Source organism: Paenibacillus sp. J31R98 (assembly GCF_056269245.1).
On record NZ_JBWDNO010000005.1, the window covers coordinates 115,344 to 228,577 of the forward strand.

The following is a 113,234-nucleotide window of genomic DNA, read 5'->3' on the forward strand; positions in this document are numbered from 1 at the left end:
GATGGCCGTGAAGCCGCCGGTATAAGCGACGATATCCATTGCCGTCTGCGAAGCTTGAAAGATATCAAATGTCCGAGCAACGAGATAGACGCCTGCCGCAACCATCGTTGCCGCATGGATCAGCGCACTAATAGGAGTCGGGCCTTCCATCGCGTCCGGCAGCCACACATGCAGCGGGAACTGACCGGATTTGCCGACCGCGCCGACGAAGATCAGAATTGCAATCCAAGTCGTCACACTTGCCGCGATAATGCCTGTCTGCCCGTCGAACACATTGCCGATATGAACAAAATCAAGCGCATGATCCGGCATATACCAGTACAACAGCAGAATGCCGAGCAGCAGCCCCGCATCCCCGATCCGCGTCACGATGAACGCCTTCTTCGCTGCTGCCTTTGCCTCTGGTTTGCTGTACCAGAAGCCGACCAGCAGGAACGAGCAGACGCCAACGAGCTCCCAGAAAATATAGAGCGTCAGCATGTTGTCCGCTAGTACGAGGCCCAGCATCGAGAATGAGAACAGCGCAACATAGCTGTAGAAGACCGAAATCCGCTCGTCGCGCTTCATATAACCAGCCGAGTAGAGATTAACCAGGAAGCTGACCAAGGTGACAACGACCAGCATAAGCGCAGTCAGATTCGTCACTTCATAGCCTGCATTCAAGGTTAGGCCGTTAATGTCCAGCCACTTGAACGCATATTGATAGTATTTCGTTCCGTCTGTCATATGCTCGATCAGGACGAGAATCGAGAGCACAAGCCCTGCGAAGGAGCTCACGCAGCCAAGCAGAACACCTAGCGTTTGCTGACCGCGTCCGAAAGCGAGCAGCAGCAGGAAGGCGAGGAACGGAAAGAGTGGAATGAGCCAGGCAGCTTGTGAGAAAGTTGTATCCATATCCGTTACCTCCTCATCTCGTCGTACTCATCCACGTTGACGGTCCCGCGTGCACGGAACAGCGCAATGAGGACAGCAATGCCGACAGCCGCTTCCGCAGCCGCAACGGCGATGCTGAACAGCGTGAACATTTGGCCTGTCAGCGATGGGACAACGCCATACTTCGAGAAAGCAACCAAATTGAGATTGACCGCATTGAGCATCAGCTCAATAGATAATAGAATAATGACCGCGTTTCGTTTCACAAGCGCACCATACAAGCCGATGCAGAACAAAATCGCAGCCATCGTTAAATACGAAGATAACATGTTAGTCCGCCTCCTTCTTCGCAAGCACGATCGCGCCGATAAAGGCAACTGTCAGCAGCACCGAAACAAGCTCGAAAGGCACGACATAGCTTGTGAACAACAGCTTGCCGATTTCCATCGTATTGTCAGCCGCTGCATTCAGCGGCTGCGAAGGCTCCGGGAATTCGGATTGACGGATGGCATAGAACAGAATGCCGAACAGCGCCAGCGCGCCGATCGCTGTAAGCGTCTCGTGCAGGGGGCGCGGACGATCTACTTCTGCATCCTGGTGCTTCGTCATCATAATGCCGAAGATCATGAGAATGGATACCGCTCCGGCATAGATGAGCACTTGCACGAAGGCAAGAAACTCCGCCTGCAGCAGCACGAACATGCCTGCAATCCCGATGAATACCGCTGCGAGCGAGACGACCATGTGGACGACCTTCGTGAAGCTGATCATCAGCACCGCGCCGCTAATAATGAGCACAGAGAAGATGAAGAAGGCGACAAATTCACCGGTAAAATTCACGTTAAACATCGGCTACTTCGCTCCTCCCTTGGCTGCAGCGGGAGCACCAATATTGTTATTGTCCTGACGGACATTGCTGTTGTTGTCATCGAGCCACTTCAAGTCCTTGAACAATTCATCGCGGCTGTAGGACGCCAGCTCGAAATTGCCTGTCATGACGATCGCTTCTGTCGGACACACTTCCGTACAGAGATCGCACAGAATGCAAATCTCGAAGTTGATGTCATACGTGTCGATGACCTTCCCTTTCTTCTCCGGGTCCGGATTCGCTTTTCCGGTGAGCGTGATGCACTCCGTTGGACAAATACGCGCGCACTGGTTGCACACAATGCATTTGTCCGGTTCAAAATGCTGGATGCCGCGGTAACGGTCCGGCATTATGATCGGCACATCGGGATAGGAAGTGGTAACTTTTTTTTCGGTCAATGATTTAAGCGTGACACCAAGCCCTTTTAAGAGACCTTTCATTCCCTCATCCCTCCTATCTGAAGTAAACCTTATTTCACGAACAGCTCCATGCAGACCGCTGTAAGAAACACATTCAAGATCGCCAGCGGAAGCAGTACCTTCCAGCCCAGCCCCATCAGCTGATCAATTCGGATACGCGGCAGCGTCGCCCGGATCCAGAACAGGAAGAACACGATAAACGAGAACTTGAGCAGGAACCAGATAATGCCCGGTACCCAATCCAGGAACGGGAACGGCGCATGCCAGCCGCCGAGGAACAATACGGTCGTCAGTGCCGCAATCGCGTACACATACACATATTCCGTCAGCATGAAGAACGCGAAGCGGAAGCCGCTGTACTCGACATGGTAACCGGCAACCAGCTCCGATTCCGCCTCCGGCAAGTCGAACGGCGTTCGGTTCAGCTCCGATACGGCTGCGATAACGAATATGACAAACCCGATAATCTGCGGAATGAAGTTCCACTGCCAGAACCAGTCGCCTTGCTGCTCGGCAATTGAACGCAGGTTGAGCGTGCCTGACATCATAATGACGCCGACGACGGAGATGACAAGCGGCACTTCGTAGCTGATCATCTGTGCAGCAGAGCGCATACCGCCGAGCAGCGCGTATTTATTGTTGGACGACCAGCCGCCTAGGACGATTGCAATCGTCGAAATGCCCGAGAGCGCGACATAGTAGAGAAGGCCAACATTGATATCTGCAAAATACAGCTTCTGCGTATAAGGAATAACCGCAAGCACAGCAAACGCTGGCACATAAGCAAGTGCAGGCGCCAAGATGAACAACGCTCTGTCCGCCTTACGCGGAATCGTATCTTCCTTCATCAGCAACTTGGCAATATCGGCCACGGACTGCAATAATCCCCAAGGTCCAACCCTGTTCGGGCCGATCCGGAATTGCATCCAGCCAATCACTTTACGTTCGAAGAAGATGGCGTAGGTTACGAAGCCTAATACGATGACAAGCAGGATGACGCCCCATAGGAAGAACAGCAGCGCATTGCCCCAAGTCAGCGTTTCATCGAGCCAGGACCCCATTAGCAGTCAACCTCCCCGACGACAATATCAATGCCGCCCAAAATGGTAATGAGGTTCGTCATTGTCTCCCCAACGAGCAGCTTCGGCAAAATTTGCAGATTCACGAAAGAAGGACGGCGGAATTTCAGCCGGTATGGTTCTGCTTTCCCTTTCGAGACGATATGGACACCGATCTCCCCGCGCGGCGATTCAATTCCCACGTAGACCTCACCTGCCGGGGGACGAATGACGCGTGGCACTTTGCCCATCACTTCGCCGGAGGAAGGGAACTGCTCGACTGCCTGCTTCAAGATGCGAAGCGACTGGCGAACCTCTTCGAGCCGGATCAAGTAACGGTCATAGCAATCGCCTTTCTTGCCGAGAGGCACATCGAATTCGAAGCGATCATACAAGCTATATGGCTTCGCCTTGCGAAGGTCCCAGTCCACGCCTGTGGAACGGAGATTCGCACCGGATAAGCCATAATCGATTGCGGTCTGTGCATCATACGCGCCGATGCCCTTGATCCGCGCAAGGAAGATTTCGTTGCCGCTGACGAGCCTGTTATACTCGTCGAGCTTGCCTTCCATATACGGAATGAACTCTCGCACTTTATCAATCCAGCCGACAGGCGCATCCCATTTCACGCCGCCAACTCGCATATAGTTGTAAGTCAGCCTGGCGCCGCATAGCTCGTTGAACAGGTTGATGATAATCTCTCTATCGCGGAAAGCGAATAGAAACGGGCTCATCGCCCCGATATCGAGCAAGTAGGTGCCCCACCACACCAAGTGGCTGGCAATACGCTGCAGCTCCATGACGATCAGCCGCATGAACTCAGCGCGCTCCGGCACTTCAAGGCCCATCATCTTCTCCACGCCGTGACAGAGCACATAGTTCGTTGTCATCGCCGACACATAATCCATCCGGTCGGTATAAGGGATAATTTGCGTGTAGTTCAAATCTTCCGCAAGCTTCTCTGTACCCCGGTGCAAATAGCCCATAACCGGAGTCGCTTCCGTTATCACTTCACCGTCAAGCTTGACGACGATGCGAAAAACGCCATGCGTGCTGGGATGCTGCGGGCCGACGTTAAGCAGCAGTTCTTCTGTACGAATCACGGCTCATCACACCTCCGGGTCTAGCGGTACGTAATCTTTGCGCAGCGGATAACCAGCCCAATCATCAGGCATCATAATACGCCGCAAATCGGGATGCCCCGGAAAATCAATTCCGAGCAAATCATAGATTTCGCGCTCGTTCCAGTTCGCCGTATCCCAGATCGGAACGACCGATGGAATCTCTGGCTGCTCGCGGTTTGTCTTCACTTTCATAGCAAGCTCATTCTTCGACTTTAGCGATACAAGATGATAGACGACTTCCAGATGCGTCTCGTAATCGACACCCGAGACATTGCGCAGATAGCTGAAGTCCTGCCCGTCATGCGTCTTTAAGAGACGGGAAGTCTCGACCAAACGATCCGCGCGAATAATCAGTGTCGGCATATGATCGTTCAATTCATTTATGTAAGCTTCTTCAATCGCGTCTTCAGCAACTGACGCCCGAATAAGCGCTGCTGCTTCATCCAGCTGCGGCTGCTTGGGCGACGGCGCCTTCGGCTCTGCCGGTGCAGCTTCGCTACCTTCAGCGGCAGCCTTGGCCGCTGCCCGAGCCGCGCGCGCTTCCGCCGCAGCGGCAATCTTCGCCGCTTTCTCCGGATCTTCCGCGCCGGCTCCAGCTGCCGGTGCCGCAGGCGCATCGCCTCCGCCCTCGGCCGCTGCCTTCGCCGCTGCTCTTGCGGCGCGTGCTTCCGCGGCCGCCTTCAGCTTCGCTTCGCGCTCCGGATCAACTGCTGGCTCTGGCGTCCCCTCAGCAACAGGCGCACTCGGTGCCGCTTCGCCGCTAGGCACGCTGCTCACTTGCGCCTTCTCGGCAGCCTCAGCCGCAGGCGCGGGAGCATCAGCGGACTGACCGAGCTCCTTGTCTTTCTCGTCGCTCATCGGTTCGTCACCCGCTTCCCGGTCTTCGCCTCGTAGCGGATTTTCTCCTGAAGCTTGTTAATGCCATAGATAAGTGCAGCCGGGTTCGGCGGGCAGCCTGGGATATATACATCGACGGGCACGATCTGATCGACGCCCTTCATCACAGCGTAAGAACGAACGTAAGGCCCGCCAGCCGTAGCGCAGGAGCCCATTGCGATAACCCATTTGGGCTCAGGCATCTGGTCATAGAGACGACGAAGCAGCGGTCCCATCTTCTTCGTGACGGTACCAGCTACGATCATAACGTCCGATTGGCGCGGCGATGTGCGGAACATAACGCCGAACCGGTCCAGGTCATAATGTGATGCGCCTGTCCCCATCATCTCGATCGCACAGCAAGCAAGCCCGAAGGTCAGCGGCCACAGCGAGTTGCTGCGTGCCCACGCCTTCAGCTCCTCCAGCGTGCCCATAAACACATTGCGCTCCAGCTCTTGTCTCTCTTCGGGGGTGATCGACTCTAAATTGAATTCCATTTGAGCACCTTCTTCTTCCAGGCGTAGAGTAATCCAATTAACAATAATCCCGTAAATATCGCCATCTCAACAAGCACAAATAAGCCGAGCTGCTTATAAGCGACGGCCCACGGATATAAAAAAACGGTTTCTACATCGAAGATAACGAACATGAGCGCAAACAGATAGTAGCGAACATTAAAACGAACTTGACCTTCCCCTACGGGTTCGTTCCCGCTCTCGTAGGTCGTCTTCTTCTCTTCATTCGGTTTGTTCGGGCGCAATAGTCGCCCAACGGCCAATGCGACCACGGGAAGCAGAATACCGAGAAGAATGAAGATGGCCACAATAACGTAATTGTTGATGTACTTCTCCACTATTTTCGCCTCCATTATTATGGATCTGCAGGGCGGAATCGGTGCTGCTGGCTTGGTCAAATTTCCCTCATAATTATAACAAAAGCTGCCACTTGCGTCTATGACGGAGTTGAATGCGCTTCCTTTCGACAAATTTTTGGAAGGGCGAGCAAGGTCAGCTTCAATTAGGATAAGCAGTTACTGGTAAAAATATGCAAGTGCGCGCGATAAAAAAGACTCCCGCTTCACCAGCAAGCGGTGAGAACGAGAGTCTTTTACAATAAACAAATATTCGATTATACCGCAGTTGTATGGCCTGATTCCGACGAGGCCGCCGCATCTTCGCGCGCCTTTGCCTCTGCCAGAAGGGCAAGCTTTCGCTGTCGGGCGAGCATGATGAACACCATCACATAATACAGCCAGTAAAGCACGAATTCCTCTAACGATGGCTCCTGCGAGTAGCCAAGGAACGCCTTGAAGAAGATGCCCACCTGCCCGTTCAATATCGGATGATTCCCGGTGTCGCGGATATAGTTTGCTTCGTCGATCGGATGCTCCGGCATGAACCAAGTTAGGTCGTACATTGCCCCGATCTCGCCGCCTGGCGTCTTATAGAGGCTGCCGATAATGCGCAAATCCTGCATCACGCCAATCGCTTGAACGAACAATCCGGCCGCTATCATAATAAGGAATACGCTTGTTATTTTGAAGAAGGTGCCAATCTTGATCTTCTTGCTGCCTTTGAATACGGCAACGCCAAGCAATCCCGCTGCTATAAGCCCGGCCAATGCTCCCCAGCTCTGAATCGCTTTCGAGATATCGCCAGAGGAGATCGCCGCGAAGAAGAATACGGTCTCTACCCCTTCGCGCAACGTGACGAGGAAGGAGTGGACAATCATATTGATTGCGCCGCCGGCGCTTAAGATAAGCGCTACTTTATTTTGCAGCTTGCCTCGCATCTCTTGATTCTGCTTGCCCATGAACAAGATCATATGCGTGAGCAATCCCGATGACACCAGCAAAATGCCGATACGCATATATTCTTTGCTGCCCATTGTCGCATATCCGTCGAGCACAGTCTGGAACACGAGCGCAACGCCAAGGCTCGCAAGGATCGCCATGAACACGCCGACCAACACCCACTTGTTCCATTTGCTCTGCCCGATTCGATTCAAGTACGTGATGATAATGCCAACAATAAGAATCGCTTCGAACGCTTCGCGGAACGTGATGAGAAACGTCTGCAAATTCATGGAACGCTCACTCCTTAATCCTACCTAAAGAACACGGCTGCTTATAATTAGAAAAAACCTTTACGACGGGCCCACCATACGGCTCCGCCCCCTAGTATAATAACGCCTCCGATAACTCCAATCGTTACAGCCGAATTCGTCTTGGCTTCATGGGTCATCGGTGCATGCGTCTTCGTTCCGTCAACCTCTTCCGGCTCCTCTGCCTCCGGCGACCCCGCTGCTGCTCCGTCATCCGATCCGGATGCTGATGCTCCTGTGAACGGAAACAACGGCTTGAAAGCGCCATAGATCCGATTCACGGCTTCTTTCAGCGCTGCTTCGTTCGATTCCTTCTTCCCAACGCCGAACAGTCCGGGATTGCCGAGGGCATCGAGCGCAATGTCAAAATCCTTCGCCAAGCTGTTCAGCTTATCCGCGGAAAGCTGCGACTCCGCATAAGGCGATAACGTCTCGAACGTGGCACGCGCCTTCGCTAGAAGAAGCTTCGCGGTCGTATAATCGGCGAGATTCTGAAGGACGCTCTCGAAGCGTCGATCCAGATTCATGACGAGAAGTGCCTTGTAATTGCTGATCGTTTCTTCGAGCTTATGTGCTTTAAAGTCCGCATCTAATGTTGCGGCAACCGATTCGCCGAAGTGCGAAGCGATTTCGTCACGCCGTTCTTGATGCGCGGCTTGTGCCGCAGTCCAATCAGCCGGGTCCTTCCCCAGCGCTGCTACGACAAGCTTGAACGTTTCCGCGACGTCCTCGGTGTTCGCATCGCCATATGAGTAAGCCCATGCACGGGCTGGTGCCAGAGCTAGGAATAACACGACAATTAACGCTGCTGCAATGGTTACTGATCTGCTACGCATGATTGCCATTCACCTTTCGTCAACCATAATCGGCTCGCTTGCTGCCTTATTTTCTCAAAGGTTACGTAAAAATGATAATCATTTTCAATTAGGGTGTCAATAAGAGGAAAGCCCGCTATGTGAAAGGTATTTGACAAGTTGGAAGCAGGGAATCCCTCTCGGCGGTTTGCCGAGGCTGTTATCGCTTCTTATCGCCAATCCACTTGTATAACGTAATCTCGTTATAGACCGGCTCGAATAACTTGTCACTGCGATATACTGCGATCGGCTGTACCTTGTCCCGCAGTGACCCGACCTGCGCTTCGAAGCCTTGCAGCACATGATCGGTGAGCAGAATCTCTGCCGCTGGGTCCGCCTGCACATCCGCAAGAAAATACGAGTACGTCTCGATCCGCCGGTTCGTCACCGGGCAGTTCAAGTACTGGAGGACGCGCATCTCCTCCCACGTGTACACGACATACCGGCGGTCCGTATGGCTTGCCGCAAGCTGGCTAAGCCCCTGTGCAAGCTGGTAGACGGCAGGCGTCTCCTTCGCCTGCCGCACTACCAGCGCGCTGCCTGCGGCCGCTTGCAGCGCAATGACGCAAGCGGCGCAGAGCACGCCCGCCGCTCGCAGCGCGCGGCGTATGCGCGCGCCTCGCTCTTGCTGCTGCGCAGCAGCCGGCGCAGCCGCGCAGCACATCGCAAGCAGCAGCCACATCACGCCGATGAGCGGCGTGATGTGGCGTGGCTTGTCGATGTTCTGCGCCAGCAGCGCCCAGGCGCCGTAGGCGCTCGCGAGCGCGGCGAGCGCTCCCGGCAGCGCCGGGCGGCATAGCCATGCCGCCGCCCGGGGCGCCAAAGGCGCGCGCGTGCGCGCGCTGCCGCGGGGCGGTAGCGCAGCCCCCGCGGCGAGCACGGTGGCGAAGGTGAGCCCCGCCGCCGCAGCCAGGAGTGCCGTGGACCGGGCGAACATGCCGGCCCACAGCACGTTGTCGCCGGCGAAGCGCAGCAGCCGCGCGGCGAAGCTGATCTGGGCGGCGGAGGTTACGCCGCCGCCCCATTCACTGAAATGGCCCTCGGTGAAGGCGAGGGCCAGCTTCATAAACCCGCGCAGCCCGCCTTCGCTCAGGGCCAGCCCAGCCACCCACAGCAGCTCGAAGCTTGCCGCGAGCAGCACGAACCAACTCGCCCGCGGCAGAACGCGCTTGCCCTGCTGCCGCCAATCCAGGATATGCAGCGCCAGCAGCCAGAGCAGCCCGATGCCGAAGGCGACAAAAGACAGCCTGATTCCCATCATCAGGCTGAAGAAGAACATCGCTGCTGCTGAGCGCCCTAAGGAGCGCCGTTCCATTGCCCGCCACCAGCTCCAGAGGAACCACCACAGCATAGCGATGCCAGCCGCCTCCGACATTGGCCGCACCGCTTGCAGCCACAGATACGGCGCTGTCAGCACGAGCAGCACCGCAAGCACTGTCCATAGCGGCGACATAACCCGCCGCGCGAGTAACCATAGCGGAATAACAGACAATTCGAGCAGTCCAATGTTTAGCGTGTCATAGGCGAGCACTGGATGGTGTGTGAATCGTTGCACCGCCATGGCACCAGCTACGAAGTACGGGTACCCCGGAAAATGCGGCTGCATCGCCAGCAGGTCGAACCTGCTAAGCGCCAGGGCAAAATCCACCTCATCCCAGCTGGCCGCAAACGGACTCCGGTGCTGGAAGCTGAATATCAGCCAGAGCAGTACCCCAATAGCAACAGAAGCCGGTGCGGCGACCGACTTCACAACACTCATATAACTGCGCTTGCCACGCTGATGTTTCCCCTCTTGCCGCCGCACCTTATCCCACCTCTATTGTTCTCTTTTGCCCTACTTCTCCACACTCGCTCCGCGCACGGCAACGGCTCGCGCCTTCTTCAGCGCAGCTCGCTTCCTACTCACAGGACGACGCATTTCCTTCCATACCGCTGGCAACACGTTTCTTACATATTTATTGAACTTGATGAACGACTCGCCATGCTCACGCACCTGATATGTGATTGGCACTTCTTCCATCCTGAAGCCTTGGCGGACCAGATTCAGTGTCAGAACTTGTGCATAGTTATAATCATGGATTATTTCCGCCCGCTCCATCGCCGCCCGCGAGAAGCCGCGCATGCCAGACTGGCCGTCCCATATCATTCGGCGCAGCAGCAGCGCTTGCATCAGAGTAAAGCAGTAGTTGCCAAGTCGGCGGTGCAGCTTCATCCCGCGGATGACGCCTTTAAACCGCGACCCCATCGTATAATCCGCGCGCCCCTCCCAGATCGGAGCGACTACGTTTGGAATCTCTTCTGCCGGATACTCATTATCCGCATCAATCATGAGTCCGATATCTGCCCCGAGGCGCACGCATGATGCAAGTCCCTCTCGAACCGCAGCGCCAAGCCCTCGGTTGCGCACGTGAGAAACAATATGCTCCGCACCCGCAGCCCTTGCCTCTTCCACCGTACCATCGGTAGAACCATCGTCAATGACAAGCACCTCCACCTTCCAGCCTGGATGGGGTTCACGTGGAATACGAGTGATTACTTTCGCGATATTGCCTTCTTCGTTATGCGCCGGCAGGAATACGACCAGCTTCTTCTTCTCCATGCTGTCCCGCTTCTTTCTGTGGTTTAATCGTCTGTGTCGTTTCAAAAGCATCCATTAAGACCGGTCCTCGACTATGGCTCGGCAGCGGTGCACCAAGCAAGTAGCTGAGCGTTGGCGCTACCGATACAAGCGACTGCTTCGCATCGACCTTAACGCCCTGCCGAACGTTCGGACCGTACATGAAGAACGGCACGTACCGTTCGCCCTCGTCCAAATGCCCATGCCCGCCGATACCGTCGGCCTGTCCATGATCGGCACACACGATGAACGTCGCATTATCCGCGTGTCCATTCACCTCAAGCCACTGCACGAACTCAGCAATAAGAGCATCGGCCTCCTCGATCTTTTGCCGGTACTCGCTGTATAGCGCTCCCATGCTATGTCCAGTCTGGTCCGTTGCAATGAATTGCACCACCAAGAGATCGGGATTCTGTTCCGCCATAATGAGCTTCGCACGCTCCATAATGTTGCGATCGGCTTTATCGTTATGCATAACCGCTGTGACACTCTCCACGTCATCGCCCATCGAATCAATGAGGTGGGCAATGCCGAGCAGCCGTCCGACTTTGCCGACTTTTCTTAAGCTGTCGAAGATCGACTCCACCTTAATGCCGAGCTTCCACACCATATTGGACGTAATGCCATGCTCACGCGGATACGTCCCTGTAAACATCGAAGAGAAACAGACGACCGTTCTCGCCGGATACACCGTCTCCATCTGCGTATATTCCGTACCTGCTGAACGCCATCTTTTTAGAAAAGGCGCATTCGCCTCTTCGAATCTGTCCTTCCGCATACCGTCAATGACAAGCACAAATACTTTGCCTTCAGCCTGTTGCTCAGGAGGTTGTACAGGCACCGTATAATTCGGAATTTCTTTCGGCTTCCAATCGAATAGATTGCGGTGCAGAATGAACGCATACACCAGGACACCTACCACGAACAGGCAGTAGCTCCCCCATCCAAAATCCCCCGCAGACCCGCTTCCATCCGCCCAATATCCGCCCGCCACGTCAACAACGAAGAGAAGCAGCAGAAACTTTGGCAGCTGCTCCTGCGCATTGCCGCTCGTGGAATCGCTGTTCTTCAGCACAAGCTTCCAGAACCGCTTGAAATTCCACCATGACGTGCCGATCCTTAGGTGGTAATAGAACGTCCCCCAGAAGTAAATTGTGAAGAACAGAAACAGCAGCGTCGCCGTAGCATAGAGCCCTAGATCAAGCGACGCATCACGCCACAGCACGAGCGCAGCAACAACCGGAAGCCAAAGATAGTTACGTAGAAACAGTGGAAAATCATAATAGAAATACAGCGCAAACAGCGGAAGCGCCGCTAGCAGTCCCAATCCGAACTGCCCCCAGAAGCTTGCCTCGCCCCACTGGCTCATATGATAGAGCGCGTATGTTCCGATAACGAATATCGGCGTGAACGGCTTTCCCTCATTTAACAAATTCCAGCAGCGCGCCGCTACGATCTCGAACCCCGACGCCTTCTTCATTTCACTTGCCCCTCTCTCTCAGGCGGCATCAGTGTCGTCCGTCTCTGAGAACTATTATCAATCAGTATAGAAGTGGGGAGCTGCTTCGTCAAACACTTTTCAATGCAAAAAAGGCTCCCTACACGCAACACGCAATAGGGAGCCTTCAAAAATGTAAAAATGAATTAAGCCATGTTCTTCATAATCTCTTTGCCAGCCTCGACTTGGCTGTTGAACTCATCACGGTACGACTGAAGAAGCTGACTCGCACTTACTCACGAGAGCAGAACTTGCTACTCTCTTACTTAAACATGAAATGGTTTTCTCCTACTAGTTATTGACGAACAAATGAATCTATCATTTTTTCCTTTTCAACTGTCTGTAATAAATATTGTAAAAACTCATCTCTTAGATCTTCCCTCTTCAAAGCAAACTCAACCGTTGCTTGTAAGAAACCCATTTTATCTCCCACATCGTATCTTCTGCCTTCAAAGATATAGGCATACATAGCTTCGCGTTGAGCCAATACTTTTAATGCATCTGTTAGCTGAATTTCTCCGCCTTTACCTGGCTGCGTACATTCCAATATATCAAATATGGCTGGAGTGATTACATATCTCCCCAATATTGCAATGTTGGATGGCGCATCTTCAACAGAAGGTTTCTCCACCAAACCTTTTACTTTGTAAATTTGATCTTCAATAAACTTTCCTTCTACGATACCGTACTTATTTACATCCTCATGTGCAATTTGTTGGACACCTAGTATTGTCGTTTTGTACTCATTATAAATGTCCATCATTTGCTTTAAGCATGGCTTCTCATTATCAACAATGTCATCACCTAGCATGACTGCAAACGGTTCGTTCCCGATAAAGCTCTTGGCACAATAAATGGCATGTCCGAGCCCTTTAGGCTCCTTCTGCCGTATATAGTGGATATTCACCATATCGGAGATGCCTCTAACTTCTTCTAATAGTTCGTATTTGCCTTTTGACTCTAATTCCAGCTCTAGCTCGACAGATTTGTCAAAATGGTCTTCGATGCTTTTCTTATTTCTACCCGTTATAATCAATATTTCTTCAATTCCCGATTGAACTGCTTCTTCAATTATGTACTGAAGTGTAGGCTTGTCCACGATTGGAAGCATTTCTTTCGGCTGTGCTTTAGTGGCTGGCAAAAATCTAGTCCCTAAGCCTGCAGCGGGTATTATGGCTTTTCGTACTTTCATGCTGTTGTCCCCCTATTTCATATCCCGTATATATAACGCATAATTTGTCTTGCTTTACTCCACAGTACACTTGATCGCGTATTAAATATATCGGCTTTTTGTAGACATAATTTATCATATAGCGTAACTGGTTTATTCTAACACGTAAGCCTCATCGACAGCCAGTATATCCGGGGCGAACTTCAAACTCAAGAATAAAAGATGTCGATTCCTTAACTCTGTTCTTTGATAGCGCCGTCATCAAAGCCTATCTCAAACTCAATTAGTTCATAGATGCAAAGTTCTTCATTCAAACTCTTGTAAACTCAGCTAATTAATTCTCCATATAACGCAAAAAAGACCGATTCCTCCGCAGATGCAATCTGCAAAGAAATCGGTCTTTAGTTGTGAATGATTAGCGGCCTGCTACACCGATACGGTTAAGCGCACGCTGCAGGGCAAGCTCGGCACGAACATGATCGTACTCGTCGCGCTTGCCGTTCAGACGCTGCTCCGCACGCTGCTTCGCTGATTCTGCACGAGCAACATCAATGTCGCCCGGCAGCTCAGCGCTCTCAGCCAAGATAACCACTTTATCCTTACGGATCTCAAGGAAACCGCCGTTAACAGCGATAACCTCTTCAGAGCGGTCTTTCTTGATAGTAACAGGAGCAATCTTCAAAGGCGTTACCATTGGAATGTGGTTAGGCAGAATACCTAGCTCACCCTCAGAGCCTTTGACAATAATCATATTTACATCCTGAGCGTAAGCCTTACGCTCAGGCGTTACAATTTCCAATAAAAAGGAGCTCACGATATTACCTCCCTAGCTATGAGCGATTAAACCTCTTGAGCAAGTTTTTCCGCTTTAGCAACAGCATCTTCGATCGTTCCGACGTTGTGGAATGCCGATTCTGGAAGGTGGTCGTACTTACCTTCAAGAATTTCTTTGAAGCTGCGTACAGTTTCTTTAACAGGAACGTACAAGCCCGGGATACCATTGAACGCTTCCGCAACGTGAAGTGGTTGCGCGAAGAACACTTGAATACGACGCGCACGGTGAACGACTTGCTTGTCTTCTTCAGACAATTCGTCCATACCGAGGATCGCGATGATATCCAGAAGTTCTTTATAACGTTGCAGAACTTTCTTAACGGTTTGCGCTACTTGGTAGTGCTCTTCGCCAAGAATTTCTGGTGTCAGGATACGGGAAGACGAAGCGAGCGGGTCAACGGCTGGGAAAATACCCATCGCTGCAATGTTACGCTCAAGGTTAGTCGTTGCATCCAAGTGAGCAAATGCCGTTGCCGGAGCCGGATCCGTATAGTCATCGGCAGGAACGTAGATGGCTTGAATGGAAGTAACGGAACCTTTTTTCGTTGAAGTGATACGCTCTTGCAGTTGACCCATCTCAGTTGCCAACGTTGGTTGGTAACCTACCGCGGACGGCATACGGCCAAGCAATGCGGATACTTCGGAACCAGCTTGCGTGAAGCGGAAGATGTTATCGACGAACAGAAGTACGTCTTTGCCTTCTTCATCACGGAAGTACTCAGCCATTGTCAAACCTGTCAAAGCTACGCGAAGACGCGCGCCTGGAGGCTCGTTCATTTGACCGAATACCATCGCTGTTTTGTTGATAACGCCGGAGTCGCTCATTTCGTGGTAAAGGTCATTACCTTCACGAGTACGCTCACCAACGCCGGCGAATACGGAGATACCGCCGTGCTCTTGTGCGATGTTGTGAATGAGCTCTTGCATCGTTACGGTTTTACCTACGCCCGCGCCGCCGAAGAGACCGATTTTACCACCTTTGGAGTAAGGCGCCATAAGGTCGATAACTTTGATACCTGTTTCCAGGATTTCTTGGGAAGTTGACAGCTCTTCGAAAGGAGGAGCTTGACGGTGGATCGGGTTAGCGAGCGTACGGTCAACATCACCATTGTTATCAATTGGATCGCCGAGTACGTTAAATACACGACCGAGTGTTGCTGGTCCTACAGGTACTGTGATTGGGTTGCCCAAGTCAACAGCTACTGTACCTCTGACAAGACCGTCAGTGGAAGACATCGCAACGCAGCGAACCAAGTTATCACCGAGGTGAGTTGCAACTTCAACCGTAAGATTGATGTTCACTTCGCCTGGATTTTCAGCTTTTTTCTCAATTTTGATCGCATTAAGAATCTGAGGCAAATGACCGTTCTCGAACGCAATGTCGACAACCGGACCTGTTACCTGGACTACATGCCCCTTGCTCATTGGTGTACCTCCTTCATGTTTTTCCGAGGAAAAATACTTTAAAGTTTATGTTACGCCTGCGCGTTCGCGCCGCCGACGATTTCTGCGATTTCTTGTGTGATTGCTGCCTGACGTGCACGGTTGTACGTCAACGTCAAGCCTGCGATCATCTTCGTCGCGTTCTTCGTTGCATTGCCCATCGCAGTCATACGTGCGCCGAACTCACTCGCTTTACCTTCCAATACTGCGCTGTAAATGACCGTTTCCGCGTATTTAGGAAGAAGAACGTCAAGCACCTTCTCAGGTGACGGCTCATATTCGTAGCTTGCCTTCGCGCCTGTGAATTCCGACTGATCCAGAGGAAGCAGCTGTTTAACAACAGGAACTTGGGTCATTGCGTTGTAGAATTGGTTGTAAACCAGGTTGAGTTCGTCATACTTGCCGCTCTCGAAGCCTTTAACAGCTTCTGCTGCTACCGACTTGATATCTGCAAATTTAGGTGTATCGGAAAGTCCCGTTACTTCTCCTGCCAGCTGTACGCCACGGCGTTTGAAGTAATCACGGCCTTTACGACCGATGACGAACACGTCGTATTCAGCAGAAGACTTATGCTTCTCCTCAATCGTCGTCCATACTTTACGAAGCACGTTCGCATTGTATCCACCCGCCAAACCACGGTCCGACGTAACGACCAGATAGGCCGTACGCTTAACTTCGCGGCTTTGCAGCATGGGATGCTTTATTGTGCCCCCGCCCGAAGCAATGCTAGCTACGACTTCTTTGATTTTCTCCGTATATGGACGTGATGCTACAGCTGCTTCTTGAGCTCGTTTGAGCTTCGCAGATGCAACCATCTCCATAGCCTTCGTAATCTGCTTCGTATTTTGCTTACTCTTGATCGAGCGCTTAATCTCGCGCATACCTTTAGCCATTCGTTGTCACCACCTTATTACCAGCCCCCCGCGGTACCTGACGGTACCGCTCGGGCCAGTTCTATTCCGCGCTAAGTTAAACTTTTATACCGACGCAGCAAAACTGTTCTTGAATGTTTTGATTGCTTCAACAAGTACTTTCTCATTGTCGGAAGTCAAATCTTTCGTGTCGCGGATGGAAGCGAAAATTTCTGGTTTGTTTGCATCCACGTAAGCCAGGAAGCTTTGTTCGAAACGACGAACGTCTTGAACGGGAAGATCGTCCACGTGTCCACGAGTAACCGTGTACAGGGATACAACTTGACGCTCTACTGGCAATGGTGCGTTAACACCTTGCTTCAGAATTTCAAGCGTACGCTCACCGCGGTTCAGACGGGATTGTGTTACTTTATCGAGATCGGAGCCGAACGCTGCGAAAGCTGCAAGCTCGCGGTATTGCGCGAGGTCAGTCTTCAGCGTACCAGCAACCTTCTTCATTGCTTTGATTTGAGCGGAGCTACCTACACGGGATACAGAGTTACCAACGTTAACCGCTGGACGCTGACCGGAGTAGAACAGGTCGGACTCAAGGAAGATTTGGCCGTCCGTAATCGAGATTACGTTCGTCGGGATGTAAGCCGAGATATCGCCGGCTTGCGTCTCGATGAATGGCAATGCAGTCAAGGAACCGCCGCCAAGCTCATCGTTCAGCTTAGCTGCGCGCTCAAGCAAACGGGAGTGAAGGTAGAATACGTCACCTGGGTAAGCCTCACGACCCGGAGGACGGCGAAGCAGCAAGGAAAGCTCACGGTATGCTGCCGCTTGTTTGGAAAGGTCATCATAGATAACAAGTACGTGTTTGCCATTGTACATGAAGTACTCGCCCATCGAGCAGCCTGTGTAAGGAGCCAGGTACAAGAGTGGGGATGGCTCGGAAGCGCTCGCTGTTACGACGATTGTGTAGTCCAAAGCGCCTTGTTGGCGAAGGGACTCAACAACTGTACGAACAGTCGATTGTTTCTGACCGATAGCAACGTAGATACAGATAACGCCGTTACCTTTTTGGTTAACGATCGTGTCGATCGCGATTTGTGTTTTACCTGTTTGGCGGTCACCGATGATAAGCTCACGTTGACCACGACCGATAGGAATCATCGCGTCAATCGCTTTGATACCTGTTTGCATCGGCTCGAATACCGATTTACGAGCCATAACGCCCGGTGCCGGAGATTCGATTGGACGCGCTTGCGTTGTGTTGATTGGACCGTTGCCGTCAACTGGTTGACCCAGTGCGTTAACAACGCGGCCAAGCAACGCTTCGCCTACAGGAACTTCCATGATACGACCCGTTCTCTTAACTTGGTCGCCTTCGCGGATGCCAGTGTAAGGTCCCATGATAACGACACCGACGTTGCTCTCTTCAAGGTTAAGGGCCATACCCATAACACCGTTCGCGAATTCGAGCAGCTCGCCAGCCATCGCGTTCTCAAGGCCGTGTACACGTGCGATACCGTCACCGACTTGGATGACCGTACCGACATCAACGACTTGAATTTCGGATTTAAACTGTTCGATCTGTTGTTTAATCAGCGTGCTGATTTCATCAGGTCTGATACTCAATTCCGTTCACCCCTATCTACAATGCTTGAGTTTTCAAAGCTTGTTCAAGTCGAGCCAGCTTGCCGGAGAGGCTGCCGTCATACAGACGATCGCCGATGCGTACTTGTACGCCGCCGAGCAAGGATGGTTCAACGATTTGTTTTGCAATAATGCGTTTGCCGATCATTGTACCGAACTGCGCCGAAACTTTGGACAGCTCTTCAGCGGACAATGATTTAGCGGTATATATCGTAGCGTGTGCTTGACCGAGCGCATCTCCCGCTACTTTCGTATAGGCTTCGTACACATCAGCGATCGCATCTTGGCGATTACGGATAATGAGAAGCTCTACCGTATTCAGAACCATAACCGACACAGTATCGGACAGAGCACCGCGTACGATGTCGATTTTCTTCGAAACTTCTACGTTTGGCAGTCCAAGAAATTTGCGGATTTGCGCATCTCCGGACAGGACATCTACAACAATCTTCAGCTGTTTTTCAACATCTGCTACCGCATTGTTGCTCAGTGCCAGTTCAAACAGCGCTTTAGCGTAGCGTTTAGCTACGACGCCCTCGCGGCTCATTTGCTTCCAACCTCATTCAAGTATTGGTCAACAAGCTGCTCTTGCGATTTGTCATCGATTTGTTTCTCGATGATTTTGGAAGCGATCATGACGGACATGCCGCTAACTTGCGAGCGAAGGGAAGCAATTGCTTTGTTCTTCTCGCTTTCAATATCCTTCACTGCTTCGTCCTTCAGGCGAGTAGCCTCGGATTTTGCAGTGTGAACGATTTCGTCCGCTTGCTTCGTGCTTGTTTGCTTCGCTTGCTCGATAATGTCATAAGCGTCTTTACGAGCTTGCGCGAGCGTTTGTTTCTGCTCTTCGTACTGTGCTTCAGCTTGTTTACGGCTGTTCTCTGCACCTTCAAGCTGTTCTTTCACGAACTGCTTACGCTGTTCCATGATGGAGAAGAGCGGGCCGAAAGCGTAACGGCTAAGCAGCCAGTAAAGAATTCCGAAGGCAACCAGTTGGATGAAAAAATTTGACCATACGATATCCAACGTACGTCACTCCTTTCCGTAGATTAGCTGAAAGTCACCTGACAATCAGCAAAAGGAAGGCGCGGAGGCATAAGGCACTCCCCGCCGTGGTTGTAAATATAATCTTAAGCTTTACCCAAGAAGATGAACGCGAGTACGAGGGAGATAACTGGAAGTGCCTCTACAAGCGCTACCCCGATGAACATTGTAGTTTGAAGAGTACCGCGAAGTTCTGGTTGACGGGAAATACCCTCAACTGTACGACCTACGATCAAACCGTTACCGATACCTGCACCCAGTGCTCCAAGACCGAATACAATTGCTGCTGCAACTAATGCTAAAGCTCCCATTAGAGAAATCCTCCTTAAAATGTTTAAATATTGGTTTATTGTTTCCTGCTTAGCAGGGTTGTTACTAAATGCTTAGTGATGTTCTTCGTGAACGATCGCTTGCGACATGTAAACCATTGTCAGCATGACGAATACGAACGATTGAATTGCGCCTACGAATACACTGAAACCTTGCCATACGATGAGCGCCGGAATACCGAACCAGCCCATACCCATGATAACGCCGATCATAACCTCACCTGCGAAGATGTTACCGTAGAGACGAAGCGAAAGCGAAAGCGGCTTCGCAATCTCCTTGATAACGTTGAGCGGGAAGAATGCTGCGTAAGGCTCAAAATAGTGCTTGAGGTAATGTTTGCGGTTACGACGAAGACCTTCGACGTGCGTAAGCACGATTACGATCGCCATCAATGCTCCCGAAACAGCAACATCGGCTGTCGGCGATTTCCACCACGCGATGTGCGCTTCCTCTTTGCCATCCATGAACAGTTCCATTCCTAAGAATGTTGCCCCTTCATGCGCGTGCGTAATGATACCGAACGGAAGACCGAGCAAGTTCGCTACGAACAGGTACATAATCATTGCAATACCAAGCGTCAAGTACGGGCGGCCTTTCTTCAGATCCATCGTTGTACCGATGATGTTCTGAACGAACTCGATAACCCACTCCAGGAAGTTTTGCATCTTCGTCGGATTAGTTACCGAAGCGTTACGAACTGACACCTTTGCAAGAACGAACACGATAATGCTGGTGATAACAATCATGAAAATAGCAGCTAGGTCAAAACGAATGCCGCCTAGATGCACCTCAGGAAAAATATGATCCATTTAGTTGTTTTCACCCCTTTCATCGGTAGAATGCCGTACCGCCGAATTCCGCTTGGCAATAAACCCCAATATGAGTGTTGCCAATTGCGCTACAAATAATCCGGCTACTGTTCCATAGAGGCTGAACGAAAAGTACCTCTCAGCTAAGACTGCCGCGAGCAGTCCAATGCATGCGCGTGTCAGAAAACCAAGATTGTTGCGTTTCTTGACTCCAGCTGCCGCATGCGCGCCGACCTGACGTACTTTCCACGAAAGATGGAAGGCGTTTGCAAGACTTGCCACAGCGCCGAGAATTAATCCGCCGAAGAGCGGTTTATATTCCGGAAGCAGGGCCCATCCAATGAAGCATACAGACAAAAAAAAGAACGTAATACGCATAACCGTTCGAAGGTGGCCGGACAGATCATCCATTACTTTGCTTTGCCCCCTGTAAACGCTCGAATCAAAAGTATGGTCATGATGACGGCAATGACGAAACCTATCGCCATTCCGACAATCGATCCATACCCGGAACCTTCTGAACCATCGGTCTTGCTGCCAATCCAATAGCCTAGTCCAAGACATACGCCAATTGTTCCGCCAACAGAGCCGATTAGCCCCATCGCCCGCCAAGGATTGTCTCCGAAGCTGCTGTTGTCCGTGCTGCGATTTTTGTCGTCATGGGATGAATTCATCGCCCCTAATCACTCCAAAACTCTTATTTATTTTAGCCAAGCAGGTTCAGGTTTGTCAATTGATATAAATTCAAACATTTAGTGAACTGTAACCCGAAAACCCTTGATTTTCCTAGGGTTTTCGGGTTTAACAACCGTACAGTAGCACTGTATGCTGTAGCCTTAAAGGAGATGCTATACTAGCGATGTCAACTATGAACGTTGTGTGAACGCCGACGGACGATTGTCCACTTTTCCAAAATGATGCAGGATTGCCTCTACAATACGTTCCGATGCTTTGCCATCGCCGTAAGGATTCGCCGCTTTGCTCATCCGCTCATAGAGCGCTGCATCCGACAATAGCGCTCTCGCGCGTTCGTACACAACCTCTTCATTCGTCCCAACGAGCTCGAGCGTTCCTGCTTCAATACCCTCCGGACGCTCTGTCGTGTCGCGAAGCACAAGCGTAGGCACGCCAAAGGACGGCGCTTCTTCCTGCAAGCCGCCGGAATCCGTCATGATCATGTACGTATGCGGGTAGAAGTTATGGAACTCGAACACATCTAGCGGTTCAATGAGCTTAATACGTGGATGATTTCCGAGAATTTCGTTCGCCGGCTCGCGTACGGCCGGATTCAGATGGACCGCGTACACGACCACAACGTCCTCGAATTCATCTGCAATGCGCTTCACTGCTCGGAATATATTGCGGTGCGGCTCGCCGATCGCTTCACGGCGATGCGCCGTCATCAGAATCATCCGCTTGCCTTTCGCCCAATCGAGAACTGGATGCGTGAACGATGGATCAACCGTGTACTTGAATACATCCGTTGCCGTATTGCCGGTTATGTAGATCGCGGACTCCGGCTTGTTCTCTCTGCGCAAGTTGTCGGCAGACTTGTCCGTCGGCGCAAAATGCACATCGGAGAGCACGCCAGCCAGCTGGCGGTTCATCTCCTCCGGATACGGAGACATCTTGTTCCAAGTACGCAGGCCTGCTTCGACATGGCCGACTTGAATCTGCTGCAGGAATGCCGCGTAGCTGCCCAGGAAGCAGGTCTGAGTGTCCCCGTGCACAAGCACGATATCCGGCTGCGATTCACGCAGAATCGGATCAAGACCTTGCAGCACTTTAACAGTCGTTTCCGTTAAGGTTTGACGATCTTTCATGACGTTGAGATCGAAGTCCGGCGTGATCTTGAAGAAATCAAGCACTTGGTCCAGCATGTGGCGATGCTGCGCCGTTACGCAGACGACCGACTCAATGTCTTCGGGATGCTTCTGAAGCTCCAATACGAGCGGAGCCATCTTGACCGCTTCCGGCCGTGTGCCGAAAATCGTCATTACCTTAATCTTCGCCAATGCAATTCACTCCTAAAGTAAGTAAGTTTACTTCGTGCCAAACATGCGGTCGCCGGCATCGCCGAGACCTGGCACGATATAGCCGTGGTCATTAAGATGGCTGTCCAGCGAAGCGAGGAAAATATCAACGTCCGGATGCGCTTCTTGCACGGCCTTCACGCCTTCCGGCGCAGCAATGAGACACATCAGCTTGATCTGCGTGCAGCCGCGCGTCTTGAGCGCCTGGATCGCAGCATTCGCCGAGCCCCCTGTTGCAAGCATCGGATCGATAACGATCAAGAGGCGCTCAGGCGCATCGGATGGCAGGTTGACATAGTATTCAACCGGCTCAAGCGTCTCCGGGTTGCGGAACAAGCCGATATGGCCGACCTTCGCCGATGGAATGAGCTTCAGCATGCCTTCTACCATGCCAAGGCCTGCGCGCAGAATCGGAATGAGTCCCAGCATGCGGCCGGAGACGATTTTGCTAGTTGCATCGACAACCGGCGTGCTGACCGTAACGGTCTCAAGCGGCAAATCCCGCGTAATTTCGTAAGCCATCATTGTCGCAACTTCATCGACAAGTTCGCGGAAGTCTTTGGTCTTCGTTTCTTTATCGCGGATAAAGGTCAGCTTGTGCTGAATAAGCGGGTGATCGCATATAGTGAGCTTGCCCATAGGTATTATTCATCCTCCTGAAATGCTTTTCAACTGAGTATTATAACATTCGGAGACGCAATGTGCCATTTTCGCTTTCGAAGCCTTATAAAACACATGAAAAGTATACCCTAAGCGTCTGAATTCTACCTCGAACGACCGATTTAACTGCTACCTCCACAGCTGCTGCCGCAAGACGAACCGCCGCCTCCACTGTCACTGCCTCCACTATCTCCGCTGCTGCAGTTGCTGCCTGAATCCGAGCTGCAGCTGCTGCCGCCCGAATCGCCGCCGTCACCGCCTGAATCTGAGTCGTCACTGCTGCACACATAACCCGCACCGCTGAAGCCGTCGTTTGCTTCACGTTCCTGCTCCGTCTGAGCATCGTTCATCCGATCATCAAACTCATGAACAGGTCCCATTGACGAAGCAAAGAACATCCCCGAGAGCAAGCCGGTCGTCATACCTACCGACGTCCAATCATCGTTGTCCCTATACGACTGTTCTTGTCTGTTCGATGTGTTCGACGCGGTAAGCATTCTTCCACGCTCAATTAAGTAGCGAATGGTCGCATCGATGTCGGGAAACTGCTCAGCTGCCCGTTCATTGAACCGCCGAGAGCGCAGTACTTCGTCGCTCTCTTGCTCCAGCTCGCGCATCAGCTCATGCGGCATCGGCGTCCGGTAGAACGCCCCCCACAGCTGTCCGCTCGCAGGAGCCGGGAGGAACAGCTCGCCATAGATCCAATCGAACCATGCACGTTCACTCGGATCAGGCTTCCCGCTTGGCGCATGTGGCGCATGATGGATGAGCGCACCGCAGAACTGCTTGCAGAATTGTTCATATTCACGTGTAAACATCAGCATCTCATGCCACACATCGTCAACTCGCGTACTGTACATCGGTACTCCTCGCAGAATACTGCACATTAGAAAATACCGCTTCAGTTCGAACCATTGCCACTGCCATTCTCCGTCCCGGAGGCTTGGCGTATTACGCATGACGCGGTCTTTCACGCGCGCCTCGAAATCCGCTGTTAGAGCGGCTTCCAGACGTTCCGCAGTCGTACGCGCAGGATGCCCCTCCGGCACGCCGAGACATTCGGGCGGTTTACGCATTGGCATACGAGCAGCGGATGGTCGCGACCCCGGACGATCTCGGACAGCGCCTGTAGCTTTGTTACGAGTATCGCTTCCAGATATCACTTTAAATAAACAGAACAGAATGATGACGACAATTACAATCGCAAACAGACTCATCTTGCGCCACACCGCCTTGTTTGTGTTATAAGGTCATCATATCATGTCTCCGAACCCAACATGTGAAATCGAGCGGAAAAATATAACAAGCATCTCAAGCGGTAATGCAAAAAAAAAGGCCGCACCGCGCTATGCGGTACAGCCTTCGCAGTAATGATTAGTAAGTCATGCCTGGGTAAAGCGGGTATTGCGACATAAGGTCGCTAACCATACCACGCGCTTTAGTCAGAACCGCTTCATCCTTCGGACTCTTCAGCGTCATTGCGATAACTTCTGCAATTGTTTTCATCGCATCCACATCCATGCCGCGAGAAGTTGCCGCAGGCGTACCGATACGGATACCACTAGTGATGAACGGGCTAGTCGGATCGAACGGAATCGCGTTCTTGTTCACCGTAATTTGAACGGAATCAAGCACGTGCTCCGCATCTTTACCTGTAATGCCCAGGTTGCGAAGGTCGATCAGCATCAGATGGTTGTCTGTGCCGCCGGAAACGATGTTGATGCCATGTCCGATCAACGCGTCAGCAAGCGCTTTGGCATTGTCTACAACGTTCTTGCCGTACTCTTTGAACGAAGGCTGAAGCGCTTCGCCGAAAGCAACCGCTTTTGCCGCGATGATGTGCATAAGAGGACCGCCTTGGGAACCAGGGAATACCGCTTTATCAATCGCTTGCGCCCATGCTTTGCGGCAAAGGATCATACCGCCGCGAGGACCGCGAAGCGTTTTGTGAGTAGTCGTTGTTACAAAGTGTGCGTGCGGCACTGGGCTCGGGTGCAGACCAGCTGCAACAAGACCTGCGATGTGCGCCATGTCAACGAACAGCAGCGCGCCAACGTCGTTAGCGATCTTGCCAAGCTCTTCGAAATCAATGATGCGCGGGTAAGCCGACGCACCAGCAACGATCATACGAGGACGGTGCTTGAACGCCAATTTGCGAACTTCCGCGTAGTCGATTGTGAATGTATCTTCGCTTACGCCGTAAGGAATGAAGTTGTATAGAAGACCGGAAGCGTTAACCGGGCTGCCGTGCGTCAAGTGACCGCCGTGTGCGAGGTTCATACCAAGCACCGTGTCTCCAGGGTTCAATGCTGCCAAGTAAACAGCCATGTTCGCTTGCGCACCGGAGTGAGGTTGAACGTTCGCGTGCTCAGCGCCGAACAGTTCCTTCGCACGATTACGTGCGATATCTTCAGCGATATCCACGTGCTCGCAGCCGCCGTAGTAGCGTTTGCCTGGGTAGCCTTCTGCGTATTTGTTCGTCAGGACAGTTCCCATTGCTTCAAGAACAGCTTCAGAAACGATATTCTCGGATGCGATAAGCTCGATGTTGTCGCGTTGGCGTTGAAGTTCAAGGCCAAGTGCGGCCAAAATCTCGGGATCTTGTTTACGTAGGTTCTCCATGTGTATAAGTCCTCCTCAAAATAATTAATCGCAAGTATTACTTTCGCCAGGCGCAGCCAAGTTGGCCGCTTCCCGGTTATAAACAGCTCGTTCGCCGCCGATCAGCTTCGGACGGGTGTACGCCATCGTCACATGCGCTCCTCCGATGGACCGAATTGACGGGCGCACCGGCACAGCTACACGCTTCAGGTGCATGCCGATGAAGGTGTCGCCGATGTCGATGCCAGCATGTGCCTGCACCGTCTCGGCCAGACAGGCATCTTGCAGCTTGCTGAAGGCGTACGCGGCCATGGATCCGCCGGCTTTGCGCACGGGGATCGCGGATACGAGCTCGAGCCCGTACCGTTCAGCCGCCTCGCGCTCCATAACAAGCGCCCGGTTCAAATGCTCGCAGCATTGAAACACCGGATAGAAGAGCAGCTCGCGCCTCACGGCTTCTACGCCTGCGAAGATCGCTTCAGCGGTCTCCAGCGTCCCGGATGTGCCGATCCGCTGACCAAGCACTTCGCTCGTCGAGCAGCCGATGACGAGCAGCTGCCCTTCCCGCAGCTTCGCTGCAGAAGCTAGTTCACGAATGACGGTTTCCACATCGTTAGAAAGCTGTACCGGATCCATCGTCATCGCTAGCTCCCCTTACGCGTCCGCGAATTTTGCTTCAATCTGCATCACTTTGTTCACGCGGCCCACATGGCGCTCGCCGTTCGAGAACGGTGTTTCGAGCCAAATGCGGATAATCTCCTGCGCGACGCCGGGACCGATGACGCGCTCGCCCATTGCCAGCACGTTCGTATCGTTGTGCTCGCGAGTGGCTTTCGCCGAGAACATATCGTGCACAAGCGCGCAGCGGATGCCCTTCACTTTGTTCGCTGCAATGGACATGCCAATGCCTGTGCCGCAGATTAGAATGCCGCGTTCCGCTTTGCCCGATGCCACAAGGTCAGCAACCGGCAGCGCATAGTCCGGGTAATCCACCGACTGATCGCAATCGCAACCGACGTCCTCGATTTCGTGACCGAGCGATTGAATGAACGGAACGAGTTCATCCTTCAAGCGGTAGCCCGCATGGTCTGCTCCGATGGCAATTCTCATAATTCCATATACCTCCCAAGGTGACCGCTCATGGCGGAAAATGTCGATTCACACTGGCTCTAGTATACCTGATTTCGGGCGACAAGCAAAAACGGAACATACACCAAATTCATGGTGATCATGCGTTTTGTGCGGCGACAAGCAAAAACGGAACTATAGAGCAAAAGCATATTCATTTGACGGCCATTCAGCTGTAAGTGGCAAACTTATCCATCTCTGAATGACAAAAAAAGAGCAAGCATGCATAACGCACACTGCTCTTTGCCCAGGCGACCGGCCGTATATTCCGATGCTCCACCGTGGTTTAACCCACTTTCGTCGCCAGTTACATCGGAAACCGTCTTTAGTTGATTTCATCATAACGGATTATCGTGCGAAAATCAATCCGGCCAAGCCGTCTCCGCTCGCCCAATTATTGCTGCAGCCGATCCAGAAGCCGCTTCAACGCTTCTTCGATCTGAGCTGCGCTTTGCTCATACACGCCCAGCGGTCCGCCGAAAGGATCTTCGATATCGAAGCTTGGCATTTGCCGTTCCAATTCCAGCAGTCTGGCGCGTTTCGCTTCACTTAGCGGATGGCCGAGCGCTTGATTCATATGCCACTCAGACAAGATTCCTTCGAGCTCAGCGATACGCTCAAGCACTTCCGGGTCAGTATTCACGAACTCGAGCAGCGTATACGTCTTGTCCACCGCGCTCGGGAACCGCTGCAGCAGCTGTCGTTTATGGCTTCCTGTCATCGTTAGTATGAGGTCCGACCAAGCAATGGAGCCGGTCTCGAGCGCTTTGGAGGCACTACGATGCTGAATGCCGCGGCGGGACAGCGCTTCTTGCGCGTTCTTCGAGACAGGGAGCCCGTCCATTGTCGAGACGCCTGCAGAGCGAATATCGAGCTGCAAGCCCCGCTCCTGTGCGAGCGCACGAAGCAGTGCCTCAGCCATCGGCGACCGGCAAGTGTTGCCAGTGCAGACAAACAGTATCCGTTTCAACTTTTCGTGCACCCCTTTATAAGAAATTTAGTTGATTGATTCGTAATCATTATTTCGTAATCAGAACAAGAACAGCAAGCCGAAGGTGAATAAAATCACGCCGCCGCACGCTTCTCCATAACCGCCGAGACTAGCGCTGACGCGTCTGCCAAGCAGCAATCCGAGCACGGACATAATGCCCCCGGCAACGCCAAAGAGGAGCACAGTCAGCAGCATATCTGTCTCAAACATCCCGAGCGAGATGCCGACGGAGAACGAGTCGATGCTAACGCTGAGCGCAAACACCAGTATGCCCCATCCGCTGCGATAGTCGATGGATTCCACCGCGTCTCCGCGAAGCGAGCTGTAGATCATATGCCCGCCGAGCAGCAGCAGAAGCGCGCCTGCCGCAGTTGTCGCGACGCCGCCAAGCAGCGTGCTGACATACTCACCTGTGAAGATGCCCATCAAAGGCATAATTATGTGAAAAAGCGCAATAACAGCGCTTAGCTTCATAATGTCCAGCAGCCGAATGCCCTTTAGCCCAATGCCGACACCTAGCGAAAAAGCGTCCATCCCAAGCGCCACTGCAATAATAACAAGCGTCAGCAGCTGCCCGGCGTGCATCGCCTCAATCATGACATCCCCTCCTTGTCCCGCTTCTTCTTTCCAAGCATATGCGGACAAGGGGGGAATGATGACCGCTCGGTGAGCGGCCGCGAAGGCGCTAGATGCCGGTTGGCGGTGACGGCTGCAGCGAGTGGCGCTTGGCGCGCAGTACCGGCTAAGACGAGAAGACGCTTGGCGCGCGGTTTGGTGACGGTACCCAATGCGAAGAGACGACGCTAGACGCTAGGCTCGCAGTACCGGCTAAGACGAGGGGGCGCTAGACGCGCGGCTGGTGGCGGTACCCAATGCGAAGAGACGACGCTAGACGCTAGGCTCGCAGTACCGGCTAAGACGAGAAAGCGCTAGGCGCACCGCTGGCGCTACCTGCTGAGACGCTAGACGCGCACGACGGCATGGCCTGCGGCCTTCGCCAAGCGGTTCATCAGCGCATGGCCGATGCCGTGCTCCGGGCATGTCTCGGCCCAAATGCGCTGCACGCCGCGCGCGTCGAACTCGCGCAGCGCATTGTACAGGCCGTGCGCAGCCGTTTCCAGCTGCGCGAGGCTGCCGACGACGAGCACGCAGTCGGCGTCATACCGAGCAGCATGCTCGGCAAAGGCGAGCACGCCCGTGCGCTCGCCGCGCTCCCGTGCCGAAGCCGTCTCCGCCTGAATATAAGCGGAGACGGCTTCAGGCTCGCCTTTCACCAGCTGCATCAGCCCTTGCGGGGCGTAATGCGCGTACTTCATGCCTGGCGAGCGCGGCGCCGCTGCATCCGCGGCAGTGCCGCCTTCGCCTTCGCTCTCGCCCGTGCCGGCGCCGGGTGCTGCCACGGCGTCGTACGCCACATGCGCGGCAACCTCGCGCAGCGCTTCGGCGGTGACGCCGCCAGGGCGCAGAATGCGCACGGAATCGCCATCGACGATTTCCACGACGGTCGATTCCAGACCTACGCCTGCCGCGCCGCCGTCAACGATGCCGTCAATGCGCCCGCTCAGATCATCGCGCACATGCGAGGCCAGCGTCGGGCTCGGACGGCCTGAGCGATTCGCGCTCGGCGCGGCAAGCGGGCAGCCCGACTCCGCGATGAGCCGCAGAGCAACGGGATGCGCGGGCATTCGCACCGCGACCGTGTCCAGCCCTGCAGTGACGCGCGGCGAGACAGCGCCCGGCTTCACTGGCAGCACGAGCGTCAGCGGCCCTGGCCAGAACCGCGCCATCAACCGCTCCGCAAGCGCAGCTGCACCTGCCTCAAGAGGAAGCGTCAGCTCCGCGAGCTGCGCCTTATCCGCGATATGCACGATTAGCGGATTATCGGACGGGCGACCTTTTGCCGTGAAGATCTGCTCCACCGCTTCCGTCCGCCGCGCATCTGCGCCAAGTCCGTACACCGTCTCCGTCGGAAAGGCAATGGTGCCGCCCTCACGAAGCAGGTCCGCCGCCTCTGCCAATTCGCCAACTTGAGGTGCTGTGCCGCTGACTTGCCAAATCATCGTGTTGCCCCTATCTCGATTTATGTTCATGGTGTTCATGTTCAATTCCATATCTCCAGCTTCTGCAAAGTGCAAAATAGATTTTGTTCCATTATAGCACAGCGCTAGGATGAAGCCGAAAGCAAGCAACCTAGTACTATTTAAAATCAATAAAGCTCATTCGCAATAGATGCGGATGAGCTTGGGGCATGAAGCTATTAGCTAAACAGATGGCGGAAGAAGCTGATAATCGACTTGATAACGTCCCACAGGAAGAAGCGAACTTCCGGTTGTTTGGCTGCAGCATCGGTATTTTGCACCGCGCCGCCGTTGTTGCTGGAATCCGACTTGGACGATACATCCTGCGCTTTCGATGTAGTGTCTGCATTGCCGCTGCCTTCTGCATCCTTCACCGTTGCGGTCTTCGCCACGTTTGTGGCCGCTGCAGCAGTTGCCGGAGTCGAAGACTCACCGCTTACTGCATCTACGAAGCAAAGTGGAGGGAACAGCACGCACCACCAGTTCTGACCTGCGCCAGCGCCGAGCGTAATGCGAAGCGCTTCATAGTTGCCTGCCGGGTAAACTTCCGTTCCGTATATTTTAGTTGGAAACGGCACGATGCCGAGTTCCGCTTTGTAATCATAGTTAAAGCCGCGGGAGCTCAAGGTTTGGCCAATAATCGCCTCGATGTCATGCATGCGCGAACGAATTGTGAGTCTAGCTTCTTCAATCGTTTGTGGACCAGTGACCCAAGTGTTCATTTGCGCGACAACCGCATCACGCACTTCACGCTTCACAAGCTGATCCATGGCGGAATCGGAATTCGCTAAGATACGCAGACGGATCGACTCCGTCGGAATGCTGCCGCCGGCAATCGCCGCATCGGCGCGCTGGCTCTCCCAGCTCATAAGCAGCAGCGCTGCAAGAAGAAGAACATAACCATAAACAGGACGATAAGGAAAACGGGTATAAGTGCGGATCATAACGACAAGCTCCTTTGTGGCACCCGTCGGTGCAGCGGCTTCTCGTTCCGGAACGTTTATACCCCCATTATGTCCGTGCCTGTCCCTCTCTAAACCTAGCTGATCTATCAGACGGAGAAAAAAGATTCGTAGATTGGTAGAGTCGAAGAGGCGGCGGGGGACGCTAACAATGATGCATTCGACCAACTCGGATCGATCCCAATCGCATATGCTTGAGCTTAAACTTAAGCTTCATCAATTCTAACGAAACTCAGACACCTTATTCCCTCAAAAACCCCACCTCGCCAATTCTAACGAAACGTAGACCTCTTATTTCGGCAAAATGAACTCCATTCGCGCACGTTGACCCCAAATAACGCCGCTGGGGACCCTTAGAATTACTCTGAAGCTATTATTGCTCCAATAGCGTCTCCTGGTTTCTTTAGAACGTTGGACGGACAGCAAAAAACCGACGTCACCTCAGTAACGTCGGTCCCTTAGTACTCCCCGAGTGCACAAGCACAACTTATTCCACTGCCAACACATGCCGGCCGATGCCTGCATAGTCGTCAATGATGCGCACCTCGCGCCAAGCGCCAATACCGCGAAGCAGTTCCGCGACCGCTTCGGCTTGGCCCATGCCAAGCTCGAAGCCGACGATGCGCGGCATCGCGGACAGCTGCGCGAGCTGCTCGGCCATGCGCCGGTACGGCGTCAGGCCGTCATCGCCGCCGTCGAGCGCAAGGCGCGGCTCGTGATCGCGCACCTCCGGCTGCAGGCCGGCAATATCTCCCGCCGGGATGTACGGCGGGTTCGAGACCAGAACGTCGATGCGCAGGCCGGCTACGCCACCGGCCTCGCTGTCGGCGTGCGCATCGGCGCCGGGCCGAGGCGGCTGCTGCGCCGCGAACGGCCCGAGCAAGTCGCCCTGCACGAACGTCATGCGCGCTGCTGCGCCATGGCGCGCCGCGTTCGTGCGGGCGACCTCAAGCGCGTCCGGCGACAGATCGGACGCGCAGACGCGCCACTGCGGACGCAGCGAAGCAAGCGTCACGCCGATGGCGCCGCTGCCTGTGCCGACGTCGACTACGGTCGGCACATCAACGTCCTCGCCGCCAGCGCCGGCTTCACCTATCGCTTGCGGCCAAAGCTTGTCCGCGGCCTCGAGCACGGCCTCGACGAGCAGCTCTGTCTCCGGCCGTGGAATCAGCACGGCCGGCGTCACGGTAAACGGCGAGCCGTAGAACCACTGCTCGCCGATCAAATATTGCACCGGCTCGCCCGCGGCTTTGCGCGCGAGCAGCTCCCTCCACCGCTTGTATTGCTGCGGTGGGAACAGCTCTCGCCAATCGCGCAGCAGTTCCGTGCGCGTTAGCCCCAGAATATGCAGCAGCAACAGCTCCGCGTTGTTGCGCGGCTCCATAATACCGCGCTCATTCAACAGCGCGGCCCCTTTCAAACACACATCGGCTATCGTCATCGGCACGAGAAGCGAGTAGCCGGTTTCTTTTGCATTAAGGTCCACCACGTTCTCGTTCTCGCTGCTATCGCTGTCTGCTGCTTGCCGCTGCGAAGCAGCCTGCTCTTCTTTCTCTTTCGCAGCAGCTTTCTCCGCTTCCGCTCCGCGATCCTTTTGCTCCGCCATCCTTACCGCCCTTTCCGCTTTGCTCTACTATGAACAAAAAACGGGAGCATCACAAGCAGCTCCCGTTCCATTCAAATTTATTAAGCGAGATTCTCGCGCTCCATCAATTCCGTCTGAGCGGTCAATGTCAGTGCGTTAATGATCTCTTCCATGTCTCCGTTGAGTACGGAATCCAGCTTGTGCAGCGTAAGGCCGATCCGGTGATCCGTTACACGGCTTTGCGGATAGTTGTACGTCCGAATCCGCTCGGAGCGGTCGCCCGTACCGACTTTGCTCTTCCGTTCGCCGGCATACTTCGCTTCTTCCTCTTGACGGTGCAGATCGGAGATACGCGCACGAAGTACTTGCAGAGCCTTCGCTTTGTTCTCGTTCTGCGATTTACCGTCTTGGCACTGCGCCATAATGCCTGTCGGCACGTGAAGCACACGAACAGCAGATTTCGTTGTATTAACGGACTGACCGCCAGCGCCGCTGGAGCAGTACGTATCAACACGAATATCTTTGTCAAGGATTTCAACCTCAACCTCTTCAACCTCTGGCATAACCGCAACCGTCGACGTCGATGTATGAATACGTCCGCCTGATTCTGTTACAGGGATACGCTGTACACGGTGCGCGCCGCTCTCGAATTTCAGCTTGCTGTACGCGCCTTTGCCCGTCACCATGAAGATAACTTCTTTGAAGCCGCCGAGATCGCTCTCGCTCGCTTCCATCAATTCCACTCTCCAGCCTTGCGTATCCGCGTACTTCATGTACATGCGGTACAAGTCCGATGCGAACAATGCCGCCTCGTCGCCGCCAGCCGCGCCGCGAATCTCAACAATAACGTTCTTGTCGTCGTTCGGGTCCTTCGGCAGCAGCAGGAACTGAATGTGTGCTTCCAGCTCTTCCTTGCGCGTGCTTAGTTCATCGATTTCCATCTTCACCATTTCGCGCATTTCATCGTCGAGCTTCTCGCCTTGCATCACTTTCGCATCGTCAAGCTGCTCCGATACTTGCTTGTATTCTGTGTATGCTTCATAAGGGGCCTGCAAATCCGACTGCTCCTTGGAGAAGTCGCGCAGACGCTTCGGGTCGCTTGATACGTCAGGATCACACAACAGCTCGCTCAATTTCTCATACCGGTCTGCGAGTGCTTGTAAACGGTCCAACACTGTCATTCACCTCTGTAAGTTAGAATAAGTCTAATAATCGTCTCTTTAGTATAGCATAACGCGCATGAAACCATAAACGTTACAATTATGGATGAATTGGCGGTCGGTCCTTTGTCCGCCCACGCACAGCAAAAGGACCCGGACATCCGGGCCCTGCTGAGGGAACACATCTATACGTTGAAACGGAAGTGCATAACGTCGCCGTCCTGCACCACATATTCTTTACCTTCAAGACGGAGCTGGCCTTTCTCCTTCGCCGCGTTCATCGAGCCTGCCGCGATCAAATCATCATACGATACAACCTCTGCACGGATAAAGCCGCGCTCGAAGTCGGTATGGATAACGCCTGCCGCTTGCGGAGCTTTCATGCCTTTGCGGATTGTCCATGCGCGAACTTCTTGTACGCCTGCTGTGAAGTACGTGTACAGACCAAGCAGCTTGTAAGCTGCACGGATCAGACGGTTCAAGCCGGATTCTGTCAAACCAAGCTCCTCGAGGAACATCTCTTTGTCCTCGCCTTCAAGCTCAGCAATCTCGGATTCCACCTTCGCGCTGATTGGCACCACTTCCGCGCCTTCTGCCTTCGCGAATTCACGAACCAATTCCACATAGCTGTTGCCATCGGAATTCGCCGCTTCGCCTTCGCTCACGTTCGCTGCATACAATACTGGCTTCATTGTCAGCAAGTGCAGGTCGCGAATGAGTGCTTTTTCATCATCGGTGAGATCAATGCTGCGCGCTGGCATATCGTTATAGAGCGCTTCTTTCACTTTCTCCAGCGTTTCCACCTCTTGCACGACTTTCTTGTCGCCGCCCTTAAGGTTTTTGCGGGAACGCTCGATCTTGCGGTCAACGGAATCGATATCCGCAAGGATCAGCTCAAGGTTGATCGTGTTGATGTCGCCGATTGGATCGACTTTACCAGATACGTGCGTAATGTTGTCGTCCTGGAAGCAGCGTACCACGTGCACGATCGCATCAACTTCACGAATGTGCGCAAGGAACTTGTTACCGAGACCTTCGCCTTTGCTTGCGCCCTTTACGATACCTGCGATATCGATAAACTCAAACGCTGTCGGTACTGTTTTGTTCGGCACAACAAGCTCCGTCAATTTATCCAAACGCGTATCCGGTACTTCTACGACGCCCACGTTCGGGTCAATCGTACAGAATGGATAGTTCGCAGACTCCGCGCCTGCCTGCGTAATTGCATTAAATAAAGTCGATTTGCCCACGTTCGGCAAGCCGACGATTCCAGCTTTCAAAGCCATGAAGGAAGACACCCCTGTTCCGTAATAACAACCTGTAGGACATTATACATGAAAGGACTTTAATAAAAAAGGTGAATCCGCTCATTCCCAGTGCAGGAGTTAACATTTTCAGCCATTAGCTAGCCCCTGCATGCCCTCCCCCGAATACGAACATACTACGATCGCAGGGCACATCCGCGGAGGTGAACCGTTCTTGGAGAACAGCAAACATAAGGGCAATTATAAAGGTACAACTGCGATGCACGCCAAAAATCAGGACATGGCCTTCGTTAACGATACGATTGAGGATGCCAAGTCCGTTACCAACTACAGCAATGTGAAGAAGAAGACCGACAAGTAGCTGCTTGTGGCAATGTCGCAATGTGACAAAAAGAAAAGGGGTGACCGCAGGCTCCATCACTGGACCTTCGGCCGCCCCTTCATTTATTAGTACTTCGTACCTGTATAGATATGAATCGCATCGCGCAGAAACTCCGCCGTACCCGGTTGGTTCACGTCGTAGTAAGCACGGAAACGCTCGTCATCCACGTACATCTGCGCCAAGCCCGCATGAGCTTCTTTGCTGTATTTGCCTTTCTCCCAATAGAAGCAAAGCCACTGGCGGTGCAAATCAGCTGCCTTCTGTGCAAGCGCACTTGCCGGATCACCCTGCTTGAATGCCTCCGCAAGCGTATCCTGCACTTCCTTCGCTAGACGAGTCACCTCATCGTATTGTTCTTGTGTCATATTTTGCAGCTTCGCATTCGACTTGTCCACGGCATCGTCGCCATACTTCTCGCGTACTTCATTGCCGTATTTCTGTTCGTTATCGTCGATCATCTGCTTCTTGAAGCCTTCAAATTTCTGTTTGTCCGTCATCGCCGTTCTCCCTTCGGCCGACGCAATCGTCATGTCCACATTGGCTATGAGCGCATCGAGCTGATTTCTTCTGTCGAGAAGCTGCTGACGATGCTGATGAAGCGCCGCTGCCCGGTCGAAGGACGAATCAGTGAGCATCGCTTTGATCTGATCCAGACTAACCCCAAGCTCCCGGTAAAATAAAATATGCTGCAGTTTATCTACCTCTGCCTGCCCGTAGATCCGGTATCCCGATGAGTTCATTCTTGCCGGCTTAAGAATGCCAATCTCATCATAGAACCGCAGCGTCCTCGTACTGATGCCAGCGAGCTTACCCAGCTTCTGCACCGTATATTCCATCATCGTCACCTCCCGACAAACCAACTGTACACCTTTCCGTAACGGCAATGTCAAACATAAAAAAAGCCCTAAAGGGCTCGAGTAGATACTCCGTGATCTTTGGAAACTTTCTGCATTTGATCATCACAAGTAATTAGAATAAGATCGTAAAGTTTGGCTGTAGCAATTATAAGTGCATCTGGAGTTTTTACTTTTCTTGGAGGAGTCTTATTTCTTTCAACGGATCTAATGTGGGCAGCTTGTTCGGCGACGGCTTTGTCTACGTTCTGAACACCGGACTCAAACAGTTTTTTCTTCTCTGCCGCATCACCAGTAAGTGTTTCGGCAACTGTGATTGCAGAGAACCAGAAATCAGAAACTTCTTTCTCTTCATCGTAAAACGATTTGATAGGATCTTTGCCTTCCAATAAGTCGATTGTTTGGTTGCTGTCTAAGAGGTACTTATTGTTCCGCGACTGTGACATATATTAATCCCAATCTTCCTCTCGTTGTCGTTTCAATTCTTCACGCATCTGTTCAGCTTCTTCTTTGGTAATGGATCCTGTCATACGCTCTAAATCCGCCTTAGCTACAGGGCTTACGAGTGGAGTAGGAAGAACAGAAGGCTTGGAGGTGTCATGCTCCGAATCAGCAGCAACGACTTCTAGAGCATCTGGCTCAAGATCAGCTTCTATATGAATTGCAGGAGATTCGTCATTAGGAGCATAGATACGGTACTTAACGCCTGCGCGTTTTAACGTGCCAAGTAATTCCAGAAGAGTGTCTTTGTCTAAACTTCTAAGAGCGCTCATATTAAACCTCCTTCTTTATCCATAATATCATATCCACAAAGCACACTGTGCAACACATTAAAGCTGATATCCTAAACAAACAAAAGACCCTCACAGCCCATATTCAGGCTGAAAAGGTCTTCTAACAACAAGATGCCGGTATTCATCGGTTTTTGGTCTAGAAACAGGAACATGGATGTTGCCTCCGCCTTTGAAGTAGGCGTCATTGCCGTATCTTCCGACTACAATCCGGTCAACAAGAGGAACATTCACTAGATAAGAGCTGTGGAACAAATCGAACCCGTGCGGCTGAAGTATACGCTGGTAGCTTTCAACGCTGTGCAACTGAAAATAGGTAGCCTCCGCGGTAACGAACATCGGAATACCTGGAGGATGCTGCGCCTTGACCCCTTTCTTGACGGGTCTTGAGGTCACACCCATAAACAAAACCTCGTTTAGGATATCGAGGTTCTTGCAGACCACCTGATTATCAACAGGGTCCATGCGCACGCAGTATACCGAGATCGACATTGATTCCACCTACTTTTGTTCTGGCTGTTTCTTGTCGCTTGGAATGTCAATGCTTCCGGTAAATAGTTTCAAAGGTTGGATGTCATTCGTTTTACTAGCCGTTGCGTTAAGAGCGTTTGATGCCAATTTTGCTAATGCCTTTTTCATTGGTGTCATCTCCTAAGTTGAATTAATGTAAGTGTTTGGAAAAGTACTGCTAATGCAATGATAGGCGAAATTAGTAAAATATTCAATAAGGGGATGCAGACTGGAATCAATCTTTTTTTCGTGGAAAAAGCAAATATTAATAGGATAGATAATACAGAAATGATAGGAATGATAGACCGCGCAAGCTCAATATGGGGGATAGCCGCCAACACGGATGTGCTTACAAGAAAGCACACATCCAGATTGCGAAAATGATAGCCACCTGTTAGCAACCGCAAGACCACAAATGCTAACACACTAAGCATCGTTTCAAGCCATGCATCTGTGAGTATCCCTACAAGAAGAGTTGCGGTAATAACACCTACGTTAACAACCTGTAAAGCCAGCAGCGCGGTTAGCCGTTCAACACTGCTTGTTTCTTCTGGGTTGGAGTTGTGAATAGCGTTTGCAACCCTCTTAGATAGAAATACGATTGCGCTCAATGCTGGAGTCTCTCCTGTACGTTAGCATAATGACAATTGTAAACAAAACACTGCCAATTATTAAAGCGGCTACAATTTCTGAACGTGCAATATACAAGTAGAAGCATGCCAGCAACACGAATAGCGACATGGTAGTCCCCGTATAAGCCCACCACTTTTCCTTGGTCATGCCCGTATCTATGAAGAAATCATGCGGAGGCCGTATATACTTGGAAATGCCTAAATCGAACATAATAATCAGGTATGCAATCGCATAGGTGACCGATTGTGAGAGTAGCTGGGTCAGTCTTACTTCCAAGCTATTGGATTCATTCAACAAAGAAGCATCGATAAGTCCGGTCGATGTTGTTAACGCCACCATGCTCATCTGTATAGCAAAATAACTGATCATACCTAACGCTACAATACGAAACGAGCGGTACAGTTTTATTTTTATCAAGAACCGCAATCCTGCAATGAGTAATATCATGTGATTCAAAGAATCATAAACCGCGCCAATCTGCAAGATTTCCCTTCCAATAATCGAAGCCACCGCAACAATGCAGGCGATGATTGCGATCTCTTTCAAATACTCCCGAATCGGATATTGAAAGATCGAGAACATAATAAACGCAACTGCCAATGTATCCATGCAGTCCAGAATAAAGTAGATGAGATAGTTCACTCTTGGGTGTCACCTCTTTTTCGAGCGGATATCCATATACTACAATATTCGACAACGTTATTCTATCCTCAATTTGAAGCGCTTACACCCAGGCATCATTGTCGTAGCCGCGCTCTTCCCAATACCCAATATGGTCCTTATCAATGAGTTCAATGCGATTCAGCCATTTCACCGATTTATAAGCGTACATCTTCGGCACAATGAGACGCACGGGACCTCCAAGATCGCTCGGAATGACCTTGCCGTCATGCAGAACAGCGACCATCACATCGTCCATATTCGCCTGCTCAAGCGATAATGAATCGGTATAGATGCCGTCACCGGAGTAGAACTTGACCGTCTTTGCATTCGACTTCACGCCAGCCATCTTCAGAAAATCCTTCAGCTTGATGCCTTCCCACGTATTCTTGTAGACCGACCAGCCCGTGACACAGTGAAAATCACTCACTTGCACTTCTCGCTTAAGCTCAACGAACTGCTCCCAGTTCCACTGCACCGGCTTCTCCACCAGTCCATCGATGATAAAGGAAAAGTTGCTGTTGTCGAACTTCGGAATCTCCGTCACCGTATAGATGCGAAACGTTCCCTTGCTGCCCCCGCCAATAGGTGGCGATGACGCCGGAAGCGCCTGCGGCAGAGGAACCATGTTGTTCGCGTCTGACTCGACGATCTTCTCTATGGCTTCGCCAGGGCTTAGCGCGCTTCCCAGCCACTTCACAAAAGAAGGCCCCACCGCAACCACGATGCCCGCTCCGATCGCTGTTCGAATGAAGGTACGACGGGACATGACAGCTCGCGGCTGCCCGGCTGCGGGATGAAGGATCTCCCTCTTCTCGCTCTCGCTACCCGTCTTGACGGTGCGTCGGTGCGGCTCCTTGAGCCATTTGAGACGTGTGATGGAATGATAGATGATGTAGGGAAGCCCGATCCAAGTCAGCGCATCATGCACATAGAGAGCATTGTTCGATAAGCGGGGTCCGACGGCTCTAAACTGCCATAGCAACAGACCCGACAGCAGCCAGCCAACGAGCAAACCAAGCACGATCAGCACATTGACTTTCTGGCTTGTTTTGCCCTTCAGCTGCTTCCAGTGCTTCGCTGCCAGCAGCAGGTAGAAGACGACCGGCACGAGCGAAGCGATGCCAACGATGATATGTATATAGCGGATAACGACCCGCCCTTCGCCCAGAATGCCGCGCCACATTCCTTGGAACAAGACGAGCCCTGTCAGTGCAAGGATGACCACAATATAACCGTTCCACGAATGGAGCGAAGCCAGCTTCTTCCCGTACCCTTTGCGTACACGAGCCAACCAGTTCTGCATTTGCAGTACCCGCCTCCTAAAGAGATAAGTTTGGTCTTCCAATTATAGCCTATGAACATGAAGTTTATATGTAGAAAATAAACGAAAAGCCCCCACACCACTGGTGCGAGGGCTCATGCTGCAAAGCTTACAGTTGGCCTTGAATTTTAGTTGCAAGGGCTGCTTTGGATTGCAGACCAACCATTTTGTCAACTGGCTGTCCGTCTTTGAACAGGATCAGCGTAGGGATCGACATAACGCCGAATTGGGAAGCCAATTCTGGCTCTTCGTCTACGTTGATTTTCGCGATTGTAGCGGAGCCTGCAAGCTCAGTGGAGAGCTCCTCTACGATAGGAAGCTGCATTTTGCAAGGGCCGCACCATGGCGCCCAGAAGTCAACGAGCGTTACGCCGCTCTCGATGCTTTTGTTAAAAGTGTCTTTCGTCAATGCTACTGCCATGTTCATTCATCCTCTCTACAAATAAGTTCGTAATCCTATGGGAAGGGATACCCCGTCTCACCTAAAGCTCATGCCTCAAGGACACTGCTTGCATTCCTTGATCTGACCAAGCACACCTTCAATCGTGATGCCGCCAAAATAATTCTCAAGCTGCTTCTCCGCCCTGCAGAAAATGCCATCCATTACTTCCCGCATGTTGGAGCCGACGACGCAGTCCATATCCGGGTCTCCCGAGCACCAGCTCGGAATAACGGAGCCTTGCGCCATCAGCCGATAAATATCGGCCAGGGTGACAACAGCTGGATCAAGCGTCAGCCGGTATCCGCCGCCTGCGCCCTCCCGCGTGTCGACATAACCGCCGCGCTTCAAACAGCTCATCACTTTGCGTATGCGGGCCGGGTTGGTTGATACATTATCTGCGATGGCCTCGCTTGGCGCCATACGCTCCGGCAAATAAGCCAAGTAAACTAAACTGTGTACGGCAATCGTGAATTCGCTGTTCATGCTAAGCAGCACCCCGCTTTGTACTGTAATCATATCAGTTACAGTTGATGCTGTCAACGGCGGCAGCCGTCTTATTTTGTGATGGAACGAGCGCCTCTATTCAAGGCAAGGCAGAAGAGCGGTACGAAAGCGAAAAGAACAAGCTAAAACAGCTCCAGCTGCTCCGCATCCGCATCGCCCGGCGGCGCCAGCTCGAACGAGCCGCGCGGCGGGAGCTGGTGCAGCATTGCCATGAGCTGCAGCGCATTGTCCGCTGCGTCGCCGCCGGAGTTGTTGTTGAACAGCACGCATACGGTGCGTGACTGCATAGCTAGGCGGTGCAGGCGCTCCGCCCACTCGCTCAGCTCGGCGTCATTGTAGCGGTACAAGTAGCGCACATCCCGCCAATTCGGCTGGCCGGCGGATACCCAGCCGCTATCATTGCGCCCGTGCAGACGGACAAGCGTCAGCTCCTCGCTCGTCGCCGCCTCGACAATCGGGATCGAGCCGTCGCCAACCTGCGGCTCATCGCAGACAGTATGGAACCAGCCTTCGCGCTGCGTGAAGGCGATGGTCTTCTCCCGCATCTGAGGCGTATACCAGCTCTGATGCCGGAATTCGAGCGCGCAAGGCACATCGCCCATGCGCGCCTTCGCCGTCCGCAGCACATCCACGTTGGCGCGCGTGCAGTTGAACCATGGCGGGTATTGGAAAAGTACCGCCATCAGTTTGCCCGCTTCGCGAATAGGCGCGATCGCATCGAGAAATGCTTGAAACATCACATCCTCGTTCTCGAATGGATGAGAGCCCTTGCCGCGCGAGTGGCCGGTCATGCCTTGATACGCCTTAATTACGAAGCGGAAGTCCTCCGGCGTATCGCTCGCCCACTTTGCCATCGTCTGCGACGATTGAATGGCATAGAAGGTGCTGTCCACCTCGACGACGCGGAACCACTGCGCATAAGCGGGCAGCTTATTGCGAGCGGCGTTCGATCCGCGGTACAGCTCGGAATGGTCGCCCCAGCCGCATAACCCGATCTCGATCACGATTTGTCACCTCATATTTTGCAGCAGGACGGGCCTTGACGCCCTTGCTTGATTGTGTAAACTGCATTAGCATGGAGATTAGCATAAGTTTACAGTGTCCGTATTTGGCAAAGCAACAACTGATCTTACATCTTCAGACAAACTAAGGGCGAAAGGTTGTCGTTTCCATATGCATATTGATCTTTACTCCGATGTGGTCTGTCCGTGGTGCCGCATTGGCAAGCAGAATCTGTTCCGCGCTATCGAGCTGTGGAAGGAGAAGAATGACGAGCCCGTCACTGTGACGTACCATGCGTACCAGCTGGACCCGAACTTGCCTGAGGAAGGCCGTGCATTCGATGATGTGATGACGCGCAAGATGGGCGGTCCGGAGTCCCTGAAGCGAGCAATGGAGCAAGTGACTCGTGCAGGCGCAGCTGTCGGCGTCACCTTCCGCTTCGACCTGGTAAGCCGGATGCCGAATACGCGGCTGGCCCACCGATTCGTCGCTTTGCTGCCGGAGGAACGTCATGGCGAGGCGGTCGACGAGCTGTTCCGCGCTTACTTCGAAGAAGGCGTCGATGTCGCACAGCTGAGTGCTATTATGAGCATTGCCGAGCGGCTTGGCGTCAATACGCTTGATCTGGAGGAGCGGCTCGCGAGCGGCGAAGGTGGAGATGCGGTAGATGCCGACTTCTCGAAGGCGCAGCAGCTTGGAATTACGGGCGTCCCTTTCTTTATTTTCAACAATCGTTATGCATTGTCGGGGGCATACCCAGCCGAAGAGATGTTCGGGCTAATGGGCGGCGTGAATTCAGGAGTATAGATGAGAAAAAAGCTGAGGCGGATAAGATCCGCGCTCAGCTTTATTTGTTTACATAAGATATGGATTAGTGCCCGCCGCCAACAATGCGAAGTCCAATTACACCGATAACAATCATACTAATAAAGAGCAGTTTGCGTTTGTCCTTCGATTCGCCGAATACGGTCATTCCGAGCACGACGCTGCCGACCGAGCCAATTCCCGTCCATATGGCATAAGCCGTACTCATTGGAATGCCTTGCAGTGATCTTGATAAGAAATAGAAGCTGATGAAGCCCGCACCAAGCGCTAGCAGCGTGCCTTTCCAGTTCTTGAAGCCGTTCGACAGCTTAATCCCCGTCACGCCTCCGACTTCTCCAAGCCCCGATATGAGCAGATACAACCATTCCATCAGCTGTTCCCTCCTTTCGAGCCGCTTGCTTCAGCGGTATCGCTCGTCTCGGGATCGGTTGCAATTATTTTGAGTCCGATGATACCGCTCATGAGCAGTGCAATAAAGACCAGCTTGAGCACATCAACCGGTTCATCCAGGAAGACGATGCCGGTGATGACCGTACCGACTGTCCCGATGCCCGTGAATACCGCGTAAGCCGTACCGATCTCGATCTTGCGCATTGCCGTCGAGAAGAACATGAAGCTTATGATAAGCAGCACTACCGTAATGACGCTCGGTACGAGCCGCGTAAATCCATGTGATGCCTGAAGTCCGTAAGCCCAGCAAATTTCAAGCAAGCCCGCAATAAGCAGAAAAAGCCATGCCATGATGATAAATCCCCTTTCGTGTTAGACATTCGGCTTAGGCGACGTCCTCTCCACCATTTCTCGCAGGCAATCCCAGATGAGCGCCTGCCGCTTCCTATATAGCTCCGGATCATACAGCTTATATTCAACGAGCAAGCCGTCAATTAAGGCATAGAATAGCGCCAGCAGACGCTCTGTCTGCTCTGGCTCTGGTCGAACGTCGACATTGGATGATACGCAGTGGCTCAGCAGCTCCGTAAGATGCGAACTGGTCTGATTCTCGTAAGCGATAAAATCCTTCCCAAGCCGCTCCTCCAGATGCCGAGGCGGGACGAGCAGCGTTCGTTTCAGAAACGACTGCCCTTGCGTAATGTGATCCAAATCGGTGTAAAAGATAAATGCCGCATATAGGCGGTCCATCGGCGGATGATCCGCCGTCTCCGCAAGCATGTGAATGAATTTCGCATGCTCCTCGCGGATCGCATCTTCAATCAGCTCCAGAAGCAGCCGCTCCTTGGATTCGAAATGGGCATAGATCGACGGCGTCTTAATGCCGACCGACTTCGCAATCTCTGACAGAGACACGCCTTCGTAGCCCGACTCTGCGAATAGAGTGAGTGCCGCTTGCTTTAATCGGATCGCCGTCATCATGTCGCAATCTCCCTTGCTTAATCTGATCTGAACGCTTTTTGTGTTTACCTAACGAACGTTAGTTAGTTGATCTCAAGTGATTTTAACGACTTTACGTCGCGGTGTCAATAGTTAAAATAATGTAACTTCTCCTAATGAGCAGACGTCTGAGCTTTATATAAAGGAGGCTTTCCCATGAAGAAAATAATTACCCTCGCAGCCGCGCTGAGTTTACTGGCAGCGAGCTCGGTTGCTCATGCAGCAACAACGCGCCATATCATCGTGAACGATCAGATTGCAGCATCCTCGTCCGATATCACTTCGATTGTTGAGAATGGCAGAACGCTCGTCCCACTTCGCATTGTTGCAGATGCACTTGGCGCCTCCGTGTCTTGGGATGCCAAATCGCGGACAGCCTCGGTGCGTAAGTGGGCGGATTCAATCGTGTTCAAAGCTGGCTCCAAGACGGCAACAGCCGTGTATGGAAGCGTGAGTCCAGCTCCACAGCGCGTAACACTCGATACTCCGGTGCTTGTGCGACAGGATCGCGTCTATGTACCGCTTCGCATGATTGCCCATTCACTCGGTTACCTCGTTGATTTACGCGGGAACGGCAGCATTACGCTTCAGTCGCCGTTAAACCGTGCTGACCGTGCGGTGCTTGCATCAGGCAAGCTTAGCGATGCTCGTATGCTCGTGAAGACCAAAGGCGTGCTGAACGCTCGCTATGCCGAGGTACCAACCTTGTATCCGTCACAAGCGAGAGAAGGCTATGCATCAACGTTCCTCTTCCCTGAAGGAGAAGCAAACCGGTTCTTCTTGGTGGGGAACGACACCGCCGCTTTCTACGAATTAAAGGGCGGTTTCTTCGTGGTCACGTGGCGAGCACTGATTCCGCTTGGCAATAAGGACGAGCTGGGGTTATTCCTGGAGGGGGAATACAAGCAGGCGCAGGGCAAGTATCCGGCAGATCTCAAGGGTAAAGACTTCTTCTATTTCACTAACAGCTCCATCGTCACAAGTGAACGGCGGGAAGCGGGACGGATTGCCGCGGACGGCACCAGCACACGGCTCGGCATCAAATGGACTATCGGCGAAGAAGTGAAAGAACAATCTGGCTCCCTTGCCCTGGCCGCTCCGGATGAGGTGAGGAAAGAAGTGAGGTTGCCTTGATGCCCCGAACTACCGCATCGCCTCAATCTCACCTATTTTCTTCTGCCGACCGTTATGTTATTATGTAATTACGTAATTACGTAATAATTAAAATGAGGTGATGAGATTGGAGAAGAATCGGGATTTTGGCGCGGAGCTGGATTGGGTGAAAGAGCAGCTACTTCAGCTGCAAGCGCTGGTTAAGCAGTCGCAGAGTGGAAGATCGGCTTCGGCGGCTTTAACTGTAACGCCGTCGGCAGGATCTGTAGATGCTGTTGCAGATGATCCGAGCAGCAGCGGCAAGCTTCATTTTGCCGGCTCGTTCCGTCAAGACGGCAGCTTGCTGAAATGGGAAGCGCAGGAGAGAAACGTGCAGCAGTTGATGGAAGCTGACAGCGAGAAGTCGGCCAAAATATTAGCCGCGCTCGGTCATAAGCAGCGGCTCGATATTCTGCGAGCGATTATTGAAGCTCCGCAGACAGGCGCTTCGCTGGTCGAGCAGCTTGGCATGGGCACAACCGGCCAGCTGTACCATCACATCAAGGCGCTCGTAGGCGCGGATCTCCTGCAGCAGGATGAACGCGGCGGCGCCTATCGCGTACCGGAATACCGGCTGCTGCCGTTGCTGCTGCTGCTTGCAGCTGTCAGGGACCTCGGCGACATAAGCGATTATTTGGACATGAGCGATGTGAGGAAGCGCTCGGGCGATTACTTGGGCCGTAGCGGCGAGGCGCCCGCTTCAGATCCGCATCTCCTGCTATGGGCGGTCCTTGAGAACAGCGTGCTTGAGCATGAGGCTGGCTATTGCACTGAAGTTCTTCTATTCCTTCACGACAGCCGCACGATTACGGTTACCGATAACGGGCGCGGCATACCTGTGGGCCTGCTCGCAGATACGGGAAAGACATGGCTACACACCGTCATGACCGACTTGAAGCAGCTCGCTGTGAAAGGCGCCACAGTGACCGCACCAGGCAGCGCTGAGGGCGTGAACATTGCCGTCGTCAATGCGATGTGCACGATGCTGCAAGTGGAAGTTCGGCGCGAAGGCAAGATCGTGCGGCAAAGCTACAAGCACGGCATTCCACAGGGCCCGTTGCTGACGATCGGCGTCACCCAAGAGACAGGCGCAAGCGTTACGATCGAGCCTGACGCTGAGTTATTCGAGGGCGGCTTCGACCGCGCCGTAATCGAGAAGCGCATTGAGGCGTTGCAAGCCGCGTATCCGAAGCTCGCGATCCGCGTCATGTAAAGTATTTAGAAGACAGGCGCTGGGCACCTGTACAGCACATCGCCTGCCTTTCTTGTTTTAGCAACATCGAGAGTATCACCATCGATTGATGAGTACAGGTTATCCATGTCAGGAGGAATCGCTTGATGAAGAAGCTCAGACTGACTGTGGCCGCGCTGCTGCTTGCAGTCCTGCTCACCGGGTGTGCAGCCGAAGCCGCTGTACCTCAGCAACTGACATCTGTGCAAGTGGTCGAAGCTATGCAACAAGCCGGAGTGAAACTGCACAGCCTGCATGTCAAAGGCGGCCGTTTCCCTGGCGGCATCTATGCTCGACTACTCGACAAGGTGAATCCAGAAACGTACAGCATCGATACGTATGCGATGGGCCTGGTCACTGACAACCCGTCTGGCAAGGTTGCTGACCATTCCCTAGCATCCGTCGTCAACCTGTCCATCTACGTGTTCGAGTCCGAGGCGGAGCGGGAACAGGGTCGGAAGGATTTTGACGAACAGATGTCAGCTATGCAGCAGCTGCAAGTGCATCCGGGCATCTATGAGAAAGACAATGTGATTGCCGTCTACTTCCGTGACAGTGAGTCTAAGGATACCGTTGACACAGATATCCGCGAGGCGCTGGAGAAGCTTTAGCATCTTCCCCCGCTTCCCCCACTTTCCCAGCTCTAACGAACCATAGAGAGCTTATTCGCAAGAAAATCGCCCCTTTCGGATTCTAACGGACTTCAGCGACCTTATTTGACCGAAAACCGACAAAATCTCGGCCAAAATCGCTAAATAGCGTCTCCTGGGTTCGTTAGAATTCCGATGAGGCCAATTTGAGCTGAATAACGTTTCCTGAGTCCGTTAGCGCTCCACGGAGTGCTTGCAGCACAGCACGAACAGCGTCAACGTTTGCGTACCGCGGCAGCACAAGCTGCTGCCGGGAACGGACAGCGCTCACTGGGCAACCTCTGAAGCTTGCCGAGGGGTGTTGCCCAGTGCCACGTTAGCACACAGCGGCAGTGTGCTAATAGCACAGAACGAACACCGCACACGCTTTCCCGCCACGGCAGACGAGACCGCCAATACACCCTCCCATACTAGCGCACAGGAGCACGAGCTACCTACCCAGCCAACGAAACAACACGCAAATAAAAAACCCCGCGTCCACCAACGCGGGGTTCTCGCATTACGGAATCGTCAGCTCCTCGGCAAAATGTCCCGACCGATTCACTTTCGTCTCCAAATACTTGCGGTTGAACTCGGAAATATCGCCCCACAGCGGTACGCGGTCGTCGACGTTCATACCCGACGCCTTGAGCGCTGCGAGCTTCTTCGGATTGTTCGTGATAAGCGTCACTGGCTTGCTCCGCAGATGCGACAGTACAACTAGCGTGTCCTCGTAGCTGCGCATGTCATCCTGGAAGCCGAGCTCCAGATTCGCCTCCACCGTGTCATAGCCCTTCTCCTGCAGAATATACGCCATCGCTTTGCTGAACAGCCCGATGCCTCGTCCCTCATGGTTGGCGAGATAGAACAACGCGCCCGTACCGTGGCTGACGATCATCTTCATCGACTGATGCAGCTGAAAACCGCAGTCGCATCGCTTGCTGCCGAAGATGTCGCCCGTATGGCAGATGCTGTGCATCCGAATGAACGCATCGGCGTTGTTCGCGAAGTCGCCGTAGACGAGCACGCTCGACTGCTGCTTCTCCGCCAAATTTGACTCCGACAGCTGCTCAATCAAGTACTCCGTACGCTCCTTCTCTCGGCAACCGCCTTCGCTATGAACGAGATCCTTGCACGGCAGCCAGCAGTACCACTGGAACTGCACCGTCTTCCCGTCCAAATTAACCGGCAGTGAAATCGGACCTACCAGAATAATCGTGCCGCGTTTACTTTTTAGCGTTTGAATCCGATCGTCCAATATCGCAACAATGGCTTCGTCAATCACTCAATTCAGACCCCCTATCGCAACCAAGCTGCCTTTAGTTTGAGGTCCAGCGATAGGAATTATTCGATCGCTTTGTGCGCCGCCGTCTCCTTCCGAATCGCATCATTAATGGCCTTCAGATCAGGCACAGCCGCCACCTTCGCATCCGTCAGTTCATACCGCTCCTTCAGCGCTAGAATTCGCAGCACACTCTCATTAATCCGCTTCTCGGTCAACACGCCTTTGCTTACGCTCTTCTTAAGCGCCGCAATGACTGCATCCACATTCGTGTATTCATGCGCAATAAGCACAATGTCACTGCCTGCTTTCACCGCCTGCACCGCGGCTTCGCCCATGCCGTAATGCTCAGCGATAGCTCCCATCGTCAAATCGTCAGTGATGACAACGCCTTTGAAGCCCAATGTACCGCGCAGCTCATCTGTAATGACGCGCGTTGACAAGGAAGCCGGCCATTTCGCATCCAGCTTCGGGAACAAAATATGCGCAATCATGACCACGTCCGCACCATCGCCGATCGCCTCCTGAAAAGGACGCCATTCGAACGATTTAAGCTGCGCCAAACTTTTGTACACAATCGGCAGCTCTAGATGCGAATCCACCGAAGTATCCCCATGCCCCGGAAAATGCTTCACGACCGGCACGACCTTCTCGCCTTGCAGCCCTTCCATAACAGCAAGCCCCATCTTCGTCACCGGCTCTGCCGTCGAGCCAAAGGAACGATCGCCAATGACCGGATTGTTCGGATTGCTATTAATATCGAGCACGGGTGCAAAATCCACATTAAACCCCATCGCCTTGCTCGCTTCCCCGAGCAGATGACCAATCCGCCCCGCATACTCCGCATCTCCGGTATCCCCTACCGCCTTCCCGCTTGGCAGCGGAGCAAGACCAGGAAGACGCGCCACTCTGCCGCCCTCTTCATCGACGGTAACGAGCAGCGGTGATGCATTCCCGCTATTCCAAGCTTTCAGCTGATTCACATAAGCAGCGACTCCACTTGGCGTCGCCACATTATCTTTATAGAAAATAACGCCGCCAACATGCTGCTGCGCAATCATCCGCTTCGCCCTAGCGTCTGCTTTCTTCCCTTCCAAGCCTGCAATAATCATCGTCCCCAGCTTCTCGTCAAGCGACATGCTCCCCAGTTGTTTCTCAATTGCCGACTTCGGAGGCGCCTCCTGCACAGGCGGTTCTTCGTCCGCCGGAGGCTGCTGATCTGGCTCATCGGCCGGCTCCGTCGGCTCCGAAGGCTGCTCTGGTTCCGTATCGGAATGTTGATTCGCCCCCTCAGGGGCAGGCTGCTCCGCTAGCTCATGAGATGCACAGCCATTCAACAGCAGAAGAGCAGCCACCAGCGCAGCGGCGCGCAATTTCAGGTTTCGAAACGCCATCCAATCACCTACTTTCAAACGTATCATGATTTCCTTATTGTTTCCTCATCCAGAATAGAAGAACCTCTATTTTCTTCATTAAACAAAAAATAACCGCCCTCACTCACAATGAGTTAGGGCAGTTATTCTGACATGAGAAGTTATATTGTCCACAAGCTCCAATCATTCCTGCGCTTGCCGATAGAATCAATCCACCGGAGCGAAATATCAAACAGTTGCTCGCGGGAAGATTTCGACGAGAAGGTGTGGTCTCCCTGGAGAATCACTTCCTTATCGCAGCCGCCTTCCTTCCGCATCCAGAACATCTTCTGATACAAGAAGCAATAATCGACCGGGATTACCATATCAGCTGTGCCGTGCACGATCAACACTTCGCCGGTGTAGCCGCTCAGCTCTGTCAGCGGTTGATACTGCGCAAGCGAATCCGTGAAGCGCTTTGTAAACTCGTAGTGCATGTGATCGGTTTTGCCGACAGTATCGATCTCTTTGATTGCCTTAGCGCCGATAATGTTGCGGATATCGAGGAACGGATGCGCAACCGGAGCCCACAGGACGAGCGACTTCACTCGATTATCGCGCGCTGCCGTTAGCACAGCAACCGCACCGCCGAGGCTATGCCCAATCAGCGTAATACGCTCATGGTCAACCAGATCAAGGCTCGACGCATAGTCAATAACGGTCCGTGTCTGAGCGATCAGCTCATCAAGGCCACCGCTGCCATAATCGCCGGTACTCTCGCCGCAGCCGCCGTAATCAAACCGCAGGACAAGATAGCCGCTGCGTGTAAGTTTCTCTGCCGCTTCTACAAACAACCGGTCCGTACCCATTCGGTTGCCGATAAAGCCGTGGCATATAATAACAAGCGGATATTTGGCCGCATATTTCGTCTCTGGATCACACTGGGGATACTGCAATACACCTGATAATTGCAACTCGCCGCTCTTAATCGTTATAGGATGATTCATCTCGGCACCACCTTATTCCTATAATTCCTACCTACTTTGTTGGAATTAACTTTACCATGAATATAACCCTTCGTCAATTCCTGTTTTCCTAGATCTATCCAATGTGTTTGAGCGCTTCTCGCACACTCAGTGGCGACAACTCCGTCTCCGCAACGAATTGCTTGACCGCCGCAGCGTCCGTCTTGCCATACTCCCGGAGCGCCCAGCCAATTGCTTTGCGGATGAAGAAATCCTCCTCATGCGCGGTACGCCGGATCAAGTCGAAGAGCAGCGCTACGTCCGTCTTCGCCTTATAGCCAAGCTGGAACAGAATCGCCGTGCGCCGCAGCCACAGGTTGTCCGATTCTTCCAGCCACTTCTCCGTATATGGCGTTATCATCTCCGGATGCTTCGCAAACAACGTGCCGAAATAATGGCTGGCAATAAGATCGACCGTATCCCACCACGAGTTCGTCGTGACCATAAACTCCAGCAGCGGCGCGTCTTCTGGCCGCAATTCCTTCTTCCTCTTCTCCATCAGCATCATCGCCGTATAATGAAATTCCCTCTCCGGCATCGCCCACAGCTCGCGGACAACCATCTCCAGCGCTTCGCCAGAAGGAACGCCATTCTCCTTCATAAACTTCTTTGTTAGCGCAGTGCGCTCCGGCGTACGTATTCCGAGAAAAGGGAACAAACCCCGCATGTAAGCCGACATCGCCTCCGCAGCTTCATGGTTAGCATGGCTGCGCAACAGCGCTTCTATGTCTTTGCAATAAGTCGGCGACACTGCCGACGCTGTTCGTGAACGCATTCATTCCTGCCTCCTTTTATAATTCGATTATAAATTTTCCAGCAGGCAACTACAAATGACACAGGAGTTACATCTCATGTTAAATGTGACTATTCATGACACAATCAGTCACACCGATGTAGCATCGTAGTTTTGTTCCAGATACTGGTGATAAGCAGTTAAAAAGTGCGACAAAAAGAGGGAGGGGATGTCACATATCGTTACAATTTCGAAGAAGCGGTCGAAGAGAAGGTGAAATGCAAGGTTTTTGACGTATAGAGGCTGCGGAAGGAGAAACGGTATGACTGTGGAGAGGAAATGGAAAAATGTTGCGAATATGCGGAATGTGGGCGAAAGAGCCGATTAACGCTGGAAATCGAGGGCAAGGAGTAAGACGAGGGACCCGACTGCGGTTAGTGTAGAAAGCTGAAAGATCGAGCAAAGAGACTGACTGACGACAAAAGACAAAACGCAATTGCAAGTTCTCTTAAAGCCAGTCCAAGCTCATCAGCGCCGTTGCTGGGTCATGTACTGCACATAAAGCTCAGGGGTATTCAGATTAACGAAAGCCTCCGCTTCTTCAGGAGTTGGTGTAAGCTTAAGAGCATCCAATCCGTTCAGAAAAGACATTACGCGAAGATCCCGCTGCTCCAGAAGCTGCTGCAGCTTGGCGACCAATCCGGAATCATATAGCGCATGAAACGGTTGATTCGCAGTCGTGCGAATGACAGCCGGACGGCCCTCGCCTTCTATTGCCGCTCCCCGGGCAGAAGCAATCATTCGCGTGAGCAGCGATTCTGACAGTACCGGCATATCGCATGCCATAACGAAGCCGTAAGCTTGTCCCTGAATAGCTGACAACGCAGCATGCAAACCTGCCAAAGGACCGCAATCTATAAAGGTGTCGCGGACAAATTCGAGCGGTCCTTGAAGACCAGACAGTGCCTGCCGATAAGCTTCCTCCCGCTGTCCGTCCCCTGCTGAAATGATGATTTTACCGCCTATTCCAGCGCTTAGCACCTGCTCGGCAATGATGCGCAGCAGAACCTTTTCACCAACTGGCAGTAATGCTTTGTCCGTCCCCATTCTACTGCTCCGGCCGCCCGCCAGAATAACGCCATGAACGCCCGCACCCGTTAGTCCCATGATGAATCCACCCTCCGTAATCTAAGCAAAATCGTCAATCATCATTATACCACGCCCCCTTCTCGGCTCCCCTTCAATATCCAGAATTTAAGCGTCATTTACCCAATTGACGAAAACGCTTCCCTACGTTATGATGAGCCATGGTATTTCAATATTAATGGCGTGTTACCTTACGTTAAGGGCATGAGCCAAGAAAATTTCTGCATCCAGCGGAATTTTTCTTGGCTCTTTTTTGTGCCTAATTGCCATACTAAGCAGGTGCGAGGTGTATGTTTCGGCATGAAGAAGGTATCGCCGCTTCGAATTGAACGCGTCATCGGCAACAACGTTATTCTGGCCCAGTCGGATGAAGGCATGGAGTATGTGCTCATGGGGAAAGGAATCGGATTCGGCTGCAAATCCGGCGAGCTTCTGCCAGAGGACGACAAGCGAATCGAGAAGAGATTTCGCCTTGACGATCCGAAGCAAATGAAGCATTACCACGCCATGATGGAGGAGTCTGATCCCGAGGTCATTCGCATCACGGAGAGAATACTTGCTGATATCGAGGAAAGGTTCGGCGGACCACTCAACAACAAAGTGTATTACTCGCTGCCAAGCCATATTCAGTTCGTGCTCTATCGGCTTCGTAACGGCATGGAGATCAAGAACCCTTTTCTCCAGGAGACGAAGCTATGGTTCCCTGCAGAATATGAAGCTGCAGGCCGAGCAGCTGCCTTGATTCAGGAGACGTTCGAGGTAGAAGTGCCCGAGGATGAGATCGGTTTTCTCACGTACCACGTCCATTCCGCCTTTACGAATGTTGCCGCTTGGGAGCTCGCCAAATTCACGAATGTCGTGACGGAGTTAATCGAGCGGATCGAAGAGCGCAAAGCAATTGCCATCTCCCGCGACAGCATGGACTACCGCCGGCTCGTGACCGACCTCAGGTACACCGTCGAGCGGATCAGTCTCGGGAAGCATATGGCGAATCCGCTTCTGCCGGAGCTTCGGAGGAAGTTCAAGGGTGACTACGAGCTTGCGCAGGACCTGTCAGCGCTTATGGCAGAGCGGCTCTCCACAGCTGTACCGGATGAAGAGGTCGGCTACATAGCAATTGAGTTGTACCGCTTTTTCCAAGGGCTAGAACAAGATCATCTAAGTTAAGGAGTGAAGGAATTATGTTAGGCAAACTGTTCAAATCGAAGAAAGCAACGCTGGAGATTGTCTCTCCTCTTACAGGAAAAGCCGTGCAGCTCGCGGAGGTGCCGGATGAAGCTTTCGCAGGCAAACATATGGGCGATGGCGTTGCCATTGAACCGACTGTCGGCAAGCTGATCGCGCCGTTCGACGGTACGATTGCGCATGTCATTCATACGAATCATGCCGTTATCATCGAGCACGAATCGGGTGTACAGCTGCTCGCGCACATCGGCATTAACACCGTTGCGATGCAAGGCGAAGGCTTCACAGGCCATGTCCAGACGGGCGATACCGTCAAAGCAGGCCAAACGCTTATTGAGTTCGACATCGACAAAATCAAAGCAGCCGGCTATCCGGTCATCACGCCGGTCATCATTGCCAACGGCGAAGCGGTTGCGGAGATGGAAACATTCTTCGGCGATGTGAAATCCGGCGATACAACCGTCATTCGTGCGGTGCTTGCATAGCGTTACGCGTGATTCACACTACATCTAAGAAGGGATTGAGATGACATGTTAGCATTTCTGCAAAGAATCGGGAAAGCACTTATGCTTCCCGTTGCCGTTCTCCCAGCGCTGTCGATTCTGCTGCGGTTCGGTAATATCAATTACGTCACTGATTTTCATTTTGGCGAAGGGTTCGGCGGTTGGCTGAACCAGTACGTGGCGCCATTCCTTGCTGCGGGCGGAGGCGCGATCTTCGATAACTTGCCGCTCTTGTTCGCGGTCGGCGTAGCAATCGGTCTTGCTGGCGACGCCGTAGCAGCGCTCGCTGCCGTGCTCGCTTATTTGGTACTAACGAACGTTCTGGCTAAGGTGCCAGTCGCATTCGCGGATTTCGTCGGCAAGGATGCGAAGCTCGATATGGGCGTACTCGGCGGTATTATCGCAGGTATGTTCGCAGCATTTTTCTACAATCGTTATCATAATATCAAACTTCCTGACTGGCTCGGCTTCTTCTCGGGCAAACGTTTCGTGCCTATCGTCACATCGCTCGCTATGGTTGTTATCGGCCTCATCTTCGGTTTGATCTGGGGTCCGGTCCAGAACGTTCTTGATGACTTCGGACAATGGGTTGTAGACCTTGGCGGTATCGGCTCCGGTATCTTCATGATGGCGAACCGATTGCTCATTCCTTTTGGCCTTCATCACATCATCAACTCGATCGCATGGTTCCAAATCGGCAGTTTCACGGATGCGGCGGGCAAAGTCGTTCATGGCGACTTGACGCGCTTCTTCGCTGGCGATGCAACGGCCGGCATGTTCATGACAGGCTTCTTCCCGATCATGATGTTCGCTCTTCCTGCAGGCGCGCTGGCGATTATTCAATCCGCTCGTCCTGAGAAGCGCAAAGCGATTGCTTCGGTATTCGTCGGCGCAGCTGTCGCTTCGTTCTTGACTGGTATTACGGAGCCGCTCGAATTCGCGTTCATGTTCGTCGCTCCAGGCCTTTATGTCATCCATGCCATTCTGACAGGCCTGTCCGGTTATATCACTTATACACTTGGCATCAAGCATGGCTTCGGCTTCTCGGCAGGTCTCATTGACTACCTGGTTAACTACCCGCTGGCGACGAAGCCGCTGCTGCTCATTCCAATTGGCCTTGTGTTCGCGGTCGTGTACTACTTCCTGTTCCGATTCGTGATCGTGAAGTTCAACCTCAAGACACCTGGACGTGAAGATGACGATGCACTAGTCGGCACAACGCCAGAGCAGCGTACTGGTACTGCTGGCAAAGCTGGTGCAGTTAACACCAACGATAAGGCAGCTCGCGTGCTTGAGAACATTGGCGGTTCGGACAACATCGTCGGCATTGACGCATGTATTACACGTCTTCGTCTTGTAGTTAAAGACGACAAAGCCGTTAACGACTCCGCTCTTAAAGCGCTTGGCGCTTCCGGCGTTATGCGACTTGGCTCTGGCGCTGTACAGGTTATTTTCGGCACACAGTCCGAGCGCTTGAAAGACGATATTAAGAAATTGATGTAATGAGGATATTAGAGGAGGAACCTACATCATGGAACAAACCTACACGATTGGCAGCGAGCTCGGCATTCACGTTCGTCCTGCGAAGCAGATTGTCGAGGCCGTTAAGAAATATGCAGGCACAGAAGTATTCCTGGAGAAAGACGGCAAGCGCGTAGCTGCGAAAAGTCTCGTCAACGTGCTGACGCTCGGCGCTAAGCACGGCGACAGCGTAACGCTGATCACGGAAGGCGATCAAGCGGAAGCCGCGCAGCAGGAAATCGGCGCGATATTGGCGGAGCACGCGAAATGAAGCTGAGCGGTATTGCCGCTTCCTCCGGCATCGCGATCGGCCCGGCTTGGGTCATCGAGCAGCTCGACGAAGCAGCCCTTCCCGCTTCGATCGAAGCGTCCGCTGTTGTTGGCGAGACGAAGCGGCTGGAAGAAGCCGTAGCTGCCAGCATCACTGACATTAGCCAGCTTCGCGACCGGATGGCGGCTGAAGGACGGACGGATGAGACAGAGATCTTCGAAGGGCATTTGCTGCTGCTCGAAGACGAGGAGCTGATCGGACGCGCACTGGAGCTCATCGGCGACGAGCTGAAGCCTGCCGCCGCTGCGATTGCGGCAGCTCGGGACGAAATCGCGGCGATGTTCGAGAGCCTCGATGATGAATATTTGCGCGAACGCGCCGCTGACATCCGTGATGTATGCGGCCGCGTGATCGGTCATTTGACTGGTCGCACCGGCGTGCCTTCGTCGGTGAACGGCGACCCGGTCGTGCTTGTGACGGCGGATTTGACGCCGTCTGATACCGCGCAGCTGAACAAGGCCGCTGTAGCCGGCTTCGTGACGATGATCGGCGGGCGCACTTCGCATTCCGCGATTATTGCGCGGTCATCGGGCTTCCCGGCAATCGTCGGCATGGGCCGCGAGCTCGAGACCATCAAGAACGGGCAGCTGCTCATCGTCGATGGCTCGACTGGCGAGCTGTTCGTCGATCCTGACGCGGCGGTTACGCAGGAGTACCGCGAGAAGCAAGAGGCTCTTGAGGCGCGCCGCGAGAGGCTCGGCGCCTTGCTGGACGCGGAGTCGGTGTCTGCCGACGGCGTCCGTGTGGAGCTAGCCGCGAACATCGGGTCCCCGGACGATGCGGCGGGTGCACGTGCTGCAGGCGCGGAAGGCATCGGCCTGTTCCGCACCGAGTTCTTGTACATGGGCCGCGATACGCTGCCATCGGAAGAGGAGCAGTACGCCGCATATAAGAAGGCGGCGGAAGCATTCAAGCCAGGCGCGCCTATCGTTATTCGCACGATGGATATCGGCGGGGACAAGGAGCTGCCGCTGCTCAATCTGCCGAAGGAGGATAATCCGTTCCTCGGCTACCGGGCGATTCGGATCTCGCTCGATCGGCATGATCTGTTCAAGACGCAGCTTCGCGCGATCTTGAGGGCAAGCGCCCACGGGAACGTGAAGGTCATGTTCCCGATGATCGCGACGCTTGCAGAGTTCCGCGCAGCGAAGGCCGTTCTGGCGGAATGCCGTGAAGAGCTTATTGCCGAGGGCGTTGCCATCGGCGATGGTGTCGAAGTCGGCATTATGATTGAAGTACCGGGGGCTGCAATGATGGCCGACCGCTTCGCGCGGGAGGTCGACTTCTTCAGCATCGGCACGAACGATCTTACGCAGTATACGATGGCGGCAGATCGGATGAACGAGAAGCTGACCGCGCTCGGCGATCCGATGCAGCCGGCTGTGCTGCGGCTGATCGAACGCGTCATCCGCGCAGCGGAAGCCGAAGGCAAGTGGGTTGGCATGTGCGGCGAAATGGCGGGCCAGCCGCATGCAGTGCCGCTCCTGCTGGGCTTAGGCCTGCAGGAGTTCAGCATGAGCGCGAACGCGGTGCTCGAAGCGCGATCGCTCATTCGCCAGCTCAGCAAGCAGGAGATGGCCGCTTTGGCAGCCGAGGCGCTCGACCTCGACTCGCCGCAAGCGATCCGCGAGCTCGTTGAAGCTCGCGTTCCTGCGGTGCGCGGGCTGTAAGCTATAAAGCAAAACCTCCCACCCTCGTGTTGTTGAGGGTGGGAGGTTTTTTTGATGTGGTGATAGTTTGATATGGTCCAGCAGGCTATTTTACCGTAACCCCACCTATCCACACTAATGTGTATCACTGAGGGATACTCTTTCACTCATTTAGGCGGATTTCCGCCAATGTGTATCCCTGAGGGATACTCTTTCGCTCATTTGGGTGGATTTCCACCAATGTGTATCACTGAGGGATACTCTTTCGCTCATTCGGGAGGATGTCCGCCAATGTAGTGACCTACAGGCATCTCTTTCACCAGTCCCACCGGTTTCCCACCAACTCACGCTTCCTCACACCACTCTACTTACTCGCTACACCCTCCAACCCAGTCCGCCTTCCCCAGCCGGTAGTAGTTGTACACCTCAGCATCTATCTCAACGGTCCCTACCAACTGGAACCCGCACTTCTGAATCACTCTGTTCGACGAAACATTGCCAATAAGCGCGACAGCATGAAGCACCTGCACACCGCCTGCATACTCGAACAAATAGCCAATCATCCCTCGCGCTGCTTGAGTCGTGTACCCCTTACCCCGATGGTCCCGGGAGATCGCGTACATGATTTCTCGGTTAGGCGGCGGCAATTCATCCTTCGGGCCCGAGCAGCACCAGCCGATCAGCTCACCCGTCTCCTTCAGAACAATCCCCAACCGCAATCGAAGCTCGCCTACATCCTCGCCCTCCGATACCGCCTTCATAAACTGCGCGTTCTCAGGGATCTCGTAGTTCATGAACCAATCCGTCCGCTGCTCCTTCGATACGTTCCAGCCCGGCAAATATTCATAGATCTCCGGCTGCCAAGTCAGCGAGTGAAACGAATCTAAATCAGCAGCTGCAAACTCTCTTAAAAAGACATCTCCGCAGTCGATCCGAATGCTATCCATCACCCATCATCCCTTTCCATATCAACCTTCTAAGCTCTATCATACATCCCTAAGCGAACAGGAAGTGGGTATAAAACGACTATATTTTTCGCAACCGCGCGGGCAGCACAGCAACGCAAAAAAACCGCCCTCAACTCGAGGACGGTTCTCCTAACGATTCTATTAAGCCTTCGGATCAAAAGAGCTCTTCAGCGACACGACACGGTTGAACACAACCTTCGATTCGCTTGTATGCTTCGGATCGACGTTGAAGTAGCCGTGGCGGAAGAATTGGAACTTGTCCTGTCCGCGTGCTTCCATCATGTTCGGTTCAACGAAGCCTTGCAGCACTTCGAGCGAGTTCGGATTGATGCGCTCCAGGAACTCCTTATCCTCATTGTCCGCGTTGTCGATGAGCAGCGGCTCGAACAAGCGGAATTCCGCTGGTACCGCTTGGGATGCTTCCACCCAGTGGATCGTGCCTTTCACCTTGCGGCCTGTGAAGCCGCTGCCGCTCTTCGTCTCCTGATCGTATGTGCAGCGCAGCTCAACCACGTTGCCCGCCTCATCCTTGATGACCTCTTCGCACTTGATGAAGTACGCGTGCTTCAGACGGACTTCGTTGCCCGGGAACAGACGGAAGTACTTCGCCGGCGGGTTCTCCATGAAGTCGTCCTGCTCGATGTAGATCTCGCGCGAGAACGGAATTTGGCGGCTGCCCATGGCTTCGTTCTCGGAATTGTTCTCCGCTTCAAGCATCTCTACTTGGCCTTCCGGGTAGTTCGTGATAACTACCTTCAGCGGCGCAAGCACTGCCATCGTACGCGGAGCCTTCAGCTTCAAGTCTTCACGGATGAAGAACTCCAGCATCCGCTCATCGACAACGCTATACGCACGCGCTACGCCAATCTCGCGGCAGAACGCACGCAGCGATTCCGGCGTGAAACCGCGACGGCGAAGACCGCTGATCGTCGGCATGCGCGGATCGTCCCAGCTCTCAACGACACCTTGATCGACCAGCGACTTCAGGTAACGTTTGCTCATAATCGTATTGGTTACGTTCAGACGGGCAAACTCATATTGACGCGGCTGCGATTCCATCTCGCATTCCTCGATGACCCAGTCATAGAGCGGACGGTGATCCTCGAATTCCAGCGTACAGATCGAGTGCGTCACGCCTTCGATCGCATCGCTGATCGGATGCGCGTAATCGTACATCGGGTAGATGCACCAAGCGTCGCCTGTCCGGTGATGATGTGCATGCGCAATCCGGTACAACGCAGGGTCGCGCAGGTTGATGTTCGGGGAAGCCATATCGATCTTCGCACGAAGAATACGCTCGCCGTCCTTGAATTCACCTGCACGCATGCGGGCGAACAAGTCGAGGTTCTCTTCGACGCTGCGGTCGCGGTAAGGGCTATTTTGACCCGGAACAGTCAGTGTACCGCGCATTTCGCGCATTTCTTCCGCAGTCAGATCGCAGACGAACGCTTTGCCTTTCTTAATAAGAAGGACCGCGCGCTGATACAGCTCTTCAAAATAATCCGATGCGAAGCGGAGATCATCCCACTCGAATCCGAGCCAAGTTACATCTTCTTGGATCGATTCAACGTATTCCGTATCTTCCTTCACCGGGTTCGTGTCATCGAAACGCAGGTTTGTTTTGCCGCCATATTCGTCAGCAAGCTCGAAGTTCAGGCAGATCGACTTGGCATGTCCAATGTGCAGATACCCGTTCGGCTCGGGCGGAAATCTTGTAATAACCTCTTTCACTTTACCGGCTTTCAAATCGTCAGCCACGATATTTTTAATAAAGTTAGAGGATGATGTCTTATTCTCCATCGTAATCAACACTCCTAGCAGAAATCTTATCCTACTATCATACACAATTTTTATCGTGTTTATAAATAGGATTATTGACATTCGTTAGTCAAAATAAATATACTTAGGTTAGCTAACTAAATTAAATTGTTCAGGAGGGGATTCCCATCATGTCCGAACATGATGAACACCACGATTCTAACAGTCATGCTGCCCATGAGTTGATGCGCGCATTTCGCCGACTGCGAAGCCTCTCGCTTAACAATCGAAAGTCATTCGAGAACTGCACTCCTGCAGAGACAATGACGCTGTTCATTATCCGCAGGGCTACTCGCGAGCAGCCGGAGGGGCTGAAAGCATCCGAGATCAGCAATCTTATGAATGTCGCCTCCCCGACAATGACGCAGACACTCAACGTTCTGGCCGCAAGAGGACTCATTGACCGGGAGACTGATCCGAAAGATCGTCGAGCGGTGCGCATCAAGCTGACAGATGAAGGCAATCGCCTGACACAGCAAGCAGAGTCCAAAATGCAAGAAAGATTGTCCGCGCTCATCGCACATCTGGGCGAGGAACGTGCGAGACTACTCGTCGAACTCATCGACGATGCATCTGCATTCTTCCAAGCCGAGAATCCAGAAGAAGGTCCGGCATGCTTCAAGCCCGGCCGAGACAACAACAATAACAACAACCAATCTACCAATTCCAAAGAGGGTGACTAAATCGCTATGATGAAATTGCTGCGCATGCTGCGTCCCTACTGGGTACTCGTATTTTTCGTGCTTCTATTTGTATTCCTACAATCGTTATCCGATCTCTATCTACCGACATTGCTAGCCGACATCGTCGACAAAGGCGTTGTGCAAGGCGACAATCCATACATCTGGAAGGTCGGCGGCTTCATGCTGCTCATCGCGCTCGGCGGCGGCATCTGCTCCATCGGCGCCAGCTACTTGTCTGCCAAATCAGCCGGAGGCTTCGGCCGGGATCTGCGCAGCCGCGTGTTCAGCCATGTAGAGAAATATTCGCTGCATGAATTCGACCAGATCGGCACCGCTTCGCTCATTACTCGTACAACGAACGATATTACGCAAGTTCAACAAGTGCTAATGATGATGATGCGTGTCATGGTCATGGCTCCGATGATGTGCTTCGGCGGTATTATTATGGCGCTGTACAAGGATGCGACGTTATCGCTTGTCATCATTGCGATCGTACCTATTCTAGCAATTATTATTTTTGCTATTGTCAGCCGCGGCGTACCGCTGTTTAAGGTGATGCAGGGCAAGATCGATAAGCTGAACCTCGTCCTCCGCGAAAATCTTACCGGCATCCGTGTTATCCGCTCCTTCAACCGGACGACGCATGAGCAAGGCCGCTTCAATGATGCGAATAACGATTTGACCGATACATCTATCAAAGTAAACCGCATTATGGCATCTCTTATGCCAATCATGATGCTCGTCATTAACTTTGCGAGCCTTGCAATTGTTTGGTTCGGCGGCCTGCGCATCGACAGCGGCCATATGGAAGTCGGCGACCTGATGGCATTCATCCAGTACGCATGGCAGATCATGTTCGCGCTGATCTTCGCTTCCATGATGTTCGTTATGATTCCACGCGCTTCCGCATCCGCGGCACGGATCAATGAAGTGCTGAACATGGTGCCGGATATTAACGATTCCAAGACACCGAAGACAGCTTCCGCTGCACGCGGCGAGCTTGCTTTCAACAATGTGTCGTTCCACTACCCAGGCGCTGAGATGGCGGCGCTCTCGAATATCTCCTTCTCCGCCGGCCGCGGCGAAGTAACGGCTATTATCGGCGGTACCGGCTCAGGCAAATCGACGCTGATCAACCTCATCCCGCGCTTCTATGATGCGACGGGCGGCAGCATTACGATCGGCGGCGTTGATGTTCGCGAGATGACGCAGGAAACGCTCCGTTCCATGGTCGGCCTTGTGCCGCAGAAGGCGGTTCTGTTCACCGGCTCCATCTCGGATAACATCCGCTTCGGCAAGGAAGATGCAACAGATGAAGAGATTCGTCATGCCGCGGTCATTGCGCAGGCTTACGACTTCGTCTCCGAGATGAAGGAAGGCTTCGACTCGCCAATCGCACAAGGCGGCACGAACGTCTCCGGCGGTCAGAAGCAGCGGCTGTCCATTGCCCGCGCGCTTGTCCGCAAACCGGACATTTACTTGTTCGACGATAGCTTCTCGGCGCTCGACTTCAAGACCGATGCCAAGCTACGCGAGGCACTGCGCGGCGAGACGACGAATGCAACCGTGCTAATCGTTGCACAGCGCGTCAGCACTGTTATGGACGCTGACCGGATCATCGTCCTCGACGACGGCCAAATCACAGCTATCGGCACGCATAAGGAACTGCTGCAATCATCTACCGTTTATCGCGAAATCGTAACGTCACAGCTGTCAGAGGAGGAAATCGCATGAGTGAACAGCAAAGAGGCCCCGCGGGCGGCGGCCCGGGCGGTCAGCGCCCCGGCGGCCAAGGTCCCGCCCCTGGTAATTTCGGCTTCGGTCCAGGCCGCGGCGGTCCGGGCATGATGGGCATGCCTGTCCAGAAGGCCAAAGACTTCAAAGGTACTTTGCGCAGACTGGCCGGATACCTGAGGCCTTACCGTTTCTCATTGCTTATTGTTCTCCTGACAGCGGTACTTAGCACCCTGTTCTCAATTGTGGGTCCGAAGATTATGGGTAAAGCAACGACCAAGCTGTTCGAAGGGCTAATGGGCAAGCTGAAGGGTACGCCTGGAGCGAAAATTGATTTTCATTACATTTGGGAAATACTTGCCGTACTCGGTGTCCTCTACATCATCAGCGCCTTGTTTGGTTACATTCAGCAATACGTGATGGCTGGTGTCGCGCAGAAAACCGTTTATGGCCTGCGCAAGGACGTAAACGAGAAGCTGGAACGCCTGCCGCTGAAATTCTTCGACTCCCGTACGCACGGCGAAATTCTAAGCCGCGCTGTCAACGATGTCGATAATATCAGCGGTACGCTCCAGCAGAGCTTAACGCAGATCATTACCTCCGTGATCACGCTTATCGGCGTTGTCATCATGATGTTGACGATCAGCCCTCTCATGACGCTCATCTCCATTGTGACGCTGCCACTTAGCTTCGTCGCGATCAAGATGATCGCCAAGCGTTCGCAGTTATATTTTAAAGGCCAACAGAAAGCACTCGGCGAACTGAACGGGCACGTCGAAGAAATGTACACCGGTCATAATATCGTCAAGGCGTTCGGTCATGAACGCAAGTCGGTCAACAAGTTCAACAGCGTGAATGAAGAGCTGTACGAATCCGGCTGGCGCGCACAGTTCGTCTCGGGCATGATCATGCCAATCATGGGCTTCATCGGCAACATCGGCTACGTGCTCGTGAGCGTGGCAGGGGGTATTCTCGTTCTGCATAAGACGATCACCATCGGTGACGTGCAAGCGTTCATCTCCTACTCGCGCCAGTTCACGATGCCGATCACGCAAACGGCTCAAATCGCCAACATCCTTCAATCGACCGTCGCTTCAGCAGAGCGGATCTTCGAATTGCTTGATGAAGAGGAAGAAGTTCCAGAAGCAGCGAATCCGATTGCTGTTGTGCAAAAAGAATCTGAGGCTGTATCTGGCAAAGCGATCAAGCCTCGCGGCGACGTCAGCTTCAACCACGTGCAGTTCAGTTACAAGGATGACACCCCGCTCATCGAGGACATGGACATTCACGTCCGTTCCGGCCAGACGATTGCTATCGTCGGTCCGACAGGCGCGGGCAAAACAACGCTCATCAACCTGCTGATGCGGTTCTATGAAATCAATAACGGCAGCATTACGATCGATGGCGTCGGCATTACACAGCTGAAGCGCGGCGACCTGCGGAATCTGTTCGGCATGGTGCTGCAAGATACTTGGCTGTTCAACGGGACGATCCGCGATAACATCGCTTACGGTCGTACTGGAGCAACTGAAGAAGAAGTGGTGGCAGCAGCGCGAGCGGCGTATGCAGACCATTTCATCCGTACGCTGCCTGAGGGTTATGATACGGTGCTGAATGAAGAGGCATCGAACATCTCGCAAGGGCAGAAGCAATTACTCACCATCGCCCGCGCCATTCTGGCGAATCCGGCTATTCTCATTCTTGACGAGGCGACAAGCAGCGTCGATACGCGGACAGAGATTCATATCCAGCGCGCGATGAATGAGCTGATGCAAGGCAGAACGAGCTTCGTCATCGCGCACCGCCTCTCGACAATCCGCGATGCCGATCTCATTCTCGTTATGAACCACGGTACCGTGATCGAGCAAGGTACGCATGAGCAGTTGCTCGCTGCGGGCGGCTTCTACGCCGACCTGTACGAGAGCCAGTTCAGCAGCCGCAAACGACAAGCGGATGCAGTTTAGGTAACTATTTTAATTTAGAAGCCTTCCCGAAGTGTGCGTCGTTCACTTCGGGAGGGCTTTTTTTATAGTGTGAAACAAGCGACCACGGGGAGTGAGGGGATAAAAGTGGCTTCGGAACAGTTTGATAAGTATCGCGAAACCTTCAGAAAGTTAGCGAAGCGCTAAATCGAAATTGTAACGGTTACCCTAGCGCTTATTTGCGTATATATAGCTTCCTCTAAAATCTAACGGTTGCCAGAGAGCTTAATGGGCTCAAATCGATTGATTTGGCTACCCATTTCGCCAAATAGCCGTTCATACAACCGTTAGAGTTTCAAAAGGGACATCTGAGGCAAAATAGCCTTCGTGGCAACCGTAAGCGTAGCCGAAGAACTTGGAATCACGAACCTTATCCGAAAATCCGGGAGTCACTTAAACAGGTGACTCTTTTTATTTTCACCTTTACACACCACTTTTTTTTCGAAGCCAAATCCACCCGTGTCCAGGCTCCTGTCCAGGCTTCTTCATCCACATTTCACATCCCCCACCACGGTTAAAAACTGGAAGCACATGGTATACTTAAAACTGGCAATAGTCCCTACAAAATCACAATCGGAGGCCATTCATCATGGTGACTACAATTCTCGTTTCCGCCCTGCTTGTTATTATTGTGCTGCCCGTCGTCATCTTCTTCAGCTACATGTATTCTCTCTCCAGAAAAGCGAAGCATTCCATTCTTCGCTCGCACCCTTTTCTCGGGTGGATCCGCTATTTGCTCGAGAAGCTAGGCCCGGAATTCCGGCAGTATTGGTTCGACAGCGATACCGAGGGCAAGCCATTCTCCCGTGCGGACTTCGTAGGTCTCGTCTATGCGGCCAAATACCGGACCGACCTCATCTCCTTCGGCGGCCGTCGCGATTATGAGAAGCCCGGCTTCTATATCTCCAACGCGATGTTCCCGAAGCTGACGAGCGAGCTGAAGGTCGATAATAATGAACTTGTGCAAGGGAAGAAGTATGTCATCACTGATGAGGGCTTGTTCACCCGGCAGGAGAAATTCGTCGAGGAATCGGTAAAACGTTGGCTGCTCCATGACGACGATGTCATCGTAGTCGGCCCGAACCGCAAACAACCGTGGCGGCTCAAAGGAATGTTCGGCGCGTCAGCGACCTCCTTCGGCGCGGTCGGCGAGCATTATATCCAGTCCACAGGCAGCGGCGCTCACATGGCAGGCGGCTCCTGGATTAATACAGGCGAAGGCGGCGTAGCGGATGTGCACCTCGCTACCGGCGTTGACGTCGTCTCGCAGATCGGTCCCGGCATGTTCGGCTTCCGCGATGATACGGGTCAGTTCTCCATCGAGGAATTCAAGCGCAAAGCCGCAGTGCCGAATATCAAGGCATTCGAGCTGAAGTTCCATCAAGGCGCGAAGATCCGCGGCGGCCATCTCGAAGGCTCCAAGGTGACGGAGAAAGTCGCGGCAGCCCGGCTCGTTCCGGTCGGCAAGACGGTCAACTCCCCTAACCGGTTCGAGTTTCTGACGAACGCGGAGGAAGCAGTCCGTTTCGTAGGCACGCTGCAGGAAGCTGGCGGCAAGCCGGTCGGCATCAAGATTGTCGTCGGCGATCCGAAGCGGCTCGAGCCATTGTTTGAAGCGATGCAGGCGCTGAACACGTACCCGGATTTCATTACGGTGGACGGCTCCGAGGGCGGCTCAGGCGCGACGTTCAAAGCGATGGCGGACGGCATGGGGCTGCCGCTCTACGCCGCACTCGTCATTCTAGACGATACGGCGCGCAAGTTCGGCGTGCGCGACCGCATTCGCATCTTCGCCTCCGGCAAGCTCATTACGCCGGATAAAGTCGCGATTGCCCTTGCTCTTGGCGCAGATTGCGTCAACTCCGCGCGCGGCTTCATGATGGCGAACGGCTGCATCATGGCGCTGCAGTGCCACACCGGCAAATGTCCGACGGGCATTACGACGACGGACTCCAAATATCAGGTTGCGCTCGCTCCGGAAGAGAAACAGTGGCGCGTCATGAACTATATTTTGCAGCTGCGGGAAGGGTTGTTCTCACTGGCTGCTGCTTGCGGGCTGGACAGTCCGCGCGGCTTCGGGCGCGAGCATGTCGTGTTCACCAATGAGAGCGGACAAACGACTCGGATGGTCGATCTGTTCCCCTACCCCGAAGCGAAATGAATATTTATTTTAAATTCAAGATATTTCTGTTGACAATGGTATAGCACTCCGCTAAACTTACTTTAGATAATTAAGTTTATTATTAAAAGTAAGTATTTATGGGAGGCTATTATCATGTCCGTATCCAAATGGGTTGTAGATGCAAGCCACAGTTCTGTAGATTTCACAATTCGTCACATGATGATTGCTAAAGTAAAAGGCACGTTCCACAATTTCAGCGCTGAAATCGAAGCGAATCCGGAAGATCTGACAACGGCGAGCATCGCGTTCTCCGTTGAGCTGAACAGCATCGACACTCGCAACGCAGATCGCGATAACCACCTGCGCACAGGCGATTTCTTCAACATCGAGCAATATCCGAACCTGACGTTCAAAGCAACGAAGATCGTTCGCACAGGCGACGGCGAATATGATGTTACGGGCGATCTTACTCTGCACGGCCTAACGCGCACCGAGACATTCGAAGTCACTTACGAAGGCAGCGGCAAAGACCCTTGGGGCAACGAGAAAGCCGGCTTCAGCGCGAAAGGCGCAATCAAACGCAGCGAGTTCGGCTTAACGTACAACGCAGCGCTTGAAACAGGCGGCGTTCTGATCGGCGACGAAGTGAAAATCTCGATCGAGCTTGAAGCTGGCAAACAAGCTTAATACAGAGAGATGAGTGAGGCTCCCCACTACTGGGGGGCCTCTTTCCTTTATCCCAGGAAGCCTGCAACCTCTGGATGGAATGTTGCTCATGCCGCTTCCATACAATGGATGAGAAGCTTCGTTAGGATGCCTTTCCAAAGGCAGAAACGGTGGGATGCCCGTCTATGATCGACTCGATTGTGTTGTTTCCGCACTGTACGTGGGAGTCGTTTCCCTACCAGACGATACTCGCGACCGCCGGACGCGAACGGACCGTCTATGTAGTCACGTCGCCTGCCGGGCTGTCTGGCGCTCCCTCCTCCTTCCGCCCGATTACGTTAGATGAGCTGCACGCACTGCCACTGCCTTGGTCGCAAACCGCGGCGGTTGTCACGCACCCCTGTTGGATCTATGAAATTGCCGGGCGCTCTCCGGCCGCTGTCATTGCGCTTCTCCCCGAGTCTCAGGAGTTCGGGGATGACGCTTATTTGCGCTGCCGCGACGCGCTATGCGCTGCGGCGACGATGGTCGTGGCAAGCTCCGAACCGCTCTACTTCGAGCAGTGGTTCCGGCGCTGCCGCGTCTTCCTCCGCGACGGCCTCGACCTCGCCTCGGATGCGATCGCCGATGCCGCTGCCTTGGATGCAATCAGCGGCAAACCGCTCGATTCGCTGGCGAAGCTGCAGCTGCAGCGAAGGAAGGATTTTCGCGAGGAACAATTGAAGGCGCTGCGTCCCTCAGCGATGCAGTCTTTCTTCCAAGCGGTCTATCCTTATTTGCTTGGCAGCTATGAGCAGGCGGAGCATTGGGCGAAGCTCGCCTTCGAGCAGGCCGTCTTTACCGGCGACGACACGGCTGTTACGACATATTTTCGCTTCCTCTCAGCCGTTCGTTCGCAGCTGGGGAAGCCCTACGATGCGATCGCTACCTACGGAATTAGTGCGGTGACGGATGCGGAACGCAATGCACATGCGACCATGTCCGCTCTGCAAGATGAAGGGCAGAATGCGCTTGCTTCCGCGCTGCTGCTGCGGATGAATGAGGATTACCGGGGTGCGGCTGCGCTGCTTGAGCCACTGCGGCTAGAAGATGGCGTTGGTCACGGACTCGTCCGCTCCTTGCTCTTCGATGTGTACTCCGCTTGCAACAAGCCGGACTTGGCACTGCCGCTACTCAGCGAGACTCGAAACGCTGAAGCCCGTACGAAGCGACAGCTGCTCAAAGGCACGGCGCTCGCGCTGCAGGGCAAGCGGCACGAGGCGATTCACGCCATGCTCCAAGCTGCGATGCATGGCGCGGAGCCGCTTCAAGCGATTGCGGAGCTGGCGGCTGTCGACGGGCAGGCACAGCGACTGTCGGAGGGGGACTTTGCATGAGCAAGCCGCTGCGTAAATCAACCGGAAACAAGCTGACGGCGATGATGCAGGTGCGCAATGAAGCAGGGCGCTACCTGGAGGCCGCGCTTGCCGACTTGTCCGCGCTCGTCGATGAAATCGTCATTGTCGACGATGCCAGCGATGACGATACGCCGGAGATTTGCCGCTCCTTCGATAAGGTGAAGCGAATCGTGGAGCTCAAGGAGCCCCTGTTCGGACAGGAAGCGAAGCTCCGCTATCTGCTCTGGGAGGCTGCCGTCCAGACGGAGCCCGATTGGCTGCTGGCTATCGATGCGGATGAATTTTTTGAGAAGAAGGCGAAGACTCAGCTTCGGCAGCTCATCGACCAGGACCGATACGACTGGGTCGGCTTCCGTATGTACGACTTCTGGGGTTCGCTCGCCTACTACCGGGAAGATTCGCTCTGGCAACTGCACAAGCGGCATACGATGATGCTCGTCCGTTACATGCCGCAGTATTCCTACTTCTATCCGGCTTGGGATCACCATGTGCCGCGGCTGCCTCTCTCCTGCTCCGCTTTGCAGGGAATCGGTTCGGAGCTGCGCGTCAAGCATTACGGCTGGGCAGGCGATGAAGCTTCGCGCCGCGCCAAATATGAGCGCTATATGCAGCTGGATCCGCAAGGCCAATGGGGCAGCTTGGCGCAATATGCTTCCATTCTTGATCCGCAGCCCAATCTGGTGCGCTGGCAGGAAGATGAGGAGGTGAAGCCGCAAACATGAGAACCGTGACGATATTAACGCACAGCTATTTGAATGGATATGCGGAGGGCGAAGCGTATACGAGACCTTTTGGCGGGGGGCTGGAGCGGTATATCTATGACCTGTGCGGTGTCATTCAGAGCCGCGGCTGGCGGGCGGTTGTTCATCAGCTGTCGTATTTCAACAGCTTTGAAACAACTTATCTCGGCGTCGCCGTGCGGGGGTACAAGTATGAACTAAATGACATTGCCGGTGCCTTCGAGCAGATGGCCGCCGATGCGGAGGGGCTTGTCATCTACGGCAGCTGCCTGTGGCATCCGATTCGCTACCGACCGGGGAGCATCGGGATTTGCCATGGCGTCAGCTGGGATTGGCATGATATGAGCGAGGCAGTCAAAGCCGACGTCGCGGTCATGATTCAAGGCGCAGTAAGCGGACTTGATCGGATTGTAAGCGTCGATTCTCACTTTCAGACCTATTGCCGAGCCTGCTGTTCCTATGATGACGCCGAGCGGCTCGTGCTTCTGCCGAATGCGGTGGATACGTCTTGGTTTATGCCTGTTGAAAGCGGCGATGAAGGGGATGGTGGGGAGCAAGAGCAAGTGCAAAAGAAAGCGACTGCACAGATAACAGATGAGCTTCGTTTATTGTATCCCCGAAGGCTGAGCTACGAGCGCGGCATCGTGCCGATGATGCTCTTAACCGACCGACTTCTGCCGGAGTTTCATTCCCTGACAGTTGAGTTTGCCGGCGAGCTCGTTTCGGGGACACCGGTTGCGGTCGCTTTCCAGACTTGGCTGAGCAGCCATCCCCACCGAAATCGCATCGCGCACCGCACCTATGCGTTCGCCTCTGTACGAGAGGCTTACCAGGCCGCGGATGTCGCCGCCATACCGACCGTCTACTCGGAGGGAACTTCTTTCTCCTGCCTCGAAGCGATGAGCTGCGGCCTACCCATTGTCGCCACCAATGTCGGCGGGCTGAATGACCTCATTATCGACGGCTTTAACGGGCTGCTTGTATCACCGACGGAAGAAGCGCTGTACCGCGCCGTGAAGCTGCTGTTGGAAGACGCTTCAGCGCGTAAGCAACTCGGCGTTCGCGCACGCGAGACGGCGTTCGCCTTCGACCTCGCAAGATGGCAGAGCCGCTGGGGCGAGCTGCTGGAGGAGCAGTTTGAGCGTGCCCCTGTCTGATTGTGGTGGGGGAGGCTTAAAGCACCGTCGTGCCGAGGATGAGCGGCAGCGCATCCTCGCTGCGTAATGCCGGCAGGTATGCGCCGGCGCCCGCCGCCGCACGAGCCCTCGCGGCGAATCCGGCAGCGAGTCCCGCAGCCGCTGCACGCTGCTGCCACGGACGGGCCGCCGCATCCAAGGCTGCGGCGGCGAAGTCATCCGCCGCCGCACGCCAGTTACCGCATGCTGCCGAGGTCCATCCGGCAGCGAGGCGGTGCTGCAAGGCGGCGCGCAGCTGCTCACGCAGCGCCGCCGGCAGATCGCGCTGCAGCGCAGCGAATAGCAGCGGCGGCAGTCCGCCGCCGCCCATCACCCTTGCTTGCGCCACCGCCGGCAGGCGTAGCCAAGCATCCCATGCGCCGAGCCGCAGCAGCGCACGCGCCATAGTACCGTCCGCCGCTTGCGCCTGTACCCCCGCTGCGTCTCCAACATCCCCAATAACAGCAACAGCCGCCGATAGATATACATCAGCTAGCTTAGCAGAGTCCCTTCCTTGACGAGAGCACTGTTGCCATAGCCTCATAGCGCCTGCAGTATCCCCCCGCTGGGCTTGCCATATCCCTTTGACGAATAAACTTGGTTCTACATCGATACCACGTCCCGCAAATGCAGTCATCCATAAACGTTCCGCTTCCTCCGGCAGACGCAAATCGCATAACATATCGGTCAGAGCCATACCTCCTGCAGAAGCCGATACAATCGCTCGATTGCCTGTAGTCCGCAATACATCTGCTGCCTGCCCCCACCACTCTCGCAGTCTCGGCTCCAAGCCTCCTAACAACAGCAATCGCTGCCAAGCCGGTATATAGTCTGGTCTTGTTTCTATAGCCTCTACATACGACCTCGCCGCGTCATCGAAAAGGTACAATCGTTCATACGCCGCCCCCGCCAAGCAACACGAACGGTACGTTCCCGCCCCCGCTGCCGTTGAATAATGCGCCGGCGCATTTCCCGCCGCAAGCGCCGCTCGGGCGCAACCAAGCGCACCTCCCGCATCGTCCAGCTCCAGCAGCACCTCCGCAAGGGCTTCGTGCAGATCTGCAAAATTCCCGTACCGCTGCACGCCTGATTCTCCATAACGAACAGCATCAGCTAATCGCCCGACAGCGCGGCAAGCGTGGATGACCTTAAGCAGCACATCTGATTCATAACCGGCCGCCTCCTGCCCTGACAAGACTATGGGCTCCAGCCACTCCAGCGCCTCCGCGTAGCGCCCTGCCGCGAACAACTCCGTTCCCGCTGCATACCGCAGCGTAAGGTTGCTCGGGTCCTGCTTGAGCGCCAACGACAGCAGCCGTTGATTACGCGCATACTTGTCACGCTCCGCCACTACTTCATCGCGATAACCTTCATGCCAGATGGCAATAGCTCCCGCTTTGGCTCCGGCTTCAGCTCCGGCATCAGAGCCAGCAATAAAACCAACCGCCTCCGCTCCGCCAAGCTCCATAATACTCGTCGCAACTTCCTCATGAATGATGCCGCGAAACCGGATTCGTTCATCATTGCGAAACAAGCGGCACACCGCGTCCGTCACAACCGTGCCGTCATCTCCACCGACCCAGCTATGCAGCTGGATGAAATAACCGAGCTTGGTTTCATCCGCAAGCAATCTCGACCAAGCTGCTATGGAGTTCACTTCAAGCCGCTCATCGGCATCAAGCACGAGAACCCACGGCTGTTGCGCCGCCGCCAGCGAGACATTCCTGGCAGCTGCAAAATCATCCGTCCACGCCACAGAATACACCCTTGCACCGTGCTGCTCCCCAATAGCTATCGTATCGTCCGTCGAGCCGGTATCCACGACAATCATCTCTGCGACATACGGAGCGGCAGAGCGCAAACAATCCGCTAGAAATCGGCTCTCATCGCGCACAATAATACAGAGTGATACCGGCAGCTGCCGTGCTGTCTCCTCACCGCGAGCTTCCATTGCTTAGCGCTCCCCCTCGCCTTGTGCCGGAAGCAGCAGCCGCATTTCTTGAGCCGCCTGGGCGAAGCCCGTCACCCGCTGCACCTCCGCCAAGCGGGAATCAGCCAATGCGCAGAGAGCGCGAGCTGCGTGCCTAACGCCATTCGCCGCACCTAATGTACCCGGTGTGCCTGAGTCCAAGCCTGAGTCCGCTCCTGCTCCGTCCGGTTTTGCATCCAGAAGCGCGCCGACCACGTCTTTTACTCGACTTCCGCCAATCCCACCGCGTATGAGCAGTGGCAACCATTCCAGCGCCGTGTCCGGGAATGGCGACTGCTCCGGCATTTCCAGCCATGCCATCGCCTGCCCGAGCGAATCCGCAGCTGCTTTCGAAGGCATACCGAAACCATCACCACCACCATCTCTGAGAGACTCACACTCCTCTGCAAGCGTAAGCCAAGGCAAGAGCAACGCCCGTTCCTCGGTCCCCGCAACAGCTAACCGCCGTGACAACCATAGCCGAAGCGCTGTATAACACCCGCTTCGCCGCATTACATCCGCCAGCTTGACCGTCGCCTCCGGCGAATCGAGCGTAAAACGCTCCTCCACGAATTGCGCGAGCCGCTCCTCACTGCTGCAGATGCGCATCATATGGCATAACCGATATAGCGGAGCGAGCAAGCTGCCGCGAAACCGCACTGCCTCCGCATACCAATGAGCAGCGGTATCGTAATCCAGCTCTGCCTCATGCATGCTGCCAAGCCAATACGCCGACTGGTACGAGCCCATGCCATCCTCCGTATGATAGATCGCCGGCGCCCGCCCGATATGAATCGCCGCGGCGAAAGCTTCCGCTGCCTTCCGACGCTGCCCAAGCGCTGCAAGACTTACTCCCTTGGCTTGCCATAGATCTGGATAGTCCGCATACCACGCTAGCCCTTCCTCCGCCAGCGCAAGCGATTCCTGCCATTGCCGCAACGCCTGCAAGCACTGCACCTCATGCTTCATCAGCAGATGCGCATAGCTGACTGCTGCGTAATCGATTCCGTCCCTTGCCTGCCTAAATGCACGCAGAGCATCCTCCAATGCATGACCGCGAAAATATTCCACGCCAAGGTTATACCAATGAAATCGGTTATCCGGCTCCTCCTCGGTGGCGCGTTCGAGCAGCTCGCGATTGCGCTCCAGCTTATTTTTGGCAATGACGACTTCCCGCTTGTAGCCGTAATGATGAATAATGACGTCGCTCAGATGAAACCGCGCTGTTGGCGTATGCTGTGTGATTGGCCCGGCGATTTGCTCATGGATTCGCCCCTCGAACCGGTACCGCCTATCGTTTCGGAACATCCGCAGCACCGGATTGATCGTCGCCCCTTCACCGCCTCCATCGCCCATGTAGTTCCATATGTTTAGAAAATAACCCGTAATCTCCTGCTCCTGCGCAAGCGCGCGCAGCTGTCCGCCGGATCCCGCATCCAGCTCCTCATCGGCATCGAGAAACAGAATCCATTCACCTGTCGCTTTGGCAAGCCCGATATTACGCGCTGCGGCAAAATCATTCGTCCACTGCGCGCGTACCACCGTCGCACCGAACCGCTTCGCAATGGCAACTGTATCGTCTGTTGAGCCTGTATCAACGACGATGATCTGATCGGCTACGCCTTGCACGCTTCCAAGGCAGCGAGGCAGGCTCGCCGCTTCATCCTTCACAATCATGCACAGCGAAATTAAGCTAGCCTTCTTCTTCAAGGACATGCGCCCGCCTCCTCTGCGCGCCGGTGAACGATGTCCGCCATCCAGCGCCATGCACGCGGATAAGCGCCGACTGAATGTGCTCGAGATCGGTATGCGGCCAGCCGCTTCCTAGCGCCGGCTGCGCGGAAGCCCAAGGCAGCAGCGCCTCCATTGCCAAGGATAGCGAGCACGCAGCAGCACCCAACTTTGCATCCACCTGCACCTGTACTCCTGCTGCTCCAGCTTCGGTTAGCTCCCCAATTGCTGCAGCCTCGATTGCCTGCTCGAACAGCGCGAGCGCTCCGCCATAGAGCATCTTCCCGTACAGCAGCTCGCCGAGACAGCTCAGCTCCTCTTGCGCCAGCTGCCGCTGCGCCATCGCTTTCAGCATCAAATCCGCGGCGGCATCCGTATAGCCGCTGCGATAAAGCGAAAGTGCGTACCGCTCGCCAAGCGAGGCACTAATCGCCTTAAGCCGACCTCCGAGCGGCAGCATGCCAAGCTCAAGCGCACGGGTCAGCAGCCACTGCAGCTGTCCTGTACTTGGCGGCTCAGCCGCCGCCGCCTCCTCGCCATCCAATAGCCGATCCACCATCAGCAGCAGCTCCGACCACGGAAGATCGCTCCCTTCTATCCGTTCTCCCAAGCTCCAGCTGCACAGCGCGGCATCCACGCTTAGCTCCTCGGCTGGTCCGCCCGCCGCCCAAGCGGCGATCAGCACCGCCCGCGCCTCGCGCGCATGCCCCGCGCCAATCAAGCAAGCCGCGTAGGCGCGCGCATCCTCTGGCGTGAGCGGCCCCGCCTCGCGCCAGAGCGGCAGCGCGGCGGCATACGCGCCGATGCCGCCGAGCACCCGGGCTTGAAGCGCCAGCAGCTCCGGCGCTTCGAGCCCCACGCACGAAGCCATCGTAGCGCGGATGGCTTCATCGCTCTTGCCCGCAGCCTGCAGGCTATCCGCCCAGCCGGCCAGGGCAGGAACATAGCGCGGCGCTTCGCCTGCCGCCGCTTCAAACAAACGCTGCGCGGATTCGGCGCGGCCAAGCGCCGCCTCCGCTTGCGCGAGCCCGCAGCTGGCGCGATAACTGCCCGCGCCAGCTTCCACCACATAGCGGGCGGCGGCAGAACTCGCCGCCCGTCCCGCTTCCAGCGCCGCCTCGTAGGCGCTGCGCGCATCCACGACACGATGCTGGCGCATCAGGCAGTCGCCGTAGAGCAGCTGCACATCGGGATAGTCGCCGTAGCGATCGACTTCCCGATATAGCATCGCAGCTGCCTCATCGGCGCGGCCCTCCGCCAGCAGCGCCTTTGCCCAGTCGCGTACCAGCGTCGGTCGGTATGGCGCGTCGCCAGGCACGAGCAAATATGCCAAAGCGAACGCCTCGCAGGCGTCTTTTGGCTTATTCAATTGGCAGAGCGTCACGCCTTTATTGTAGAGATGGAACGGGTCATCCGGGGTGAAACACAAAGCCTTCTCAATAAGGCGAAGATTGCGCTGCGCCTTGTCTTTAAGAGCAAGCGCTTCGGGCAGATAGCCATCATGAAGCAGAGGAATTCCGCATGGGCGGCCGTCCACTCCAATCCGCACACCGGATTCGAAGCGGACCAGCTGCTCATGGATGATGCCTGTGTAGCGAAATCCGCAGTCCGCGCGGAAGAGGCGAACCGCTTCATGTGTAAGCGATTCGCCTTCCCCGTTGCCATATTGGCTCAGAATCGTGACGCGCAGAGCATCGCTGTCTGCTTTACGCAGCAGCTCACGCACTTCTGCACGCCCTATCCCAGCTGCAAGCTGCTCGTCCGCATCCAACACAAGCACCCAAATCGTTCGAGCGGCGTCCAGACCGGCATTCCGCGCCGCTGCAAAATCATCCGTCCATGTATGGTGCACAACTCTTGCTCCATATGATTTTGCAATATCGACCGTACGGTCTGAAGAGCCGGTGTCCGTGACGACAAGCTCATCCGCCAGCCCTTGAACGCTGCGAAGACAGCGATCCAGAACATCTTCCTCATTGCATGCGAGTACATGGATGCCGAGCAGCAATTAAATCACACTCCTAGGTTAAGTGCCTTGTCCGTTAAAGAATACGTCGACCGTCGTTGCACTGCCCGCTGTAGCGGACCGGTAAGCAAGCCTTGTATATTTGAGGAACCGTTGCGGCACAAGCACATCTACGCCGCCAACGGCAATTCCTGTCGATGTGTCGACGTCTGTATACCAGTTGGTACCGTCTGCGCTAATTTCAACCCGAGCGTCTGCTCTGTTTGTGCCTGGTCCTCTGTTGTACACGAAGAACGAGTACGTTCCGAGCACGCTTGTCGTTACTGCGCCAAGCGCCGTATAAGCATCGACGGTTGGCAGCGATGCGTTGGCCTGCTCAACAAAGCTTTTCTGCGAAATCGACGTTACGCTGCTCAGCGTTCCGGCAGTGATCGTCGCTCCCATTACGCTTGTGATCGTACCGTTCAGCAGGTTGGTCAATGTTCCGGCTGTAATCGTCGCTCCCATCACGCTTGTGATTGTACCGTTCAGCAGGTTAGTCAGCGTTCCAGCTGTGATCGTCGCTCCCATTACGCTTGTGATTGTACCGTCAAGCAAGTTAGCCACGGCTGACAGCGTTCCGGCTGTAATCGTTGCTCCCATCACGCTTGTAATCGTACCGTTCAGCAAGTTGGTCAATGTTCCGGCCGTAATCGTTGCTCCCATTACGCTTGTGATTGTACCGTTCAGCAAGTTGGTCAGCGTTCCAGCTGTAATTGTGGCACCCATTACGCTTGTGATTGTACCGTCAAGCAAGTTAGCCACAGCTGACAGCGTTCCGGCTGTAATCGTCGCTCCCATCACGCTTGTAATCGTACCGTTCAGCAGATTGTTAATTGTACCGACCGATACCGTTCCTCCGGAAATGGTAACGCCCGAGATGCTCGTAATCGTACCATCCATAATAATATTCAGTATACGACCCTGCGTATCCGTTGCTACGGCTCTAGCCGTCTGCGTCCCATCTTGGCCAAAAATCAGCGTCCGCAGGTTGTCCGGATTCGGGTTAAAGCTAGAAAAGTTCGGCATGACATCTCACTCCTTCATAAACCAGCTACTTCATATTTTGAGCCTGAAAATAAACGCAGAGCACTGTCGGCTTGCCTGGTTTGCCCGACTTCACCGCCACTCGCGTATAACGCAAAAAACGCGAAGGCACAACAATGCCCATACTTTCGTTCTCCACAACTCCTTCCATGTCTGTCGCATAATCAATGCCATTGGGGCCAATCTCCAGCTTCACAACCGCCGGTTCCTCACCGTCATTCACAATCGCGTAGGAATAGACAGATTTGGTGGATGCGTCCTGCGAAGGCAAGGCGACAAACTCGTCGGTCGTGACGATGTTCAAAAACTTGCGTTCCGAGAACACCCCCTTATGAGATGCCGGATGGGGCTTTGAACACGATGGCTGACGTTTGCGTTTTTTAGTTGATCCGTTCCTTCCGCATCGCGGGGGAAGTGATTCCTCTCTTCCCTTGGAACATTGTTTTCTGCTTTCACTCATGTCATCTTCCCCTTGGCGTTTACGCTTCTTTACTCTATGTCCTCTCTGTTTATATGGAAACGGCGGTTGTACACAGGCAATTCATACCTTTTTTCCAAACTCCATACTTCCCTAGGACAAGTGGCTTTCTATCGCCATATACTAGAGCAACTTACTATCGGCCTGGCCCGCCTGAGGAGATGACGCATGAACAATTACAACATCTTTAATACCGAGCATAATCCGATCTATATGCAGCAAAATAACGCCTACACCTCGCCCGGCGTCATTGAAGGGCCCGAGGCAGATGCGGCGAAGAGCGGCATTTTATTCATTCTCAATACAGGTAGTACAAGCGTCGGGAGCGGCAGTTCCTTGCTGTTGCAAGCAACCAACCCTTCCGGCAGCGGCAAAAAACTCTACATCTCGCGCATAGCAGGCGGCACCACTGCAGCCGCTACTCTTACGGTCGCCTCCGCAGGGACGATTACGGGCGGTACAACGCCAACACCGTTCAATGCGCTGTTCGGCAGCTCCAAGACCAGCATCGCCACGACGAAACAGAACACAGGGACGCTTGGCGGCACGCCGACGACCTGTTTTATCATGCAGGTGACTTCGGGAATATTCGATATTGCTTTCTCTGGCAGCCTCATCGTACAGGAGAATCGCACCATTTCGGTGACGCTTGGAACGGGGTCATTAACAGGCGCCATTAATCTAACTTGGTGGGAGGCGTAACTATCCATGCCCAATAATTCTGTCTTTGACCAATCCAACAGCAAGCTGTTCGGCCAGCTTGTCAATACGTATGCAGCGCCTGGCGTTACGGCTCCGCCCGACAATCGCGCAACCGTCGCCGCCCGTGAGTTCATAACTACATTCTCGAGCTCTTCCTCGCTCGGCATCCTCGGCGGATCGGTCACCGCATCCATCCAAATCTCCAATCCTTCCGGCAGCGGCCGCACACTCTACGTGTCTCGCATTACAGGCGGAGTCGGCGTCTCGCTGAGTCTGCTCTCCACCTTTAGCGGTTCCCTAACCATTACGCGTGCTGGAACGATCAGCTCCCCTTCCACGCTAACGCCATTCAATACACTATTCGGCAGCTCCGCTACCAGCGTGATGACATCGAGAAGCTCGACTAGCGCCATCTCTGGCGGTACCAGCTTCTTCACCGTTCCGCTAAACGCGGGTATGTTCAGCTTCGACTACACCGGCGGGCTCATCGTCCCGGAGAACCAGTCCATCTCCATCACCGTCAGCGCTTCACTGACGGTCGCGGGCGTTCTCTCTTCCAATGCCAACATGGCTTGGTGGGAGGGCTAGTTCTCCTCTGCAAAAGTGCATTTTTTCATTTATTTTCGACGATTGCTCCTGTTTCGAGCTCAGTATTTCCTCTTAATCTGCTAAAAACAAAAAAACCACACTGCTCCGCCGTTCTAGGGCGGTAACAATGTGGTTCTTCAATAATTCTACGACTCCTGCGTCGTACTGCATGTACTCTGATGCGCGGACGCTGTCAGCTTCTGCAGCTGGTCCCGCAACATGCCGATTTCGGCAGGAGGCAGGTTCGTCTGGCAGAAGACGCGTTCCGGTATCAACATCGCCTGCTCCTTCATCGCCTTGCCTTCATCCGTTAAACGGACAAGAACGCTGCGTTCGTCGCCGGAATCGCGCTCGCGGCGAATGAGGTTCATGCCTTCCAGCTTCTTCAGAAGCGGCGTTAATGTGCCGGAATCCAGGTACAGCCTGGCACCAAGCTCTTTCACGGGCACCCCGTCCTTCTCCCACAGCGCAAGCAAGGTTACATACTGGGTATACGTGATGCCAAGCTCATCCAGATACGGCCGATACAGCTTCGTCACTTCGCGTGCGCAGGCGTAAAGGGCAAAGCACAGCTGATTATCGAGCGTGAACTGAGCACTCTTATCCATCGCTGCCTCCCTCTCTCAAGATGCTATATTTATATAACACAATTAAATTGCATGCAATTTATGCTGCTAGAATACCAGTTGAGGCCACCACTGTCAACTGTCAGACAGCCGCTGAGCGGTGGGCGAGCAGCAGACGCGCAATCTCTTCATGGCCTCTTCGCTGTGCCCAAGCGAGCGGAGTCGCCCACTGCGGCACCTCCGCCGGTTCTACCTCGGCACCTTGCTGCAGCAGGAAGTTCACCATCTCCAGCTTGCCATATTTCGCAGCCCAGCCAAGCGGCGTTGTGCGGTACTCGTCGTCCACAGCCTCGGGGCTCGCGCCGTGAGTAAGCATCAGCTCCGCAAGCTCCAGCTTGCCTTGCAGCGCGACCAGATGCAAGTAGCTGACGCCAAGCCAATTCGTATGGTTCGGGTCGGCGCCGCCTTCGAGCAGCAGCTTCACCATATCCGCATCTGCGTACGAGCAAGCATAATGCAAATAATTGCTTGCATACCACGGATCGTTCAGCGGTGCGTTATGGCGCAGCAGCAGTCTGACGATTGCCGTATAGCCGCAGCTTGCCGCTTGCGCCAGCGGTCCATAATCGCCGCCGTCAATAGACGAAGGATTCGCCGTTAGCAGCTCGCCGACGAGATCAATACGTCCAAGCGCACAAGCGCCAGTTAACGTTACATTGCCGCCGTATGAATAGACCAGCTCGATCAGTTCTTGGCGACCTTCCTGCAGCGCTGCGTAAACGGCATTGCCGCTCGCTTCTACCTCTGCGTTCGGGTCTGCTCCATGCTCAAGCAGCAGCTTCGCGCATTCGGTATGCCCGCCTCTTACCGCAGCATATAGCGCCTTTCCCTGCGGCGCATCCCGCTCCGGCGCACTCGGATCTGCACTAGCGGCGAGCAGCCGCTTCACAACCTCCACAAACCCACGCTTCGCAGCATAGTAGAGCGCTGACCGTCCGGACGCATCTCGCTCTTGCACTAGCGAGCGATTCTGCTTCAGCAGCTCGTCTACACGCAGTGCATCACCGGCTGCAGCAGCGAGGTAGATATCATACGGCACTCCGCCTTTGCCGGTGAGATAGCCGAGCAAGAAGCTCGCATCTCTGCCAGCATCAGACGGCAAGTTCCGGTTGGCACGGTAGAAGTAATCCCCCTCCAGCGCTAGCTGCGCAGGCTGGCTTCCATCTCCGCGCTTCGCGAGCGGATCTGCCCCCATTGCCAGAAGCTGATCGATCAGCTCGAGCTGCCGGGTCATGACGGCCCAGTGCAGTGGCGTGTTGCCGCGTTCATCGCTGGCATGAATGGCTTCCGGCTGCTGCTCCAGCTGCTGCAGCAGCTCTTTGACCTTGCGATCGCGAATGAGCGCAGCCAGCTTCTCGCCGATCGGCTCCGCTTTCAAGGTGCTTTGCAGGTGCTCACGCAGCAGCATCGCAACATCGTTATGGCCGCGGTCCTGCGCCTTCTGCAGCAGCGAATCCTGCCAGCTGAGGCAAGGCTGCTCTGATGCGTCAGCCCCATAGGAGAGCAGCAGCTGAGTCAGCTCACTATGCCCTTCGCGCACAGCAAAATGCAGCGGTGTGAAGTATCCTAAGCTCACCGCTGCTAGTGTTGCATCCTTCGCGAGCAACTCGCGAACTGCCGCTATATCGCCTGCTACGCATTTCTCAAACATGAGTCCAACCGCTTCTGGCATATGCATTCCTTGTTACCCCCGCTTTTTCAATTTAAGAAAAGCTTGAAGCATTGCAGCACGCCATACGACAATCATACCGAATGCCAGTATGAAGAAGAGAGCACCTGTCTGCGGAATCGTCATCGACTGTTCTACTAAATCATGAACGAACAGCCTTATGATGAGCAGCCCGAGCAGGATGAAAATAAACAGTTTGGACCTTTTCAAAATAATTTCATCGCCTACCCGCTCCAGCTTGGACGTGCGGATAAGCGGATATGCGAACAGCACCGCGCCAGCGGCAAAAGCAAGCAACGCCCACGACCATGGAACCCTCGTGAACGGAGCGACAAACATAAGAAAGCCGGTCGACATGCCGATCGGCGGAATAATGATTTTGCGCATCGTCGTCGGCTTGTTGCTCGCGCGCAGCCGAAGAAACATAACGGCGACGCCGGATAGTAACGTAACGATGAGCGATGCTAGATGAGGAATTGAGATCGACTGCGGAAGATTCATCGAAGGCGCGGCCCCTTTACCTATATGAAGTAAATCGCTTACTTCCTCTAATCCTACTCATTTTGCCGCAGTGTTGCAAATACTTGGATCCTCGATTCTATCCCTCAATAATCGCTTTCACCCGGCCAACGTCGCCGGATTGCAGCCTTACTTTGATACCATGCGGATGGTTCGGCGAATTGGTCAGTATATCTTTCACCACACCGCGAGTCGTACGTCCGCTCGCCTGGTCTTTCTTCAATACAATATCCACCGTTATACCCGGGCGAATATTGGAACGCTGCTGTCCACTCATACTCATTGCTAACTAGCTCCTTTATTCCTGATTGTTCCCTATCATAAGTCAGTGAGCTACGCGAAGCAAGGCGAAACGGACAGCCTATCTCAAATAACAATTGACAGTGAGAATGAGAATTAATATCATTATGTTGTTAACAACTACCACCATTGCGAAAGAGGTCGGTTTCGACAGATGAAGAAGATCAAGTATTGCTGTAGAAACTTCAAACACGGCTCGAAGTCCGTCTTCAAAGCATTGAAGCACGAGTTCCCTGATCTGAAGCAGAAGAAGAAGGATTGTCTAGGCAACTGTAAGATGTGTTCCAAGCAATGCATGGTGCTGATTGGTAAGACTGAAGTCATTGTCGCTCCGTCCGCTGATAAACTGTATAAGAAGTTAAAGCACCGGATAGGATAATGTGGAATAGTATGGTACGATAGGGGAAGAAGTTGTCAGCTCCTGTAAGATGGGCTACCACTTCGTCTCTTTTCTTTTTTATACTAACACTTGAATAAGGAGGTGCGGCCGATGATGAAAGACACACTCAGCCAAGCTTTGAACGAGCAAATGAACTTCGAGTTCTATTCTGCACACGTATACCTGGCAATTGCCGCTTACTGTTCTGGAGAGAGCCTCGATGGATTTGCTAATTTCTTTATTGTTCAAGCCGAAGAAGAACGCTTCCATGCGATGAAAATGTACAAGTATTTGAATGATCGCGGGCAACGCGCAACCCTAGTCGGCATGGGCACACCTAACAATAACTATAGCTCCATACTGGATGCTTTCGAGCATGCGTTTGAGCACGAGAAAGAAGTTACGAAGCGGATTTATCACTTATCCGATCTTGCTCTGAATGATCGCGAGCACGCGACAATGCAGTTCCTGAAATGGTTTATTGACGAGCAAGTCGAAGAAGAAGCGATGTTCGACAGCATCATTAACAAGCTGAAACGAATTGATCAAGACAGCAATGCGTTCTTCATGCTTGATAGTGAATTTGCAGGGCGGACATTCGTTCCCCCGACGACTGCCTAGTAAGAGCAATCGCCCTCAGCCTGCCATAACCGGCAAGATGGGGGCGATTTGTTTTATCTTTATACAGGAGACATTCACTATGATTCTACATAAAGGCGAAGTGCTGTTCCGACAGGGCGAGTACGGATCGCTGTATCATCTGAAGTCCGGCATGCTGAAGATCGTCCGCGTCCACGAAGACGGCTCGCAATTCATCGTCAACATTATCGTACCGGGCGAGACGATTCCTCATCATTCGCTCATAAGTCCTAATCCCTATAACGGCTCGGCCGTCGCGCTCGTAACTTGCGAGGTCGATGTTCTGCCGGAGGCCGCCTGGTATGAAGCGCTGAAGCAGGATGCGCAGCGATGCCTAGACATTGCTCAGCAGCTGCAAAATAAACTGCGGATGATGCAGCAGCGCATCGATCAGCTAATCGAAGTCACGCCAGCCGAGAAGCTGCGCAAGCTTGAGACTTGGTTCCAGCTCTATATCGCGCCTGCCACATTGACGGAAGTGCTCACGCAGGACGAGATCGGCCAATTGATCGGACTTCGGCGCGAGACGATCAACCGGTTGCTGCGCTCTCAGACAAAGTCGTAGCTCTTCAGCGCTAGGCCTATTATTGCTGAGTCTGAGGCTGCGCGGCAGCTTCATCCGCTTCCAAACTACCCGCTGGACCAAAGAATTCGTAGTTAATATCTGCTGCGCTAACGCCTAGCTCCTTCAATAAGCTGTTCACCGTACGCATGAATGGAACCGGACCGCAGAAGTAGAATGCCGCATCCGTAGTTGGAACGACCTTCCTCAGCCATGGGAGGTCAATATAGCCTTCCTTGTCGAATGCTTGCAGCTTCCGATCAAGCGGCGTCGGCTTATTGTACGCAACGTGAACGGATGCTTGCGGATGAGTGTCAGTAAGCTCCTTCACCTGCTGCTTTAACGCATGGACATCGCCGTTCTGAGCGGAATGGATGAAGATTACTTTACGATTTGGATTGGCTTCTGTAATTGTGTTCAGCATACTCACTAGCGGAGTCAGACCAACCCCGCCGCTGAGAAGCACAAGCGGCCGATCATCTTGTTGATCAAGCGTGAAGGCGCCTGAAGGTGCCGACAACCAGAGCACATCCCCGCATTGAACTCGCTCGTGCAAGTGCACCGATACTACCCCAGCCGGTTTCCCTTGCAGCGCCTCTTCCCTCTTCACCGTAATGCGGTAATAAGGCTTTCCAGGCGCGTCGGATAAGCTGTACTGACGGATATGCGTATTGGCTTCACCCGGAATGTCTAGCTTCACACTTACATATTGCCCCGGTTCAAAAGAAGCTATGTTACCGCCATCCTGCGGCACCAGATAGAAGGAGGTGATCACGTCGCTCTCGATCACTTTCTGCTCCACGCGGAAAGCCCGGTAATCCGCCCAACCGCCCTGCTGCTTCTCCGCTGCCTCGTACATGTCCGCTTCTACATCAATAAACACCTTTGCAATGATGCCGTAAGCTTCTGCCCACGCTCCCAGAATCTCATCTGTCGCCGCGTCACCAAGCACATCCTTGATTGCCGCAAGCAGCATTTCGCCAACGATCGGATACTGCTCCGGCTTCACGCCAAGACTGCGGTGCTTATGCGCGATCTGCTTCACCGCTGGAAGGATCATCTCCAGCTTGTCGATATGCAGCGCGGCTGCATAGACCGCATTCGCAAGCGCCGTCTGCTGCCTGCCCTGACGCTGGTTCGCATGGTTGAAGAGGTTCAACAGCTCCGGATAACGAGAAAACAACAGCTCGTAGAATCGCTTCGTGATTGCAGTTCCATGGATTTCGAGCACTGGGACGGTCGATTTAATGATTTGGATCGTTTTATCGTTTAGCATGGTTTACTCCCCGCTTTCTTCTGCTTGAGCTTGAGCTTGCTCTTGTGATGACTCAAGTATAGCGAGAGAAGATGACCGGCCGGTGTGATTGCAATCACATCGTTTCGAAACGATCTGTGACAATGAAAGAAGAGCCCTTCAACAGCACAAGGACTCTTCAATATTAACGATTAGCGCGGTTTACGCGATGTAAGGATGGTCAGCGCGAACTTCGGCAGCACGAGCTGCCTGCGCCAGCGAGACGGCTGCTTGAGCAGACGGTACAGCCACTCCACATTAAGCTTCTGCCAAATGACCGGCGCACGCTTCACTTTGCCGGCGATGACATCGAGACTGCCTCCAACGCCAAAAGCAATCTTCGCCTTAAGGCGGCTCTTATGCTTATAAATCCACTTCTCCGAGAATGGCGCACCAAGCGCAGCAATGAGCATATCCGGGCGCTTCTGTTCGATATCCGCGACGAGAGCTGCTTCCTGCTCCGCATTGAAGAAGCCGTTATGCCGTCCAGCAATCGTAACGCCGGGATAGCGATCCTGAATAATCTCGACTGCCTTCGCGTTCGTCTCTTCATCCGCACCGACGACATACAGCGAGAACGGCTGGCTCTTCGCCCCTTCCAGCAGCTTAACGAGCATATCATAGCCCGTTACGCGCTCCGGCACATGGTCCCCCTGCCATTTGGCAGCGAGCACGACACCGATGCCGTCTGGCGTAATCAGATCTGCCGCTTGCACGATCTCACGCAGCTGCGGGTTAGACCGCGCTGCCATCACGATCTCCGGATTCGCCGTAATCAAGTGGAACAACGGCTTGTCCGTGCTTGCTAGCTGCTTCTGCAGCAGCTTCACTGTATCTTCCATCGTCCGCTTCGAGAACGGGACTCCCAAAATATTAACGCTATCCATTCGGGTAACCTTCCTTTGTACGCTCTTCTTGTTGTCCATTGTAGCATAAAGGCGAAATCTGTTAAAAGCTTAGCGGAACAAGCCGGCAATCCATCTTATAAAATCTCCGACAATCGGTACGAGCCCGAAGCCGTGTTCTCCGATGGCGACAATGCCGTATACGCGCTCGCCGATCGCTACCACTCCAGCAACATGCTCTCCAAGCGCAACCGCACCAAGCGCATATTCGCCGATTCCTACCGCGCCTACAGCGGACTGTCCAATGGCGACCGCACCGACGGCCAGATCCCCGATCGCTACTGCACCTGCTGCGAGGCCATTACCAATCGCAACCGCGCCGAGTGCAAGCATGCCGCCAATCGCAACCGCACCGAACGAAAGCACGCCAAGCGAGACGCCGCCTGCCGCCACGACTCCAACCGCTATATCGCCGAGCGCAATAAGTCCAAGCGCGATTTTGGGCTTACCGGTCCCTGCGCTTGTGCGTATGCTGATAATCGGGAATTTGGAAGTCGGCCACTGATAGTCGATCTCTTCGTTTCCTCTACCGATATAACGATTAAATCGGAGCAGTCGTCTCCACTCAAACATGGGTAACACCTCCTGCGATAATCCATTCATTCAAGCCACTTTCCCAAGCGTATACTAATTTCAGATGGGCAACAACTGCTTCTGCAAGGATTTAGTTGATTTTTCAAAATAACGAGTTGCTTACCAAGGATCTGGCGATCGATGTGATTGCAGATCCTTTTTGCGCTAAATTTTTCCAAACTTGATGTTGTGATGGCTGCAACCTTCTTGTCTCAATTGCTGTCTATACTGACATAACCATCCATACAAGGAGGAACTTTTCATGCTTCAAGCTAGATTGTTCAAGCTCGGCATTGCCGCACTGCTCCTGACAGGAAGCAGCGTTCTCGCCATCCCTGCAGCTATGGCAGCTCCAGCTGCTGTTACTGCATCAGCTACAGCTTTTCAACCAGAAGATATCGCGACGATCCAGATGAGACATTCCGATATGACTTATGTTCCGTTATTCGGCTCGCGCCAGGCCGACAAAGCTTCAATCGCGAAAGTCGCAGCGATTATGAACCGTCTTATGGACAAAGCAGAACCGGATACGGAAACAGCTTCGATGGACAGCATGCTGATCTACTTTTCGACCAAAGTGAACGTTACCTTAGCGGATGGCAGCACATTCGGCATCCTCATTGGAGGCGCGGATAAGCTTTACTTCGACTTTGCGGGCAACGACTATATGGCGAAGGACACCGCAGCTGTGAATGAGCTGAACAAGCTGCTCATCGCGCCGGACCAGACTGAGTTCAGCACAATGAAGCCTCAGATTGGGCAGCCTCTTCATATAAAGGGCAACAATGCTTCTAGCGAGCAAGGTGCGATTCGTATCTTTATCAATGAGAACGGGAGCTCCAGCAGCATAAAGTCCGCAAGCGGCGTGTACTATCCTTCCCGCCAAGCTCTGCTCATCTACGAGGCTCCGATTACGCAAGGACGATATGATTTCACCTTCACGATGCCTGCCTATGGCAAGGCGCTCGACGGCTCTCTTAAACCGCTAAGCCTCGGCAAAAGATGGCTCTACTACGACACCGGCGGCCTAGCCGGCATGCCCGAGATGACCGTCACAGCACCAACTAAACCGCTGCTATCCATTAATGGCATCCCGGTAAGCAGCCCTGCGCTGCAGCCCGTCGTCCAGAACGGCGTCATGCTGCTGCCGATGCGGGCGCTGGCAAATGCTCTCGGCTGGCCGGTCACTTGGGACGCTGCACATAAAGCGGCGCTGCTCGGCGCAGTTCTGCCTGATAGCCGTGCAGTAACGGCTGGCGAACGCTCGCTCTCTGTCTGGGTGAACGGCAAGCTGCTCACGGGCACAAGCTCGAAGCCGGTGCTGCTGCACGGCTCGGTATATCTGCCGCTGCGCGCCACGGCGACCGCCTTCGGCAGCGCTGTCGATTGGACGCCGGCTGTTCGCAGCGCCAATCTAACGGTGAAACCGCTGCTGCTTGCGCCGGAGAAATATGCTTCCGACGCGCAGAAGCTCGCCATCGCGAAGAGCATCAACGCGTATGTGGCGGCGCTCAATAGCCGCGATGCGATTGCTCTGAAGGCGCTCTTCGCGAAGGATGCGCCTGTGCAGCCAGCCCCGGAAGCAATCGGGCAGCGGATCATTACGAGCGTGAAGAGCGTCTCATTCGAGAATCGCCCCGGCGGCGCGTTACTCGCTTATGTGACGTTCACGTACTTGTTTGATCCTAGCGCCTCGGGGGCTGGGACGAAAGGAATTGTTTTTGTACAGGAAGGCGGAGCGTGGAAGATCACTGATGTTGACTAAATAAAGAAGAGCCGTTCATGCAGGGGCGCAAGGTCGCCCTACGTGAACGGCTCTTTATTGATTAATGGCTACCCGCTTGCGTTGCGATTTGCCAGCGTACGCCATAGCGGTCCATCACACGGCCGAACATCGTACCCCAGAACATGCGCTCAAGCGGCATCATAATTTGACCGCCTTCCGCCAGCTTGTCGAACACGGCTTTTGCTTCCACATCCGTTTCAAACTCCAGCATCAGATCAAGCCCGTTGCCTCGCTCCACCGATCCTGAGTCAGCCATGTAGAACAGCAATCCAGCTGCTTGCAGCACAAGATGCATGACGCCATCATCCTCATCCGTCGCTGCACCCGGCATTTCGCTGTACGTTTGAATACTAAGAATTTCGCCCCCAAGCGCCTCCGCATAGAAGCTCGCTTGCTCCCTCGCGTTATCAGAATAAATGTATGGACGAAGCTTGGTCATTTATAACGCCTCCCTCATGAACAGTTGCCCACGTTGTATAACCCAAGTGTAGCAAAATGAGTAACGTCGATAAAGATTAGTGGTTGCAGCGGGCGGAAGCCCTGCTTGATAAACCTCGCTTCGGCTAACGAATCGTATACGTCTTATTCGTGCCAAATTGGCGCTTCGGAAATTTTAACGAACTGTGATAGCGCTATTTGGTGGATTTGCGAGGAAAAGCAACGATCTTGCAGCAAATAGCATTATTACAGTTCGTTAGAAGTAAAAAAACCTCTGAAACGAGCAAATAACGTTGGCTGAGTTCGTTAGCGAGCTGAGTTGGTTCCAAGTAGGCGGAGCCCGAAGTCCGAGAATCGGATTACTGTAGGCTTGACCACCCCGGTTCAGGGTGAAATCGAGTTTGTTCGGTGAGAGAGGATTTTCCCGCTCTCACTTGGTAAATCGGGGCTCACCGAGCGCTCAGAGAGGGTTTTTCCGCTCTCAGTGACAGTTTCCGCCGATTTGTCCGAGTTTGTTCAGTGAGAGAGGATTTTTCCGCTCTCACGCGTTAAATCGGGGTTCGCCGGGCGCTCAGAGAGGGTTTTCCCGCTATCAGTGGCAGTTTCCGGCGATTTTGCACGTGTTTGTTCGGTGAGAGAGGTTAATCCCGCTCTCACGCGTTAAATCGGAGTTCGCCGGACGCTCAGAGAGGGTTTTACCGCTCTCAGCGACTCGCCACGCCTAGGATCAGCTACCAGTGCGAGTAATCCAGAAGCGCTTCACCACGTTGCCGTGCGCTTCAGTAAAGCTCGACTCGAATTGGCCGCCGCAGCCTAGAATGGTGCGTTCCGAGCCGATGTTGCCTTCGTCGCAGCAGACGAGCACCTCGCGGATGCCAAGCGTGTCGGTTATCTGCAGCGCTTGTGCGAGAATCTGGGAGGCATAGCCTTTGCGCCGCTCGGACGGGATTACGCCATAGCCTATATGGCCGCCACTCTCGAGCAGTTTCTGGTTTAAGCGGTGGCGGATGTTGACTGCGCCGACCACTTTGCCCGCTTCATCGAACAACCAATACGTCGAGCCAGGCACCCAGCCCTCCTGCACATTGTCCTCCAGATGTGCCTCGTTCAAGACTCGAACATACGCATCAAAATCTGCCGGGTCCAAGCTGACCACCCACGGCACAATATCTTCGCCGCTCAAGATCCATTCCTGATAAAAGGTCATATAAGCTTAGCCATATCGCATCCACCTTCCATTACTATGCTGTAAATAAAAAAAGGCAAGGCACCGAATACGTTCATCCTGTGCCTTGCCTTGAAGTTCACTATTAACTGTTAGCGCGACCGACTGCGCTGCGGACGACCGCCACCGCCCGGCTTGCCGCCACCTGGGCGACCGCCTCCACCGCCGGAGCGACTGCCGCCCGACGAGCGACCGCCTCCGCCGCTGCGATTCCGATCGCCTCCGCCTGTTGCACGGCCACCGCTGCTACCACCGCTACCGCCACGATTCCGCTCACCGCTGCCAGGGAACTGAGGCGCTGCGCCCGCGCGCCCGCCGCTGCGCGGCGCGGAAGCACCGCTTGCTCCGCGGCCCCGCGTGCTTTCGCCGCGGCTGCGGCCCGCTTCGCGAGCACCGCCGGCACCTTCTTCACGTGCCGGCGTGCTGTAGCGCCCGCGACCGCCTCCGCGCGGCGCGTCACCGCTACCGCTGCGCGACGATCCTACCGCCGCTACGCCGCCACGACCGCGCGGCGCTTCCGTTCTTGCCGCAGCGCCCCATTGCGGCGACTCCGTATCACGCGCCGCGTCTCTGCCCGCGCCGCGCTTCGCTGCTGCCCCATAGGCTCCGCCTGATCCTGCACGCTTCTCGCCACCGGCTTCTCCACGGCCACGTCCTGCTCCTGCTCCTGCTCCAGCTTCTCCACGGCCACGTCCTGCTCCTGCTTCGCCACGGCCACCACGGCCCGCACTGCTCGAGCGACCGCCCGACCATCCGCCGCCAGCGCCTCCGCGACCAGCTCCGCGGCGACTGCCTTCGCCGCGTTCACGCTTGTCAGCCTGCTTGACCGCATCCCGAACAACCGCTACGCCACCGCGGCTGTTCTCCCGCGGAATCGTCTGATGGATGCCTCTCTCGATGGCAGCCAGCTCCAGACGATCATGCGGCGACACAAGCGTAATCGCGATTCCGTCCTCGCCTGCACGGCCTGTACGACCAATTCGGTGAATGTAGCCCTCTGCATTCTCCGGAATGTCATAGTTGAAGACATGCGTTACGCCTTCGACATCAAGACCACGCGCCGCTACGTCTGTTGCCACAAGCAATTGCAGCTTCGCATCGCGGAACCGCTTCATGACTTGCTCGCGCTTCGCTTGCGAGAGGTCACCGTGCAGCTCGTCACTAACAAAGCCTTTTTCTTGCAAGTAATCGTTCAGCGCACTCACGCGCTTCTTCGTCCGGCAGAAAATAACGCCCAAATACGGATTGTGCTCCTCGAGCAACCGCTTCAGATGCTCTTCCTTGCCTTTCGCGCTCACTTCCACCGCCAGCTGGCGAATCGCTTTCACCGTCACCTGCGGCGCACGCACCGTAATATCCTTCGGCTCAATCATGAACCGCGCTGCGAGCGAACGCACGCCAGCCGGCATCGTCGCCGAGAACAGCATCGTCTGCTTGCGATAAGGCATCTGCTGCAAAATTTCCTCGACCTCAGTCAGGAAGCCCATGTGCAGCATTTGGTCAGCCTCGTCGAGCACGAGCATTTTGACCTGACCAAGCGAAATCGTCCCTCTGCGAATATGATCCAGCAGACGACCCGGCGTTGCCACGACGATATGAACCGCACGCTTCAGCTTGCGCAGCTGCGACTCCACATCTTGTCCACCGTATACCGCGAGCACGCTGAATTCTTCACGCGTCGCAAGACGTTTCTTAAGTTCCGTCGTAATTTGCAGCGCCAGCTCGCGCGTCGGCGTCAGGATCAAGCCTTGCAGCTGATCGCGGTCTGCTCTGATTTTCTCCAGCATCGGAAGCAGAAACGCGAGTGTCTTGCCCGTTCCCGTCTGTGCCTGACAGATAACATCGCTGCCCTGCAAAATAACCGGTATCGCGCCCTCCTGGATCGGCGTCGCCTCCTGAATCCCTTCATTCCGAAGCGATTGCGTCCGCTCCTTGCCAATACCTAATTGTTCAAAACCTGCCAATAGATCCACCTCATTTATATTTACAAACCTGCCGTTCAAAATGAAACGAAGCCGTCTCCCCTAGCGCGGCGGCGGCTGCATGTTCATCTCTGTAAAAATCCGGTACTCCTATCGTACCACATTCAGGAGCTGATCATGTAATTATTGCGGCTCCGAATAAGGTGTTTTCTGATAAAAGTAGTTCGGCTTCTGCTCAATATCCTCATATCTCGTATGAAAAACAGCCGTTGTCGCCGGAGACAGCGGCGGAATGAGCCATGACCATCGCCCGGTCGGGATGCGGCCCTTCTGCCGCTCCTTCTCCGCAAACAAGCTGAACTGCTTGCTCGCCGTATGGTGATCGACAATCGTGACCCCTTTTTCCTTATAAGAATGTAGGACCGCCACGTTCAGCTCCACCAGCGAACGGTCGCGCCACAGCGTCGATTCGCGGCTCGTATCAAGTCCCATCAGAGCCCCCACCTGCGGCAGCATGTTGTAGCGGAAAGGGTCTGCGAGGTTGCGCGCGCCGATCTCCGTGCCCATGTACCAACCATTGAACGGTGCAGCCGTGTAGTGCAACCCGCCAATCTCAAGCCGCATGTTGCTGACAAAAGGAACCCCGTACCACTTTAGCCCCAGCTCTTCAAAAGCGGGCAAATCCGGGTGTATCAGCGGCACTTCGAGGATTAGCTCCTCCGGAATTTCAAAATATTGCGGTTGCTCCTGTCCGATCTGCACGACTAACGGCAGCACGTCAAAAGCCGTCCCCGCGCCGCGCCAGCCAAGCTGCCCGCATACCCGCGTGAGCTCGAGCGAGATCGGATCGCCGAGCACCTTGCCGTCCTCTTGCTCGTAGCCCGCATAGCGAACCAGCTGTTCATTCCACAGCCGAATGCGCGGCTCTTCTGCGTCGACAGAGGGGGCGAAGATCGTAATCGTTGGTAATATTTTGCCGCCGTTCGTTGCATATTTCATATGGCTGAACACGCCTTTCGCAACGTCAGCCGCGGATTGTGCACTTCGTGCATCCTGCACGATGAGCGAGTCCCAGAACAATCGCCCGATGCAGCGGTTGCTGTTGCGCCATGCCAGCTTCGCCCCGTAGGCAAGCTCTTCCTGCGTGTGCGTATAGGTGCCAGTCGCGTCGATCTCGCTGGCGATGAGGCTCAGCCTTGCCGCGATGTCCGGTTCGGCGATGCCAAGCTCGCTGCCGTACTGTTTCAGGTATGCTTCAGCCTCTTGGAGCAGCTGGTTGGTGCGGCTCTTTGCGGCGGCGGTGTGATTATGCAATTGCGTGTTCATCATGACGAAATAGCCCCTGCCTGTTGGTGATTGTTGCTGTTATTATACCGGAATTGATTTGCAATTGCTGTGACGGCTCTGTGTGGTTTTGTATTTTACTTTAAAAATGTAAGTGAGTCGTTTATACTTGGCATTGTGTAGAAAGAAGAGCCGAACGCTCAAGGAGGAATAAAGTGAAATGAATCGTTTATCGACCCCTTTTGCATCGAAGGGCTTGAATTTGAAGAACCGGATCGTTATGGCACCGATGTGCCAATACTCGGTAGAAGCGAATGACGGCACACCAAACGAATGGCATTATGTACACTACGTTTCCCGCGCCGTTGGCGGTACGGGACTTATTATTATGGAGATGACCGACGTCGAGCCGGACGGCCGCATTACGGACCGCTGCCTTGGCCTTTGGTCGGATGAGCAAATTCCAGCGTATCGCCGGATTATAGATGAGGTTCATCGCCACGGAGCGAAAATCGGCATTCAAATCGCGCACGCTGGACGCAAAGCGGAGGACGCGGTGGAGCCGGTCGCGCCATCGGCGATTGCTTTTAACGAATCCTATCGCACGCCACGTGCGCTGCGGATAGATGAGATTCAGGGGCTTGTCGTAAAGTTCAAGGAAGCTGCACGCCGCGCTGTTGAAGCTGGTTTCGATACAATTGAGCTCCATGGCGCACACGGCTACCTGATTCACCAGTTCCACTCGCCGGTTGTGAACAGGCGCGAGGATGAGTACGGTCAGGACCGCGCAAAATTCGGCTCCGAGGTTGTCGCGGCCGTGAAAAGCGTGATGCCAGCCGATATGCCGCTTATTATGCGCGTGTCTGCAGCAGAATTCTCTGACGGGGGCTACACCGTGGAGGAGGGCATTGAAATCTTCCGGCGGTACCGTGACGCGGGCGTGGATATTTTTCACGCATCGAGCGGCGGCGAAGCGCCGGTTGGATCGGTTAAGCCGGCGATCTATCCCGGCTATCAAGTGCCTCTAGCCCGTGCGGTGAAGGACGCGCTCGGCGTGCCTGTCATCGCCGTCGGCTTGCTCGACGAGCCAAAGCTGGCGGACGCAACGGTCGCGCATGGCAACGCCGACCTCGTCGCGGTCGCGCGCGGCATGCTGCGCGACCCGTACTGGGCGCTGCATGCGCTGCAGGCGACCGCCGGCAAGAGCGGCGAAGCCGCTGAGTGGATCCCGCGCCAGTACCAGCGCGGGTACTAATTTGCTAGGCTTAGACGGTTGGAGCAGACATAAGAGTGAGGTAGCAAGAACATGAAAGTAAGCAAACAGAGCGCGGAGCACTATGTGTGGGGCGAGGTGTGCGACGGTTGGCATCTCGTGAAGGATGAGCGGCTGAGCGTCATCCACGAGCGTATGCCTGCGGGCACGAGCGAGGTGCGCCACTATCATGAGCAGGCGCGGCAGTTCTTCTTTGTCCTGTCGGGCGCGCTCGCGATTGAGGTGGGCGGCGAGGTAGTCACGCTTGAGCCACAGGAAGGCGTAGAGGTACCGCCTCTTACGCCGCACCAAGTGCGCAATGTCTCAGACGGAGCGGCGGAGTTCCTCGTCGTCTCGTCACCGACCACACGCGGCGACCGGCATGACGCGTGAATGAAAAAAGCTTAGAGTCAGGTGGACTGACTCTAAGCTTTTTTGCTTTTGGCGTGAGCGGTCGACCGAGCGGATGGGTAGGCTGCCTTGGGGGCTGTTCGTTCGATCAGCTGACTTCGTCATGCTCGAAACCTGGTTCCGTCTATCGACCCGCCCACCTCGTCAAACTAACCTTCTTCTGCGGCTGTGAGTCGGATTTCACGACTCTCATGCTTAATGTCGCCTGCTTCGCCACTCGAAAGCCTGGTTCCCCGTCTCTCGATCAGCCCATCTCGTCAAAATAGCTTTCTTCTGCCCCACTTCAGCACGACACCAACCGTCGGTTTGCTCGCTGAGAGCACGTATATGTTCTCTCAGCGACTTTTCTCCTCATATCGGCTGCCGAGAGAACGTATACGATCTCTCAGCTGTCTTATTGCTCCATTCGCGGCCCATTTCCGCTCTGAGAGCACATATATGTTCTCTCAGCATAATTTTCTCGCGATATTTCCACTGAGAGAACGTATTTGTTCTCTCGCGTTCCGACACGTGGCACCGCGACCAATTGCAGTAGCTGAGAGAGGATTTCCCCTCTCTCAACACAAATTTCCCGCATTTTCGCACTCCGAGAGCGGCTTTTCCCGCTCTCGCCGCCGAACGGGCGGCTATTCAGCCGTTTCCGCTCTCTGAGAGAGGATTTCCCCTCTCTCAACACGAATTTCCCGCGTTTCCGCACCCCGAGAGCGGCTTTTCCCTCTCTCACCGCCGTACAAGCGGGCTATTCTGCCGCTTCCTTACTCCGAGAGAGGATTACCCCTCTCTCACCACGCAGCTCCCATGTTCCGCTCTCCGAGAGAGGCTTTCCCCTCTCTCAACACGCAGTTCCCGCGTTTCCACTTCCCACCGCCACTCACGCCCCGGCGCCACCAGCCGCCACGCCCGCACTACCCGCTCAGCGCATTCCGCATCGCGAGTATATACTTCGCCTCGTCCAGAGGATTCACGCCGCGGCGCTGACGCTCCACATCCACGTCGGGAGGGCATTCGCGGTAGCCGGCGAAGAAGGTCGTGAGCGTGCCGCGGCCTTTCGTCATCGCGCCGAGCCGTGCGGGGAAATCGAGCGTCGTCGCCACCGGCAGCAGCCCCTCGATTTCCATGCGCTCCCCGCGCACCGCCGGAGCGTCGAACTCGCCGCGCATGATGACGAGCTCGTTCATGAGCTTGCCGCCGTACTCCTCCGGCACCGACATGCGGAAGCGCAGCATCGGCTCGAGCTGCTTCGTGCCCACATTCGCGAGCCCGTTCATAATGCCCATCGGCGTCGCGATGACAAAATCCAGCGGATGGGTATGCCACACATGATGCTCCCCTTCCACCAACGTCACGCTGAGGTCGGTGACCTCCCAGCCGCGCAGCCCCTGCTGCAGCGCCTCCGGCACTCGGCGCGCGACCTCGTTCTGGTAGCTCTCGAGCAGACGCTCGCCGCGTACCATCGACTTATAGACGAGCCCGCTGCCCCGCTCGCCCGGCTCAATAACAAACCGCAATATGGCCCAGCAAGGCTTAGGCGCCAGATACGCCACGAACCCTTCTCCCGCCATTGCCGGCGTTTCCTTGTAAATGACAGACGGTGCGCCGAAGCTCACCGCCAGCTTAAACCGGCTTAGCAGGATGGACGTAAGCACCTCCATCTGGATCGGCCCCATTACTTTCAGATGCAGCTCCCTCTCATCCTGCAGCCACTGCAAATCCAGCAGCGGATCCTCGTCCGCCAGCTCCTGAAAAGCAGCAACGACCGCCGGATACTCCGCGGCATTCTGCCAATGCACCTGCACCGTTAGCAGCGGCACCGCCAGCCGCATCTCGCCGGGGACCCCTTCGGGACTGCCAATAATATCGCCAATCCGAGCGCGGCTCCACCCGTAGACAGCGGCGATGTCGCCCGCCTTCAGCACGCCGATGTCCTCGGTCTTCTGCCCGTTCACCCGGCGGATCTGCGTCACTTTATCCTGGACATCGCGGCTATAGTTCATCACGATATCGCGATTGCGAAGCACGCCATCATATAGCCGAACATAAGCGATTTTGCCCATGACAGGATCGCGCTCCATCTTAAAGATGACGCCCGACACCGCGCCAGCCTCCGACCCGCTTGGTCCCGGCAAATATGCCACAACCGCGTCCAGCAGCGCCTCGACGCCGATGCTCCTGCCCGAAGCACCGAACAGCACGGGAAACAACGCGCTCCTATGACAGCCATCAACAAGAGCAGCCTCAAGCTGCTCCCTGCTGATCGACTGCCCGTCCAAATACGCTTCAAGCAGCACCTCATCCTGCTCCGCCACTGTTTCCAGCAGCATCTGGCGATACGGCTCCGCCCACGCAGCTTCCCCCGCCACCGGCTCGTCCAGCACCGACACCGCACCGCTGAAGCCAGCCTCCACACCGTCCGGTGCGGCAATCGGCACAGCTTGCGGCGAGAGCAGTCGGTGAACTTGCCCCATAACAGCTGAGGCATCCGCTCCGATGCGGTCCAACTTGTTCACGTAGATCAGCGTCGGAATCTTCAGGTCGCGAAGCGCCTGCCAAATAATCTCCGTCTGCGCCTGCACGCCTTCCACCGCCGAGATGATCAGCACGGCGCCGTCCATGACCCGCAGCGACCGCTCCACTTCAGATAAGAAATCGACGTGACCCGGCGTGTCGACCAGATTGATCGGCGTCTCCTTCCATGAGAGCCGCGTAACCGCTGCTCGCACCGAAATTCCCCGCTCCCGCTCAACGTCGAGCCAGTCCGTCTGCGTCGTCCCCGTATCTACGCTGCCTAGCGACCTAATATGACCGCTTAAGTAAAGCATCTGCTCCGTAGTCGTCGTCTTCCCTGCATCAACATGGGCAAAGATGCCGACATTCCGCAAGTTATGCTGCTGCGCGCTCATCGTAAGCCATTCCCCTTTTTACATTCAATTCTTGTTATCGTAATAGATATGCTCCGCCGACTTCACTTTGCCGTCCTCAATCGTCAGAATACCGAAGGAATACTGCGCCTGCCTTCTCTTATCCGTCGGCGACCCCGGATTAAACATGAGCACCCCGTCACGTTCCCGCTTCACCGGTATATGCGAGTGGCCGAACACAACGACATCGACTTTGTCCTTGGCAAAAGTCCGGTACGCATTCTGTTCCGTATCCGATCGACCGCCCATCCCTTGATGACCGTGAACGAGTCCGATTCGCACGCCTTCAATCTCCAGCAGCTTCCGCCAACCCAGCTTTGCGACAATGTCACTACCGTCATTGTTACCTGCTACGCCCTCCGTCTGCGCATACTGCTTCAGCATTTCCAGCACCGACAGCGTCATCCAATCGCCTGCGTGCAGGATGGCATCAGCATTCTTCAATTCCTCAATTAACCGCTCCGGCAGCTTCTTCGCCATCCGTGTCATATGGGTATCCGATACAACGACTACTTTCATGTCGCCCTCAGCTCCTTCTCGTTACGCTCTTTCTCTCATTATTGAGCAAAAACACCAGCTATTCAATCACAATCATATTATTTACATGAACCTAACATTGTTTAAGCGGAAATAACGAATAAGCCTATTTTTCACAGGACAATCTATAAAATCCTATCAATAAAGCTTGTTTTTGTGTTAGATTATATTACATATAAGCTTTGTTGTTTCAAAGATTGTCTCGGAAAAGGAGCGATGCCCCTTGATCCACATCAGACGCTATTCCCCCAACGACCATGATGACATCTGGCAGCTTCATCTGCTTGTCATATCCGCAGCAGGCGTGGAGCCGACGCACCAGCATTACCATGATATTTTTCATATTGAAGAGCAGTATCTCAGCAGCGGCGGCGACTTCATTGTCGGTACGAATGCCGATGGAATTGTTGTGGCTATGGGCGGGCTGAAGAAGCTAGATGAGGAGACGGCGGAGATCAAACGGCTGCGCGTCCATCCCGAGCACCAGCAGAACGGCTACGGGCAGCGCATGCTAACGAAGCTTGAAGAGCGAGCGAAGGAGCTCGGCTTCCGCCACATCTATCTTGATGCCCTCACGAATCAGCTCGGGGCGAAGCGGCTCTTCCTCAGTAACGGCTACGCCCACCGCGGCGCAAGCGTCATTGACGGCTTCTGGATTAACGTGTACGAGAAATCGCTGATCTAATTTTTTAAAAAATATTTATGTTTCTGCTCAAACCGGTTTGGGCTCTCAATCGTTACCTCCTATGACAGCTACTTTTAAAGGAGGATTTGACGAATGAAGAGAACCAGGTTTGGGCTTTTTTTGCTAGCTTTCACCTTATGTTTATCCTTACTGCTTCCTGTACTTAGCGCTTCAGCAGAGGAAGAGTCGCACGCAGCTACAACTGATGCAGAGGCAGCCGCGAAGCTTGGCCTTCTGCTAGGGGACGGCAACGGCGTGACCAAAGACTACTTAGGCAAAATGTCCACGCGACTCCAAGCCGCCATCATCTCCTTGCGCCTCCAGGGCAAGCTGCAGGACGCACTCTCTTACACAGGCACGGATAGCTTCAGCGACTCCTCTCTCGTGGGCAAAGCGAACAAACCGGTGCTTGCCTACTTGAAAGCACATGCAGAGCTCGGCTGGAATGGCACGGGCAGCGGCAAGTTCGATCCGCTAGAGATGATCAGCGCGCAACAGTTCTATAAAGTGCTGCTCGAAGTGCTCGGTTACAAATCCGGGGCGGATTACAAGTATGCGGATACGATTGCTTTTGCAGCAGGTAAAGGATTGAAACAAATCGCTGGCGTATCGATGCTGACGAACGACGATATTGCGACAGCTCTTATCGAATCTCTGAATGCGAAGTCGGCTGGCGGCGCAACACTGTTCGCCAAACTGCAAACGGGCGGTGTCATCGCTGCTTCCGCTGTGCAGCCTGACGGTACTCGCATCAGCCTTGGCAAGAATGCGAAGCTTGGCACATTCCTGACAGATAGTGCGGGCCGCACGCTCTACTATTTCACGAAGGACGCTGCAGATCTCGAATCCTGCCAAGGTCCATGTTTGACTGCTTGGCCGATCTACTACGCCGACAAGCTGCAAATCCCGTCCTCGCTGAACCCGGCAGACTTTGGCGCGTATAAGCGTGCTGACGGCACAGAGCAGACGACGTATAAAGGCTGGCCTCTGTACTATTTTGCGAAGGATATGGCTGCTGGCGACGTGAACGGCGAAGGTGTTGGCGGCGTTTGGTTCGTAGCCAAATCCGATTATGCCGCTATGCTTGGCACATCCACTACTCTCGGAAATTATTTAACGGATGAACATGGTCGCACGCTGTACTATTTTGACAAGGATACGCCGAATACCAGCGTTTGCGAAGGCACATGCCTCGCGAACTGGCCAGCCTATCTGGCGGACGGCGGCAGCACGCCGACTGGTGTAGCGAGCTCTGATCTCGGTACGATCACGCGCTCGGATGGCAGTAAACAAACAACGTACAAGGGTTATCCGTTGTACTACTTCATCAAGGATACGAAGCATGGCGATGTAAACGGGCAAGCGGTTAACAACGTGTGGTTCGTCGTCGATCCGGCGAAATTCAAAGGCACGACGGCTGGAGCTGCTGTGCCTGCTGTGAAGACATATCACGTCGATATTAAAGAATACTCCTTCGGCACAGGCCCGCTTACGGTTGAAGCAGGATCTCAGATTATCTTCACGAATTACGATGATATGAAGCACAATGCGGTTGCCGTGAATGGCAGCTTTGAAACACCTCTGCTGGAGAAAGGCGATTCGTTCACGATTACACTGACGAAGTCTGGAACCTACGATTACTTCTGCGAGCCGCACAAGAAGTTTATGACCGGCCAAATTATAGTGAAATGAGTGAATGCCAATGACCTGGAACGCAATGAACAGGAGATCGATTAGTCGTCCAAAAAGCTTCTTCTTCCTCTCCCTGCTGCTCGTTGTCGTGCTGAGTCTGAGTGCATGCGGCAAGAACAATTCGGCGGCGGAGCAGAATCATCAGGATCATAGCAATATGGCGATGAATGATACGACAGCTGCGGCGACGGACAATACGTCTGGAGGGGACTCGACCGACGCGACCGGTGACGGTTCACCCGCTGCGGCGGATAACGGAACAGCGGCGAGCAATGCCGGAAGTGGCAGTTCGGATGATTCGAAGGACGGCGGGACAACAGCTACTGGCGGTGGTACGAATAATTCGAAGAGTAGCGGAGCAGCCGGCGATGTGAGCGGAGCAGACTCGAAGAGCGATGCGGCTGATGACAAAGGCGGTGGCACGAAGGCCGAGGCTGGCGATGATAAAGGCGGTGGCGCGAAAGGCGAAGCCGGCGACGATCATGGTGGCGGTACGAAAGCTGAAGCTGGTGACGACAAAGGCGGTGGCACGAAGGCCGAAGCCGGCGATGACAAAGGCGGAGCGAAAACCGAGGCTGGCGACGATCATGGCGGTCACGGAAAAGGCGAGGCTAACGACGATCACGGCGGCAAGACTCCGGCGAAAGATGCGACGAAGCCGCAGACTTCGAAGCCAGCCGATAAACCGGCAGCTCCAAAACCGGCCGACAAGCCAGCAACGGGCAGCACCGATTCGAAGCCTCAGAGCAAGCAGTATGTGGTGGAAATTAAGGAGTTTGCTTTTACACCTGATGCTTTGACGATTCACCCAGGTGATACGGTCAAGTTCATTAACCGGGACGATGTGAAGCATTCGGCGACGGCTGACGATGGCAGCTTCGACACCGATTTGCTTGCAAAGGACGAGGGCAAAGTCATTACTTTCGACAAGGAAGGCGTATTCTCTTATTACTGCACGCCGCATCCTGGCATGCAGGCGACGATCACCGTCGCGAAATAACTTGCGCGGGGTAACTGTCCGATTACGGATGGTTACCCTGTACGTATTCTTTTGGTACACTAGCTTGTAATTGATGTCTGACCGGGAGGCCAGAACCGCATGCACAATCTTGGCGATTATGAATTGATGCTGCTCATCAAATGCAAGCAGCAGAAGGCGCTTTCCACGATGTACGATCGCTACGGGGCGCTCGTCTATTCCTTCGCGCTCAAAGCCATTAAGGATGAACAGGCCGCGAGGGATATCGTTCAGTCTGTCTTCATCCGGCTATGGACAACCGAATCGGACTATAACCCGGAGAAGGGCCGGTTCACGAGCTGGCTGCTCACCGTTACGCGCAACATGTCGACGGACTGGCTGCGCAAGCAGCGGCGGCAGAACGCCCCGCTTCTTCCTTTTGCGCCTGAGGAGCTCGACCACATCCCCGATTCCGCGACTCCGTCACCGGAGGAACGCGCAGAACGGCAGTCGCTGAAGGAGCAGATCCGCAGCGCTTATCAACATCTGTCCTCGCAGCAGATTATGCTGCTGGAGCATTTCTATTGGCAGGGATACAGCTTAAGCGAGCTCGCCGCCGCCTATAACCAGCCGCTTGGCACCGTAAAGAACCGATTGCATCAGACGTTAAAAATATTGCGCAGACATATGCCGGCAGAAGAGGAGGGATTGTGATGGAGAAGAGAGATCAGCAGCAGCTGCCAACCTGCGAGCTTTGCCTCGAGTATGTGTCTGACGCGTGCACCGCAGAGGAGAAAGCAGCGTTCGAACTTCATCTTCCTCACTGCGAAGCCTGCCAGCAGGAGCTTCTGGAACTGCGCACGGTATGGGAGGCGCTTCCTTCGGATATACACCAAATCGAACCACCGCCTGATCTGAAGCAGCAGGTCATGGACGCTGCCCTTGCCGCTCAGCCGGCTGACAATAGTCGTGCTTTTCGCCTTTCGTCTGCGAGAAGAAGCCCCTCCCTATTCCGGAAGCTGACCCCCGCGCTGCTGACTGCAGCCGTAGCCGGCCTTGTGCTTATGGGCGCTTGGAACTGGCAGCTGCGCAGCGAGCAGCAGAGCGCACCACTCCCTATCGAGCAGGCGCTGAACGTATCAGCTGCGCAGATTACAGAGCTGGTACCGCTCCAAGCCGCAGGCAAGCTCGCGGGCAAATCATCCGGCGTTGCTTGTATCGTCGACAACGGGCAGAGCAAGCAATTCGTCGTCTACTTGTTCGGAGCAGCGACAACAAACGGCAGCGAAGCGTATCAAGTGTGGCTCATTAAGGACGGCGTCCGCAAGAGCGCAGGCACGTTCCGCGTCGGCCAATCCGATCGCGGAGTCGGATTGCTGGCGATGCCGATCACTTCAACTAAGCTGGACTTCGACAGCATCGGCATTACGATTGAGCCCGATGATAAGGGCGATCAGCCGCGCGGGACGAAGGTGTACGGCTCCTCCGTGTGACAACAAAGAAGCCATAGCAGGTCGCATTTCCGCCGACCTGCTATGGCTTCTCTCCATCTCACAACCAATTAAAACCGATACAAAGCACGCTCCTGCGTTTCTTTTATCCATACTTGCATAAACCCGGGCTCACGGTTATCCCATGCATAGTAAGGAACGAGCGTCAGCGGACTTCCGACGGCCGATTGGCCTGTCAGAACGACAACGCCGCCGAGCAGATCTGCTCGATGCTCAGCAGCAAACGGAGCAGCTGCAGAAACCTCGAACTGATCGTATGCCAGCGCTTCGTTGTCCACGCCTTCCACGCAGAATACGACCGGACCGCGCCCAAACGCGACACGTCCAGCATTGCTGACTACTTCCTCACGGGAACGGACTGCTACAACAGCCATATCCAAGTTGAGCGTAATGGTATCGCCCGCCTTCCACGCCTGGTTCAGCGTCACATAGCCTCTATCCACCAACAGGTCGGCGCCCCGAACCGCACTGCCATTAACGGAAACGCCATAACCTCTGCACCACCCCGGAATTCGCAGCTTCATCTCGAACTTATCGCCGCCATCAGCCCCGCTGCTGCCAACCTCCGAAGCTCCCGATATCGCTTCAATCGTCAGCTCGATCTGTCCATTCCACGGATAGGATGTCTTCTGCTCCAGCGTGACAGCGATACCTGCAGCTCCCACTTCGCATGAAGCCGTGCCACTCACATACTGATTCACGACAAGCCCCTCATCCGTGCGACTATACACATACCCGCCAATTGAAGGAAGGAACCGAACGAGGTTCGTCGGACAGCACGAGCAGTCGAACCATGGCACTCGGTGATGATCGCCAACAGAAGCGAGCGGATTGACGTAGAAGAACCGGTCGCCGGATAACGAAATACCGGCCAGTGCTCCGTTATACATTTCGCGCTCGATAATGTCTGCGTACTTCGCTTCTCCTGTCAGCAAATTCATCCGATGATTCCACAGCACCATCGCAATCGCGGCACATGTTTCGCAATAGGCGCTGTCATTCGGCAGATCGAAGTCATGCGTAAATCCTTCATTATGCCTCGATGGACCGATTCCGCCCGTAATGTACATATTCCGCTCGACCGTATGCTCCCATACTCGGTGCAGCGCATCCATATAAGCCGTATCTCCGGACACATGCACAACATCGGCCATCGCCGTAAACAAGTACATGGCGCGGACGGCGTGTCCCTTCACTTCCTTAATGTCACGAACGGGAACGTCGTCCTGGCAATAGGCCGGTCCCCACTCTTTATTATCCCAAATCGCGCCAACTCCGTGTCCATGTCCCCTCTCCTCAAGCAGCCATAGCGCCAGCTTCCAATAACGCTCCTCGCCCGTTACCCGAAACAGCTTCACAAGCGCAAGCTCGATCTCTTCATGCCCTTCCACCCAATGGCGCTTGCCTGGGCCGAATACCGAATCGTAATGATCGGCAAGACGGCAGGCCACGTCAAGAAGCACTCTTTTGCCTGTCGCTTCGTAATATGCAACGGCCGCTTCGATAAGATGACCGCCGTTATACATCTCGTGCTTCTCCATGTCCGTCCACTTCTCGCCGGGCTTGACGAGCGTATAGTACGTGCACAGATAGCCGTCTTCCTCCTGTGCGGCAGCGATCAGATCGATAATGCGATCGATCTCCGCCTCCAGAACCGCGTCCCGGTTCGTCATCAAGCTGTAAGCAGCGCCTTCAAGCACCTTGTAGACATCGGAATCGTTAAAATAAATGCCTTCGAACTCGCCCTCCGCCAATCCCGCCGCTTTGGAAAAATTGCTAATCCGCCCCGTCTCTTCACTCTTCTCCAAGCAGAGGGGCAGCGTCACCTGCGTTAGCAGATCGAGCCTAGGCCGCCAGAAGCTGTCCTCAATCCTCACCTGATTAAACGGAATGCCCTGCCACTTCTGTTGCTTCGTTCCTTGCATTTGCATTGTGACCACCTTTCTCCTTCCACGCTAATCTCAACCCTGTGCAACTACTATCTAGAAAGCGGTTTCATTAATAGTAAAATAGAGAGCGGCTGGACTGCAAGTGTCTGCCCTCGGATTCTATGAGCGCAACACTTGATAGCCCAGCCACTCCTGCGGAAGCAGCCGATTATATTGAGGCTGCAGATAGCGGTCGTCAATCAGCAACAGACATCCGCGATCTTGCTCGGAACGGATAAGACGGCCTCCCGCCTGCAGCACCTTATTCATACCGGGGAACAGAAACGCATACTCGAAGCCGTTTCGCCCATTCTCATCGAAATACGCCTTCATAATATCGCGTTCAAGACCTACCTGCGGCAGCCCGACACCTACAACGGCAACGCCGATTAATCGGTCTCCAACGAGGTCGATACCCTCCGAGAATATCCCGCCCATCACGGCGAATCCAACTAGCGTTTCTTGCGAGTCCGCCTGAAAAGCAGCCAAAAACTGCTCCCGCTCCTCCTCCGACATCCGCGTCGCTTGCACGATTGCTCTCATGCGCCCAGCATCTATTTCACCTTGATGGCTTATGAAGAACCGCTCCACCGCATCATTCATGTATGCGTACGAGGGGAAGAACACGAGATAGTTCCCCTGCCGCTGCCCCGCCATCCGCCCGATCTGCTCCACAACCCGGTCAATCGTCCGCTCCCTGTCCAGATAGCGCGTCGATAGCGGACTGATGCTCACCTCGAGCTGCTCGGAAGAGAACGGGGACGGCACCACGACCGAATAGTCCGCTTCCATGTCGCCGCCAAGCATGTCCATGTAATAGTGCAAAGGCGTCAGCGTCGCCGAGAAGAACACGATTGACCTGTATCCCTTGCTCATCGCGCGCAGCAAATGCGACGGATCTAGGCAGAACAGCTTCATATGCACTTCGCTTTGCTGGCATTCCGTGTAGGTGACGTACCGCTCATCGTACAGCTTGGCGATACGAACGAAGCTCTGACAGCGAAAATACAGCTCCAGCAGCTGCGGGTTCGCCTCTCCACTGTTAGCGCTGAGCAGCTCCCGCTCCGCTTCGGTAATGAACTTCTCAATGAGACCGACGAGCGACTCCGGCAGCTCTCTGGTCACCTCTTGCTTCCGTTCGCCGATGGACTTGCGCAGAGCGATGAAATATTCGTTCACGTCTTTCGCCGCTGTGTAAACGGCAGGCGCATGGGCACCTGACCTTCCTTTATAGGCGCGCCGCATTACAAGGAAATCCACTTTATCGAGCGTGCTCGAGTACATCTCCCGCGCCCGGTCGACGAGATTATGCGCCTCATCAATAAGCACGGCGGTACGCCGCTTCTGCTCCTCGAACATGCGCTTCAAGTTGACGCGCGGGTCGAAGACATAGTTGTAGTCGCATATCATGGCGTCGGCTCCGTATGCCGCATCGAGGGCAAATTCAAACGGGCATACGGTATGCTTACGCGCATATGCTTCGATTACTTCGCGGGTAATGCGCGTTTCGTTCGTGCGTAGATCGAGAAGCGCCTCGTTGATCCGGTCGTAGTAGCCGTCCGCGTAAGGGCAGTGCTCCTTGTTACAGCGCACTTCCTCTTGGAAGCAGATCTTCTCCTTCGCGGTCAGCGTGACAACCTGCAGGTGCAGCCCTCTCGCCTCCAGCAGTGCAAAAGCTTCCTCTGCCGACGTTCGCGTAATCGTCTTCGCTGTCAAATAAACAACGCGTTGCAGCACGCCTTCCCCGATGGCTTTGACCGCCGGGAAGATCGTCGAGATCGTCTTGCCGATGCCAGTCGGCGCCTTGGCGAACAGCTTGTGCTTGCCGGCAATCGACTGATAGACCGCCCCAGCCAGCTTGCGCTGCCCTTCCCGATAAGCTGGAAAAGGAAACGCCAGCTCCTTGATGCTGCGGTTGCGTTTCTCCTGATGCTCCACTTGCTGCGCCGCGCGCGCATAGTAGCAGCTGATCATTTCGTGGACGAACTGCTCGAGCTCGGATCCCGCCAGCTTCTGCTGGAAGCGCCGCTCTTCCTCGGTATCCACCTGCACATACGTCAGCTGCACGATTATTTCATCAAGGCCTTGATCCTGCGTGATGATGTAGGCGTAGCACTTGGCCTGCGCCCAGTGCACAGGATAGGTGTGCTCGGGGAGTTCCGGCAGCTTGCCGGATGTGGACTTGATCTCATCTACGGTGAGAAGGCCGCCCTCCCCGTCGGGAGCAAGAAGTCCATCGCAGCGCCCATCAATGACAAAGAGGAGACCGTCTCGTTCGATCTCCGCACTGACGTATACTTCCTTCTCATCCTGCTCGCCGTACTGCTTCTGAATGCGCTGGTGCGCCTTCGTCCCTTCCGTCATCGAGGCAGCGGTATGAAACCCTGACTCAATATCCCCGCTTAAATAGGCATACTCCACGAGTGATCGCACCGACAGCTGCACTTTTTTTGGCATTTGATCTCCTGTTATATAAGGCCGAATTCGAACGTTTGTTCTTTTATTGTAGCATATGCTTGTCCTGCGGCAAGCATCAATTACTGCCTTGTCTTACGGCTTTGTTTCTCATTCTTATGTTCGCTAAGCTGCACCAGAAAATCCTTCATCACCCTGGGAAGCGGAATGCCATTGGCACCTAAATGTTCGAGGAGAGAAAGCCCTTCACGCCCGCAGTAGAAGTAGATCGCCGCCATACGAAATATTGGCGCGCCCTGCTCGTTCCATCCATCCAACAACGATGCAAGTCCAACCACAAAGAGGATTAGCACTTTGCGGACCACGCTCCAGCCGAGCACTTCGCTATTGACCGTACCATTCCTTATTGCGCGTAATAAACCGGTTATATATTCTGCAATAATAAGTACGAGCAGTACTTGCAGCGATTTATCCCAGCCTCCGAGTACCTCAATCAGCAGCGATCTCATTATTTCCCTCCCCAATGTGTGCGTCTTTTCACAGTCCAATATTCTTGGATAAACTCATACTAGTCCCATAATCTTGGAAAGTCAATCGACAAAATTGAGTTTCTTGAATAATTGTTGCTTTATTCCTAAGACGTAGTACAATATACTTGAACTTATATACGAACAGGTGGTCGGTAGATGTGTTAATGGATCGTTTAAAGCAGCGGCGCAAAGCGATGAATTATACACAAGAGCAATTAGCAGAGCTCGTTAATGCGAAGAAAACAACGATATCCAACTATGAGACTGGTTACAGCACGCCTAATAATGAGATGCTGGGCGACCTTGCGGATGTGCTACATACGACCGTCGACTACTTGCTTGGACGGTCTGACAATCCCGCTTCGCCGGGCGCTGCTCTCGGCAGTACGACTGCGATTCCTGATTTTGCAACTCGCAAGGACGTCAAGGATTTCAAAACCTTCTTGAATCAACAAGAGGTTATGTTTGATGGTGTCCCGCTGACTTCAGAGGAGAAAGCAAGAGTGCTTGGATTTATGGAGGGCATGTTCTGGGAAGCCAAGAAAATGAATAAACGGAGCAAGCCGAGCTCGGAAGGCTGATTTGGGGGAATAGAATGAGCATTGAACAGATTGTCTGCAAGCTTGTTCGTAAACATGGCACCGCCGACCCTTTCAAGCTGGCAGCTCATTTGAAAGTGAACGTTCAGTTTCTTGACCTGCCGGACAACTGCCGAGGCTACTATCTTCGCACTCTGCGGCGGAGATTTATCGCGATTAACCAGAACCTGTCCGACGTGTGGCAGCGGGTTGTCTGTGCGCACGAGCTCGGACATGACCAGCTACATCGGGGAATTAGCCGGTTCTTCTTGGACGAACGTTCCTTCTTCGTTGCGGGGCGATATGAGACGGAAGCGAATGAATTCGCGGTTCAACTGCTGCTGCACAATGAACCACCTGATGAAGGCGAGTCGATCGACACGTATTTTATGCGCAATAACATCCCAATCGAGTTGACCCGCTATTATGAACAATAAAAAAACTGCCCTTAACAAATGTTAAGGGCAGTTTCATTGATCGCTATAAAACTACAGTTTTACAACGTTCTCTGCTTGTGGTCCACGGTTGCCTTGAACAACGTTGAATTCAACGCGTTGGCCTTCGTCAAGAGTTTTGAAGCCTTCGCCTACGATTGCGGAGAAGTGTACGAATACATCGTTGCCGCCTTCAACTTCGATGAAGCCGAAACCTTTCTCAGCGTTAAACCATTTAACTGTTCCTTGTTGCATGGGGAATTACCTCCAAAATTAAATTAACATGTACTTTTTATTCGTTTACGACAAATAAAAAAATCACACATTGAAAAAGGTACCATCTCGCACAAATGACAACCCTTTTCAATATGTGAATTCAGGTTCTTTTATGACTAAGATCATATTAGCATATCTACAGTTGAAAAGCAACGAACTTCTTAGGCCTCGGGCACCTAGGCAGAGAACCGGGAAAACCCTTGCCCTCTGCTATTATATGCGCACGAGACCTCCTCTATACACGGTTTACCAAAAAATAAATTATGACCCGATGTACCGGTCATACAACGTTTGCGCACGCGCCAAATCTTCAGTCCCTTGGACGAGCACCCGCCCATCCGGGAACAGGACAAGCCGTTCGCCCTCGGGCAGCTCCGCCTTCAGCAAATATGGATTGCGGGTCACGGTACAGGATCGCTCGAGCCGCTCGGCCATACGCTCGAGCTGAAGCGGATGCTTGCCGCTGATCTGTACCGTCTCGCGGCCGCACAAGGTGACAGCGCTGCGATGATCGGCTTCATCCGCCTGCAGCGATGGGTACAGCTTCAGGCTGCAGGTCGGGCAGTTCGCCCTCTGGGGAGGCAACTTCAGATCCATCATCTGATGCTGCCAAATCTCCAGCGATAGCAGCCCTTGGCGCTGCGCCCCGGTTGCGCCGACCATGATCTTCAGCGCTTCGACCGCTTGCAAGGAAGCGATGATATCGATAATCGGCGAGATGACGCCGACGGTATCGCAAGTATCGCCGCCGCTGCCGCTGTCGCCGGAACCGAGCAGGCAGCGCAGGCAGGAGGTCTGACCGGGAATGAACACCGCGGTCATGCCATTGGAGCTAACAGCACCGCCGTAGATGAACGGAATGCCGAGCTTGAAGCAGACATCGTTCAGGAGCAAACGCGTCTGGAAGTTATCTGTGCCATCGAGCACCAGATCAGCGCCTGTAATCAGCGCTTCAGCATTATCCGCTGTCACATGCGAGACAATCGGCTCGATCGTAATGTCGCTATTAACGCGCGAGAGCCTCCGCTCGGCAGCGACAACCTTCGGCCGCACCTGCTGCACGTCATCTTCGTCGTACAGCATTTGCCGCTGCAAGTTGCTGCGCTCGACGTAGTCGCGGTCGATGATGCGCAGCTTGCCAACGCCCGCTCTCGCCATATGATTGGCGATGACGGTGCCGAGCGCGCCCATGCCGACCACGACGACTGTGGCGGCTGCGATCTTCTGTTGCCCGCTCTGCCCGATCGGCGGGAACAGCATCTGCCGCGAATAGCGCTCTCGCTGTCCCGATTGCAATGATGGCGATTGTTCCAAATTCGTTTGCTCCTTTTCTGTTACTACTTTCTTTTATAGGAATACCTCTGGTGAATCTAGCCGCCAGACACAGCTTGCAGCACGCGCAGCTTGTCCCCTGCTGCTAACGGGATGTCGAGTCGGTCCAGCCAAGCGATGTTGTCATTATTGTAATAGAGCAGCACATGCTTCCGCACTTCGCCATGCTCGTTGTAGATATGCACTTTGAGCAGCGGATAATCCGTTACAAGCTGCCGCAGAGCGCCTTGCAACGTTTGCGCCTCGAGTTCAAAAGCAGATCGACCCTTCGTACAATCACTCAGCAGCATAGGAACGGTTACTGTTATTCGCACGCCTAGCTCACTACTCCTCAACAATCCAAGTTTTCACGGTAAGAATGCGGGAGAACTGCCCCGGCAGTCGGTCCCACGTCACGCCTCGGTCGAGCGAGCAGAAGATTTCGCCGGATGTCGTACCGAAATAGAGTCCATACTGCTCGAGCCCATCCACGGTCATCGCATCGCGCAGCACACTCACATGCCGTTGCTCGTCCGGCATAACGTCGCCGATTGGCTCCCAGCTATCGCTGTCTGGACGCATGCTATATACGAGAAGCTTGCCGCCTCTCATTGAACGCCGCTCATCGCTCTCAAGCGGTACAAGGAACAGGTCGCCGTTTGGCGATACGCTAATTGGGAATCCGAACGGTGCGTCGCCATCCTGCAGCGTAAGCCCTTTCTCGATTGCAAACCAATTGTCGCCGCCATCTACGGATTTAAATACGCCGCCATGCTCCTGCATATAGAGGACATCCGGGTTTACCGGATCAAGGACCATTTTGTGCACGCAGCGGCCCACTTCATCTTCGGGCTGTCCGGTAGGGACACGAGACAAACCTTTGTTCCGCGCTTGCCATGTCTCGCCTCCGTCATCCGTCCGGAAGACGCCGACTGCCGACATCGCTACCCACATCCGCTGTTTATTCGTTGGGTGAATGATAATCGTATGTAAGCACATACCGCCTGCGCCAGGGAACCAATTCGGCCGGGTCGGATGCTGCGTCAAGCCTTGCAGCTCTCGCCAATGCTCGCCACGGTCATGGCTCACGAAGAGCCCTGCTTCCTCAGCGCCAGCATATAGCGTGTTCGGTTCGGACGCTGCCCCAGGGATCAGTTGCCAAATGCGATTGAGCGAGAATCCACTCTCAGCCGAATAGGAGGGGCCATGTTCAATCTGCCGCCAGTTCTCGCCAAAATCATCGGAAACCCGAATGGATGCACCGTATGCCGCATGCGAAGTACCTGCAATAATCCGATTGCTTCCGTCCTCGCCCCTGCTGTCGCCAAGCACGCTGTACACTTCCCAGCCCGCCAGGAAAGGTCCTTTCAGCTGCCAATCCCTTCGAGCCAAGTCGGATGAATATTGAAATAACCCTTTATTCGTTCCGATTAACAGTACGATCCGTTTCCCCATGACTTTTGGCTGCCCCCTCGAACAAGTGTGGTATGGTCCACTACGGTCAAACCATCCATCTACTAGTTCGTTACTGCAGCTGCAAAAACCTTCCAATTACGAACGGATGCTCGTATTTATTTTATGCCGAGCGCGGCCAAATCCTGCTCCACGCGCTGCTTCAGCGCCTTCTTCGCCGAATCCTCGAGAAACGCCGCGTTGACGCCGTTACGAACAATTGCGGTAAGCTCCGAGTCCGTAAAATCAAACCGCTCCGACACAATCCGGTATTCACGCGTAATGTCGGTGCCAGAGACGCTCGGATTGTCCGTATTCAGCGTCACGAGCAGTCCCTTCTCGAAATACTCGCGGATCGGATACACATCCCAGTCCGCTACCGCCTTCGTCTGAATGTTGCTCACCGGGCACATTTCGAGCGGGATACGCTGATCCAGTATCATCTGCAGAATCGCTGGATTTTCCCGAAGC

Annotated in this window: 119 protein-coding genes and 1 riboswitch (2 of these 120 cut by a window edge); of the genes, 34 read left to right on the forward strand and 85 right to left on the reverse strand. The window is 54.2% G+C overall.

Features of this window, described 5'->3' with window-relative positions; genetic code table 11:
* The 33 genes from nuoL to AC0YNX_RS19350 form a co-directional block, all read right to left on the reverse strand.
* On the reverse strand, positions 1-894 hold the 5' portion of the coding sequence (gene nuoL, locus AC0YNX_RS19190) for an NADH-quinone oxidoreductase subunit L (RefSeq protein WP_475817317.1). The gene continues 984 nt to the left of window position 1, outside the view; 894 of the gene's 1,878 nt are visible here — the first part of the coding sequence; the start codon lies at positions 892-894; its stop codon lies beyond the left edge, outside the window.
* Between the two features lie 5 nt (positions 895-899).
* Positions 900-1,202 (reverse strand): NADH-quinone oxidoreductase subunit NuoK, encoded by a 303-nt coding sequence (gene nuoK, locus AC0YNX_RS19195; protein WP_090575359.1) that lies wholly within the window; start codon positions 1,200-1,202, stop codon positions 900-902.
* A 1-nt stretch (position 1,203) separates the two neighbouring features.
* Entirely contained in the window at positions 1,204-1,722 is a 519-nt protein-coding gene (locus tag AC0YNX_RS19200) for an NADH-quinone oxidoreductase subunit J (RefSeq protein WP_475817318.1), read from the reverse strand.
* A gap of 3 nt (positions 1,723-1,725) precedes the next feature.
* Positions 1,726-2,181 carry an NADH-quinone oxidoreductase subunit NuoI gene (gene nuoI, locus AC0YNX_RS19205; RefSeq protein ID WP_475817319.1) on the reverse strand — a complete coding sequence of 152 codons (456 nt, stop codon included), beginning with the start codon at positions 2,179-2,181 and terminating at the stop codon, positions 1,726-1,728.
* 29 nt (positions 2,182-2,210) lie between these two features.
* Positions 2,211-3,221, reverse strand: coding sequence for an NADH-quinone oxidoreductase subunit NuoH (gene nuoH / locus AC0YNX_RS19210; protein WP_475817320.1), 1,011 nt, complete (start codon positions 3,219-3,221; stop codon positions 2,211-2,213).
* Positions 3,221-4,321: an NADH-quinone oxidoreductase subunit D gene (locus AC0YNX_RS19215; protein WP_475817321.1), complete on the reverse strand. Its 1,101-nt coding sequence runs from the start codon at positions 4,319-4,321 to the stop codon at positions 3,221-3,223. The genes nuoH and AC0YNX_RS19215 overlap by 1 nt, the downstream gene beginning before the upstream one ends.
* A gap of 6 nt (positions 4,322-4,327) precedes the next feature.
* Positions 4,328-5,200: an NADH-quinone oxidoreductase subunit C gene (locus AC0YNX_RS19220; RefSeq protein ID WP_475817322.1), complete on the reverse strand. Its 873-nt coding sequence runs from the start codon at positions 5,198-5,200 to the stop codon at positions 4,328-4,330.
* Complete coding sequence (locus tag AC0YNX_RS19225; RefSeq protein WP_475817323.1) at positions 5,197-5,715, reverse strand: NuoB/complex I 20 kDa subunit family protein; 519 nt, start codon at positions 5,713-5,715, stop codon at positions 5,197-5,199. The genes AC0YNX_RS19220 and AC0YNX_RS19225 overlap by 4 nt, the downstream gene beginning before the upstream one ends.
* Positions 5,700-6,086, reverse strand: coding sequence for an NADH-quinone oxidoreductase subunit A (locus AC0YNX_RS19230; protein ID WP_090575338.1), 387 nt, complete (start codon positions 6,084-6,086; stop codon positions 5,700-5,702). The genes AC0YNX_RS19225 and AC0YNX_RS19230 overlap by 16 nt, the downstream gene beginning before the upstream one ends.
* Positions 6,087-6,346: 260 nt before the next feature.
* On the reverse strand, positions 6,347-7,303 hold the full coding sequence (locus tag AC0YNX_RS19235) for an FTR1 family iron permease (RefSeq protein WP_475817324.1): 957 nt from the start codon (positions 7,301-7,303) through the stop codon (positions 6,347-6,349).
* A 47-nt stretch (positions 7,304-7,350) separates the two neighbouring features.
* Positions 7,351-8,157 carry a hypothetical protein gene (locus AC0YNX_RS19240; protein WP_475817325.1) on the reverse strand — a complete coding sequence of 269 codons (807 nt, stop codon included), beginning with the start codon at positions 8,155-8,157 and terminating at the stop codon, positions 7,351-7,353.
* Positions 8,158-8,335: 178 nt separating this feature from the next.
* Positions 8,336-9,934: a nucleoporin-interacting protein gene (locus AC0YNX_RS19245; protein ID WP_475817326.1), complete on the reverse strand. Its 1,599-nt coding sequence runs from the start codon at positions 9,932-9,934 to the stop codon at positions 8,336-8,338.
* Positions 9,935-10,009: 75 nt separating this feature from the next.
* Positions 10,010-10,774: a glycosyltransferase family 2 protein gene (locus AC0YNX_RS19250; RefSeq protein WP_475817327.1), complete on the reverse strand. Its 765-nt coding sequence runs from the start codon at positions 10,772-10,774 to the stop codon at positions 10,010-10,012.
* Positions 10,734-12,272, reverse strand: coding sequence for an alkaline phosphatase family protein (locus tag AC0YNX_RS19255; RefSeq protein ID WP_475817328.1), 1,539 nt, complete (start codon positions 12,270-12,272; stop codon positions 10,734-10,736). Before AC0YNX_RS19255 ends, AC0YNX_RS19250 begins: the two co-directional genes overlap by 41 nt.
* 313 nt (positions 12,273-12,585) lie before the next feature.
* Complete coding sequence (gene galU / locus AC0YNX_RS19260) at positions 12,586-13,482, reverse strand: UTP--glucose-1-phosphate uridylyltransferase GalU (RefSeq protein WP_475817329.1); 897 nt, start codon at positions 13,480-13,482, stop codon at positions 12,586-12,588.
* A 394-nt stretch (positions 13,483-13,876) separates the two neighbouring features.
* On the reverse strand, positions 13,877-14,275 hold the full coding sequence (locus AC0YNX_RS19265) for a F0F1 ATP synthase subunit epsilon (RefSeq protein ID WP_475817330.1): 399 nt from the start codon (positions 14,273-14,275) through the stop codon (positions 13,877-13,879).
* A 26-nt stretch (positions 14,276-14,301) separates the two neighbouring features.
* Entirely contained in the window at positions 14,302-15,720 is a 1,419-nt protein-coding gene (gene atpD, locus AC0YNX_RS19270) for a F0F1 ATP synthase subunit beta (RefSeq protein WP_475817331.1), read from the reverse strand.
* 50 nt (positions 15,721-15,770) lie between these two features.
* A complete protein-coding gene (gene atpG / locus AC0YNX_RS19275; RefSeq protein ID WP_475817332.1) occupies positions 15,771-16,631 on the reverse strand; it encodes an ATP synthase F1 subunit gamma in 861 nt (286 codons plus the stop codon).
* An 84-nt stretch (positions 16,632-16,715) separates the two neighbouring features.
* Positions 16,716-18,230, reverse strand: a complete 1,515-nt coding sequence (gene atpA, locus AC0YNX_RS19280) for a F0F1 ATP synthase subunit alpha (RefSeq protein WP_475817333.1) — start codon at positions 18,228-18,230, stop codon at positions 16,716-16,718.
* A 16-nt stretch (positions 18,231-18,246) separates the two neighbouring features.
* Positions 18,247-18,795, reverse strand: a complete 549-nt coding sequence (locus tag AC0YNX_RS19285; protein WP_475817334.1) for a F0F1 ATP synthase subunit delta — start codon at positions 18,793-18,795, stop codon at positions 18,247-18,249.
* Positions 18,792-19,274 carry a F0F1 ATP synthase subunit B gene (gene atpF, locus AC0YNX_RS19290; RefSeq protein WP_475817335.1) on the reverse strand — a complete coding sequence of 161 codons (483 nt, stop codon included), beginning with the start codon at positions 19,272-19,274 and terminating at the stop codon, positions 18,792-18,794. Before atpF ends, AC0YNX_RS19285 begins: the two co-directional genes overlap by 4 nt.
* Positions 19,275-19,378: 104 nt before the next feature.
* The gene (gene atpE, locus AC0YNX_RS19295) at positions 19,379-19,603 is read right to left on the reverse strand and encodes a F0F1 ATP synthase subunit C (protein WP_090982204.1); all 225 of its coding nucleotides are present in this window, start codon (positions 19,601-19,603) and stop codon (positions 19,379-19,381) included.
* Between the two features lie 72 nt (positions 19,604-19,675).
* Positions 19,676-20,431, reverse strand: a complete 756-nt coding sequence (gene atpB / locus AC0YNX_RS19300) for a F0F1 ATP synthase subunit A (protein WP_475817336.1) — start codon at positions 20,429-20,431, stop codon at positions 19,676-19,678.
* Complete coding sequence (locus tag AC0YNX_RS19305) at positions 20,432-20,842, reverse strand: ATP synthase subunit I (protein ID WP_475817337.1); 411 nt, start codon at positions 20,840-20,842, stop codon at positions 20,432-20,434.
* Positions 20,842-21,105 carry an AtpZ/AtpI family protein gene (locus tag AC0YNX_RS19310; protein WP_475817338.1) on the reverse strand — a complete coding sequence of 88 codons (264 nt, stop codon included), beginning with the start codon at positions 21,103-21,105 and terminating at the stop codon, positions 20,842-20,844. Before AC0YNX_RS19310 ends, AC0YNX_RS19305 begins: the two co-directional genes overlap by 1 nt.
* A 192-nt stretch (positions 21,106-21,297) precedes the next feature.
* The gene (gene wecB, locus AC0YNX_RS19315) at positions 21,298-22,446 is read right to left on the reverse strand and encodes a non-hydrolyzing UDP-N-acetylglucosamine 2-epimerase (protein ID WP_475817339.1); all 1,149 of its coding nucleotides are present in this window, start codon (positions 22,444-22,446) and stop codon (positions 21,298-21,300) included.
* Positions 22,447-22,473: 27 nt separating this feature from the next.
* Entirely contained in the window at positions 22,474-23,103 is a 630-nt protein-coding gene (gene upp, locus AC0YNX_RS19320) for a uracil phosphoribosyltransferase (protein ID WP_475817340.1), read from the reverse strand.
* A gap of 143 nt (positions 23,104-23,246) precedes the next feature.
* Positions 23,247-24,341: a glycine-rich domain-containing protein gene (locus AC0YNX_RS19325; RefSeq protein ID WP_475817341.1), complete on the reverse strand. Its 1,095-nt coding sequence runs from the start codon at positions 24,339-24,341 to the stop codon at positions 23,247-23,249.
* Between the two features lie 157 nt (positions 24,342-24,498).
* A complete protein-coding gene (locus AC0YNX_RS19330) occupies positions 24,499-25,746 on the reverse strand; it encodes a serine hydroxymethyltransferase (RefSeq protein ID WP_475817342.1) in 1,248 nt (415 codons plus the stop codon).
* A 24-nt stretch (positions 25,747-25,770) separates the two neighbouring features.
* On the reverse strand, positions 25,771-26,367 hold the full coding sequence (locus tag AC0YNX_RS19335; protein WP_475817343.1) for a TIGR01440 family protein: 597 nt from the start codon (positions 26,365-26,367) through the stop codon (positions 25,771-25,773).
* 12 nt (positions 26,368-26,379) lie between these two features.
* A complete protein-coding gene (gene rpiB, locus AC0YNX_RS19340; protein ID WP_475817344.1) occupies positions 26,380-26,835 on the reverse strand; it encodes a ribose 5-phosphate isomerase B in 456 nt (151 codons plus the stop codon).
* 256 nt (positions 26,836-27,091) lie between these two features.
* Positions 27,092-27,174, reverse strand: a riboswitch (ZMP/ZTP riboswitch).
* A 73-nt stretch (positions 27,175-27,247) separates the two neighbouring features.
* Positions 27,248-27,823: a low molecular weight protein arginine phosphatase gene (locus tag AC0YNX_RS19345; protein ID WP_475817345.1), complete on the reverse strand. Its 576-nt coding sequence runs from the start codon at positions 27,821-27,823 to the stop codon at positions 27,248-27,250.
* 60 nt (positions 27,824-27,883) lie between these two features.
* Positions 27,884-28,441 (reverse strand): manganese efflux pump MntP, encoded by a 558-nt coding sequence (locus tag AC0YNX_RS19350; protein WP_475817346.1) that lies wholly within the window; start codon positions 28,439-28,441, stop codon positions 27,884-27,886.
* 69 nt (positions 28,442-28,510) lie between these two features.
* Between AC0YNX_RS19350 and AC0YNX_RS19355 the strand changes: the two genes are divergently transcribed.
* Complete coding sequence (locus tag AC0YNX_RS19355; RefSeq protein ID WP_475817347.1) at positions 28,511-28,651, forward strand: hypothetical protein; 141 nt, start codon at positions 28,511-28,513, stop codon at positions 28,649-28,651.
* A 155-nt stretch (positions 28,652-28,806) separates the two neighbouring features.
* Here AC0YNX_RS19355 and AC0YNX_RS19360 read toward each other — a convergent pair whose 3' ends face one another.
* The 5 genes from AC0YNX_RS19360 to ychF form a co-directional block, all read right to left on the reverse strand.
* A complete protein-coding gene (locus AC0YNX_RS19360; protein WP_475817627.1) occupies positions 28,807-29,904 on the reverse strand; it encodes an L-threonylcarbamoyladenylate synthase in 1,098 nt (365 codons plus the stop codon).
* A 197-nt stretch (positions 29,905-30,101) separates the two neighbouring features.
* Positions 30,102-30,866, reverse strand: a complete 765-nt coding sequence (gene spoIIR, locus AC0YNX_RS19365; protein ID WP_475817348.1) for a stage II sporulation protein R — start codon at positions 30,864-30,866, stop codon at positions 30,102-30,104.
* A gap of 505 nt (positions 30,867-31,371) precedes the next feature.
* Positions 31,372-32,325 (reverse strand): peptide chain release factor N(5)-glutamine methyltransferase, encoded by a 954-nt coding sequence (gene prmC / locus AC0YNX_RS19370; RefSeq protein WP_475817628.1) that lies wholly within the window; start codon positions 32,323-32,325, stop codon positions 31,372-31,374.
* Positions 32,326-32,570: 245 nt separating this feature from the next.
* Positions 32,571-33,644: a peptide chain release factor 1 gene (prfA, locus tag AC0YNX_RS19375; RefSeq protein WP_474654164.1), complete on the reverse strand. Its 1,074-nt coding sequence runs from the start codon at positions 33,642-33,644 to the stop codon at positions 32,571-32,573.
* A 170-nt stretch (positions 33,645-33,814) separates the two neighbouring features.
* Positions 33,815-34,915, reverse strand: coding sequence for a redox-regulated ATPase YchF (ychF, locus tag AC0YNX_RS19380; RefSeq protein WP_475817349.1), 1,101 nt, complete (start codon positions 34,913-34,915; stop codon positions 33,815-33,817).
* 193 nt (positions 34,916-35,108) lie between these two features.
* Between ychF and AC0YNX_RS19385 the strand changes: the two genes are divergently transcribed.
* Positions 35,109-35,255, forward strand: a complete 147-nt coding sequence (locus AC0YNX_RS19385; RefSeq protein ID WP_474654162.1) for a hypothetical protein — start codon at positions 35,109-35,111, stop codon at positions 35,253-35,255.
* 86 nt (positions 35,256-35,341) lie between these two features.
* Here the strand turns inward: AC0YNX_RS19385 and AC0YNX_RS19390 are convergent, their stop codons facing one another.
* The 11 genes from AC0YNX_RS19390 to AC0YNX_RS19440 form a co-directional block, all read right to left on the reverse strand.
* Positions 35,342-36,112 carry a MerR family transcriptional regulator gene (locus AC0YNX_RS19390; RefSeq protein WP_475817629.1) on the reverse strand — a complete coding sequence of 257 codons (771 nt, stop codon included), beginning with the start codon at positions 36,110-36,112 and terminating at the stop codon, positions 35,342-35,344.
* A 68-nt stretch (positions 36,113-36,180) separates the two neighbouring features.
* Positions 36,181-36,576: a PIN domain-containing protein gene (locus AC0YNX_RS19395; RefSeq protein WP_475817350.1), complete on the reverse strand. Its 396-nt coding sequence runs from the start codon at positions 36,574-36,576 to the stop codon at positions 36,181-36,183.
* A 3-nt stretch (positions 36,577-36,579) separates the two neighbouring features.
* A complete protein-coding gene (locus AC0YNX_RS19400) occupies positions 36,580-36,903 on the reverse strand; it encodes a hypothetical protein (protein ID WP_475817351.1) in 324 nt (107 codons plus the stop codon).
* A 90-nt stretch (positions 36,904-36,993) separates the two neighbouring features.
* The gene (locus tag AC0YNX_RS19405; protein ID WP_475817352.1) at positions 36,994-37,413 is read right to left on the reverse strand and encodes a hypothetical protein; all 420 of its coding nucleotides are present in this window, start codon (positions 37,411-37,413) and stop codon (positions 36,994-36,996) included.
* A gap of 9 nt (positions 37,414-37,422) precedes the next feature.
* Positions 37,423-37,560, reverse strand: a complete 138-nt coding sequence (locus AC0YNX_RS19410; RefSeq protein WP_475817353.1) for a hypothetical protein — start codon at positions 37,558-37,560, stop codon at positions 37,423-37,425.
* A gap of 5 nt (positions 37,561-37,565) precedes the next feature.
* Positions 37,566-38,042 carry an accessory gene regulator B family protein gene (locus AC0YNX_RS19415; protein WP_475817354.1) on the reverse strand — a complete coding sequence of 159 codons (477 nt, stop codon included), beginning with the start codon at positions 38,040-38,042 and terminating at the stop codon, positions 37,566-37,568.
* The gene (locus AC0YNX_RS19420; RefSeq protein WP_475817355.1) at positions 38,017-38,706 is read right to left on the reverse strand and encodes a hypothetical protein; all 690 of its coding nucleotides are present in this window, start codon (positions 38,704-38,706) and stop codon (positions 38,017-38,019) included. Before AC0YNX_RS19420 ends, AC0YNX_RS19415 begins: the two co-directional genes overlap by 26 nt.
* An 82-nt stretch (positions 38,707-38,788) precedes the next feature.
* Positions 38,789-40,030, reverse strand: a complete 1,242-nt coding sequence (locus AC0YNX_RS19425) for a molybdopterin-dependent oxidoreductase (RefSeq protein WP_475817356.1) — start codon at positions 40,028-40,030, stop codon at positions 38,789-38,791.
* Between the two features lie 127 nt (positions 40,031-40,157).
* Entirely contained in the window at positions 40,158-40,469 is a 312-nt protein-coding gene (gene trxA, locus AC0YNX_RS19430) for a thioredoxin (RefSeq protein ID WP_475817357.1), read from the reverse strand.
* A 75-nt stretch (positions 40,470-40,544) separates the two neighbouring features.
* The gene (locus AC0YNX_RS19435) at positions 40,545-40,973 is read right to left on the reverse strand and encodes an RrF2 family transcriptional regulator (protein ID WP_475817630.1); all 429 of its coding nucleotides are present in this window, start codon (positions 40,971-40,973) and stop codon (positions 40,545-40,547) included.
* Between the two features lie 143 nt (positions 40,974-41,116).
* Positions 41,117-41,998, reverse strand: a complete 882-nt coding sequence (locus AC0YNX_RS19440; protein WP_475817358.1) for a DUF72 domain-containing protein — start codon at positions 41,996-41,998, stop codon at positions 41,117-41,119.
* Positions 41,999-42,167: 169 nt separating this feature from the next.
* Here AC0YNX_RS19440 and AC0YNX_RS19445 point away from each other — a divergent pair, with 169 nt between their 5' ends.
* Positions 42,168-42,803, forward strand: a complete 636-nt coding sequence (locus tag AC0YNX_RS19445; protein WP_475817359.1) for a DsbA family oxidoreductase — start codon at positions 42,168-42,170, stop codon at positions 42,801-42,803.
* A gap of 64 nt (positions 42,804-42,867) precedes the next feature.
* Here AC0YNX_RS19445 and AC0YNX_RS19450 read toward each other — a convergent pair whose 3' ends face one another.
* The 3 genes from AC0YNX_RS19450 to AC0YNX_RS19460 are packed head-to-tail and all read right to left on the reverse strand — an operon-like array spanning position 42,868 to position 44,192.
* Positions 42,868-43,191, reverse strand: a complete 324-nt coding sequence (locus AC0YNX_RS19450) for a DMT family transporter (RefSeq protein WP_475817360.1) — start codon at positions 43,189-43,191, stop codon at positions 42,868-42,870.
* Positions 43,191-43,562, reverse strand: coding sequence for a DMT family transporter (locus AC0YNX_RS19455; protein ID WP_475817361.1), 372 nt, complete (start codon positions 43,560-43,562; stop codon positions 43,191-43,193). The genes AC0YNX_RS19450 and AC0YNX_RS19455 overlap by 1 nt, the downstream gene beginning before the upstream one ends.
* Before the next feature lie 21 nt (positions 43,563-43,583).
* Positions 43,584-44,192, reverse strand: coding sequence for a TetR/AcrR family transcriptional regulator (locus AC0YNX_RS19460; protein WP_475817362.1), 609 nt, complete (start codon positions 44,190-44,192; stop codon positions 43,584-43,586).
* Between the two features lie 174 nt (positions 44,193-44,366).
* Here AC0YNX_RS19460 and AC0YNX_RS19465 point away from each other — a divergent pair, with 174 nt between their 5' ends.
* From AC0YNX_RS19465 to AC0YNX_RS19475, 3 genes are all read left to right on the forward strand, one after another.
* Positions 44,367-45,344: a copper amine oxidase N-terminal domain-containing protein gene (locus AC0YNX_RS19465; protein WP_475817363.1), complete on the forward strand. Its 978-nt coding sequence runs from the start codon at positions 44,367-44,369 to the stop codon at positions 45,342-45,344.
* Between the two features lie 106 nt (positions 45,345-45,450).
* Complete coding sequence (locus AC0YNX_RS19470) at positions 45,451-46,575, forward strand: ArsR family transcriptional regulator (RefSeq protein WP_475817364.1); 1,125 nt, start codon at positions 45,451-45,453, stop codon at positions 46,573-46,575.
* 125 nt (positions 46,576-46,700) lie between these two features.
* Positions 46,701-47,204 (forward strand): hypothetical protein, encoded by a 504-nt coding sequence (locus AC0YNX_RS19475; protein ID WP_475817365.1) that lies wholly within the window; start codon positions 46,701-46,703, stop codon positions 47,202-47,204.
* Positions 47,205-47,742: 538 nt separating this feature from the next.
* Here AC0YNX_RS19475 and AC0YNX_RS19480 read toward each other — a convergent pair.
* The 5 genes from AC0YNX_RS19480 to mobA all read right to left on the reverse strand — a co-directional run bounded on the left by AC0YNX_RS19480 (position 47,743) and on the right by mobA (position 52,781).
* Positions 47,743-48,507, reverse strand: coding sequence for a GTP cyclohydrolase II (locus tag AC0YNX_RS19480; protein WP_475817366.1), 765 nt, complete (start codon positions 48,505-48,507; stop codon positions 47,743-47,745).
* 59 nt (positions 48,508-48,566) lie between these two features.
* On the reverse strand, positions 48,567-49,898 hold the full coding sequence (gene nagZ / locus AC0YNX_RS19485; RefSeq protein WP_475817367.1) for a beta-N-acetylhexosaminidase: 1,332 nt from the start codon (positions 49,896-49,898) through the stop codon (positions 48,567-48,569).
* A 140-nt stretch (positions 49,899-50,038) separates the two neighbouring features.
* A complete protein-coding gene (locus tag AC0YNX_RS19490; RefSeq protein ID WP_475817368.1) occupies positions 50,039-50,863 on the reverse strand; it encodes an alpha/beta hydrolase family protein in 825 nt (274 codons plus the stop codon).
* Between the two features lie 94 nt (positions 50,864-50,957).
* Positions 50,958-51,656 carry a DNA alkylation repair protein gene (locus AC0YNX_RS19495; RefSeq protein ID WP_475817369.1) on the reverse strand — a complete coding sequence of 233 codons (699 nt, stop codon included), beginning with the start codon at positions 51,654-51,656 and terminating at the stop codon, positions 50,958-50,960.
* Between the two features lie 486 nt (positions 51,657-52,142).
* Entirely contained in the window at positions 52,143-52,781 is a 639-nt protein-coding gene (gene mobA, locus AC0YNX_RS19500) for a molybdenum cofactor guanylyltransferase (RefSeq protein ID WP_475817370.1), read from the reverse strand.
* A 279-nt stretch (positions 52,782-53,060) separates the two neighbouring features.
* Here mobA and AC0YNX_RS19505 point away from each other — a divergent pair, with 279 nt between their 5' ends.
* Genes AC0YNX_RS19505 through ptsP form a run of 5 tightly spaced genes read left to right on the forward strand, consistent with a single transcriptional unit; the run spans position 53,061 to position 57,970 of the window.
* Positions 53,061-53,927, forward strand: coding sequence for a PRD domain-containing protein (locus AC0YNX_RS19505; RefSeq protein ID WP_475817371.1), 867 nt, complete (start codon positions 53,061-53,063; stop codon positions 53,925-53,927).
* A gap of 14 nt (positions 53,928-53,941) precedes the next feature.
* Positions 53,942-54,430 carry a PTS sugar transporter subunit IIA gene (locus tag AC0YNX_RS19510; RefSeq protein WP_475817372.1) on the forward strand — a complete coding sequence of 163 codons (489 nt, stop codon included), beginning with the start codon at positions 53,942-53,944 and terminating at the stop codon, positions 54,428-54,430.
* 45 nt (positions 54,431-54,475) lie between these two features.
* Positions 54,476-55,951, forward strand: a complete 1,476-nt coding sequence (gene nagE, locus AC0YNX_RS19515; RefSeq protein WP_475817373.1) for an N-acetylglucosamine-specific PTS transporter subunit IIBC — start codon at positions 54,476-54,478, stop codon at positions 55,949-55,951.
* A 28-nt stretch (positions 55,952-55,979) separates the two neighbouring features.
* Positions 55,980-56,240 carry an HPr family phosphocarrier protein gene (locus tag AC0YNX_RS19520; RefSeq protein WP_475817374.1) on the forward strand — a complete coding sequence of 87 codons (261 nt, stop codon included), beginning with the start codon at positions 55,980-55,982 and terminating at the stop codon, positions 56,238-56,240.
* A complete protein-coding gene (ptsP, locus tag AC0YNX_RS19525) occupies positions 56,237-57,970 on the forward strand; it encodes a phosphoenolpyruvate--protein phosphotransferase (RefSeq protein ID WP_475817375.1) in 1,734 nt (577 codons plus the stop codon). Before AC0YNX_RS19520 ends, ptsP begins: the two co-directional genes overlap by 4 nt.
* Before the next feature lie 347 nt (positions 57,971-58,317).
* Here ptsP and AC0YNX_RS19530 read toward each other — a convergent pair whose 3' ends face one another.
* Positions 58,318-58,896 (reverse strand): GNAT family N-acetyltransferase, encoded by a 579-nt coding sequence (locus AC0YNX_RS19530; RefSeq protein WP_475817376.1) that lies wholly within the window; start codon positions 58,894-58,896, stop codon positions 58,318-58,320.
* A 162-nt stretch (positions 58,897-59,058) separates the two neighbouring features.
* On the reverse strand, positions 59,059-60,717 hold the full coding sequence (locus tag AC0YNX_RS19535; protein ID WP_475817377.1) for a glutamine--tRNA ligase/YqeY domain fusion protein: 1,659 nt from the start codon (positions 60,715-60,717) through the stop codon (positions 59,059-59,061).
* A gap of 149 nt (positions 60,718-60,866) precedes the next feature.
* On the opposite strand from AC0YNX_RS19535, the gene AC0YNX_RS19540 reads away from it, so the two are divergent.
* The 8 genes from AC0YNX_RS19540 to AC0YNX_RS19575 all read left to right on the forward strand — a co-directional run bounded on the left by AC0YNX_RS19540 (position 60,867) and on the right by AC0YNX_RS19575 (position 71,216).
* Positions 60,867-61,418, forward strand: coding sequence for a MarR family winged helix-turn-helix transcriptional regulator (locus AC0YNX_RS19540; RefSeq protein WP_475817378.1), 552 nt, complete (start codon positions 60,867-60,869; stop codon positions 61,416-61,418).
* Positions 61,419-61,424: 6 nt separating this feature from the next.
* Complete coding sequence (locus AC0YNX_RS19545; RefSeq protein WP_475817379.1) at positions 61,425-63,152, forward strand: ABC transporter ATP-binding protein; 1,728 nt, start codon at positions 61,425-61,427, stop codon at positions 63,150-63,152.
* Entirely contained in the window at positions 63,149-65,116 is a 1,968-nt protein-coding gene (locus AC0YNX_RS19550; protein ID WP_475817380.1) for an ABC transporter ATP-binding protein, read from the forward strand. The genes AC0YNX_RS19545 and AC0YNX_RS19550 overlap by 4 nt, the downstream gene beginning before the upstream one ends.
* A 607-nt stretch (positions 65,117-65,723) precedes the next feature.
* A complete protein-coding gene (locus AC0YNX_RS19555) occupies positions 65,724-67,295 on the forward strand; it encodes a glutamate synthase-related protein (protein WP_475817381.1) in 1,572 nt (523 codons plus the stop codon).
* 114 nt (positions 67,296-67,409) lie between these two features.
* Positions 67,410-67,943: a YceI family protein gene (locus AC0YNX_RS19560; RefSeq protein ID WP_475817382.1), complete on the forward strand. Its 534-nt coding sequence runs from the start codon at positions 67,410-67,412 to the stop codon at positions 67,941-67,943.
* Positions 67,944-68,107: 164 nt separating this feature from the next.
* On the forward strand, positions 68,108-69,298 hold the full coding sequence (locus AC0YNX_RS19565) for a hypothetical protein (protein WP_475817383.1): 1,191 nt from the start codon (positions 68,108-68,110) through the stop codon (positions 69,296-69,298).
* A complete protein-coding gene (locus AC0YNX_RS19570) occupies positions 69,295-70,041 on the forward strand; it encodes a glycosyltransferase (protein ID WP_475817384.1) in 747 nt (248 codons plus the stop codon). The genes AC0YNX_RS19565 and AC0YNX_RS19570 overlap by 4 nt, the downstream gene beginning before the upstream one ends.
* Positions 70,038-71,216 carry a glycosyltransferase family 4 protein gene (locus tag AC0YNX_RS19575; protein WP_475817385.1) on the forward strand — a complete coding sequence of 393 codons (1,179 nt, stop codon included), beginning with the start codon at positions 70,038-70,040 and terminating at the stop codon, positions 71,214-71,216. The genes AC0YNX_RS19570 and AC0YNX_RS19575 overlap by 4 nt, the downstream gene beginning before the upstream one ends.
* Before the next feature lie 16 nt (positions 71,217-71,232).
* Here AC0YNX_RS19575 and AC0YNX_RS19580 read toward each other — a convergent pair whose 3' ends face one another.
* From AC0YNX_RS19580 to AC0YNX_RS19600, 5 genes are read right to left on the reverse strand one after another with little or no spacing between them, the layout of a single operon-like run.
* Complete coding sequence (locus tag AC0YNX_RS19580) at positions 71,233-73,185, reverse strand: tetratricopeptide repeat-containing glycosyltransferase family 2 protein (RefSeq protein ID WP_475817386.1); 1,953 nt, start codon at positions 73,183-73,185, stop codon at positions 71,233-71,235.
* A gap of 3 nt (positions 73,186-73,188) precedes the next feature.
* The gene (locus tag AC0YNX_RS19585; RefSeq protein ID WP_475817387.1) at positions 73,189-74,919 is read right to left on the reverse strand and encodes a tetratricopeptide repeat-containing glycosyltransferase family 2 protein; all 1,731 of its coding nucleotides are present in this window, start codon (positions 74,917-74,919) and stop codon (positions 73,189-73,191) included.
* Complete coding sequence (locus tag AC0YNX_RS19590) at positions 74,897-76,942, reverse strand: glycosyltransferase (protein ID WP_475817388.1); 2,046 nt, start codon at positions 76,940-76,942, stop codon at positions 74,897-74,899. The genes AC0YNX_RS19585 and AC0YNX_RS19590 overlap by 23 nt, the downstream gene beginning before the upstream one ends.
* Positions 76,943-76,960: 18 nt before the next feature.
* The gene (locus AC0YNX_RS19595) at positions 76,961-77,968 is read right to left on the reverse strand and encodes a DUF6385 domain-containing protein (protein ID WP_475817389.1); all 1,008 of its coding nucleotides are present in this window, start codon (positions 77,966-77,968) and stop codon (positions 76,961-76,963) included.
* Between the two features lie 25 nt (positions 77,969-77,993).
* Positions 77,994-78,290 (reverse strand): DUF6385 domain-containing protein, encoded by a 297-nt coding sequence (locus tag AC0YNX_RS19600; RefSeq protein WP_475817390.1) that lies wholly within the window; start codon positions 78,288-78,290, stop codon positions 77,994-77,996.
* 342 nt (positions 78,291-78,632) lie between these two features.
* On the opposite strand from AC0YNX_RS19600, the gene AC0YNX_RS19605 reads away from it, so the two are divergent.
* The gene (locus AC0YNX_RS19605) at positions 78,633-79,166 is read left to right on the forward strand and encodes a hypothetical protein (protein WP_475817391.1); all 534 of its coding nucleotides are present in this window, start codon (positions 78,633-78,635) and stop codon (positions 79,164-79,166) included.
* Positions 79,167-79,172: 6 nt separating this feature from the next.
* Positions 79,173-79,754: a hypothetical protein gene (locus tag AC0YNX_RS19610; RefSeq protein WP_475817392.1), complete on the forward strand. Its 582-nt coding sequence runs from the start codon at positions 79,173-79,175 to the stop codon at positions 79,752-79,754.
* A 146-nt stretch (positions 79,755-79,900) separates the two neighbouring features.
* Here the strand turns inward: AC0YNX_RS19610 and AC0YNX_RS19615 are convergent, their stop codons facing one another.
* The 4 genes from AC0YNX_RS19615 to AC0YNX_RS19630 form a co-directional block, all read right to left on the reverse strand.
* Complete coding sequence (locus tag AC0YNX_RS19615; protein ID WP_475817393.1) at positions 79,901-80,362, reverse strand: MarR family winged helix-turn-helix transcriptional regulator; 462 nt, start codon at positions 80,360-80,362, stop codon at positions 79,901-79,903.
* A 100-nt stretch (positions 80,363-80,462) separates the two neighbouring features.
* Positions 80,463-82,058 (reverse strand): ankyrin repeat domain-containing protein, encoded by a 1,596-nt coding sequence (locus AC0YNX_RS19620; protein ID WP_475817394.1) that lies wholly within the window; start codon positions 82,056-82,058, stop codon positions 80,463-80,465.
* A gap of 6 nt (positions 82,059-82,064) precedes the next feature.
* Complete coding sequence (locus tag AC0YNX_RS19625; protein WP_475817395.1) at positions 82,065-82,550, reverse strand: CcdC family protein; 486 nt, start codon at positions 82,548-82,550, stop codon at positions 82,065-82,067.
* Between the two features lie 97 nt (positions 82,551-82,647).
* Entirely contained in the window at positions 82,648-82,845 is a 198-nt protein-coding gene (locus AC0YNX_RS19630; protein ID WP_126020029.1) for a YwbE family protein, read from the reverse strand.
* Positions 82,846-83,022: 177 nt separating this feature from the next.
* On the opposite strand from AC0YNX_RS19630, the gene AC0YNX_RS19635 reads away from it, so the two are divergent.
* The 3 genes from AC0YNX_RS19635 (at position 83,023) to AC0YNX_RS19645 (ending at position 84,451) form a co-directional block, all read left to right on the forward strand.
* Positions 83,023-83,247 (forward strand): DUF1450 domain-containing protein, encoded by a 225-nt coding sequence (locus tag AC0YNX_RS19635; RefSeq protein WP_475817396.1) that lies wholly within the window; start codon positions 83,023-83,025, stop codon positions 83,245-83,247.
* A gap of 114 nt (positions 83,248-83,361) precedes the next feature.
* Positions 83,362-83,868 carry a ferritin gene (locus tag AC0YNX_RS19640; protein WP_475817631.1) on the forward strand — a complete coding sequence of 169 codons (507 nt, stop codon included), beginning with the start codon at positions 83,362-83,364 and terminating at the stop codon, positions 83,866-83,868.
* 79 nt (positions 83,869-83,947) lie between these two features.
* Positions 83,948-84,451: a Crp/Fnr family transcriptional regulator gene (locus AC0YNX_RS19645; protein ID WP_475817397.1), complete on the forward strand. Its 504-nt coding sequence runs from the start codon at positions 83,948-83,950 to the stop codon at positions 84,449-84,451.
* 19 nt (positions 84,452-84,470) lie between these two features.
* On the opposite strand, the gene hmpA is transcribed toward AC0YNX_RS19645, so the two are convergent.
* From hmpA to AC0YNX_RS19660, 3 genes are all read right to left on the reverse strand, one after another.
* The gene (gene hmpA / locus AC0YNX_RS19650; RefSeq protein WP_475817398.1) at positions 84,471-85,724 is read right to left on the reverse strand and encodes an NO-inducible flavohemoprotein; all 1,254 of its coding nucleotides are present in this window, start codon (positions 85,722-85,724) and stop codon (positions 84,471-84,473) included.
* A gap of 170 nt (positions 85,725-85,894) precedes the next feature.
* Entirely contained in the window at positions 85,895-86,629 is a 735-nt protein-coding gene (locus tag AC0YNX_RS19655; protein ID WP_475817399.1) for a WecB/TagA/CpsF family glycosyltransferase, read from the reverse strand.
* Between the two features lie 69 nt (positions 86,630-86,698).
* Positions 86,699-87,220: a hypothetical protein gene (locus AC0YNX_RS19660; protein ID WP_475817400.1), complete on the reverse strand. Its 522-nt coding sequence runs from the start codon at positions 87,218-87,220 to the stop codon at positions 86,699-86,701.
* 262 nt (positions 87,221-87,482) lie between these two features.
* Here AC0YNX_RS19660 and AC0YNX_RS19665 point away from each other — a divergent pair, with 262 nt between their 5' ends.
* Positions 87,483-88,985 carry a stalk domain-containing protein gene (locus AC0YNX_RS19665; RefSeq protein WP_475817401.1) on the forward strand — a complete coding sequence of 501 codons (1,503 nt, stop codon included), beginning with the start codon at positions 87,483-87,485 and terminating at the stop codon, positions 88,983-88,985.
* A gap of 61 nt (positions 88,986-89,046) precedes the next feature.
* Here the strand turns inward: AC0YNX_RS19665 and AC0YNX_RS19670 are convergent, their stop codons facing one another.
* The 4 genes from AC0YNX_RS19670 to AC0YNX_RS19685 form a co-directional block, all read right to left on the reverse strand.
* Positions 89,047-89,445, reverse strand: a complete 399-nt coding sequence (locus AC0YNX_RS19670) for a VOC family protein (RefSeq protein ID WP_475817402.1) — start codon at positions 89,443-89,445, stop codon at positions 89,047-89,049.
* Positions 89,446-90,171: 726 nt separating this feature from the next.
* Positions 90,172-90,651 (reverse strand): GNAT family N-acetyltransferase, encoded by a 480-nt coding sequence (locus AC0YNX_RS19675; protein ID WP_475817403.1) that lies wholly within the window; start codon positions 90,649-90,651, stop codon positions 90,172-90,174.
* Positions 90,652-90,761: 110 nt separating this feature from the next.
* Positions 90,762-92,633: a DEAD/DEAH box helicase gene (locus tag AC0YNX_RS19680; RefSeq protein ID WP_475817404.1), complete on the reverse strand. Its 1,872-nt coding sequence runs from the start codon at positions 92,631-92,633 to the stop codon at positions 90,762-90,764.
* Between the two features lie 141 nt (positions 92,634-92,774).
* Positions 92,775-93,920: a nitric oxide synthase oxygenase gene (locus tag AC0YNX_RS19685; RefSeq protein ID WP_475817405.1), complete on the reverse strand. Its 1,146-nt coding sequence runs from the start codon at positions 93,918-93,920 to the stop codon at positions 92,775-92,777.
* 175 nt (positions 93,921-94,095) lie between these two features.
* Between AC0YNX_RS19685 and AC0YNX_RS19690 the strand changes: the two genes are divergently transcribed.
* Both AC0YNX_RS19690 and AC0YNX_RS19695 read left to right on the forward strand, forming a co-directional pair.
* A complete protein-coding gene (locus AC0YNX_RS19690; protein WP_475817406.1) occupies positions 94,096-95,130 on the forward strand; it encodes an NADH:flavin oxidoreductase/NADH oxidase in 1,035 nt (344 codons plus the stop codon).
* A gap of 51 nt (positions 95,131-95,181) precedes the next feature.
* On the forward strand, positions 95,182-95,520 hold the full coding sequence (locus AC0YNX_RS19695; RefSeq protein WP_475817407.1) for a cupin domain-containing protein: 339 nt from the start codon (positions 95,182-95,184) through the stop codon (positions 95,518-95,520).
* 923 nt (positions 95,521-96,443) lie between these two features.
* Here the strand turns inward: AC0YNX_RS19695 and AC0YNX_RS19700 are convergent.
* On the reverse strand, positions 96,444-98,438 hold the full coding sequence (locus AC0YNX_RS19700; RefSeq protein ID WP_475817408.1) for a GTP-binding protein: 1,995 nt from the start codon (positions 98,436-98,438) through the stop codon (positions 96,444-96,446).
* A 24-nt stretch (positions 98,439-98,462) separates the two neighbouring features.
* Positions 98,463-98,975, reverse strand: coding sequence for a metallophosphoesterase family protein (locus tag AC0YNX_RS19705; protein WP_475817409.1), 513 nt, complete (start codon positions 98,973-98,975; stop codon positions 98,463-98,465).
* Between the two features lie 241 nt (positions 98,976-99,216).
* On the opposite strand from AC0YNX_RS19705, the gene AC0YNX_RS19710 reads away from it, so the two are divergent.
* From AC0YNX_RS19710 to AC0YNX_RS19730, 5 genes are all read left to right on the forward strand, one after another.
* Positions 99,217-99,678 (forward strand): GNAT family N-acetyltransferase, encoded by a 462-nt coding sequence (locus AC0YNX_RS19710; RefSeq protein WP_475817410.1) that lies wholly within the window; start codon positions 99,217-99,219, stop codon positions 99,676-99,678.
* A 93-nt stretch (positions 99,679-99,771) separates the two neighbouring features.
* Positions 99,772-101,370: a plastocyanin/azurin family copper-binding protein gene (locus tag AC0YNX_RS19715; RefSeq protein ID WP_475817411.1), complete on the forward strand. Its 1,599-nt coding sequence runs from the start codon at positions 99,772-99,774 to the stop codon at positions 101,368-101,370.
* Positions 101,371-101,395: 25 nt separating this feature from the next.
* Positions 101,396-102,370, forward strand: a complete 975-nt coding sequence (locus AC0YNX_RS19720) for a cupredoxin domain-containing protein (protein WP_475817412.1) — start codon at positions 101,396-101,398, stop codon at positions 102,368-102,370.
* Positions 102,371-102,469: 99 nt separating this feature from the next.
* Complete coding sequence (locus tag AC0YNX_RS19725; RefSeq protein ID WP_475817413.1) at positions 102,470-103,042, forward strand: RNA polymerase sigma factor; 573 nt, start codon at positions 102,470-102,472, stop codon at positions 103,040-103,042.
* The gene (locus tag AC0YNX_RS19730; protein ID WP_475817414.1) at positions 103,042-103,821 is read left to right on the forward strand and encodes an anti-sigma factor; all 780 of its coding nucleotides are present in this window, start codon (positions 103,042-103,044) and stop codon (positions 103,819-103,821) included. The genes AC0YNX_RS19725 and AC0YNX_RS19730 overlap by 1 nt, the downstream gene beginning before the upstream one ends.
* A gap of 68 nt (positions 103,822-103,889) precedes the next feature.
* On the opposite strand, the gene AC0YNX_RS19735 is transcribed toward AC0YNX_RS19730, so the two are convergent.
* The 3 genes from AC0YNX_RS19735 to AC0YNX_RS19745 all read right to left on the reverse strand — a co-directional run bounded on the left by AC0YNX_RS19735 (position 103,890) and on the right by AC0YNX_RS19745 (position 108,691).
* The gene (locus AC0YNX_RS19735) at positions 103,890-105,770 is read right to left on the reverse strand and encodes a glycoside hydrolase family 127 protein (RefSeq protein ID WP_475817415.1); all 1,881 of its coding nucleotides are present in this window, start codon (positions 105,768-105,770) and stop codon (positions 103,890-103,892) included.
* 117 nt (positions 105,771-105,887) lie between these two features.
* The gene (locus tag AC0YNX_RS19740) at positions 105,888-108,224 is read right to left on the reverse strand and encodes an ATP-dependent DNA helicase (RefSeq protein WP_475817416.1); all 2,337 of its coding nucleotides are present in this window, start codon (positions 108,222-108,224) and stop codon (positions 105,888-105,890) included.
* Between the two features lie 80 nt (positions 108,225-108,304).
* On the reverse strand, positions 108,305-108,691 hold the full coding sequence (locus tag AC0YNX_RS19745; RefSeq protein WP_475817417.1) for a phage holin family protein: 387 nt from the start codon (positions 108,689-108,691) through the stop codon (positions 108,305-108,307).
* Between the two features lie 185 nt (positions 108,692-108,876).
* On the opposite strand from AC0YNX_RS19745, the gene AC0YNX_RS19750 reads away from it, so the two are divergent.
* Positions 108,877-109,293 (forward strand): helix-turn-helix domain-containing protein, encoded by a 417-nt coding sequence (locus AC0YNX_RS19750; protein WP_475817418.1) that lies wholly within the window; start codon positions 108,877-108,879, stop codon positions 109,291-109,293.
* A gap of 14 nt (positions 109,294-109,307) precedes the next feature.
* Positions 109,308-109,727, forward strand: a complete 420-nt coding sequence (locus tag AC0YNX_RS19755; RefSeq protein WP_475817419.1) for an ImmA/IrrE family metallo-endopeptidase — start codon at positions 109,308-109,310, stop codon at positions 109,725-109,727.
* 51 nt (positions 109,728-109,778) lie between these two features.
* Here the strand turns inward: AC0YNX_RS19755 and AC0YNX_RS19760 are convergent, their stop codons facing one another.
* From AC0YNX_RS19760 to add, 5 genes are all read right to left on the reverse strand, one after another.
* Positions 109,779-109,979, reverse strand: coding sequence for a cold-shock protein (locus AC0YNX_RS19760; protein ID WP_090575021.1), 201 nt, complete (start codon positions 109,977-109,979; stop codon positions 109,779-109,781).
* A gap of 282 nt (positions 109,980-110,261) precedes the next feature.
* Entirely contained in the window at positions 110,262-111,314 is a 1,053-nt protein-coding gene (locus AC0YNX_RS19765; protein WP_475817420.1) for a ThiF family adenylyltransferase, read from the reverse strand.
* 56 nt (positions 111,315-111,370) lie between these two features.
* Positions 111,371-111,646 carry a MoaD/ThiS family protein gene (locus tag AC0YNX_RS19770; protein ID WP_475817421.1) on the reverse strand — a complete coding sequence of 92 codons (276 nt, stop codon included), beginning with the start codon at positions 111,644-111,646 and terminating at the stop codon, positions 111,371-111,373.
* 10 nt (positions 111,647-111,656) lie between these two features.
* The gene (locus AC0YNX_RS19775) at positions 111,657-112,766 is read right to left on the reverse strand and encodes a WD40/YVTN/BNR-like repeat-containing protein (RefSeq protein ID WP_475817422.1); all 1,110 of its coding nucleotides are present in this window, start codon (positions 112,764-112,766) and stop codon (positions 111,657-111,659) included.
* Between the two features lie 116 nt (positions 112,767-112,882).
* Positions 112,883-113,234, reverse strand: the 3' end of a protein-coding gene (add, locus tag AC0YNX_RS19780; RefSeq protein ID WP_475817423.1) for an adenosine deaminase. Its footprint extends 674 nt past the window's final position; the window shows 352 of its 1,026 coding nt (coding positions 675-1,026); its start codon lies beyond the right edge, outside the window; it ends in the stop codon at positions 112,883-112,885.

Coding starts and splice junctions, on each gene's coding strand:
- AC0YNX_RS19495 (WP_475817369.1), bottom strand. CDS start 51,656: ATGCGTTCACGAACAGCGTCGGCAGTGTCGCCGACTTATTGCAAAGAC.
- AC0YNX_RS19505 (WP_475817371.1), top strand. CDS start 53,061: ATGAAGAAGGTATCGCCGCTTCGAATTGAACGCGTCATCGGCAACAAC.
- AC0YNX_RS19660 (WP_475817400.1), bottom strand. CDS start 87,220: ATGTTTGAGTGGAGACGACTGCTCCGATTTAATCGTTATATCGGTAGA.
- AC0YNX_RS19350 (WP_475817346.1), bottom strand. CDS start 28,441: ATGATTGAGGCGATGCACGCCGGGCAGCTGCTGACGCTTGTTATTATT.
- AC0YNX_RS19455 (WP_475817361.1), bottom strand. CDS start 43,562: ATGGCATGGCTTTTTCTGCTTATTGCGGGCTTGCTTGAAATTTGCTGG.
- AC0YNX_RS19745 (WP_475817417.1), bottom strand. CDS start 108,691: ATGAGATCGCTGCTGATTGAGGTACTCGGAGGCTGGGATAAATCGCTG.
- prmC (WP_475817628.1), bottom strand. CDS start 32,325: ATGACGATAGCCGATGTGTGTTTGAAAGGGGCCGCGCTGTTGAATGAG.
- AC0YNX_RS19245 (WP_475817326.1), bottom strand. CDS start 9,934: ATGAGTGTTGTGAAGTCGGTCGCCGCACCGGCTTCTGTTGCTATTGGG.
- AC0YNX_RS19250 (WP_475817327.1), bottom strand. CDS start 10,774: ATGGAGAAGAAGAAGCTGGTCGTATTCCTGCCGGCGCATAACGAAGAA.
- AC0YNX_RS19240 (WP_475817325.1), bottom strand. CDS start 8,157: ATGCGTAGCAGATCAGTAACCATTGCAGCAGCGTTAATTGTCGTGTTA.
- AC0YNX_RS19595 (WP_475817389.1), bottom strand. CDS start 77,968: ATGCCGAACTTTTCTAGCTTTAACCCGAATCCGGACAACCTGCGGACG.
- nuoK (WP_090575359.1), bottom strand. CDS start 1,202: ATGTTATCTTCGTATTTAACGATGGCTGCGATTTTGTTCTGCATCGGC.
- AC0YNX_RS19685 (WP_475817405.1), bottom strand. CDS start 93,920: ATGATGAACACGCAATTGCATAATCACACCGCCGCCGCAAAGAGCCGC.
- AC0YNX_RS19675 (WP_475817403.1), bottom strand. CDS start 90,651: ATGACCTTTTATCAGGAATGGATCTTGAGCGGCGAAGATATTGTGCCG.
- AC0YNX_RS19425 (WP_475817356.1), bottom strand. CDS start 40,030: ATGCAGAACTGGTTGGCTCGTGTACGCAAAGGGTACGGGAAGAAGCTG.
- AC0YNX_RS19555 (WP_475817381.1), top strand. CDS start 65,724: ATGGTGACTACAATTCTCGTTTCCGCCCTGCTTGTTATTATTGTGCTG.
- AC0YNX_RS19580 (WP_475817386.1), bottom strand. CDS start 73,185: ATGGAAGCTCGCGGTGAGGAGACAGCACGGCAGCTGCCGGTATCACTC.
- nuoI (WP_475817319.1), bottom strand. CDS start 2,181: ATGAAAGGTCTCTTAAAAGGGCTTGGTGTCACGCTTAAATCATTGACC.
- AC0YNX_RS19460 (WP_475817362.1), bottom strand. CDS start 44,192: ATGATGACGGCGATCCGATTAAAGCAAGCGGCACTCACTCTATTCGCA.
- AC0YNX_RS19560 (WP_475817382.1), top strand. CDS start 67,410: ATGTCCGTATCCAAATGGGTTGTAGATGCAAGCCACAGTTCTGTAGAT.
- AC0YNX_RS19400 (WP_475817351.1), bottom strand. CDS start 36,903: ATGAGCGCTCTTAGAAGTTTAGACAAAGACACTCTTCTGGAATTACTT.
- AC0YNX_RS19360 (WP_475817627.1), bottom strand. CDS start 29,904: ATGATTTGGCAAGTCAGCGGCACAGCACCTCAAGTTGGCGAATTGGCA.
- AC0YNX_RS19545 (WP_475817379.1), top strand. CDS start 61,425: ATGATGAAATTGCTGCGCATGCTGCGTCCCTACTGGGTACTCGTATTT.
- AC0YNX_RS19220 (WP_475817322.1), bottom strand. CDS start 5,200: ATGAGCGACGAGAAAGACAAGGAGCTCGGTCAGTCCGCTGATGCTCCC.
- ychF (WP_475817349.1), bottom strand. CDS start 34,915: ATGGCTTTGAAAGCTGGAATCGTCGGCTTGCCGAACGTGGGCAAATCG.
- AC0YNX_RS19395 (WP_475817350.1), bottom strand. CDS start 36,576: ATGTCACAGTCGCGGAACAATAAGTACCTCTTAGACAGCAACCAAACA.
- AC0YNX_RS19760 (WP_090575021.1), bottom strand. CDS start 109,979: ATGCAACAAGGAACAGTTAAATGGTTTAACGCTGAGAAAGGTTTCGGC.
- AC0YNX_RS19755 (WP_475817419.1), top strand. CDS start 109,308: ATGAGCATTGAACAGATTGTCTGCAAGCTTGTTCGTAAACATGGCACC.
- atpB (WP_475817336.1), bottom strand. CDS start 20,431: ATGGATCATATTTTTCCTGAGGTGCATCTAGGCGGCATTCGTTTTGAC.
- AC0YNX_RS19705 (WP_475817409.1), bottom strand. CDS start 98,975: ATGAAAGTAGTCGTTGTATCGGATACCCATATGACACGGATGGCGAAG.
- AC0YNX_RS19330 (WP_475817342.1), bottom strand. CDS start 25,746: ATGGAGAACCTACGTAAACAAGATCCCGAGATTTTGGCCGCACTTGGC.
- atpG (WP_475817332.1), bottom strand. CDS start 16,631: ATGGCTAAAGGTATGCGCGAGATTAAGCGCTCGATCAAGAGTAAGCAA.
- AC0YNX_RS19720 (WP_475817412.1), top strand. CDS start 101,396: ATGAACAGGAGATCGATTAGTCGTCCAAAAAGCTTCTTCTTCCTCTCC.
- galU (WP_475817329.1), bottom strand. CDS start 13,482: ATGAAAGTACGAAAAGCCATAATACCCGCTGCAGGCTTAGGGACTAGA.
- AC0YNX_RS19490 (WP_475817368.1), bottom strand. CDS start 50,863: ATGAATCATCCTATAACGATTAAGAGCGGCGAGTTGCAATTATCAGGT.
- AC0YNX_RS19450 (WP_475817360.1), bottom strand. CDS start 43,191: ATGGAATGGTTGTATCTGCTCATATCGGGGCTTGGAGAAGTCGGAGGC.
- AC0YNX_RS19520 (WP_475817374.1), top strand. CDS start 55,980: ATGGAACAAACCTACACGATTGGCAGCGAGCTCGGCATTCACGTTCGT.
- AC0YNX_RS19570 (WP_475817384.1), top strand. CDS start 69,295: ATGAGCAAGCCGCTGCGTAAATCAACCGGAAACAAGCTGACGGCGATG.
- AC0YNX_RS19335 (WP_475817343.1), bottom strand. CDS start 26,367: ATGACGATGGATCCGGTACAGCTTTCTAACGATGTGGAAACCGTCATT.
- AC0YNX_RS19225 (WP_475817323.1), bottom strand. CDS start 5,715: ATGGAATTCAATTTAGAGTCGATCACCCCCGAAGAGAGACAAGAGCTG.
- AC0YNX_RS19550 (WP_475817380.1), top strand. CDS start 63,149: ATGAGTGAACAGCAAAGAGGCCCCGCGGGCGGCGGCCCGGGCGGTCAG.
- AC0YNX_RS19630 (WP_126020029.1), bottom strand. CDS start 82,845: ATGAGTGGACAGCAGCGTTCCAATATTCGCCCGGGTATAACGGTGGAT.
- mobA (WP_475817370.1), bottom strand. CDS start 52,781: ATGGGACTAACGGGTGCGGGCGTTCATGGCGTTATTCTGGCGGGCGGC.
- AC0YNX_RS19700 (WP_475817408.1), bottom strand. CDS start 98,438: ATGAGCGCGCAGCAGCATAACTTGCGGAATGTCGGCATCTTTGCCCAT.
- AC0YNX_RS19535 (WP_475817377.1), bottom strand. CDS start 60,717: ATGGAGAATAAGACATCATCCTCTAACTTTATTAAAAATATCGTGGCT.
- AC0YNX_RS19730 (WP_475817414.1), top strand. CDS start 103,042: ATGGAGAAGAGAGATCAGCAGCAGCTGCCAACCTGCGAGCTTTGCCTC.
- AC0YNX_RS19735 (WP_475817415.1), bottom strand. CDS start 105,770: ATGCAAATGCAAGGAACGAAGCAACAGAAGTGGCAGGGCATTCCGTTT.
- AC0YNX_RS19235 (WP_475817324.1), bottom strand. CDS start 7,303: ATGAATTTGCAGACGTTTCTCATCACGTTCCGCGAAGCGTTCGAAGCG.
- AC0YNX_RS19445 (WP_475817359.1), top strand. CDS start 42,168: ATGCATATTGATCTTTACTCCGATGTGGTCTGTCCGTGGTGCCGCATT.
- AC0YNX_RS19305 (WP_475817337.1), bottom strand. CDS start 20,842: ATGGATGATCTGTCCGGCCACCTTCGAACGGTTATGCGTATTACGTTC.
- AC0YNX_RS19435 (WP_475817630.1), bottom strand. CDS start 40,973: ATGAACAGCGAATTCACGATTGCCGTACACAGTTTAGTTTACTTGGCT.
- AC0YNX_RS19740 (WP_475817416.1), bottom strand. CDS start 108,224: ATGCCAAAAAAAGTGCAGCTGTCGGTGCGATCACTCGTGGAGTATGCC.
- spoIIR (WP_475817348.1), bottom strand. CDS start 30,866: ATGATCCGCACTTATACCCGTTTTCCTTATCGTCCTGTTTATGGTTAT.
- AC0YNX_RS19200 (WP_475817318.1), bottom strand. CDS start 1,722: ATGTTTAACGTGAATTTTACCGGTGAATTTGTCGCCTTCTTCATCTTC.
- AC0YNX_RS19725 (WP_475817413.1), top strand. CDS start 102,470: ATGCACAATCTTGGCGATTATGAATTGATGCTGCTCATCAAATGCAAG.
- AC0YNX_RS19465 (WP_475817363.1), top strand. CDS start 44,367: ATGAAGAAAATAATTACCCTCGCAGCCGCGCTGAGTTTACTGGCAGCG.
- AC0YNX_RS19285 (WP_475817334.1), bottom strand. CDS start 18,795: ATGAGCCGCGAGGGCGTCGTAGCTAAACGCTACGCTAAAGCGCTGTTT.
- AC0YNX_RS19475 (WP_475817365.1), top strand. CDS start 46,701: ATGAAGAAGCTCAGACTGACTGTGGCCGCGCTGCTGCTTGCAGTCCTG.
- AC0YNX_RS19585 (WP_475817387.1), bottom strand. CDS start 74,919: ATGTCCTTGAAGAAGAAGGCTAGCTTAATTTCGCTGTGCATGATTGTG.
- AC0YNX_RS19605 (WP_475817391.1), top strand. CDS start 78,633: ATGAACAATTACAACATCTTTAATACCGAGCATAATCCGATCTATATG.
- upp (WP_475817340.1), bottom strand. CDS start 23,103: ATGGGCAAGCTCACTATATGCGATCACCCGCTTATTCAGCACAAGCTG.
- AC0YNX_RS19530 (WP_475817376.1), bottom strand. CDS start 58,896: ATGGATAGCATTCGGATCGACTGCGGAGATGTCTTTTTAAGAGAGTTT.
- AC0YNX_RS19325 (WP_475817341.1), bottom strand. CDS start 24,341: ATGAGTCTGTTTGCGATTGTAATTGTCGTCATCATTCTGTTCTGTTTA.
- AC0YNX_RS19230 (WP_090575338.1), bottom strand. CDS start 6,086: ATGGAGGCGAAAATAGTGGAGAAGTACATCAACAATTACGTTATTGTG.
- AC0YNX_RS19645 (WP_475817397.1), top strand. CDS start 83,948: ATGATTCTACATAAAGGCGAAGTGCTGTTCCGACAGGGCGAGTACGGA.
- AC0YNX_RS19255 (WP_475817328.1), bottom strand. CDS start 12,272: ATGAAGAAGGCGTCGGGGTTCGAGATCGTAGCGGCGCGCTGCTGGAAT.
- AC0YNX_RS19510 (WP_475817372.1), top strand. CDS start 53,942: ATGTTAGGCAAACTGTTCAAATCGAAGAAAGCAACGCTGGAGATTGTC.
- nagE (WP_475817373.1), top strand. CDS start 54,476: ATGTTAGCATTTCTGCAAAGAATCGGGAAAGCACTTATGCTTCCCGTT.
- AC0YNX_RS19625 (WP_475817395.1), bottom strand. CDS start 82,550: ATGAATCTTCCGCAGTCGATCTCAATTCCTCATCTAGCATCGCTCATC.
- AC0YNX_RS19610 (WP_475817392.1), top strand. CDS start 79,173: ATGCCCAATAATTCTGTCTTTGACCAATCCAACAGCAAGCTGTTCGGC.
- AC0YNX_RS19405 (WP_475817352.1), bottom strand. CDS start 37,413: ATGTCGATCTCGGTATACTGCGTGCGCATGGACCCTGTTGATAATCAG.
- AC0YNX_RS19690 (WP_475817406.1), top strand. CDS start 94,096: ATGAATCGTTTATCGACCCCTTTTGCATCGAAGGGCTTGAATTTGAAG.
- AC0YNX_RS19655 (WP_475817399.1), bottom strand. CDS start 86,629: ATGGATAGCGTTAATATTTTGGGAGTCCCGTTCTCGAAGCGGACGATG.
- nagZ (WP_475817367.1), bottom strand. CDS start 49,898: ATGGCGTTTCGAAACCTGAAATTGCGCGCCGCTGCGCTGGTGGCTGCT.
- atpD (WP_475817331.1), bottom strand. CDS start 15,720: ATGAGCAAGGGGCATGTAGTCCAGGTAACAGGTCCGGTTGTCGACATT.
- hmpA (WP_475817398.1), bottom strand. CDS start 85,724: ATGCTAAACGATAAAACGATCCAAATCATTAAATCGACCGTCCCAGTG.
- atpE (WP_090982204.1), bottom strand. CDS start 19,603: ATGGGAGCTTTAGCATTAGTTGCAGCAGCAATTGTATTCGGTCTTGGA.
- rpiB (WP_475817344.1), bottom strand. CDS start 26,835: ATGAGAATTGCCATCGGAGCAGACCATGCGGGCTACCGCTTGAAGGAT.
- AC0YNX_RS19410 (WP_475817353.1), bottom strand. CDS start 37,560: ATGAAAAAGGCATTAGCAAAATTGGCATCAAACGCTCTTAACGCAACG.
- AC0YNX_RS19620 (WP_475817394.1), bottom strand. CDS start 82,058: ATGCATATGCCAGAAGCGGTTGGACTCATGTTTGAGAAATGCGTAGCA.
- ptsP (WP_475817375.1), top strand. CDS start 56,237: ATGAAGCTGAGCGGTATTGCCGCTTCCTCCGGCATCGCGATCGGCCCG.
- nuoH (WP_475817320.1), bottom strand. CDS start 3,221: ATGGGGTCCTGGCTCGATGAAACGCTGACTTGGGGCAATGCGCTGCTG.
- trxA (WP_475817357.1), bottom strand. CDS start 40,469: ATGGCAGTAGCATTGACGAAAGACACTTTTAACAAAAGCATCGAGAGC.
- AC0YNX_RS19565 (WP_475817383.1), top strand. CDS start 68,108: ATGATCGACTCGATTGTGTTGTTTCCGCACTGTACGTGGGAGTCGTTT.
- AC0YNX_RS19670 (WP_475817402.1), bottom strand. CDS start 89,445: ATGACCAAGCTTCGTCCATACATTTATTCTGATAACGCGAGGGAGCAA.
- AC0YNX_RS19615 (WP_475817393.1), bottom strand. CDS start 80,362: ATGGATAAGAGTGCTCAGTTCACGCTCGATAATCAGCTGTGCTTTGCC.
- AC0YNX_RS19750 (WP_475817418.1), top strand. CDS start 108,877: ATGGATCGTTTAAAGCAGCGGCGCAAAGCGATGAATTATACACAAGAG.
- AC0YNX_RS19665 (WP_475817401.1), top strand. CDS start 87,483: ATGCTTCAAGCTAGATTGTTCAAGCTCGGCATTGCCGCACTGCTCCTG.
- AC0YNX_RS19540 (WP_475817378.1), top strand. CDS start 60,867: ATGTCCGAACATGATGAACACCACGATTCTAACAGTCATGCTGCCCAT.
- AC0YNX_RS19390 (WP_475817629.1), bottom strand. CDS start 36,112: ATGGAATATACGGTGCAGAAGCTGGGTAAGCTCGCTGGCATCAGTACG.
- AC0YNX_RS19715 (WP_475817411.1), top strand. CDS start 99,772: ATGAAGAGAACCAGGTTTGGGCTTTTTTTGCTAGCTTTCACCTTATGT.
- AC0YNX_RS19575 (WP_475817385.1), top strand. CDS start 70,038: ATGAGAACCGTGACGATATTAACGCACAGCTATTTGAATGGATATGCG.
- AC0YNX_RS19695 (WP_475817407.1), top strand. CDS start 95,182: ATGAAAGTAAGCAAACAGAGCGCGGAGCACTATGTGTGGGGCGAGGTG.
- AC0YNX_RS19640 (WP_475817631.1), top strand. CDS start 83,362: ATGAAAGACACACTCAGCCAAGCTTTGAACGAGCAAATGAACTTCGAG.
- AC0YNX_RS19635 (WP_475817396.1), top strand. CDS start 83,023: ATGAAGAAGATCAAGTATTGCTGTAGAAACTTCAAACACGGCTCGAAG.
- AC0YNX_RS19775 (WP_475817422.1), bottom strand. CDS start 112,766: ATGGGGAAACGGATCGTACTGTTAATCGGAACGAATAAAGGGTTATTT.
- AC0YNX_RS19310 (WP_475817338.1), bottom strand. CDS start 21,105: ATGAATTCATCCCATGACGACAAAAATCGCAGCACGGACAACAGCAGC.